The organism is Pseudomonas sp. B21-031, from assembly GCF_024748985.1.
Lineage (GTDB): Bacteria > Pseudomonadota > Gammaproteobacteria > Pseudomonadales > Pseudomonadaceae > Aquipseudomonas > Aquipseudomonas kermanshahensis.
In genome coordinates, this window is sequence record NZ_CP087181.1 from 1,488,665 (window position 1) to 1,603,268 (window position 114,604).

The following is a 114,604-nucleotide window of genomic DNA, read 5'->3' on the forward strand; positions in this document are numbered from 1 at the left end:
CCCAGCTCGGCGCGCAACGCCGCGAATTGGTCAGCGGGCAGGGCGTTTTCGCGAATGAAAAACCCGTTTTCCTCAAAATGCGCACGCTCACCGGCATCCAGGCGCGAGGCCAGGGCCTGGCGACGGTAGCTGGCCATGGCCATCGCCAGTTGGCGACGCTGCACATGCAGACCAAGCGCATTCAGCCGCGCACTGCCGAGCACCGGGTTGTTCTCGAACGATTTCGCGTGGGTGGCCAGTTGCATGCAATGCCAGGGGAGCGCCGCATAGCGGCCGATGTCCTTGATCGATACGGGCATGTTCTAGTCCTTTGATGGGGCCAGTGGCCGGCCGCAGCCGAGCATGGTCCGGGAGTAATTGAGCAGCGGCGCCACGCGCCGGTGTTCGGCCAACCGCGCAGGGCGCGGCATCGACAGGCAAGCGAGGGCGTGCCAGGCATCGCAGGGCAAGTCTTGCTGAACGTCGGCATAGCTCGCATAGCGCATCAAGGCGCCGGCTACCAACTGGTCCAGGGTCAGGCGCCGGGTGCGGCGCGGCAGCGGCTGGTGGTCGTGGGTCAACCCCCAGCCGGCATAGAACGGTGTGCCATAGGTCACCACCGGCACGCCGCGCAGCAGCGCTTCGAAGCCAGCCGTGGAGCTCAAGGTGTGCAGCGCATCGACCTGGCCGTAGAGGCTGGCGATATCGACACCGCCCAACACCTGGTCAGCCAGGCCCGCCAGTAGCGCCGGGGCAACCTGGCCCTGGCGCTTGCCGGCCTCGACGTCCGGGTGTGGTTTGTAAACGATCCAGGCGTCCGGCAACTGCGCGCGCACCCGTTGCAGCAGGCGCAGGTTGCAGCCTGCGCCGCCGCCACTGCACAGCGCCGAAGCGTCATCTTCGACCTGGCCGACCACCAGCACCCGTGCTTGGCCCGGCTGGCCCAGCAACGGCGGAACTGGCCCGCTGCGCAGGTTGAACTTGCTGGTGCCGCTGGCGACGATCTGCGCCCTTAACTGCGCGGCTTCGGCCAGGCTGGCGTCATCGAAGTCGGTATTGAGCAGCAGCCATTCCAAGTCACTGTCCGACGCGGCGTCATAGTGAATACCGCCACGGTCCAGCACCAACGACAGGGCCGGGCTGTTGCTCACCCCCAACCCCGTGGACCGCATGAAGCCGTCCTCGACCCGCCAGATCGGCACCCCGTGCTGGCGCGCGCGTTCAGCCAGGCTGGCGGGCTCCCGCGCCGCCCACACCAGCAGCCGGCCGTTTTCTGCCGCCACCTGCTGCACCAGTTGCGGGCTATCCACGGTAAAGCGCAGCTGGCCCCAGCGGCTGGCAAAGAAGCGGCGAATGTTGTGCTGCTTGTGGCGCTTGACCCCCAGCACCGTGGTAGGCCCGGCAAATTCAGTGTCGCGTGCCTTTTTGCGCGCCAGCTGGCGAGCGACGGTCAGCGCATCGGTCAGCTGGCCGGTGAGCGGGTCGACATAGCGGCAATAACGGATGTACGCCGCCGCCACCAGCTGCTCCAGGCTCGGCCGCGCCTGGCGGCGGGGGATGGGCATGCGGTCGTCGGTCAGGCCCCAGCCAGCGTAAAACGGCAGCCCGAAGCAGGTCACCGCCACGCCTTGAATCAACGCCTCGAGCCCAGCCTGGCTGGTGCCCACATACACCCGCTGCGCCCGCTTGGCCAACGATGCCCACGCCACTGGCCGTGCCTCCAGCGGCACGCCCCGGGCCTGCGCGGCGGCCAGCAGGCAGCTGGGTTTCTGCCCGCCCAGGCAGTCCGGGTGAATACGCACCCGCACATCGGCATCCGGGTGCTCGGCCAAGGCGACATCGAGCATGCGCACGTAGTCCGCTTCGCACAAACCGCCACCGGGGATCGAATAGTCGCCCGCCGTCTGGTCAACCACCAGCACCAACGGCCGCTCGCGGCCCAGCGGGTCGTCTGCGGGCAGGTCCTGGGCATTGTTGTACTTGCCGATGCCCGTGCTGCGCATCAGCGAGATCAGCGCGTGCGCGCACTCCAACTCGTGCTCGGTCAGCGCCTCGGGCTGTTGCAGGATGTTCTCGAGCAGCGAAGGCCGGTCTGCCAGGTAGTGAATGCCTATCGGGTCGACCACCATCGACATCGGCGTGTCGCCTTCGATGCCCAGCGACGAAGACCGTAAAAAACCGTCCTCCAGCGCGATATAAGGCAGCCCCCAGCGCTGGCACAACACGCGCGCCTGCGCAGAAGACTGCTTGTAGCCGATACCGGCAATCGCCTTGAGCCCCTTCGGCGCCTTGCTACCCCGGCGCCACAGCCAGAAGGGCGGGCCCTCGGGCCCAAGAAACTGCGGCAGGTGCAACACCTTCCAGGCAACCCATTGCGACATGATGCCGACCCAGCCCGGGCCGTCCACCAGTGCTTGCAAGGCCACTGCTGCCGGCGCTTCAATACGGTTCATGGCACCCCCCGCCACATGCCACGCACCGGCGGAAACGGCACCCAACGCTTGCGGCGCAGGGCAAAGCCATTGTGCAGGTACAGCCGTTTGGCCCGCGGGTTGTTCAGCGGCACTTCCAGTTCGACCTGGGTAAAGCCCAGCTTGGCCGCATGCGCACAACACGCCTGCACCAACGCCGACCCCGTGCCTTGCTGGCGAGCCGTCTTGCTCACGCGCAGCCCATACAACAAGAACGGGTAACGCCACTCGCGCAGCTCGCTCAGGCAAAACCCGGCAAAGCGCACCCAGCCACTGATTACCCCGAACTCGCGAATGAACGGCCGCCAGTGCAGTGCAAATGGCCCACGCCCGTCATGCTTCAAGGCGGCAAAGCCCAGCGCCTGCTCGCCCTCGAAGGCCAGCAGCACGCGGTCCCAGTGGATGGCCCCGCCCAGCAGGCGATAGCGGCAAGCAGGGTTACCAATCAGAAACGCCAGCGAACCGCGCCCCTGGGTCAGCAACTGGGCCAAGGCAGGGTCTGCGGCACGCTCCGGCGCCAGGTCCGATCCCAGAACAATGCGCACCACGTCTTCAGGCTACCCCAGCCACGGCACTGTGCGCCGCCTGGCCCTGTGCGGGCGCCTGGGCGTGTGCCAGCAGCGCGCTGGACAGCTTGTGCACAGCGATGGGGCACGCTTGGCTGCCAGGCTGGCGCCGGTTGGACCAGATCAGGTAATCGGTGTCGCCGGCCGGCGCGCCGACCGCCTGGTAAACCTCGGGCAGGATCGGTACATGGTCACCAAAGAAGCACAGCAGCGCCTCGTTCGGCTGGCTCAGTAACGTTTCGCGCAGCATGCCAAGCATGCGATCGGCATTGCCGATATGCCGCAGGTAAGGCGCCAGGTCTTGCATGCCCGGTTGCAGCGGGCGGTCGAACCAGGCCGGCAGTTCGTGCTCGGCCACGCTTTCCAGGTGCAGCGGCCCGTGGTTTTCCATGGTGACCGCGTGGATGAACAACGGCTGAGTACGCCCAGGCGCCTCCAGCAGTTCACGAATTTTCTGCGCAACCGCACAGTCGCCAATGAACGGCCCGGCCTTTTGCGACGGGTTGAACGCGCGCACATCGATGAACTCATCGAAGCCCAACGCCGGCAGCACTTTATTGCGGCCGTAGAACCCACCGTCATACGGGTGAATGCACACCGTGCGATAGCCCAGCGCCTTCAGCCGCGAAGCGATGCTCGGCAAGCCCCGGCGCGCCAGCACGCGATAAGGATTGAAGCGGTGCACCCCAAGCCGCTCGGACGGGATGCCCGTGAGGTAGGCGAACTCGGTACGCACCGTGTTGGCCCCCCACGCCGCCACCTGCAGCTTGCCGCGCGCAAGCGCCTGGCTGGCCAGCACGTCATACTCGCCCAGCACCTCAGCCCGCACGCCAGGCCACAAGCCACGCACATCAAAGAACGACTCGCTCTGCACCGACACCAAGTCCGCCAGCCCATTCCCCGTGGGAGCGGGTTTACCCGCGAATGCGCCAGCCGCCCTGACACTACCCTCACAAGCAACCGGCGACCCCACCCCACCCCCATTCCCTGTGGGAGCGGGTTTACCCGCGAATGCGCCAGCCGCCCTGACACTACCCTCACAAGCAAACGGCGACCCCAACCCAACCTGATCAACCGGTGCCCGCGCCGCCCAAAAATACCGCCACAAGCTAGCCGCCAACCCCCAGCCCCGCACATCGCGCTCGGCATCAAAGCTCGGCACCACTCGACGATGCCCCAACCGCAGCAACCCCAGGCCAATCACCACCGGCAACAACGCCTCAACCCGCGCCCCCGGCACCTCGAAGCGCAAGCCCGCCCACAGGTAAACCAGAAACCCGACCGCCAGCACTGCTGCCTTGCCAAACCCAAAAAACGGCAAATACAACCGCGGAAACTTCACCGCATCACTGAAGTACTCGAAATCCGCACACACAAACGGTTCGCGCAGCGAGTGGTACTTCGAGTTGCTCACCAGCACGATCAGCACCCACAGCAACAGCAGGTTCACGCCACTGAACAGCGGCCGCGCGGTCAGCGCATACAGCAACCCAAACCCCACGCACCACAATCCCACATGCAGCCACCAGCAGTCGGCCGGGCGGCGCAGGGCAGGGCGGGGTATCAACAAGCGTTCGACCAGCACGGTCAGCATCAGGCCGATCAACGCAACCGGCAGCAGAGAAACATCAATCACTGTATTTCAGCCCACGCAGGATCATCGAAGAAAGCCACTGCGGGATCAGCCCCAGCAGCCAGGTGCCCAGGTTGAGCGGGAACGGAAAACTGATACGCGCCTGGTTCGCAGCCAGGCCACGCTTGATGCGCTTGGCCGCTTTTTCGGCGGTCCACAAAAACGGCTTGGGCCCCGGCATTTCGAAGCACATCTTCGATTCCACGTAGCCCGGCACGATCACATTCACCTTCACCCCTTCCGGCGCCAGCCAATCGCGAATCGCTTCGCCATACACCCGAATCGCCGCCTTGCTGGCGCTGTAGGTAGGCGTCACCGGCAGCCCACGCCAGCCCGCCAGCGAGCTGAACAGCGCAATCTGCCCATGGCCCCGGCTGCGCATGGTCGGCAGCGCCGCTTCCACGGTGGCCAGCGCCGCCATCACATTCACCTCGAGCAACGCCCGGCTGTCGTCCCAGCACTCGGACTCGCCATTGGCGCCCACCGCGGTGTTAAGCCCAGCACCGACCAGCACCAAGTCTGGCTGATGCGCCTCGCTGACCCGCCGCACCATCGCCCGCAGGCCATCTAGGTCGCGCACGTCGATGGCTTCCAGCAGTACCTCGGCGCCCAAGGCGCGGCACTGCTCGGCCATCTCATCCAGGCGGTCCAGGCGCCGGCCTTGCAGAATCAGCGTCACGCCCGGCGCGGCATAGGCAGGCGCCAGCGCGCCGCCGATGCCGCCGGTGGCGCCGGTGATGAGGATGCAGCGAGGTGAAGCGGTGTGGTTCATAGGTATTTTTCGATTCTTGAAGTTTTCGCCATCAGCACTTCGAGGCAATTGGTGACCGCCATGTCGATGCCGCAGCCGGTGTAGAAACCGCCGTTGACCTGGGTGGTGTGGATGACGGTGTTGCGAAAACGATGAAAGAGCTTGATGTCTGGCATGTCCGGGGATTGCCAGAAATCGGCCAGCGCGCCTTGGTGGGTTAGGCCGGGCATGGCGTAGATTGGGTCGGCCAGGGTGATGGTGGGGCGGCCGTGGAGGATGGCTGATGCGCCGGCAGTGCTATTGACCGTGATCATGCCATTGATGTGCGAGAGCAGGGTTGGCATATGCCCGCTTTCCATGAACTCGACCCGATCGGCTACGTCGTATTCACGGGCCAGCGCCTCGGTGACGCGCCGATAGTTAACCAGCCCAGGCGTCAACGGGTGGTTCTTGACCAACAGGCGGGCATTGAACGGAGCGTTCAGCGAGAACGAGTCGATCACGTGCTCGATGACTTGGGTCATGTTCTCAAACGGCGAGTGATCGCGGATCTGCGCGTCGCTGTCCAGTTGCAGTGGCAGCAGGAAAGTTGGGCGACGTTCGTTTGCCACATCGGCGACCAAAGCATCATCACGGCTGCGGGCACGTAACAGGCGTAAGCCTTGCCGGACATATCCAAAATACTCCACCGCCGCATTGAAAGGGGCGTGGGTGCGGTATTTTGGATAGCACAGCGCATTGAACGCACCGCCGGCGTGATAGAGCACGTCGTGAGCCGCGCGTGCGGCGAATGACAACTTGAATGGGGTGCCATTCTGGTAGCGAGGAAGATGTTTGCCCACTTCCCTGTACCACTGGGGGTCCCGAGGCAAGCGCGAATTATTGTTGACCCCGTCCCGCTCCAAGGTGATCCAGTAAGGCCGGAAGTAACCTTCCTCGAACACATGTACGCGAATGCCCTGTAGCCGTGCCAGCTTTATTGCGGACCGATGCACCGGGCGGCAGTCACCGAACAACACCAAGTCGGTGATGTCGAGTTGGCGAAAAACCTGGACGTACCAAGCTTCCAGGTCCTCAGCTTTCTTTGGGCAGCCCATGTTGGGGCCATCCGCGCCGTATAGCTCGTCACCGACGTTGAAGCGCACACTGTGCACATACTGGCCGATGTCGCGCAGAGCTTTGGCAAGCCGCGCAAAGAAGGGCGAGCTTACGCCTTGAAGAAATAGGAAATTACAAGTGGGGACACGCAGCAGTGGACCACGCGTCGCTCTTGCTTTCAGTTTTTCGGGCGCTTCATGCCCAACAAACTGCTCAAGCGTCGTTTCAAGTCCTGCCATCGGGAGGGAGCTCCTGGCTGCGGCGTAAGCGCGTGCCAATTTTGTAATTCGTATAGGGTCTGTTCAGGGGTTGTGAAGCGGTTGGTAATGCGACTTACATAGGTGGGGTAGAGCAGCAAGACGCCAGCGACCAGTTCGTCCAGGCTCAACGCTCGGTTGCGCCGCGCCACTACCTGGGGTTCCAGGTCCATGTCCCGGGTCAGCCCCCAACCGGCGTAGAAAGGCTGGCCATAGGTGGTTACCGGTACACCGCGCAACAGTGCCTCGAAGCCTGATTGAGAGGTCAGCACATGAACTTCGTCGACCACCTCAAGCAGTTGCTGCAGCGGGGTGTCGCCGATGACTTCGTCGCACCAGTTCACGGTCTGCGCTTCGTCATCACCACGGGCTCGGGTACCAGCAAGCACTTCTGGGTGCGGTTTATACAAAACCCACGCATCGGGATTCTGTTCGCGTACGGCGCGCAGCAATTGCAGATTGCTGCGAATTCGATTTCCGCCGAAGCGGATTGATGCATCACCCTCGACCTGGCCGGTTACCAGGATCACTTGCCGAGCCTGTGGTTGGCGTTGCCAGCTTGCGCCCGGCAAGTTGTATTTGGTCAGCCCGGCGGCACAAATCGCCAGGCGCAGGGCCTTGGCGCGGGCCAGCAGCTGTGGCTCGAACACTTCGCTGGCAAGGATGCGCTCTAGACGCGAGGGGCGTGTAGCGTCGTAGTAGATTCCAACATCGTCGAGAACCCATGACAAAGGCCGCGCCTTTCCGGCTCCCAGGCCCACTGAGCGCAAAAAACCATCTTCCACACGACTGATAGCGTGTGGATGAGCGTTCAGATCGTCGTCGTGCTTGCAGCCCCAGGTAACGACAGGCAGATCCTGCGTAAGAGGCTGTTCAGGTTTGATGAAGCGGATCGCCGCACCATCAAAGAACAGTTCAACCAGCGGTTCTTTCCAGCGGCTGAAACCCATCATCTGCACGGCGTCTGGCAGCACACTGCGGTGACGCCGTTGCAGCCCCAGCCAATTGATCAGCACTTCCGGTGTGCAAGGTTCGCCCCGCTCTGGGCATACATAACGTGGGTAATCTACCAAGCTGGCATGAATCAGTTGTTCAAGCGCCACAGGTGTACGTCGGGCTGGAGCTGGCAAGCGGTCTTCGGTCAGGCCCCATCCTGCGTAAAACGGCATACCCCAGGTGTGCACAGGCACGCCCCACAGCAGCGCATCGAAGCCCAGTTGTGAGGTCATTACGTACACTGCGCGCATACGCGGTAGCAGCTCGGCTGGGTGGATATTGCGAGCAAGTACCTTGACTCGCTGGTTGCTCGCCAGCGCCTCCAGGTCGAAATGCCCGGCTTTGCGCCCAGCGACTACATCAGGATGTACCTTGAGCACGATGGTGCTGTGCGGGTAGCGCTCCAGCGCGGCGTCTAGCATTGCCCGGAAGTCGTCAGGCCCTGCGCCTTGCAAAGAGGCATCGGCACAGGTCTGATCAGCCACCAGTACACAGTCTTCTGGAAGCTCCGGTACCTCGATGCGCGCATTGTTGTACTTGGAAACCCGCTGCTGCTGCCACAGAGAACGGAGTTTCAGGGCACGCTGGGTTTGCTCAGCGCTGAGCGACTTGGCGATCAACTGTTCCAGTCGCGAAGGCTGGCTGGCATCGTAGTAAACGCCAACATCGTCAACAATCAGCGACAACGGCGGTTCATCGGCCCCCAACCCTACAGAGCGGACAAAACCATCCTCCAAAGTCAAAACCGGTTTTCCGGCCTTGGTTGCCTCGGCAATTGCTTTGATCGCACTTGGTTTGCGGCCCCAGGCCATCACCCAATCGGCGCGGGTAACATCGCGCGCGACACCGTTATGCAGCGCGAAGTCGGGCAGCAGGGTTGGCAACGTACTGATGAGCTGGGCTCCTTTCGAGAGCACCAGCAGACGAGGGCGGGGCGAAACGTCATCCATAAACGTGCAGCGGCATCCATTAAAAATGAAGAACGGCAAGGTCCTGAAGGGCCTTGGAGATCCGATGGGAAAAAAAAGATGGCGAATCTTAATACAAATTCAATTTTGTAGGCTCGCTGATTGAGAAAAATCGCGAAAAGAAATTAGACAATCTGCGCAAATCTTGATGGATGACATCAAAATGATATCTGTTTGAAGCAGATGCCAAACCGCGCCGCACCTCCGGCTTCAGCTAGTGGGTTGAGCTGGCCAGTGCAGTCGGGACGTTAAGCTGCCTCAACCAATCCCAGCAGATACACGTATTTCTCATGCAGCAAGCCCATCCGGTCGCGCTCCCGGTACTCTTCGATCGTCTCCGGGCGCAGGCAATGGAACAACGCTGTGAGTAAAAACACGTAGCGTAAGTTCCCCAGTGCTAGCTCTGCATCGAAGCGCTCGGGTAGCGCAGTGCGGTAGGCCTCAACGAATTCTGCTTGCGCCGCGAGGAATACCTTCATGTCCTTGCGCCGGAACAAGCTCCCGAGATAAGCCCCGCCGTCGAAGCCCACACGTCCGACCTTCACCTCGCTCCAGTCGATCAAGTGCAAATGCCCTTTGACGATGAAGAGGTTTTTGCGCAAATAGTCCATGTGGCTGATGCAGCGAGGGCTGCGTCGCGCCTGGGTGGCCAGTCGACGTGTCAGGGGTAGGCAGACCTTGAAACGCTCCGCCAGCCCGGCAAATCGTGCATCTTCCCGGCCTAGCTGTACGAGGCCTGGCAGGCATCGTGCAAAGTTGAAGCGCGGCCGCAGCAGGAACCATGGCCTGAAAAAATCCATGCTCCAAATTAACGGCGACTTGCGTGGGGGTTGCGCCTGCAAGTAGTCATGGCTCAGCTCTTCAAGCTCGGCGATGCCCAGAGCCAGTTGCTTGGCTATCGCTTGCATGCGCGGCGGCTTCCCCTTCACGAACGCCGTGAAGATCAAGCTTTCCCAAGGTGTTTCGATTACGCCCAAGCAGGCGGGGTGACGAAAATGTGAGCTCCCTGCGAGCATTCTATCAGCGCGGTGAAACCGTGCTTCCTGGCTTCCCAGAAAGGCGACTTTGCGAATCGATTTTTCTACCATCTCTACCGGTTTACCGGTGCAGGGGTCTATCAGCCGATGGTGACGCACGTAGTTGACGAACGAGGCGTTTGACGCCAGATCCTGGCTGGTGATGTCCAGCGGCTTGCCAGCCCATTGTGGCATCAGCGTATGGAGGTGGTGCTCCAGCGGGGCGCGCTGCCAGCGGTAGAAAGTTTTGTTCGCTACGGGCTGGCTTGAAGCGGGGTTCATGACATCCATGTAGGAGGGGACATAGGTCCAATCAATAGCTGCAAAGGGGGTATGCTGCTGCATGAATGGCTTACACACAACGAAAAATTGCATCAACACATTGTTTTGTAAGGGCAGATTGCCAGTATCTGGCGCCCTTCAATTGACTGTGACGCTAAGCAAATTGAGCAAGCGACGGGTTTTAGCTTTGCTGCCCCCCATCAGTCAGATTCCGCTTCCGCTGCTGTCCCCGCACTTTGCTTCCAGTAACAAAAACCTTACCATTCGCGGCTTCGTAATTATCAGATGTCGTCAGGGACGAAAATGAATCATCTCAACATCGCCAAAGAAGCCCTAATCGCACAGGCTCAAGCTGTCACTCAGTTGGCTGATCGCCTTGATGGCGAATTCCAGAGCGCAGTCGAACTGATCCTCGGTTGCCAAGGCCGTACCGTGGTGTGTGGTATGGGTAAATCCGGCCTTATCGGCCAGAAGATGGTCGCTACCTTCGCCTCTACCGGTACTCCAAGCTTCTTCCTGCACCCAGCCGAAGCCTTCCACGGCGACCTGGGCATGCTCAAGCCAATCGACGTGCTGATCCTCATCAGCTACAGCGGCGAGACCGAGGAACTGATCAAGCTCATTCCTAGCCTCAGATCGTTCGGTAACAAGATCATCGCCATGACTGGCAATGGTAAGTCCACACTGGCCAAGCACGCTGACATCTGGCTCGACATTTCGGTAGAGCGTGAAGTTTGCCCGAACAACCTCGCCCCCACCACTTCAACCCTGGCAACCATGGCGATGGGCGATGCTTTAGCGGTAGCGCTGATCGATGCCATCCAGTTCAAACCCATGGACTTTGCTCGCTACCACCCCGGTGGAAGCCTCGGTCGCAAACTGCTGACTCGCGTACGCGATGTGATGCATTCCCCGGCACCGGTTGTTACGCCAGCTACAAGCTTCCACGATTGCCTGTTGATGATGACTCGAAGCCGACTTGGCCTGACTGTTGTCATGGATGATGAGAAGCTAGTCGGTATTGTCACCGATGGCGACTTGCGACGTGCGTTGCTGAATAACGAAGGCATTATTCACGAGACAGTTGCTCAATTCATGACTGCCAAGCCACATACCATCCTGGAAAACGCGCAGTTGTCTGAGGCTGAATCTTATATGCTTGATAATAAGATTCGCGCTTTGCCAGTCACTGATGCTGAAGGTGCGGTGGTAGGTGTTGTTGAGATTTTTGACTAAAGCCACACCAGGTTAACGTAGGAATAAAGTTGCCGGACGTCAACCTCTCCAGGTTGGTTGTCGTAATGAGCCCGCATTTTGCGGGCTTTTTATTGGGTGCTTTTTTCAGGTGCTCTCTGTCTCCTCCCTGAGCGTTCTCATTATATCTTCAAAGTTTATCTTGGAGGGCTTGAACTCTTGAATCCTGCCTTCTGCGATTCGGCTTGTTAATTGATGGCAGAAAACGTGGGGGTTAGTGACATCCATTTCTGCCAGATCTTGAACAGAGTATTTCCACCACTGCAGCGCTTTCATTGCGTCAAAGGTGTAATCGTTAAATCTGTTCTTGATGGGTTTTGCCGGGTTGCCACCGACTATACTGTACGGGGTTACGTCTTTAACTACCAAGGAGTTAGCTGCGATTATGGCACTATTCCCGATTGTGATGCTTAGGGCTAAGGTGATTTTTTGTTTAGTCAAAACATGATTGCCTAAAAAAGGGCATGTAGAGGCGCATTTGTGTGGGTGCCGGCCCAAAGGAAGATTTTTATCCCATTTACATGAATGCACATTTACATACTGATATTGATTCGGGGGCATTGAGGCATAGGGTTACATAAAATAAAATGTCCTGGTGTTAATCTACATCTAGTTCAGGCTCGGTAAACTATTTGGACTACATGCTCGGTCAGAGGGAAGCCAAATTCATAGCTGTTGATTTGGAAGGGGATTTCGAAGGCATTTAGGCAATGCTTGAGGAAGCCTTATCCTTTGGCGCCCATAAGGGTGTAGGTCGGCTTGTATAGAACCCGTGCGCCCCGAAATATAATGGGTGTCTAGTGGAAGTGTTAATAGCTACCAAGGAGAGTGAGAATGACTGTGGGGTGGAGAGAAGCTACGAGCGAAAAATAAAAATATGGCTAAATTGCGATTTGTTGCCCAAAGCTATTGTCTCACTGATCATACTTTGGCCATAATAGGCGCTATCCAAGTCACTCATGGACGAAGCTCAATGTCTAGCGAATGTTATGAATCTTCCCGCAATGTACAGGTGCTATCTGTACTAAATAAGCTCTCCGCACAATCTGGAGGAGTCACTCGTGTAGCTATGGCCAGGGCTAAAATGCTCTCGGAGAGTGGGTGCCGATCTCTGATTGCCACGGCTGAATATGATCCTTTGTTGTTAAATTCGGTCTATTTACTCAGACAGGATGGGAGGCTTGGCCAGTCCGTCAATGTAGTGAATTTTTTTTATTATTACGCAATAGTTTCCAAGGCAGGCGAAGATATAGCGCAGATCAGCGACTTCTTTGTTAGGTCAGATGTTGTCGAGCTTGAAAGAAAGTCAAGATACGTAGGTTTGACAGGCTTGCGTTCATCGGAGTACTTAGATGCAAATGGCCGTATTTTTGCGCGAGAGATAATAGATAGCGAAAATCAAGTGGTGAGCTTTCAGCTTGATCTTGTTGGTCGTGGCGTTCTGAACTTCAAGACAAGAGATGAGGCATATACTCATTGGCTAAATGAGATCACAAGGTTTGCAGATTTTACTATTCTAATAGCGGATGCTTCAACGAAGGCTAAAGCGGTATCTAAAGTTTCTGCCTCAAGTGCACGAAAAGTATTGACGCTACACGGAAATCACTTTGCTAAGCCTTATATATATGGTAGCCCAGTGACTGTTGTGAGTGGTCGAATTCTGGATAGTGCGCGTTTCGCAGATTCATTGGTGCTACTTACTAACGCTCAAATGAAAGACGTAGATAGGCAATTTCACGACTTGAAGGATGTAAGAGTGATTCCTAACTCGGTGAGCATAGAGCCATCGCCCAAAGCGTTGCGAGATAATCGTAGATTTGTAGTTGTTTCTCGCTTGGAAACGGTAAAAAATATAGACATGATTATTCGTGCTTTCCGAATCGCCTTGGAACAGTGCGAAGAATTGAGGCTTGATATTTGGGGACATGGGTCCAGAGAGAAAGATATTCAAGAGTTGATAGTTGAGAATGATCTTACCGAGCACGTAACTCTCAAAGGATACGCAAATCCCGTATCTCAAGTGTTTGCGCAAGCGCGAGGCTCAATTTCTGCATCAGTCTCTGAAGGCTTTGGGCTTAGCATCCTCGAGTCGATGTCATTTGGATGTCCCGTTATTTCATTGTCTTCCAATTATGGGCCCGTAGAGATAGTCAAAGATGGCGTAAACGGATACCTTGTAAGTGATGAAGTTGAAATGGCCGGCCGTATTGTAAGCTTAGCCAGCGACGATGAAGAGTTTGCCGAAATGTCACAGGAAAGCTTCAAGTCAGCGCTTGAGTATGCGCCTTCTGTCATCGCTAAAAAATGGTTGGTGCTTGTGCAGGATTTGATATCTGCTAACTGGCAGGTCGATATGGTTAAGTATTCTAATAAGATGACTAATCAGTTCTCAAGTGTCGGTGGGAATATAATTTTCTCTTCTTTGTCTGTTGATGATTTGGATGGTTACCGCCAGATTGAAGTTATGCGAATCGACAGAGCAAAGAAGTGGAAGGAGCAAGCGTGTTTGATTCAGGCTGGGGTTTACGATATTCATTCAATCGGACGTGACGCAAGTAATCGTCTGGTTGTAAAGTTTGCCCAAGGCGCTATTGTTTATAATGGAGTGATTCCTGCTGGCTCCATTGAGTTCAGGTTCAGTTCGTAACGGTGGTCGAGCTGGGTGGCTAATTGGTAAGTTATAAGACTGAAGAGTTTCTGCTTCAGTCTTTTTTTCGTGGTAGTTACGGTGGGTAAAATTAAAGCGGTCACTTAATTCTGCCGTGACCGCTTATAGAAAGCTGGGGAGTTAGGTTGAATAAGTTAGCACTAGCGAATTCCAGCTAAGAGGGTGGCTTACTGTGTCATCTTATTCATGATTTTTGCATAGTCAGCAGCATTGGATAAAACCGCATCTTTCCCTTGAGCAATTAGGATGGCGTCAGCAACTTCACGAAATGCTCCTGTTCCGCCTGAAGCCAGTAAAGGTATTGTTGCAGCAGCTTTTACGTAAACTGGGGCGTCGGCGACGGCAAATGATATACCGCAAGCTAGGAACGCAGGTAGATCGATGCAATCATCGCCAATACAGGCAGTTTGATTGTGAGTCACGCGAGCCTCAGCCATCAGCTGTTCACAAGCAGTAAACTTATCTTTCACTCCAAATTTACAAAGCGTAACTCCCAAATCTTCCACGCGTTTACGAAGAGCTGGAGAATCTCGGCCGGAAAGTACAGCGACCCGAATGCCACTCTCTTCTAGTAACCGCATTCCCATTCCGTCACGGACATGAAAACGCTTAACACATTCACCGGTTGCATCGTAATATATTCCACCATCAGTTAGCACGCCGTCAACATCAGTGATAACTAAGCGAATATCTGAGAGCATTGGTTTAGATGAGGTTTCTTCGCCGTTAATCAGCGCACGCACTCGTTCTAGGCACTCAGGAGTATCTACACCAGGCCCCGTGGGTTCAACAACGAACGCGCGAATGCAATATCCCGCTGCGATTAATCGCAACTGTTCAAGTTTTTCAGCGTTCTCTATCATAGTCTGTGGCAGACTGCCGTAATCAGCCAGGACATTGCGACGATAAGCATATACGCCTACATGCTTAAGGTATGTTGCAGCCTCATTGTCGCGAGGGTAGGGGATTGGCGAGCGGCTGAAGTACAGTGCATTGCCATTGTTCGCTAATATAACTTTTACTGTATTCGGGTTGCGTGCTTCATGCGGGTCAATTGGGTGACACAAGGTTCCCACATTGACTGCTTGATCAGCCAGCATCCCAGCTGCTAAGGCTTCAATATCGGCTGGTCGTACTAGGGGTTCGTCGCCTTGCAAGTTGATATAAATGTCTGCGTCAATTTGCTCCATCACTTCTGCTAGGCGATCAGTTCCAGAAGGATGGTGCTCTGATGTCATCACGCAATTGCCACCAAACTCACGAACGGCTTCAGCAATACGTTTATCATCGGTTGCAATAACAACAACTTGGGCACTGCTTACCTGCAAAGCACGCTCGTAAACGTGCTGGACCATTGGTTTACCAGCGATGTCGGCTAATGGCTTACCCGGTAGGCGGGTAGAGCCATAGCGGGCTGGAATGATGATCGCCACCCGTTGCTCAGTAGTTGACATGCCCACAATCCTTACCAAATCTTACGAAATTACTATCGGTGTAAAGGACTTGACTAGATCGTCTAGTGCCTTGATCTGCGCTAGGAATGGTTCCAGCTTGTCTAGCGGTAGCGCGCTTGGACCATCGCATTTAGCTTGATTCGGGTTCGGGTGTGCCTCTAAAAACAGGCCTGCAAGGCCAGTGCCCATACCAGCGCGTGCAAGATCAACCACTTGTTCGCGACGACCGCCTGAGGCGGCGCCAGATGGATCGCGGTTCTGCAGTGCATGCGTCACATCGAAAATGATTGGCAAGTCATCACAAGTGCGCTTCATTACGCCGAAACCTAGCATGTCCACCACTAGATTGTCGTAACCCATACAAGTGCCACGGTCGCAAAGAATCAGTTGATCATTACCTGCTTCCTTGAACTTGTGCACAATATTTTGCACCTGAGAAGGGCTCAAAAATTGAGGTTTTTTTATGTTGACGGGTTTTCCAGTCTTGGCTAGCGCAACGACAAGGTCGGTCTGTCGAGCCAAGAATGCTGGAAGTTGGAGCACGTCAACCACTTCAGCAACTGGATCAGCCTGATAGATTTCATGAACGTCAGTAATAATAGGGACACCAAACTCAGCCTTAACTTTCTCGAAGATTCTCAGGCCTTCTTCCATGCCTGGGCCACGATATGAATGGATTGAGGACCGGTTTGCTTTGTCAAAACTGGCTTTAAATACGTAAGGGATTCCAAGCTTTTCGGTTACACGAACGTACTCTGCACAAGCTTTAAGAGCCAGTTCTTCAGATTCCAGAACGTTAATTCCTCCGAAGAGAACGAATGGTTTAGAGTTAGAGCATTCGATGGAAGAAGTGATTTTGATCATAGATGCAAAAAGTCCAATAATTTCGGGGCACATTGATTTGTGCTTGCATTGGCCTGTATTTTTGGGCCAGGCGGAAATTTATTAATCAAGCCAATTTTTAAGGCGCTCATGGATGGCAGAGCTATCATTACTTGCCATTGAATAGCTATTGACGTAATAGTGCAGCAACCACTTAGTGCGCTGGTGATTAAAGACGAGACTACGATTTAGAGTGTATTTCAGGTCTTCAATCGATTTCGGCTGTGCTGAAACTGCGTAGGAGTAGTCACATTCCCCGGTAACAACTACAGGTCGTCCATGTAGGAGTGCTTCGAGGCCTACACCGGAGTTGACTGTGAACACAGTTCTAGCACCAGAAATTAGGTCGTGTACAGATGCATCAGAAATCTCAATTGCGTTTGCTTCTAGTAATGCGTCAAGTGTGTGCTGCACAGTCATGCTGTTGCAGTAAGGGTGACGCTTGACGCGTACCTTTGTTTTGCTGCCAAGATAATGTTCTGCTACGGTCTTAACAAGCTCAGAACCTGTAACGTACGCTAAGGCTGCTACGGTATCTGTTGGTATTTGAAGTGCTACGAAGACGTAGTCATCCTCGAATGATACCCTGTCAACCGTTTGAGAGTACTTTGAAACGTTGTTCACTACATAAGTTTTATATAGATCCTGCTCATTTTTTAAGAGGATTTCCTCTGAGTGAGTAGGGCTGACTTCCTCTATTGGTTTATGTAGTGTTGCGAGTGAGGAGTAACCAGCAAAACCTTGATGGTCTATGCTGCAGCGACCTGCCAGCGGCACTTCTTGGATGTGCAGGTGATTAAGATTGTACGGTGCGTTCGTATGATAGCTTACAATTCGAGCGCCTGGAATTCGTGGATCGCAGTTTCTCCAATTCCATTGATGGCGTGGTACTAAAGTTAGGTCCGGCCGAGACATTAGATACTCGTAGACATTTCCCAAAAACGCTCTTACGGTAGCATAACTTGGTTTTATTTCATTTGGTGCGGCAAAAAATACAGTGGGAATGAATACTTCAATCGTCTTTGAAGTGTCGATTTTTTTTAAATCGACATCAACCATCACACCATTTTTTAGACCATAAAGATGTGGTGATATTTCATTCGTATTTGCCATTTCTACAAGTGGCCGAATTTTGCGGATTTGATCTATTACTGTCTCAAGCCAAGCCTTGTTTTCGCTGCTTACAGGCTGCTTCCCGTTTTTGTTCCGCTTTATAATGTCTTGTGCTTCATTTATCCAGCGGCATTTAATCGCGACCTTTACTTGGTCGTCGGGGTTAATGCCTTTGCGCCCGCTCTCTGCCGAAAGTAATACGCGCGCGCTACCTCTTGCCCTTTGAGTACTTTGCTCAAGCTCGGGAAAAAAAGGGGTTGCACGGTTAATCATCGGCATGAATTTCATCAAAACTTCTTGAGGAAATTGCAAGATGCTCAGTAGCGTCTCCCGCGCTTGGTCATAAAGGGCATGATCGATTTCGAATGAAAGTCTTTTAACCGATCCATATGCGGGGTAGAGCGCTTGGCTTGCGCATAGGTAAGAATAAGCACGAGCTGTTTGAGCATCGTCGCGAAGTATATCGCTAATACGCATTAGCAACATACGCTCTGACGGATGCTCTACCTGAGCAGCCAGCAGTACTTCATAAGCAGCCAGCTGATTGCGAGATGCCTGATAAGCTTTTGCCAGCATCAATCTGTAATTGAGGCGTGAGGAAATTCTGTTGGGGAAAGATATAATCGCATCTATTAATTTATCATGCATATTTAATTGATGATAAGTGCGTGCGAGAATATTGAAGTTAGTATCGTTAGACGGATCTGCCTTAATTGCGGATACTGCTTGCTCTGCGATAATGCTGAGCCATGATGCGTCATTGCCGGCCAGCACGAGAGACTGTTCAAGATCTTTTTCAGTCAGCTGAGTTTTAGGTTTTTTTGCGACTGGCTTTGATTTTCGTGAGGATTTCGAGCGGTAAGAGCGCAGGGCATCCGACACTGGGCCGCAAGATGGAGCTAACTTAAGTATCTCCACGGCCTCATCAGAATCACCTTGATCTTTCAGGACCCTGGCTTTTTCAAGGTAGCCGAACGAATTTGCGGGGAATTTTTCAATAGCATACGTCGCGAAGCGCAGAACCGCATCGTGGTCGTTGCGTGCGGTAGCCGAAGCTACTGCTTGTCGCAACTGGCTTAACGATACATCGAGTTGCAGCAGTCTATCAGTACACGCTAGACTAGCTCGATGTGCGCCTATCTTCGACAACAGAAAAATTGCTTTAACAATTAAGTTTCGCTGAATGGATAGCATTTATTTCACTACGCTCTGCTTTTTCTTAGCAATGGCCAGCTGTCGCTTCGTTGTGTAGAACTCTTTCAGCTCTTTACGCACATATATTTGAGGTTGGCTTGGAGTGTATTTGCCTTTCCAAAGCTGAACCAAGGCGTCGTGAGCTAGGCTTAGCGAGTCATTGGTTGGAGTGAATAAGTCGCTTCGCAGTGACTCATAGCCGTCAATATATTTTTGAGGGTTTTTGGCTAGCTCGTAAATCCCCATTTTTAAATGCTCAGGAGATTTGATGCGCAAGCCAAGCTCATCGCGGCGAGAATACTCTAAGCTGTAATCATCGATTTTCTTTCCTCCCATCTGACCATCAAGATCGGCTTCGAGGAGGGCTATTGGTTTCCTACAGAACATGGCGTCAAAGATAGCTCCGCTATAGTCGGATATTACTATATCGGCTATGGATAATAACTCCAGTAAGTCATCATTTGCGCCGAAATGGCATATGCTCCCAGAGGCAATTTTGCCTTTTCTATCTGATTCAAGGAGTTGTGTGTTGTGGTGCATTTTCGTAAGAACGTTAAAGTTCTCAGATAGACTATAAATCGCATCTAAATATTTATCTACGCTGGAGAGATCGCCCCAGGTAGGTAGGTAAAGAACAGTTTGCTTAGCCGGGTTAAGCTTATCGACATGTTTGCGTTTAGCGTTGTTGTGGAAGTCCTCGAAATGCCAATCATCATATCGAGGATTTCCAACTGCTGCAGTAGGACTAAAGTAGTCGATTCGCTTTGAGGCATAAGGACCGTAAGTGAGGCACAGGTCCGCAAAAGCGCGCCAAGGTCCGTAATTATGCGGTTCTTTGGCGTAGCCGTATTGAATCATAGCAATCTTCGATTTCTCGAACGTTTCAATCCGGGAAAAAGGCGTTTGACAAACTATGATGTCAAAAACCCCATCGAGAGTAGGCATTTTTGCCCGATCCCATACCATGATAGGGGTGGAGGGGTTTTTTAAGACCTCTTCACTAAACTCGTCGATGAAATCCTTCCGCTTTTCAATGACAAAGCAGGCGCCTGGAAAAGTACTCGCCAGCTTCTGTATATGAAGGAATTGAAAGGGGTTCCAGCCGACGAAGCCTACCCTTGGCAATTTATCCATATTTTTTGATCTCGGCGATCAATTGAGTAGTAGAAATGCCATCTGTCCGGGGAAGATAAATAACTTCGCAGAGCGACTTGTACTCATCGAAACGTCCCTCCCAATCATTACCCATGACCAATACGTCAGCACCAAACTCTTTAATGTACTCGCCTTTAAGCTCCAAAGACTGTTCAAGAAATACTTGGTCTACGCAAGCCAGCGAGGCGATAATGTCGCGGCGCTCGGTTTCCGGGTAAACGGGATTGCGTTGTTTTTTAGAGTAATTTAGTGCGTCTGAAGACACGCCCACTACCAGTCTGTCACCTTGCTCGCGAGCGCGTTGAAGAATTCGAACGTGACCAATGTGTAGTACGTCGAATGTTCCAAAGGTGATCACTGTTCTCATAACTATCCCTATCGTTAGCGATTCTGATGCAATAGATGATGTAGAAGGCACGCAAGATAGAGCGCTCTACTGGATTGATCTAGTGCGCGCGTCTTCAAAATGACAATGCGGCTTCGATTTCGAAGCCGCATTCTGCTAATTAATGTCCGATTTAATCAGTCGGTACCGAGTTTGAAGGTAAATCGATTCTTGAAAATCTTGCCTTTGAAAGGCACGTCGTCAATGCTAAACGTGAGTCGGTACCAGCCACGCTTAGGATCGAAGCTTGCGCTGTTAATCTTGTAGATACCTGGACTTACCAGCGGGGAAGAATCACCTGGGCCTTGGGTGTGATCAAGCACTTCAATGCTTGTGAAGCGTTCTAGGGCGCTCATGTCAGCATAGGCGGTTGGGGTGGTAAACCATACAATTCCCGAGCTTGTACCACTCGCAGCATTGCTGATAGCCCCGGCAAGCGCATTGCGATTATCCAGTCCCATCTTAAGTTTTGTGGTGGTGATTCTGTCTAATGCGTCTGCGATATTTTGGAAATCTACGTCCACCATATCTTTGGGTTCCAGTTCCCACCACTTGCTATTCAGCAACCTGTCAATGGTCCCTTCGTCAAAGCGGTAGCGAATCAGTTTGGCAGGGACGCCAGCCACAATTGCGTAGGGAGGAACATCTTTAGTGACAACTGCGCCGCCAGCGATAACAGCGCCCGTGCCGACATTGACGCCTTGGCAGATCATGGCGCCTGCACCAATCCAAACATCGTGACCGATTACTGCTGGGTTCGCGCTTGGCCCCTTGACTCGAACATGTGTTCGATATCCAGGATGGTCGCTGAAATGATTAGTGTTGTACTGGAATGGGTGACTGCTGAGGTAATCAGTCGGGTGGTTGATTGGGCTGATCTCGGCATTCCGAGCAATTGAGCAGTAATTGCCAATGACTGCCCCTCGGCCAACGTACCCGTCTCGTCCGATGTACGTGTACTTACCTATCTGGGCTTTCGCGTTCACGGTCACGGCGCCATAAAGCCTGACAGGCGGGTGCAGCGTAGCCTCGCTTGAAACGCTAGCGAGTTTCGAGATGAGCTTATCTTCCATGACTGTGTTCCATGGTTTGCTTGGGCGGGAATTCAAGAGACCAGCAGGTTAGAGCGCTGGCCACCTACAGCCCGAAATCATATGTTTTGCAAGTTGTTTTTGTCAACAATAATTAAGTGGAATCGTGGATTTTGCATCTTTTTTTTATGGCGGGTGGCAGCGGCGGTGGGGGGCGTCACTGTATTACTGATATGAAGTGGGTGTTTAGCTTGGTGCTCATTGATGCAATTGCATTTTTTTGCTGATTTTGATGATTTTTCGATGATTTTAGCGTTCTTTTAGAGATTTTATGGTCAATACGGGTGATATCAAATTGATATTGTTTGTTCGTTTTAGGTGCTGTTAAGTGGGGTCCAGTTGTCAAAAAGCTGGCGCTGTTTTAATGGTTGAGCGTGAGCCTGGCAATATTTGCTTGAAATACGCTTCTGTTTGATCTTGCGAGTGACATGTTTTCGTCATGGTGGGCTTGTAAAAGAGTGGGAGGGTTGCTTTTTTACAAGATTTCCGAGGTGGGACTTGAAGTATTTCATATGCTTATTGCTCGGCCCTCTAATTATGATTTTAATTTCACTGATGCTGGCTTCATTATGGGGGTGGGTATGTCATCTCAGTACGGAGTTGAGGTTGGATCGCGATGCCAGCATCGACTAGGTGTGGCGGAAGCGTGGTGGTGCTGCTAGGTTTAGGGGGTGGGTGCTTTTGAAGTGTGTGTTTCAAAATTTTTAGGGGGTGCTGTGTGCTTTTGCTTGTGCGTTTCCTGGTGATGATTGCTGTATGGTTTTCAGTAGTGGGTATTTCAGTTGCCGGGCCTGTAGATTGCAGCTTACCACGGACGTTTGTTGGTAAGGTCAGTCTTCAGAAGGGGTGCACCTATAGCTCCCCGATTGTGATCTCCAGTAGTGATACGGTGCTTGACTGTGCGGGTGCGCTTTTGGATGGGAAGAACCTGCTGGAAACAGCTATTTCGATTAATGGTCGTGGAAAAAAAATAAGAAATGTAGTTGTCAAAAATTGTCGAATTGAGAACTTTAATGGTCGGGTGCTCAATGTGACTTCAGGAGTACCTAAGTGGTCACTTTTGAAGGATTATAAGGCCAACTATGATGTGTCGCCTGAAAATATTGTTATTGATAACGTGCAGACTGTTGGTGGGCGTGGCGGGGTCTATTTTGACAGCTATGTTCAAAGGTCTGTCTTGAAGAACTCAATTATTCGTGAGGCTGGCAAGGTTGGGGTTTACCTTGAGCAGGGGAGTCGAAATATAAGCGTTCTGAATAATAAAATATTAAATAATGGAACTCTGACGCGCCGAGAGGGCTTGGCTATCGACTCTTCGGCTCATAATGTGGTCAGGGGGAATGTGTTTGAGGGGAATTCTGCTGGTGGGGTTTTTATTTACAAGAACTGTGGGGAGAATTTTAAGTCAGGAAAGTCTGTGCTTCGTTGGCAGTCTAGTGATTATAATGAGATCATTGAGAATGAGTTTCGACATCAGCCGGTCGGTGTCTGGGTCGCGTCACGTCAAAGTCGAAATTTGAGTAAATGGGGGTGTGGTGATCCGGCCGTTGATGGTAGTGGGAGTTATTACGAGGATTTTGCTAATTACAATAATATTGAATTGAATCGGTTTTGTGATGTTAAAGTTCCAGTTAGGCTTGAAGGTGATAATAATGTCGTATCCAATAATAAAATAGATGCAAGGGTTGTGGGTCAGGTCTTGGAGCCGTTTAAGTACAAGCCCAAGCCGGATGGAAGGATGAATGTTGGTAATCGGGTCGAGGCTAACTCATCGCTTATCTGTGAGTAAATTGTGTGGGTGATTTGTTGGTCAGTGAAAAAACATACCCTGATGAGTCCGGTGGTATTGCTTTTGCTTCTTTTTTAGCCTAATTTGTCAATGTGTAAATTTTAAGATGGGTTCGTGTGTTATGTTTGACGCAATGTCGCTTGAAGGAAAGCATTTCAAAATCGTGGAGAGGCCTGGTTCGAAACAGCTAATGGTGTTTTTGGCTGGTACGGATAAGACTGATGGAAAGTTTGATTTTTGGCATGTTGGGAATTCGCAGTCCTCTCATTTGTTGTTTTTAAATAATGGGAGAAATGAGTGGTATCAGAAAGGTATTCCTGGTTTTGGAGATAGTCATGAGGGTACTGTTCGGTATTTGAAGGAGTTGGTTGACTATCTCAAAGTCGAAGAAGTTTTCTTTGTGGGCGTGAGTATGGGAGGGTATGGTGCTGTCTTATACGGTGCTGCCTTGGGTGCAAATGTACTTGCATTCGGTTACGATACAAGGCTAAAGATTAATGGTAGTCGTAGCCAGAAGCGAATGCCTAAAGATATACAGGTTGCATTTCCAGATTTGCGTCCATTGATTCAGTCTTCGTCGGCTAAGGTTTTGCAAATTGCCGGAGAGTGTGATGCTCTTGATTTGGTTGCGGCCGCGCATGTCCGTGATCTTGAAAATGTTAAGACGATTACATTGACTGGTGTGGGGCATGGTGGCGCGCCCTTTATTAAAGAATATTATGGTCTTTCCGAATTTGTGAGGAGTTGGTCGGAAGGTGCTTCATTGCCTGAAATAGTTGAGGTCGGAGCTTCTGTTAAAAATCCGGCGCTAGTTAAGGCTTTGCACAAGACATTCTTGGCATTCAAGGAAAAAGATTGGGAGGCTGTCGAGGTTGAGGCTTGTCGCGCTCTGTTGCTAGATGTGCGGCATGAGTATGCTAATTATATGATGGGTACAAGTTTGCTAGAGCGCAAGAGGGCTTCCGAAGCGTTAAAGTACCTGCTTATGTCCGTGGGTTCGGCGCCTCATTATATTGGGGCTCGCTATCGACTGGGGCGAGCGTTGATGCTGAATAATCAGCACGCTTATGCAAAAGTGCACTTCCATTCTTATTTGAAATTTAATCCGACTGCTCATATTGTATTAATGATGTTGTCAGATGTTTACGCGGCGGAAGGGAATAAAGATCTAGCTAGAAAGTATCTCGAAGCCTCCCTTGAGAATGGTGCGGATAGGGAGAAGGTGGCCGCCCGTATTGAAAAGCTTGCTGCTTGATTTTTTGCTATATGCTGTATATTTAACTGCGAGGAAATTAAGCCCTGCTTTTTGAGAAAAGGCAGGGCTTTGTGTTATTGAGAGACTGCTCTTCCAACTAGTAGTGTCTGAATGATAGGGCTAATGATTTTTTGCCATTCGTGTACAGCGGCGTTGGTCACGTAAATGGTATCATCTGGCTGGATTGCGATCTGTCTGGCGTAGAATATAGCCGCAGGATCGCGCATGTTAAGGCGAAGTACTGTTGGTTTTGCTTTTGTTCCTTTTTCCATTCGGAAAATGAACACACCCTCTGGGTTAGCGTTTTGCTCTCGCAACCCTCCTACGCTACCCAGGGCGTCTAACAGGTTAGTGTTCTGGCTGGGTAGATCTTTGAGGCCTGGATCACCAACTGCACCCATAGCCACAAATCTTTGGCGTGCCCGGTCAAGAACAACTTCGGAATTTGGGCGAAGTGTCATGTTGTTGCCGGCCAGTACGTCTTCGTAATTGAATTGTTGTACTTGGGTGCCGGTGCGTACTGTAACGTTTACTAGATGGGCTTCCATTAGTGGGCCTCCAGCTTGGTTGACAGCATCCAGTAGGGTTAATGGTCCTTGTAATGTGCTGAATCGACCTGGGGTCTTTACTGCGCCAGCAACCAGTACGGATCCAGAAAGGTCGCCGACTAGTTCTATGTGCGTTTGCACGTCGGTAGTAATGCCCTTGAGTTGACGGCGAATCATCTGTTCAACCTGATCAAGGGTCATACCTGCGACGAACTGGCGGCCGACATAGGGGAGCGACAGCATGCCTTGTGAGTCGATGCGTGACTTAAGTTGGGTGCCGCCTGTTGCTAAGGGAGCAAACAGGGCGGATCCCTCGGGTGCAGTATCGGCGATCAGTACGTTTAGAGTATCGCCTGGGGCTAACCGAACTTCAGGCGATAGTGGCTTACTGATGGTGGCCAATGGGGGGCGCGAAGGTTTAGCCATATAGGGGCTAATGGTGTTGGCATTAATGTCTATAAGGTTGTAGTTTTCGGTCTTGCTTTCAATCGTGCCCTTGTAAGGGCCAGCGCCGGAAAGTGTTCCGCCACAGCCAGCCAGGCCCATGGTAGCCAGGGCCAGCGCTAGCAGCTTCTGGTTGAAGGTGCGGGAGGTAGCCAGGGATTTAATCACGATGATCCTCGATCGAAGCCAGAATGAAGCGGGTGATGCCATAAAGCATCAGAAGGCCAAGCAAAATGGTTGCCAGGTTGTACAAGCGCTCTGGATACAGGGCGAGTTGTGGTGTGTTCGGGCTGACTACGGTCACCAGGGTGCGGATTTTCTTGCTGGCCTCAATACGGGCGTTATCCAGCGCAGCTACAGCAGTCTTGTAGGATTCTTCGGCGATGCCTGCATCAAGGGTCAGTTGTTGGTATTGCGATGCGACCACGTTCAACTGTGAGCCTTGTGGCGACGAGACCAGCAGGCGTTTCTCTTTAGCGAGCTGCTGAGTGATGGCTTCTACCTTCTGCCGCTGTTGGCGAACCTGAGGTGCATCAGCGCGCAATTTGAAGCTCATTTCGGTCAGAGCAGCCTGCTCTTTGGTGTACTGGCCTTCGAGGTCGGCAATGATGGTTGCGCGGCTTTGGGCAGTGTTGCCCCCGTCAAGCACCTTGTTAACGTTCTGGAAGGTCAGCAACTGAGTCTTTCGAGTTGCGTAATTGAGGCGCGCGGTTTCAAGCTCACCCTGGGCAAACTTCATCTGTTCGCGTGCGATATTGTGGCTTACTTCGTTGACGAAATGTTCGCTGGCTTGAAGGATTACGCGTAGCATCTGTTCGGACAGCTCTGGCGTGAACGCCTGAACCTCTACGCGCAGCAGGCCGGTAGTCTCGTCATAGTGGGCCGAAACCATGCGCTGATAGTAGTTCAGCAAATCTTCACGCTGAGCGTCTTTGTCGAGCCAGAAGAATAGGTCACTGCGTTGAGCGGCGAATTGCTCGATCCAATGAACTTTGTCTTCGAGCAGAAGCATCATGTCCATCGACGTGATGTATTCGCGCAGGTACAGAGTCTCCTCCCGAGAGGCTGGGTTAGCGCCGGTCAAAAGTGTTGCAAGCCCTGGCACCTGAGCGCCCTGGTTGCTGCCGTCCTGACGCACTACCACTTGGGCGGAGCTGACGAAGCGGTCTACAGCGAATACGCCATAGTAAATGGCTGCCAGGATCATCGGCAGAATCACCATGGCCATCGCCAGGCCCCAGCCCTTCTTTTTACCCGTACTGCTCATAGTTGGATACATCCTTCAAGTGGAACTGTGCTGCTTGATTGGAATGGGGAAGTCAGCTCTTGTAGGCGTGGATGCCTTCGTCGACGTCTTCATACACGTGGATCCCGCCGTCACGTACCAGCAGTACCACGTCGCAGAGCTTCTTGATTTCGGGCATCGAGTGGGACACCAGGACAACATTCGAGCTCTGCAATTTCTCTTTAAACACCTTGGCGCACTTACGCTTGAACTGCGCGTCGCCGACCGACATCACTTCGTCGATGAGGTAGTAGTCGAAATCGAACGCCATGCTGAGCCCGAAAGCGACGCGCGAGCGCATGCCGGACGAGTAGGTTTTGATTGGCTCATCAATCCAGTCGCCAATTTCCGCAAACTCTTGTACATAGCGGACTTTGTCGCGCATTGCCTCGCCTGTGGCGCCGTACACGCGACATACGAACTTGATGTTGTCACGGCCAGTCATGCTGCCTTGGAAGCCACCCGTCAAACCTACCGGCCAAGAAATGCTACGGTCGGTAGCGATGGTCCCTGAGTCCGGCACGTCAGCACCGCCGAGCAAGCGCATAAGTGTGGATTTACCAGCGCCATTACGACCAATCAGGCCGATGTTCTTGCCGGGTGGAATAGCCAGCGACAGGTTCCGGAAGACATACCGGCGTCCTTTGGGTGTGAGATAAGACTTGGTGACGTTTCTGAGCTCGAACACGTTTGGCCTGCGCTTAACCGTTCTTGGTGGAAATCAGGTGCATCCTGCGGGCGCGATAGGTGCCTAAGGACAGGAATAGCAACACCAATGTGAAGGCGATGACGTACGTTTCGGACACGCCGTCCACCGGGGTGTAGTGGGGCAATACCTCTGCGCGAATCAGTTCGAGAATGTGCAGGAAAGGGTTGAGCAACAGCACGGGCATCATGGCTTGGGGTAGGTAGGATGCCGGGATCAGCACGCCTGAGATGAAGTAAAGAGGGAAGAAAGCCATACGAATGACGATCTTCAGACCCGGAATTGCGTGTGTTATCAGCGCCAGAAGCATTCCCAGTCCGAAGGAAAACAGCAGGCCAAGTGCCAGTGTGGCAATCCACTGCAGCGGGCTATGGACTGTCATATCGAAGCCATACCATGCGAAGCCGAACACCAAGATGGCGTAGACCGTGGCCGCAATGCAGGTCTCAACGATGACCCTGGCGACGTAGGTGTCCAGGGGTTTGATCTGCTTGTAGCCAAACAGTGAGCGGTTTTCTCGCAGGCTGTCCATCAGGCGCAGGGCAGTATTGCGATAAAGGAGGAAGGGTGCCAGGCCAACCAGAATGAAAACCGGGTACTCGACGCCTGAAACAGAGCGCGCGCGGATCATCGCGAACAATACGGAGAACACCAGCAGGTGGCAGACGGGTTCCAATAGCATCCAGACGGCGCCCATGCGGCGGGTGCCGAGACGCGCACGCGCCTCACGCAATACGAGGGCGAAGATGACTGATTTCTGGATCTGCAGAGAGGAACGAGGCTTCAAGATAGCGACCGCAAAGCAAAGCAGCGTGCCTAGGCACGCCGGAATTCATCTTCAGGAAAGGCTCGCCCGTAGACGACTTTGCGCGGATTAAACCGGAAACTTCCCTGTTCTAAGGGGCGGAAGGTTAAGCGTGAGAGGGTATAAGCGTCAAGCCAGATGGCTATTAATCTATCGCAAAGATCTAATCACTTAGTCGGGTTATGTGACGAATAGTCGCGATTTGGGGTGATGGCGCATTGCCGCTATCGGGTGGTCATGCATCCTGAAATACATTGAATTAGAAAGGTTTCCTTGTCGCTGTAGGACCTTTCCTTTTACCTATCCATCATCATTCATTAACGTTAAATTTCGCAATCATTCCTATAGCCAATCGCTGTGCTATTCCGCTCAATTGACGCTAATTTGGAGGTGCAGCCAAGGAAACCGCTGCACGTAAAACCCAAACCTCAAGGAGTGATCCCTAATGCGCAATACCGTTCTGTCCTACCTGCTTCTCCCCCTGTTCGCCAGCCTGTCCTTCTCGGTCAGCGCCGCCCCCGCCAGCACTACCGCCCTGCAGGAACCAGTGCCAATCGTCACCCACATGGACGCTCAGACCACCCGCCTAGACCTGAACAAGGCCGATGCCCCGACCCTGCAAAAAGAACTGAACGGCATCGGCAAGGCCAAGGCTGAAGCGATCGTCGCCTACCGGGAAGCCAACGGCCCATTCGCGTCAGTGGATGAGCTGCTGGAGATCAAGGGAATCGGCAATGCGTTGCTGGAGCGTAATCGGGACAAGGTAATGGTGGAGTAATCAGCAGTCGGGCTGGGCAGGCGGTGCTTGGCTCAGCCCATTTATGGACGTATGCATCAATTGGCCAAGGAGAGGTATAGATAAAGCCAGCTGGAACTCGAGCGAAGAGTGTGTTGGATTCTTCGCGGGCAAGCCCGCTCCCACAGGTTGAGAGGGGGCGGACTAAGGGCTTTGCAGTTGGCATGACAGCGACGTCGAATGGACGTTGCTGTCTTCTATAGGGAATGGAGCAGGGGATTTAGCGGTCCTGCGCGTCCTTCGCATCAGCCTCAGCATTGCGCTCATGCACCTTGCGCAGTTGCTCATCCGTCAACGGCAGTTTCTTCGCCGTATCTCGCAGCATCATCAAGCCGCCGACAATCGAGCCGAGGGCTATGATGAGTATCAGCCAGGCATACCAGGGCATTGTCGTTCTCCTTTAATCATCATGGGGCGGCGCTTGTATGAAATTTGAGCAATTGCCGGTTCCTTTGGTTCAATTATAGAAGTCAGGCGTTGCAGGGCCAATTCCATGACCCGCGGCCCCCAAAGCCTGCGTCACTTCGTTTACAATGCGCGCCGTTTTCGACTTGCCAAGAGACCCTGACCATGTCCGCCTGCCAGACGCCCCTGATCGTCGCCCTCGACTTCCCTACCCGTGAGGCCGCTCTGAAGCTGGCTGACCAGCTTGACCCTGCGCTGTGCCGGGTAAAGGTTGGCAAGGAGCTGTTCACCAGCAGTGCCTCGGGCATCGTCGAAACCCTGTGTGCCAAGGGCTTCGAAGTATTCCTCGACCTCAAGTTCCACGACATCCCTAACACCACGGCCATGGCCGTCAAGGCTGCCGCCGAGATGGGCGTGTGGATGGTCAACGTGCATTGCTCTGGTGGCCTGCGCATGATGTCGGCCTGCCGTGAAGTGCTGGCCAAGCGCAGCGGCCCGCAGCCGTTGCTGATTGGCGTGACCGTGCTGACCAGCATGGAGCGTGAAGACCTGGCGGGTATCGGCCTGGATGTTGACCCGCAAGAACAAGTGCTGCGCCTGGCGGCCTTGGCCGAGAAGGCGGGCATGGACGGGTTGGTGTGCTCGGCGCTGGAGGCGACCGCACTGAAGGCTGCGCACCCTTCGCTGCAACTGGTGACCCCGGGTATTCGCCCGGCAGGTAGCGCCCAGGATGACCAACGCCGCATTTTGACCCCGCGCCAGGCGTTGGATGCTGGCTCTGATTACTTGGTGATCGGGCGGCCGATCAGCAAGGCGGCGGACCCGGCACAGGCTTTGGCTGCGGTTGTAGCTGAAATTCGCGGGTAAGGGGCTGGGTTGCGTTTGCGTGGGTAGGGGTTCGCCACAGCAGTTTTGGTGCCTGTAAGATCGAGCGCCGCCCGCGCGGCGCATCGCGAGCAACGCTCGCTCCTACGTTTGTTTCGGGCCAGTTATTCCTGGGGCAAACGCGCGCGACCGCCTTGTTTGTACGACACGATATCGCGCCATGCGCCAAGGCGGTCGCGCGCGCCTGCTACAGGCGTTATTGGCCAAAACAAACGTAGGAGCGAGCGTTGCTCGCGATGCGCCGCGCGGGCGGCGCTCGATTTACGCCCCGACACAACAATCGAGACAGGCACTGAAATCCAGGGCCTACGCTGTCAGACCTTCAACACCAACTTGCCAAAATTCTCGCCGCTGAACAGCTTGAGCAGCGTCTCTGGGAAGGTTTCCAACCCTTCCACCACATCTTCCTTACTCTTCACTTTGCCAGTGGCCAGCCAGCCGGCGATTTCCTGCGCGGCTTTGCCGTAATCCTTGGCATGGTCAAACACCACGAAGCCTTCCATGCGCGCGCGGTTCACCAGCAGCGACAGGTAGTTGGCCGGGCCTTTGACGGCTTCTTTGTTGTTGTACTGGCTGATGGCGCCGCAAATGACAATGCGGGCCTTGAGGTTGATGCGGGTGAGCACGGCATCGAGGATCTCGCCGCCGACGTTGTCAAAGTAGACGTCTACCCCTTTCGGGCATTCGCGCTTGAGGCCGGCCAGTACGTCTTCGGCCTTGTAGTCGATGACGCCGTCGAAGCCGAGTTCGTCCTTGAGGTATTGGCATTTTTCGGCGCCGCCGGCGATGCCGACCACGTGGCAGCCTTTGAGCTTGGCGATTTGCCCGACGATGCTGCCGACTGCGCCGGCGGCGCCGGAGATGACCACGGTGTCACCGGCTTTGGGTTGGCCGACTTCGAGCAGGGCGAAGTAGGCGGTCATGCCGGTCATGCCCAGGGCCGAAAGGTAGCGGGGCAGGGGGGCGAGGCTGGGGTCGATTTTGTGCAGGCCTTGGGGCTCGCCGGTGAAGTAGTCCTGCACGCCGAGCGGGCCGCTGACGTGGTCGCCGGGTTTGTAGTCGGGGTGGTTGGAGGCCACCACTTCGCCGACGCCGAGGGCGCGCATTACTTGGCCGAGGGCGACCGGGGGGATATAGGACTTGCCTTCGTTCATCCAGCCGCGCATGGCGGGGTCGAGGGACAGGTACAGGTTGCGCACCAGAATCTGGCCTTCGCCGGGCTGCTCGGCGGGTATCGCCTCGAAGCTGAAGTCGTCACGGCGCACGGCGCCGACCGGGCGTTTGGCGAGCAGGAAGCGGCGGTTGGTCTGGGTCATGGCGGGTCCTTGTGGGCAGTTGATCGGTGTAGGGGCAATTTACCTTGCTGATGCAGGTTGTAGCGCAAAATCACTGGTAGGCATGGTAGCTCAACCGTGGGTGTGATGATGCTGCACTGGGGGAAGGGGGTGACTATGCTCTGCTGCAGAGGGGGGGTGATAGTTGGTGGGTGTTTGGCGCGGCATTGGGTAATGGCCGGCAGGTGTTCGGCGGAAGATGTTTGGTGGCCGGGAGATCGAGCGCCGCCCGCGCGGCGCATCGCGAGCAACGCTCGCTCCTACGTTTGTTTCGGGCCAATTATTCCTGGGGCAAACGCGCGCGACCGCCTTTGGCGCATGGCGCGATATCGCGTCGAACAAACAAGGCGGTCGCGCGCGCCTGTCACAGGCGTTACTGGCCAAAAACAAACGTAGGAGCGAGCGTTGCTCGCGATGCGCCGCGCGGGCGGCGCTCGATCTCACAGGCGCCACCCACTCCAGACCCGCACCTAGCGGCCCTAATGCAATCCCCCAAACAACAACCAGGAGCAAACGATGAGCATGACCTTTTCCGGCCAGGTAGCCCTGGTCACCGGTGGCGCCGCAGGTATCGGCCAGGCAACGGCGTTGGCCTTCGCCCGTGAAGGCTTGAAGGTGGTGGTGGCCGACCTCGACCCGGTCGGCGGTGAGGCCACGGTGGCGTTGATTCACGAGGCGGGCGGTGACGCGATGTTCATCGCCTGCGACGTCACCCGGGAAGCGGATGTGCGCCAGTTGCATGAGCAGCTCATCGCTGCCTATGGCCGCTTGGACTATGCCTACAACAATGCCGGTATCGAGATCGAGCAGGGCCGCTTGGCCGAGGGCAGCGAGGCGCAGTTCGACGCCATCATGGGCGTCAACGTCAAAGGGGTGTGGCTGTGCATGAAGTATCAGTTGCCATTGCTGCTGGCCCAGGGCGGTGGGGCGATCGTCAATACCGCGTCGGTGGCGGGGCTGGGGGCGGCGCCGAAGATGAGCATCTACAGTGCCTCCAAGCACGCGGTCATCGGCCTGACCAAGTCGGCGGCCATCGAGTATGCGAAGAAGGGCATCCGGGTTAACGCGGTGTGCCCGGCGGTGATCGACACCGACATGTTCCGCCGTGCCTATGAAGCGGACCCGCGCAAGGCGGAATTCGCGGCGGCGATGCACCCGGTGGGGCGCATCGGCAAGGTGGAGGAGATTGCCAGTGCGGTGCTGTACCTGTGCAGCGATGGGGCAGCCTTCACCACGGGGCACAGCCTGACAGTGGATGGTGGGGCTACGGCGATCTGACCCGCTTTCAGGGTATTGCTCAGTCATCCCCGGCCCTATCGCCGACAAGCCGGCACCCACAGGTCACCTGTTGCCTGCGGGTCACCGCACCTCCTGTGGGAGCCGGCTTGCCGGCGATAGGGCCCGCGAAGACAACCACAACGCCAACCCAACCAGCACGCACCCCAGCAGCAATACCCCACCAAACACCAGCAAGGCCGTCCGTGACCCCAAGCGGTCGCTCAGCAAACCGGTAAAGATCACCGGCAAGCTGAAGCCCAGGTACGCCAGGAGGAAGAACCCGGCACTGGCCCGAGTTTTTTCCGTGTCGGCCAGTTGGTTCACCGCCGCCAACCCGCCCAGGTAGATAAACCCGTAACACGCACTGCTGGCCGCCACCGCCCCCAGCAACACGGCCCCCAGTCGCCCAGCATCGGCCCCCCAGGCCAGCACCGCGTAACTGCACGGCAGAATCAGCAGCCCCAGCAGCGTGGCCTTGAGGCTCGACAGGCGACGTGCCATCGGCTGAAACAACAAGCCGCAGCTGATCACGCAGAAGGTCGAAAAGCCTGACCAGGCACTCAGACCATGCTGGCGCAAAATCCCTGGCAGCAGGGCGATGACCAAGCCAACGCAGGCCCAAGCCAGCAAAATGGCCAGGCCGTAGGCAACGCTGCCGCGGGGGTAGCACGGCAGCCGTAGCATGGCGCTGCGCTGTGTCGGTCGCGGGTCGGGCAGGCGCCAGACCAGCACCAGGGCAACGGCGGCGAGCAGCAGCTGCAGGTGGAAGCTGCCTGGGGTCAGGCTCGGGCCGCGCAGCAGGAACAGGCTGGTAAGCGCGGCGCCCAGGCCAAAGCCCAGCGAGGTGCTGGCGGTGACCCAGTTGGCGGCACGGGGGCTGCCGTCACTGCCCATCAGCTCGCCCATGTAGGCGGTTGCCGTGGCCGAGGCAAGGCCGGTACCCAGGCCCAGGAACAGCCGCGCCAGGCCGAGGGTTTGCAGGCTGGGGGCGAGAAGCATGAGCACGGTGGCGATCATCGACAGGATCAGCGCAGCAATGATCATCGGGCGGCGGCCAACCCGGTCGGCCAGCCCGCCGAGGGCCAGGAGTACCGGGAGTACGCCCAACACGTAGCCGGAGAAGGCCACGGCGGTGGCGGCGGCCCCCTGGCCGGAGAGGTCGGCGTAGGTGATGTAGAGCGGGGCCTGGAGGTTGACGGCGAGGGTGATCAGGCACAGGGCGAAGGCCAGTCTGGCGGGGGCGCGGGGCATCGGTAAGATCCTGGGTTTTAAGAGGGCAGTGCCGGCCTCTTCGCAGTTCAATGGGCTGTGAAAACCCCTGTAGGAGCAGCCTTGTGCTGCAAAGAGGCCGGTGACAACACCGGAAATCTTGGCTGTTTTTACCGGCCTCTTCGCAGCACAAGGCTGCTCCTACACGAAGCGCGTGCGACGTGAGGGCCGTGCCGGCGTGGCAACAATGATTCCAATCAGCCCCCGCAACCAGACACACCGCCACCCCATTTATGCTTAACTGTTCGCTCAAAACCTGCGAACACTTGCCATGCACCTCCCTCTAGACCGCACCAGCACCACGCCCTTGGTGCAGCAGCTCACCGACCACCTGCAAACCTGGATCGACCACCAACGCCTGCGCCCGGGTGCCCGTCTGCCGTCGATCCGTGCGTTGGCGCGCAGCCAGGCGGTCAGCGCGTCTTGTGTGATCGAGGCCTATGATCGCCTGGTCGCCAGCGGCTGGCTGGAGGCGCGGCATGGCACTGGCTTTTTCGTCGCCGAGCGCAAACCGGTGGGCGAGGCGGACGATGGGCTGCCGTGGGGCGAGGCTGGCGATGGCCACTGGCGGCAGTTTCGCGAGGGCCATGACGAGCTGCTCAAGCTCGGCTGCGGCTGGTTGCCCAACAGCTGGCGTGCGGCCACCGAGCTGGCCCAGGCGGTGCGCCAAGTCAGCCGCGGCAACCCGCAGGACCTGTTCGACTACTGCCCACCGCTGGGCCTGGCCAGCCTGCGTCAGCAACTGCACAAGCGCCTGGCGCGCCTGGACATCAGCGCCGGCCCCGAACGCATCCTCACCACCCAAGGCGCCAGCCATGGCCTCGACCTGCTGGTGCGCACCTTGCTGCACCCTGGCGATACGGTGCTGGTGGAAAACCCTGGTTACTACAACCTGTACAACCTGCTGCGCCAGCACCAGGTGCGCATGTTGCCCGTGCCACGCCTGGCCGAAGGCCCAGACCTGGCGGCACTGGAGCGCTTGCTGGCCGAACACCGCCCGCGTTGCCTGTTCATCAACAGCCTGTATCACAACCCGACCGGCACCAGCCTGACCCCCAAGGTTGCCTACCGCCTGCTGGAGCTGGCCCGCGAGCACGACCTGCGCATCATCGAAGACGATATCTACGCCGACTTCCAGGAAGGCCCGGCCACGCGCCTGGCCACGCTGGACAGCGAACAGCGGGTCATCTACATGGCCAGCTTTTCCAAAACCCTCAGCAGCTCGCTGCGGGTCGGCTACCTGGTCGCCGACCCGGCCCTGCTGGCGCGGCTGGCCGAGCTGAAGATGGTCAGTGGCATCGGCACATCGCGCTTCGCCGAGCAGGTAGTGGGGCAGATGCTCGCCAACGGCAGCTACCGCAAAAGCGTGCAACGCCTGCGGGTGCGCCTGGGACAGCACATGGCCAAGTTGCTCGGGCAACTGGAGCAGGCGGGGTGGGAGGTGTTCTGTGAGCCTTACGGCGGTATGTTCGTCTGGGCGCGGGTACCCGGGCGTGACGTTGCCAGCCTGGAGCGGCTGGCCCTGGAGCATGCGGTGCTGCTCACCCCTGGCAGCGCCTTCGATTACCAGGGTGCGACCAGCGATTGGCTGCGCATCAATGTCGCTTACGGGCAGGATTCCCGCGCCCAGGCCTTCTTCAAACACGCAGGGCGACCTCCAGCACCCTGAAAGCGACACGCTCATAGCTATTTGACACTATTCTGGCGTCAGGCCCTTGTGAGTGCACGGGTATCGTTGCCACGCTTGGCCTTCGGCAAAACCTGACAAGGTGAAGGGGAATCGGCGATGGGCGCGACCAAGCACGGTGTTCTGGCCAACCTGGGCATGGCCCGCAAGCTCGGCCTGGGCTTTACCCTGGTGCTGTTGTTGACGCTGGCGGTGGCGGCCATCGGCATCGCCGCGCTGCACAGCGTGGGCCAACGCTTCGACGGCTTGCGCCAGCTGGCCCAGTTCAATACCGACCTGCTCAGGTTGCGCCAGCACGAACAAACCTTTGCCATGAGTTCTGACATCAAGCAGGCCGAGGCCTTGCGCACGGGCTTGCAGGGCTTGGCCGAGCGCGCCCGTGGCTTGCCGGCGCTGGCGGCGGCCGAGGCAGAGCTAAGTGCCTATGGCCAGGCGTTCGAGGCCTTTGTCGAAGCGGTGCAGGCCAAGGAGCTGGCGCTGGACATGGCCAGTTGGTCGGTGTCCAGCGTGGCCAACAACCTGGATGTGCTGCAGGCCGGGCTGGCCGATGACGGCACCTACACCCTCAAACAATCCCAGGGCCAGCAGGGCGGCGAGTTTCTGGAGCAGGCCGCGCAGGTGGCGCAGGTGTCGCGGCTGATGCTGCAAGCGATGGACGAAGCCCGCGTGCGCCTGGACAAGAGCCGCAAGGGTGAAGAAGGCGCGGGCCAGACGCGCATCGCCCAAACCCTCGAAGCCGCAAACCTGGTCGAACAGCTCAAGGCCGCCGTCAGTGATGCCGGGTACCAGAGTGTGTTGGGCGAGGTGGCCGGGCACATTGGCAGTTTCTCCGACAAACTCAACGAATACACCGACCTGCTGGCCAAGGAGCAGGGCCTGAAGGCGCAGCTGCAGGCGCGGGCTGAGCAGGTCACCGGCCGGGTCGACCAGGCCTACCTGGCGCAAGAGCAGGCCCTGCAAGGTGAGTTGTCGCGCAATGCACTGGCCATCGCCCTGGCCACGGGGCTGGCGCTGTTGGTGGGGGTGCTGGCTGCCTGGCTGATCACCCGTGCGGTGGTCGGCCCGCTCAAGCGTGTCATCGCCCGTGCCCAGCGCATTGCCGCGGGCGAGTTGAGCCTGGAGGCAGAAGCGCCGCGCCGCGACGAGGTGGGGCAGCTGATGCAGGCCATGCAGCAGATGGCGGCCGGGCTGTCGGGCATTGTCAGCGGGCTGCAGCAGGGTATCGAGCAACTGGCCGGCAGTGCGCAGGCGCTGTCGGCGGTGACCGAGCAGACCAACCGCGAGGTGGGCAGCCAGAAGGAAGAGACCGAACAGGTGGCCACCGCCATGCAGCAGATGACGGCCACCGTGCATGATGTGGCGCGCAATGCCGAGGAAGCGGCGCAGGCGGCTCAGTCTGCCGATGACAAGGTCGAGTCTGGGCAGGTGGTGGTGCGTCAAAGCATGCAGCGTATCGAGCAGTTGGCGTCGGCTGCCGAGACGGCCAGTGCCGGCATCGACAGCCTCAGTGCCGAGATCCACACCATTGGTGATGTGCTGGAAGTGATCAAGAGCGTCGCCGAGCAGACCAACCTGCTGGCGCTCAATGCCGCGATCGAGGCGGCGCGTGCGGGCGAGCAGGGGCGTGGTTTTGCGGTGGTGGCCGATGAGGTGCGGGCCTTGGCCCGGCGTACCCGGCAATCGACCGAGCAGATCGAGACCCTGGTGGGGAGCTTGCGCGGCAACGCCCAGCAGTCAGTGGCGCAGATCCGCGGCAGTACCGAGCTGGTGCGTTTGGCGGTGGCGGATGTGTTGCAGACCGAAAGCGCGCTGGGCAGCATTGCCTCGGCGGTTTCAATGATCCAGCAGATGAACCAACAGATTGCCGCCGCAGCCGAGCAGCAGAGCTCGGTGGCCGAAGAGATCAGCCGCAGCGTCACCCAGATCCGCGGCAGCGCCGATCAGGCGGCGTTGGCGATGCAGGACAATGCCAGGTCGAGTGTCGAGCTGGCGCAGTTGGGCACGGACTTGAAGGGGATGGTGGGGCATTTCAGGTTGTAGGTGCTTGGCGGGGCAGGTGTGTCGGTATTGAGATCGAGCGCCGCCCGCGCGGCGCATCGCGAGCAACGCTCGCTCCTACGTTTGTTTCGGGCCAGTTATTCCTGGGGCAAACGCGCGCGACCGCCTTGGCGCATGGCGCGATATCGCGTCGAACATACAAGGCGGTCGCGTGCGCCTGTCACAGGCGTTATTGGCCAAAAACAAACGTAGGAGCGAGCGTTGCTCGCGATGCGCCGCGCGGGCGGCGCTCGATCTCAACCCCGACGCCGATCTCCCGTCATACCCTACGCGGATTCAAAATCATCAACGTCAAAACCCCCGCCACAATCCCCCAGAACGCCGACCCGATCGAGAACAGCGTCAACCCCGACGCCGTCACCATAAAGGTAATCAACGCCGCCTCACGCTCGCGCGCCTCGCCCATGGCCACGGTCAGCCCGTTCATGATCGAGCCAAACAACGCCAAGGCCGCAATCGACAGCACCAGCTCTTTCGGCAACGCCGCAAACAGGGCCGCCAACGTTGCCCCGAACACCCCGGCAATGCCATAGAAAATCCCACACCACACCGCTGCGGTATAGCGCTTGCTCGGGTCTTCATGGGCATGTGGCCCGGTGCAGATCGCTGCGCTGATCGCCGCCAGGTTCACCCCGTGCGAGCCAAACGGTGCCAGCAGCAACGAGGCAAACCCGGTCGCCGAAATCAATGGTGAAGCCGGTACCTGGTAGCCATCGGCCCGCAACACGGCCACGCCAGGCATGTTCTGCGAGGTCATTGCCACCACGAACAGCGGAATACCAATGCTGATGGTCGCCCCCAGCGAGAAGCTCGGCGTGGTCCACACCGGTGTAGCCACTTCCAGGCGGAAGCCGCTGAAGTCCAGCAGGCCAAGGGCGCCAGACAGCGCTGTACCGACCAGCAACGCGGCCAGCACGCAATAGCGCGGCGACAGGCGCTTGACCAGCAGGTAGCTGAAGAACATGCCCAGCACCAGCAAGGTGCGGTGCTGCGCGGCGACGAAGATCTCGCTGCCGATCTTGAACAAGATACCCGCCAGCAGCGCCGAGGCCAGCGAGGCCGGAATACGTTTGACCAGGCGCTCGAAGCTGCCGGTCAGGCCGCAGATCAGCACCAGCACGGCGCAGGTGATGTATGCCCCAATGGCCTCGCCATAGCTGACGCCGCCTAGGCTGGTGATCAGCAGCGCAGCGCCTGGGGTCGACCAGGCCACGGTGATCGGCGTGCGGTAGCGCAGCGACAGGCCAATGCTGCACACCGCCATGCCAATCGACAGCGCCCAGATCCAGGACGAAATCTGCGCAGTGGTCAGCCCGGCCGCCTGGCCGGCCTGAAACATCAGTACCAGTGAGCTGGTATAGCCGGTGAGCATGGCAATGAAGCCGGCGACCACCGCCGACGGGGAGCTGTCTGCCAGGGGCCGCAGGCGTGCGGAAGTGGCATCGGTCATGAACAAAATCCTTGTAAAGGTGTAAGCAGTTTTTTCAGACTAACGCGAGCAAGGTTGATCCTTGCCATACAGCGGCCATTGCTTTTAGCCGTACAGTCGCCAACTATTGGGCACGAATGCGCAACTGCATGGGAGGGGAGGGGTGATGTACAAGGTCTATGGCGATTACCAGTCGGGCAACTGTTACAAGGTCAAGCTGATGCTGAGCCTGCTGGGCCGGCCGTATGAGTGGCACCCGGTGGATATTCTGAAAGGCGAAACCGAGACGCCCGAATTTCTGGCGATGAACCCCAATGGCAAGGTGCCGGTGCTGGAGCTGGAAGACGGCACGTACCTGTGGGAATCCAATGCCATCCTCAACTTCCTCGCCGACGGCAGCGAGTTCCTGCCTACCGAGCCGCGGTTGCGCACGCAGGTCTTGCAGTGGCAGTTCTTCGAGCAGTACAGCCATGAGCCGTATATTGCCGTGGCGCGGTTCATCCAGTTTTACCTGGGGTTGCCGGATGATCGGCTGGAGGAGTACCGCAAGCTGCACAAGGGCGGGTACAAGGCGCTGAAGGTAATGGAGCGGCAGTTGCAGATGACGCCGTACCTGGTGGGGCAGCAGTATTCGATTGCCGACGTGGCGTTGTATGCCTACACCCACGTGGCGCAGCAGGGTGGGTTCGACCTGACGGATTACCCGGCGGTCAGGGCCTGGCTGGAGCGCGTGGCCAGCCATCCGCGGCATGTGCCGATGGTGGGCTGAGCCTATTCGACTAGCCCGGGCGCGATTCTCTGCCTGGGTGCAATTGCTTGCCCGGTCGCAATTGCTTGCCTTGGCGCAATTCATTGCCCGGGCGCAATTCCTTGCCTTGGCGCAATTCATGGTAGGAGCAGCCTTGTGCTGCGAAGAGGCCGGTGCAAGGCACAGAGGTATCCGTAGCCTGCACCGGCCTCTTCGCAGCACAAGGCTGCTCCTACAAGTACAAGGTCAGCCGAATAGGTACAAGGTCAGCCGAAGAGGTACAAGGTCAGCCGAAGAGGTACAAGGTCAGCCGAAGAGGTACAAGGTCAGCCGAAGAAGTACAAGGTCAGGCGAAACGCTTGTCCAGGTAGGCAATGATGGCCTTGGACTCATACATCCAGCTCACCTTTCCTTCTTCCTCGATGCGCAAGCACGGCACTTTCACGCGGCCACCGCCTTCCAGCAGCGCCTGGCGATGCTCCGGGTCGTTCTTGGCATCACGCAGCGCCACCGGCACGTTCAAGCGGTGCAGGGTGCGGCGGGTTTTGACGCAGAACGGGCAGGCATGGAACTGGTACAGCGCAAGGCCACTGGCCGCTTGCTCGACACGCGCCTGGGCGGCGGCATCGCGCTTGCGCTTGGCCGGGCGGCTGATCCAGTCGCCGAACACGATGAGCTGGCCGAGGCCAACCCGCAGGGCTTTGACGATCATGGGCAACTCCTGAAAAGAAAAAGCCGACCCAGCAGGGTCGGCTCAGGGTAACCAGCCAATCACTTGATCAGGCTGAGGAACTCACTGCGGGTGGCGGCGTTGGCGCGGAATTCGCCCAGCATCACCGAGGTGATCATGCTCGAATTCTGCTTCTCGACACCGCGCATCATCATGCACATGTGCTTGGCTTCGATGACCACGGCCACGCCAGCAGCGCCCGTTACCTTCTCGACCGCTTCGGCGATCTGGCGGCTGAGGTTTTCCTGAATCTGCAGGCGACGTGCGTACATGTCGACGATGCGTGCCACCTTCGACAGGCCCAGTACCTTGCCCTTGGGCAGGTAGGCCACGTGCGCCTTGCCAATGAAGGGCAGCATGTGGTGCTCGCACATCGAGTACAGCTCGATGTCCCGGACCAGTACCATCTCGCTGTTGTCGGAGGTGAACAGCGCGCCGTTGGTGACTTCTTCCAGCGTCTGCTCATAACCGCGGCAAAGGTACTTCATGGCCTTTGCAGCCCGCTTGGGCGTGTCGAGCAGGCCCTCACGGGAGACGTCCTCGCCGATCTGGCTGAGAATCTCGGTGTAGTTCTGTTCCAGGGACATGTATCTACCTGTGGGAAAAATCGCAAAAACGAAGGGTACGGCGGCAAGGGCGGCGCTGCAAGCGCGGCGTTACTCGTCGCGTCCTTCGAGCATGGTTCGTTTAAGCATCACATACACCGCGCCGGTGCCGCCATGGCGCGCGTTGCACGAGGCAAAACCGAGCACTTGCGGGTGCTGGCGCAGCCAGGTGTTGACGTGACTCTTGATCATCGGGCGCTTGCCGTCGAGGCGCGCGGCCTTGCCGTGGGTGACCCGTACACAGCGTACTTCCAGCTTGGTGGCCTCGGCGATGAAGTCCCAGAGTGTTTCACGGGCTTTCTCGACGGTCATGCCGTGCAGGTCGAGGCTGCCCTCGAAGGCAATCTGGCCGAGCTTGAGTTTGCGCAGCTGGGTTTCCTGCACGCCGTCACGGCGCCACATCAGCTCGTCTTCGGCGCCAACGTCGATGACGAACTGGTCGGACATGCCGTCGATCACCAGTGCCTTGTCGCTGCGCACGGTAGCCGCCTGCCGCAGGCCGGCCAGCTGCTTGCGGTCGGCCTTGGGTTTGCCGACCTCGGCACGGTCGTGCTTGATCGGCTTGACGCCGCGCACTTCGGCATGGAACAGGGAAAAGTCGTCGTCTTGCATGATGCCTCCACGTGGGCGGCGTAGTTTACGCGACTGTGGGGCTGTGTGCAGCCTGTGCGGGCCTCTTCGCGGGTAAACCCGCTCCCACAGGATTACCTCTGGCCCTAGGCGCTGAAGTTATCCTGTGGGAGCGGGTTTACCCGCGAAGAGGCCCGCACAGGCGATACAAAAGAGTCAGTCGTGTTTTTTCATCAGGTGCGGCGACAGGTTCAATTCCCGCCCGCGACGCAGGCGAATACGGCTGCGCCGCCAGAAACGCACGCCCAACCACAGCAACAGCAAGCCAGCCCCGGTGAGGATGCTGGACAGCGGTTTGTTGGCATTGAGTTCTTGCAGGGCCGGGTAATTGCCCAGCAGGCCGGCGATGCCGGCCATGGCCAGCAGCACACCCAGCGTTGCCAGCAAGGCGGACAGGCCGGCAGCCAGGCGTGCGCCCCAATTGCGCGGTTCGCGCGTGCGCAGGCGTTTGGCGTCGAAACTGCCTTTGAGCTTCATTCCGATTTCCTCTGTGGATATCCGGAATTCGACCTGCGCTCGCCCTTTGGGTTCCGCCCGGCTGCCGGGCGGTCGTTACCAGCCCTGGATCAGATCAGGCTGGCGGTAGGGGCGACACAGGCGAAGTTGTCGGCCATCACGGCCATTTCACACTGGTGAATCTGTGCGGCCGGGATGACCCCGTCCTTGAACGCCAGGTCGCGGGTCGCCGAGGCGTCTTCCACCAGGGTGCACCGATAACCATAGTCCTTGGCGCGGCGCACGGTGGTGCTGACGCTGGAGTGGCTCATGAAACCGCAGACGATCAGGTCCAGGTGGCCCAGCGCCTGCAGGGTGTCGTGCAGCTTGGTGTTCTTGAACGCGTTAGGCATGCGCTTTTCGATGACGATTTCGCCTTCGTGTGGCTCCAGCCCAGGGATGAACTGGCCACCGCTGCCTTGTGGGTCGAAACGGCCACCGACAGTGCCCAGGTGACGGACGTGGATGATCGGACGGCCGCTCTTGCGCGCGGCATCGAGCAACCGGGCGATGTTGGCCACGGCCTCGTCCATGCCCGACAGTGCCAGGGGACCACTGAGGTACTCCTTTTGCGCATCGATGATGATCAGGCTGGCGTGGCTCAGCTTGGCCGGCGGGTAGTCGCGGCCAGTGAGGCGGAACATCGTGGTTGGAACGGACATCAAGGGCTCCTTGGAAGGGCTTTTGTATACCTATTGTCCCTTGCCTTGGCGTCAATGGGAATGGTTGACATCGCAAACAGCGTGGTTACTGGCCTGTGGCTACCCTTAGGGGAACGCCAAGGAACAAATGTGCGGGTTGGGCTGTTAGACTTTTGTACGGTCTGAATTAGGAGTACCCCGTGATCACATCCCGTCTGCGCACGCTGCGCGACTACATTCGCTGGGCGGTCAGCCGCTTCCACGAGCGCGAGCTGTTCTTCGGCCACGGTGCCGACAACGCCTGGGACGAAGCCCGCCTGCTGGTGCTGGGCGCCGTGCACCTGCCATGGGAGGTGGCCGACAGCTACCTGGACTGCATGCTCGAAGACGACGAACGCGTGCGCCTGCAGCACCTGCTCAAGCGGCGCATCGAAGAACGCGTGCCCACCGCCTACCTGCTGGGCGAGGCGTGGTTCTGCGGCATGTCGTTCATCGTCGACGAGCGCGTGCTGGTGCCCCGTTCGCCGATTGGCGAGCTGATCGAAAAACGTTTCGAGCCGTGGCTGGCGGCAGAGCCTGCGCGCGTTCTGGACCTGTGCACCGGGTCTGGTTGCATCGGCATCGTCGCGGCCGAAGTGTTCCCCGAGGCCGAAGTGGTGCTGGGCGACCTGTCGTTCGATGCCCTTGAGGTGGCGAACCAGAACATCGAGCGTCACGGCCTGGACATGCGCGTCTACACCGTGCAAGGCGATGGCTTCGATGGCCTGCCAGGGCAGCGTTTTGACCTGATCCTGTCCAACCCGCCGTATGTCGATGCCGAAGACTTTGGCGACATGCCGGCCGAGTATCACCACGAGCCGGAGTTGGGCCTGGCCTGCGGTAGCGATGGCCTGGACCTGGTGCGGCGGATGCTGGCCGAGGCGGCTGACCACCTGACTGACAAAGGGTTGCTGATTGTTGAGGTGGGCAACAGCCAGGTGCATGTCGAGTCGCTGTATCCCGAGGTGGATTTTGCCTGGCTGGAGTTCGAGCGGGGCGGGCATGGGGTGTTCATGCTGACAGCCGAGCAGTGCAGGCAGCATCAAGAGCTGTTCAAAGCCCGGGTTTGAGTGGGGGCTGCTTTGCAGCCCATCGCCGGCAAGCCGGCTCCCACAGGTACAGCGCCGTTCTCAAGGCCAGTGCTGCACCTGTGGGAGCGGGTTCACCCGCGAAGCAGGCGCCACGGTCTCAGCGGGTAGCAATCCAGATCAGCAACCCCGCCTGAAACATCGCAAACGCCACCAGGCAGGTGATGGTAAAGCGCAACCCGCCATCTTCACGCCGGTACTTGGCCACCCGCTCATCCCGTTCGCGCAGTTGGCTTTCCATTTCCTGCAGCTGTTGATCGGCCTGCTGCAACAAGTTGGCCGCATCGAGAATCTCCACCCGCTGCAGCCGCTCGCTGCTCCAGGCACCCTTGAGCTGGCCCACCGTGGTTTCCACGGTACGGCCTTTGAGGTGCTGAGGGTCCTCGTACTCCACTTCGATACCCACCCCACGCAAGCACTGGTCCCGGCGCAGGCGTGAATCCTCGCTCAGGGCATCCTTGCTCGGCAGTGCCATGCCTTCGACCCGGTAATGCGACCACCTGCGCTGCAGCCATTGCACGGCCTGGGCCAGCATGAAGCGGCCGATACCGCGGTTCAGGGGTTCCAGCTGCAGGCCCTGGTCGCTGCCAATGCGCACCAGGCGTTCGGCGTGGTCGACGCGGATATCCAGGTGGTTCTGCTCTTTGCGCACTTTTTGCCCTGGCAGCTGGATTTCCATGCGCAGCAGGCTGTGGGCTTTATCGTGACGCTCGGCGTAGCCGAACTGCACAAAGCGCAGGGGGCGGGCGCCGGTGGCGCGGTCGGTGGGCAAGGGGGCCAGGCGCAACAGCTGGAAGTGTTCGGCGGCAAGGTCGGCCCAAGGCAGCGCGGCGCCGTCCTGGGGTTGTGGCTCGTCGGCCGGCTCTAGGGCGGCGGGGGCAATTGTCATGGGGGCTGTCCTTAGGTTCGGGCATGCGGCAAATGGGGCTGCTGCGCAGCCCATCGCTGGCAAGCCAGCTCCCACCAAGGGCGCGCTGCTCTCAAGGGCACTGCTGCACCTGTGGGAGCCGGCTTGCCGGCGATGGGCCGCCAAAGCGGCCCCGGATTCACCGCCAATACCGCCTTATCGGCAGCCCCGGCCAAGACCTGAGGGTCAGGCCGGTGGCAAATGCTGGATGAACGTGACGATCCGCTCCCCCAGCTCACGGGCCAGTGGCAGCTCGGGGTTGAGGTAACTGTCACGCTGTTCGCTCATGGCCTTGGGGCTAATGCGCAGCATGTGGTTCATGCCATCGATCAGCACCAGTTGCGCATCCGGTTTTGCAGCCTTGAGGCGCTCGGCATCCGTCACGTCGACCTGCACGTCGTTGCGGCCTTGGACGATCAGCGCCGGCATCGGCAATTGCGCGAACGCCGCCGCCGGGTTCTGCCGGAACAGCGAAATCAAATAGGGCTGCACGCTGGGGCGGAACACCTGGCGCAGCGGCGCGGGCACATCCAGGCTGGTCTGCCCAGCCTGCAGGCGGTCGAGCAAGTCACTGCCACGGGCCAATTGGGCGGGCGGCAGGCGCTGGGCCAGCTGTTCGCGCAGTACGTCGGCCAACGGGCGGCCGACCCCGGCCAGGGTGATCACCGCGCTGGCACCTGCCTGTTCGGCGGCGAGGCTGGCGATCAGCGCGCCTTCGCTGTGGCCCACCAGAATCAGCGGGCCGAACCGCGGGTCGGCCTTGATCTTGTGGCTCCAGGCGACCACATCGGCGACATAGCGCTCGACGCTGAGGTCGCGCTCATCGGGCGTGGCCGGCTGGCTCGCGGCCACCCCGCGCTTGTCATAGCGCACGCTGGCAATGTGGTCGTTGGCCAGCACCAGGGCCAGCCGCTTGAGGTTGTCGATACGCCCCGTGGCCGGGTTGTTGCCGTCTCGGTCGGTGGGGCCGGAGCCCGCGATAATCAACACCACCGGGGGCGGCGTGGCCTGTTGTGGTAGCAGCAGGCTGCCGTGCAGCACGCCCTGGCCGGTGTCGAGGTCGATGGGGCGCTGCAAGACGGTGGGGGAGGCGGCCTGGGCGAGGCCAGCACAGAGCATGAACAACAAGGCGACGAGGCGCGGCATCATGGGGTACTACGGTGGTGAGATGTCGGTTTGACCCAATGTTTGTGGGAAGGTTCGGTGGGTAGTTGCCTGTGCTGGCCCTTTCGCGGGCACAGACAACCAATCCCTCGGTATTTTTACGTATACTGCCGCTTTCGTTCACCTCAGGCAGACTCGCGGAGCGTCCATGTCCGGCAATACCTACGGCAAGCTGTTCACTGTCACCACCGCTGGCGAAAGCCATGGCCCGGCGTTGGTCGCCATTGTCGATGGATGCCCGCCGGGCCTGGAGATCTCCCTGGCCGATCTGCAGCATGACCTCGACCGGCGCAAGCCTGGCACCAGCCGGCACACCACCCAGCGCCAGGAGCCGGACGAGGTCGAGATCCTCTCCGGTGTGTTCGAAGGCCGCACCACCGGCTGCTCGATCGGCCTGCTGATCCGCAACACCGACCAGAAGTCCAAGGACTACTCGGCGATCAAGGACCTGTTCCGCCCGGCGCACGCCGACTACACCTACCACCACAAGTACGGTGAGCGTGACTACCGCGGCGGCGGCCGCAGCTCGGCCCGTGAAACGGCCATGCGTGTTGCGGCAGGTGCCATCGCCAAGAAGTACCTGGCCACCCAGGGCATCACCGTGCGTGGCTACATGAGCCAGCTGGGCCCGATCGAGATTCCGTTCAAGACCTGGGAATCGGTCGAGCACAACGCCTTCTTCAGCCCCGACCCGGACAAGGTGCCGGAGCTCGAGGCCTACATGGACCAGCTGCGCCGCGACCAGGATTCGGTCGGGGCGAAAATCACCGTCGTGGCCGAAGGCGTGATGCCAGGCCTGGGCGAGCCGATCTTCGACCGCCTCGACGCGGAACTGGCCCATGCGCTGATGAGCATCAACGCAGTCAAAGGTGTCGAGATTGGCGCCGGCTTTGCCAGTGTCGCCCAGCGCGGTACCGAGCACCGTGACGAGCTGACCCCGGAAGGGTTCCTCAGCAACAACGCCGGCGGCATTCTGGGGGGGATTTCCTCGGGCCAGCCGATCGTTGCGCACCTGGCGCTGAAACCGACCTCCAGCATCACCACGCCGGGCCGTTCCATCGATGTGGAGGGCAACCCGGTCGACGTGATTACCAAGGGCCGTCATGACCCCTGTGTCGGCATCCGCGCCACACCGATCGCCGAAGCGATGATGGCCATCGCGCTGATGGACCACCTGCTGCGCCACCGCGCACAGAATGCCGACGTGAAGGTCAGTACTCCGGTGCTGGGCCAGCTCTGATCCATTTGTGACTGATGTGCCGATTGCACCGGCACACCTCTGTGTAGGAGCAGCCTTGTGCTGCGAAGAGGCCGGTGCAGTTGGCAAACTCATGCAGTGGTTTCACTGGCCCTTTCGCAGCACAAGGCTGCTCCTACACAGTGGGATCGGGCCGGTACGCTAAACACACCATCGGCCCATTCCATGCCCCCAATCCCCTACTGGCGCCTGTCCAGCTTCTACCTCTTCTACTTCGCCCTGCTAGGCTCCACAGCCCCCTTCCTGGCGCTGTACTTCGACCACCTGGGTTTCTCCCCGGCGCGCATTGGCGAGCTGGTGGCCATCCCCATGCTGATGCGCTGCGTCGCCCCCAACCTGTGGGGTTGGTTGGGCGACCGCACCGGTCGGCGCCTGCTGATCGTGCGCCTGGGCGCCTTGTGCACGTTGGCCAGTTTCGCCCTGATCTTCTTCGGCAAGAGCTACGCCTGGTTGGCGCTGGTCATGGCCCTGCACGCGTTCTTCTGGCACGCGGTGCTGCCGCAGTTCGAGGTCATCACCCTGGCGCACCTGCACGGGCAAACCGCTCGCTACAGCCAGGTACGCCTGTGGGGTTCGATCGGTTTCATCCTCACGGTGGTGGGCTTGGGGCGCTTGTTTGAATGGCTCAGCCTGGACATCTACCCGGTCGCCCTGGTGACGATCATGGCGGGCATCGTCCTCGCCAGCCTGTGGGTGCCCAATGCCCAGCCGGTGGAGCAGGGCGAGCGCAGCGGGGCGGGCGGCTTTTTACAGCAACTGCGGGCACCTGGGGTAATCGCCTTCTATGTGTGCGTGGCGCTGATGCAGCTCAGCCACGGGCCGTATTACACCTTCCTCACCCTGCACCTGGAACACCTGGGCTACAGCCGTGGCGCCATCGGCCTTTTATGGGCGCTGGGGGTGGTGGCTGAGGTGCTGGTGTTCATGGCCATGAGCCGCATTTTTGCGCGGTTTTCCGTGCAGCGGGTGTTGCTGGCCAGTTTTCTGCTGGCGTCTTTGCGCTGGCTGCTGCTCGGCAACCTGGCCGATGACCCGGCGGTGCTGGTGCTGGCCCAGGTGATGCACGCGGCCACCTTTGGCTGCTTCCATGCCGCCTGCATCGCGTTCGTCCAGGCCAGCTTCGGCGCTCGCCAGCAAGGCCAGGGCCAGGCGTTATACGCGGCGTTGTCTGGCACCGGCGGTGCGCTGGGCGCCTTGTACTCTGGCTACAGCTGGAAACTGCTGGGGCCGACCTTCACCTTTGGTATGGCCAGCGCCGCAGCCTTGGCCGCAGCCGTTATCATTGCCCTTTGTTCGCAATCGACCAGGACCCGCCACTGATGAGTACCCTCAGCGTTTTCCACCCGTCCAGCCCAGGCCTGCCGAACAAGCTGCTGACCCACCACGACGACATCGCCGCGACGCTGGCCGAGCAGGGCGTGCGTTTTGTCCATCACTCGCTTGCGCTGCGGGTTCGCCCTGGCAGTGCGGAGGACGAAGTGATGGCAGCTTGCCGGGAGCACCTCGACCAGTTGATGACCGGCCACGGCAGCACGGCCTTCACGGTGCTCAACCGTGACGGTGTGGACCCGGCACAGGCGGATGTACGTGACGAGCATGTGCATGACGCCGAAGAGGTGTTTGCGGTGGTTAGCGGGCGGGCGCAAGTGGGATTGCGCTTGGGCGAGTTCGTGTATTCGGTGCTGTGCGAGAAGGGCGATCAGCTGGTGGTGCCGTCAGGTACGCGGCGCTGGATTGAGCTGGGCGAGACGCCGTTCTGCCTGGCGTTGCGGTTGTTTGGCAGTGAGCAGGGGATGCAGGCGCGGTTGACCGGGGATGAGACTGCTCGGGCGTTTTTAGGTATCGACGAGTTGTAATGCTTGGGCGAGCCTCTTCGCGGGCAAGCCCGCTCCTACAGGTCAGTGATATTCCTGTGGGAGCGGCGGTGCGGCGGTCCGACTTGCCCGCGAAAAGGCCGGTGCTGGCAATCAACGATAGGTCGGCAGGGCAAACCGCTGCTGGCTCTGCAGCATCGAAATCACCGGCAGCTCGCTGGCCTGTTCAGCCAGGTCGCGGCGGATGGCGCTGATTGCCCAGGACAGCTGCTCGGCGCTGTGCAGCTGGCCGTAGGTCAACACGCGGCGGGTAACCTTGCCATCAGCGGCGCGCAGGGTGAGCAAGACACCACCATCGGGGCGGGGCTGGGTTGCGACCTGGTAGGCCGAAAACACCGAGACGAACTTTTCCTGGATGAGGTCCATATCAACTCCTGACTGTTGTGTGGCAGACGTGAGTTGATGGTTGCAGTGACCGTGCCAGAAACTGATTAAGTAAAAAATCCTTTAAATTCAATTGTTTGCGATGATGTTGAGAGGATCTTTTCGTGCAACCTGCAAGGTCGTGCATTTTGCACAGTGCAATTTGCACGGCCTGCCGGCCACCTATCGGCCCGATAGAATCTGAACCTTTGACCGCATGGCCTTGCCTGACAAAGACTTGGGCAACCATTTTTGCCAGGAGGTTCAACATGTCCACCGTCCAACCCTCGCCTGCCGCCATGACCGATGACGAAACCGCCGCCTTCGCCGAGCAGGTGTTCGAACGCGCCCGCCAAGGTGACGCCCCGATGCTCGAGCGGTTGCTTGCCAGTGGCCTGCCTGCCAACCTGCGCAACCACAAGGGCGACACCTTGTTGATGCTGGCCTGCTACCACGGCCACCATGACGCGGTGCGCGTGCTGCTGGAGCACGGCGCCGACCCATTGATGGCCAATGACAATGGCCAACTGCCAATCGCTGGCGCCGCGTTCAAAGGGGACCTGGCGATGATCCAACTGTTGTTGGAGAACGGCGTACCGGTCGATGCCGCCGCGCAGGACGGTCGCACCGCGCTGATGCTGGCGGCGATGTTCAACCGCAGCGAGATCCTCGACTACCTGCTGGCCCAAGGTGCCGACCCGGCACACCAGGATGCCCGCGGCGCCACTGCGCTGATGGCCGCGCAAACCATGGGCGCGGCAGACGCCGTGGCGCGCCTACAGGTGCTGGCCGGCTAACTGTCCGGGGGCGTTTGCGGCTATCCTTGGTGACTTTTCACCGGTCGCAGGCCCCCTTCATGAAAAACCAATTGCTCGAACTCATCACCCTCATCGGCGCCGGTTGCATGCGCGATGAAGACATCGAGCGCATCGCCGACGAGGCCGCCCAGGCCTACGCCGACCCCGTCGCCTTCCTGGCGGCCAACCCGGACATCAACTACGACGACACCTTCCCCATCCCGCTGGGGGAGTGGATCGTGCTGGGCAGTCTGCCGGACACCGTGCTGTTCCAGGCTGACAGCTATCAGGACCTGTTCCAGAACATCGCCGACTCGTTCGACAAGAGCGTGCCGTTCACCCTCAAACCCAAGCAGCTGGCGCGCACCGAACCACTGACCGCGCTCAATCGCATCCAGGTGCAGATGGGGGCGTTGAACAAGGAAGCGGGGGGGTATGTGCTGCTGAACTTCAGCCAGTTGCTGGATGATGAATTGCAGATGGTGATGGTCGGCCAACATGACCTGGCACGGGTGCTGGAACTGGGGGCTGAGGTGGGGATCAAGACCGAACCGGCTTTGGAGGCTTTGAAGGTCGCGGTTCACGTCTGATTTGTCGGTTGCCTGTACCGGCCGCTTCGCGGGGCAAGTTGGACCGCGAAGAGGCCGCTACAGGCAGTCGAAGAGCTCAGCCCAGCGCCGTATCCAGAAACATCATCACCCCAAACCCACCCATCAACCCCAGGGTCGCCGCCGTCTGGTGGCCATTGCGATGGGTCTCGGGAATCACCTCGTGGGACACCACAAAAATCATCGCCCCCGCCGCCAGGCCCATGCTTATCGGGTAGGCCAAGGCAAAACCGGTGGAAATCCCCAGGCCGATCACCGCACCCAGCGGCTCCATCAGCCCTGAGCCCACCGCCACCAACGCCGCCTTCATGTTCGACAGCCCCGTGGCGCGTAACGCCAAGGCCACGGCCAAGCCTTCAGGGATGTCCTGGATGGCGATCGCGCTGGTCAGCGGCAGGCCGATATTCATGTCGCCATTGGCGAAACTCACGCCAATCGCCATGCCTTCGGGCAGGTTGTGCAGGGTAATCGCCAACACGAACAGCCACACCCGGTTGATGCGCTCTGCCTCCGGGCCGCAAGGGCCGGTGCTTTCGTGCTCGTGTGGGGTGAAGCGGTCCAGGCCCAGCATCAGCAGCACCCCAAGGCCCATGCCCAGCACCACGGTAAACGCCGCCGCCGGGCCGTTGCCGGTGATCTCGCGGGCGGCATCCAGGCCCGGCAGAATCAACGAGAACGAACTGGCCGCCAGCATCATGCCGGCGGCAAAGCCGAGCATCACATCCTGGGTGCGCGCACTCACATCACGCAGCACCACCGCCAGTACCGCGCCCAGGGCGGTAGCGCCAAAGCCGGACAACCCGCCCAACAGCGCCAGGTGCAGGTTGTCGGAGTGGTCACCGTTGACCGCGTTCCACAGGCTTGCTGCCAGCAGCACGATCACCGCCAGCAGGCTCAACCCCAGGCCGGCGCTAAGCCAGGGGGTAGTCAGCACCTGTTGCCGCCAGGCGCTCAGCAGCGAGGGTGGGGTGGCGGTTTCGGAATGGGCTGGGGGCATGCGAACCTCGAATCAATGAATACAGGCAGTCTAAGCAAGGACCTGCACGATCGGCCAAGGATTCCCTTCTATCGACGTGATAGCTGGCTATGCTGTGCTGCAACGTCTTTGCAAGGGAGTAGCGGCATGGGGTCTACATTCAATAGCCTGGTTGGCCTGATCATTCTGGCCCTGGATATCTGGGCGATCCTCAATGTGATCAAAAGTGGCAGCGAAGTGGGCATCAAGGTGCTGTGGATTCTGCTGATCGCGCTGCTGCCGGTGATAGGGCTGGTGATCTGGGCAATTGCTGGGCCCAGGGGCAATGTGCGGATCTGATAGCGGACATAAGCAGAAATGCGGCCGTGACAAAATTTTCACATTGGTTTAAACAGAATCCGCACCCGCACAATGCTGCGTTGGTATTAACCTTCGCCATCTCCGCAAACCCGCAATCCTAGGACTTTCCCATTCATGGCTAACACGGATGCCTTGAAACAGGGCGCGCGAGCGTCGTTCGCGCCGACCCTGAAATCCCACCTGGCCTACACGCTGCTCAGCGGCCTGGTCATCATGCTGATGCTCAGCCTCGTGCGCCTGGCGCTGTTGGTCTACAACAGCGACATGATCGGCGATACGCCCTATGCGACTGTCGCTGAAGGCTTCCTGAACGGGTTGCGCTTTGACCTGCGGGTGGTGGTGTACATCAGCATTCCGCTGCTGTTGGCCATTCTCAGCCCTTGGGCCATGGCCCGGCGTGGCGTGTTCCGGCTGTGGCTGACCCTCGCCTCCAGCGTGGTGATGTTCCTCGGCCTGATGGAGATGGACTTCTACCGCGAGTTCCACCAGCGCCTCAACGGCTTGGTGTTCCAGTACATCAAAGAAGACCCCAAGACCGTCATGAGCATGCTCTGGTACGGCTTCCCGGTGGTCCGTTACCTGTTGGCCTGGGTCATTGGCACCTGGCTGCTGAGCCTGCTGTTCAAGGGCGTCGACCGCATGACCCGCGGCGGTCAGCCGACCGGCGCCACCCCGCAGCGCAGCGTAGCGCCGTGGTACAACCGCCTGGCGGTGTTCATGGTGATCCTGCTGGTGGCCGTGGTCGCCGCCCGTGGCACCCTGCGCCAGGGCCCGCCGATGCGCTGGGGTGATGCCTTCACCACTGACTCCAACTTCGTCAACCAACTGGGCCTGAACGGCACCCTGACGTTGATCGATGCTGCCAAGAGCCGCTTCGGCGAAGACCGCGCCAACATCTGGAAGCCGGTGCTGGACCAGCCGCTGGCCACGCAGACCGTGCGTGAGCAACTGCTGACCGCCCACGACACCCTGGTCGACGCCGACGAAGCGGCAATCCGCCGTGACTTCGTGCCACCGGCCGACCGTACCCTGCCGATCAAGAACGTCGTGGTGATCCTCATGGAGAGCTTCGCCGGCCACTCGGTGGGCGCCCTGGGCAGCCCTAACAACATCACCCCGTACTTCGACAAACTGGCCAAGGAAGGGTTGCTGTTCGACCGCTTCTTCTCCAACGGCACCCATACCCACCAGGGCATGTTCGCCACCATGGCCTGCTTCCCCAACCTGCCAGGCTTCGAATACCTGATGCAGACCCCCGAAGGCGGCCACAAACTGTCGGGCCTGCCGGCACTGCTCAGCGCCCGCGATTACGACGATGTGTACGTCTACAACGGTGACTTCGCCTGGGACAACCAGTCCGGTTTCTTCGGCAACCAGGGCATGACCACGTTCATTGGCCGCAACGACTTCGTCAACCCGGTGTTCTCCGACCCGACCTGGGGTGTGTCCGACCAGGACATGTTCGACCGTGGCGCTGAGGAGCTGGCCAAGCACGACGGCAAGAAGCCGATCTATGCGCTGCTGCAGACCTTGTCCAACCACACGCCGTACGCGTTGCCCAAGGACCTGCCAGTGGCGCCTGTGACCGGCCAGGGCCGCCTGGACGAGCACCTGACGGCCATGCGTTATTCCGACTGGGCGTTGGGCCAGTTCTTCGAGAAGGCGCGCAAAGAGCCGTACTTCAAGGAGACCCTGTTCGTCATCGTCGGCGACCACGGCTTCGGCAACCACCAGCAGGTCACCGAACTGGACCTGGGCCGCTTCAACGTACCGCTGCTGCTGATTGCCCCGGGCATCCAGGAGAAGTTCGGTGCGGTCGACCACACCGTCGGTACCCAGGTCGACATCGTGCCGACCATCATGGGCCGTCTGGGTGGCCAGACCCGTCATCAGTGCTGGGGCCGCGACCTGCTCAACCTGCCTGAGGGCGACCAGGGCGTGGGCATGATCAAGCCGTCGGGCAGCGAGCAGATCGTGGGTTTGGTGCAGGGTGACCGCATCCTCATCGAGTCCAAGGACATGAGCCCGCGCATGTACCGCTACCAGCTGGGCAGCGAGTTCAAGGCCGAGCTGATCGAAAGCCCAGACCAGCCGGAAATGCTGAAAAAGCTTGAAGCGTACATCCAGACGGCGACCAAGAGCCTCTTGGACAACACCGCTGGCGTCGTGCACGGCACGCCGAAGTAACCCCCAGCAGGCGCGCCCGTTGTCCCGGCAGGCGCGCCTATTGTCCCCGGCAGGCGCGTCCGCTGTCCCCTGCACGCGCGCCTGTCATCGCCGGCTGCCGCGTCTATCATCGCCGGCTGCCGCGTCTATCATCGTCGGCTGCCGCGTCCGTTGTAGGAGCAGCCTTGTGCTGCGAAGAGGCCAGTGCAAGCAATGTAGATCTTTGGTGTTTACACTGGCCTCTTCGCAGCACAAGGCTGCTCCTACACGAATCAAGGGCCACTGCAAAACCCTGCCAATTCAAGGGCCACCGCAAGGCCCAGCCAACTGAACAAATCGCCCCGCCCAAGGTCAAGCTATACAGGCGCCACACACCCGGCGTTCTTCAGATCGAGGGCTCGTTCCATGAAAGAGTGGGAAGTCATCTTTGCCGACCAGAAAGGCGAACCGACGTCATTGCGGCTGCGGGCTGAACATTGCCCCAGCGAAGAAGACGCGGCCCGTGCCATTCGCTCGCACTTGTTTCCGGTCATGGATGAATTGGACCTCAACGACTTCCAGGACCGTGCACCATCCCCCACGGCGCGCTGGCTCAAAGAGCAAAATGGCGTAACCATCACCCGTATCCAGGAAGCGTCCTGAAGCTTGCGTTGACGTGGTGCCCACGCAGGCACTACGCTGCACCCAGGTGCCGGCCTATTCTGCGGGTCGGCACCCACAACATTCGCGTCTTGCATCAGCTCTATCCAACTCGATCTGCCCGGCACCGCCGGCAGGTACGTAGTGCCCGGAAAGTCTATCCATTGCATTGCAGGAGGACGATTCATGAGCAGCCAGAACGACGATATCAGCAGCAATGTCCTGCGCCAGATGAAAGCTGGCGGTTTTGACTTCACCCGCATCCACCCCATCGAGTTCTACGCAGTATTCCCTGATGAAGCCGGCGCGCGACGGGCAGCCGGGCAATTTCGTGGCGAGTCCCTCAACGCCCAGGTACGCGAACGCAAAGACGGCGCCTGGCACCTTGAACTGAGCAAGGTCATGTATGCCACTTATGGAGGGATTGGCGACTTCGAAGAAAGGTTCGAGCAACTCGTTTCACCGTACGGTGGCGAGGTCGAAGGATGGGGCGTCAAGCAAGAGCGACTGTGCGCCTGACCCAGACTCACCCACTGCCGCTCCACAGGCTTATGCACCTCCCTGTAGGAGCGGCCTTGTGCCGCGAAGGGCCGCCAAGCGGCCCCAACCTCTCAGCGCTTACGCCCCGCCATATGCCCCAGATAAGCCAGTAGCGCATCCAGCTCCTGCTCGCTGAGCACCGCCTCTGTAAACCCCGGCATCTTCGCCTGCGGCCACGTTCGAAGGCTTTGCGGGTCACGGATCAGCTTGCGCAAAAATGCCGGCTGGAAGTACTCGGTAGGGTTATGCGGCAGGTTCAAGTCCGGCCCAAACTGGGCATCACCCGCGCCATTGAGGCGGTGGCAGGCCAGGCAGTTCTGCTGAAACAACGCAAACCCCTGGCGCACCGGGTCATTGGCAGAAAGCTTCGGGTCTGGCAGCAGTGCCGGGAAACGTTGCTCCACCGAGGCCAGGCGGCGGATGCTGGCGATCTGGAACGGCCACTGCTCAGGGCGGATGCCGCTGGCCTGCGGTGCCGTCCAGACCAGGTAGAACGGCCCAGCGCTCGGCTTGCCTTTGCCCAACTCGGGCCACGGTTTGGCCGGGTCTTCTATCGCCAGCCAGGCACGCGCCGGCCCTTGCTGCAACAGCGGCGCGGCAGGCATTTCGGCAGCAAAACCATCCAGCGCCACGGCTTGCAGGTGGTCGTCCGCACCCACACCCTGCAGCAGCACAGCCAAGGGGACGGCGCGATACTGCATGGGGCGCTTATAGGAAACGTCCTGCTCGATGCTGATGTCGCGCGCCTGCGGGTGGGCTAGCAGCTCGGCGCTGCTCCACTGGCGCGACGTGTCGCCCAGCTCAAGGTGCAGCTGCGCCGCCGACAGTGGCAGGCTCAAAAGCAGGGCGAGTAGGGCAAGGCAGTGGCGCATGGGGAGTCTCCGACCTTCAAGGCCGGCAGGTTACATGCGCGCTGCCTGTTTACGCCACAGCCACCGTCAGCCGAACAAACGTGTCAGGTTCGGCAGTATCAGCAGTAGAGTCGTGGCGAAGAGAATGAGCCCTGCTTGGCGTATTTTCGATTGTCTGAACATGGCGGACCGCCTTCTTGTTGTTATTCCTGAATACCCGTTGGCTTCCCTGTCGCGTTTCGGGTCGATCGCAGTGGCGTAAAGTGACGCCTGTTCTGCTTGCCTCTTGAAAGTCGATATACAACCAACAGTAGGGTGTGCGTCATCCATGTTTGAGAACCCTTTGTTCTAATTGTAAGGTTGGTTAATTTCATTGGGTTATGAGGCCAATGGCCAGCGGGCTGGCATGCTCTCGCTAGACAGTGGCGTTACTGCAAACGACACGCCGGCAAAATATGACCGTTCGTCAGTGCGGCCTACTTGCTTGTACGTGCCTTTCGCGGCAGTCTCTACAGCAGATTCCCACCCATGTCGTTCAGGACTATTTCTATGTCGTTACGCATCTGCATCCTGGAAACCGATGTCCTGCGACCGGAGTTGACGGCGCAGTACCACGGCTATGGCAGGATGTTCGAGCAGCTGTTCTCGCGTCAGCCGATCGCCGCCGAGTTTCGCGTGTACAACGTGATGAACGGCGACTATCCCGCCGACGAAGAAGTGTTCGATGCCTACCTTGTGACGGGCAGCAAGGCCGATTCGTTCGGTTCCGATCCCTGGATCCAGACGCTCAAGGCTTATTTGTTGAAGCTCTACGCACGGGGCGAGAAGCTGCTGGGCGTGTGTTTTGGCCATCAGCTGCTGGCTTTGACCCTGGGTGGCAAGGCCGAGCGCGCCGAGAAGGGCTGGGGTGTGGGCATCCACCGTTATTCACTGGCGGCGCATGCGCCCTGGATGGACCCGGAGGTTTCCGAGCTGACCTTGCTGATCAGCCACCAGGACCAGGTCACCGAGCTGCCGGAAGGCGCTACCGTAATTGCCTCCAGCGACTTCTGCCCGAATGCCGCCTACCACATTCGTGACCAGGTGCTGTGCTTCCAGGGGCACCCGGAGTTCGTGCATGACTACTCCCGCGCGTTGCTGGATGCGCGGCAGACGTCATTGGGGGATGAGGTGTACCACAAGGCCATTGCCAGCCTGGCCACCGAGCACCAGGGTGACCTGGTAGGCGAGTGGATGTTGCGGTTCATTGGGCAGTCGGTGAGTAAAGACAGCGTGGCGTGATGGCCGGGGCCGCACAGCGGCCCCAACATCAGCGCTGTACCTGTAGGAGCTGGCTTGCCTGCGATGGGCCGCACAGCGGCCCCAACTTCTCAAAGCCAGCCCGACTTCTTGAAGCTGGCATACAACCCCGCACACCCCAACCCAATCACCCCTAACACACCAAAATACCCGTACTGCCACGCCAGCTCCGGCATGTTCTGAAAGTTCATCCCATAAATCCCGGCAATCGCCGTGGGGAAGGCCAGAATCGCCGCCCAGGCCGCAAACTTGCGTTGCACGATGCTCTGGCGCGATGACTCCAGCAACATGCCGATCTCGATGGTCTGGCTGGCGATATCGCGAATGCCGACCAGGTCTTCCATCTGCCGTGTGACATGAATCTGCACATCGCGAAAATACGGTCGCATGTTCTTGTCGATGAACGGAAAGCTCAAGCGCTGCAGTTCTTCGCTCACCTCCAGCATCGGCGCCACGTACCGGCGCAGGCGCAAGATGTCGCGCCGCAGGCTGTGCAGGCGGCGGATGTCATCCTCTTGCAGCGAACCGCCCAGCACGCTCTGCTCCAACTCTTCGATTTCGCCATGAATCGCTTCGCTGACCGGCTGGTAGTTCTCGGTCACGAAGTCGAGCAGCGCGTACAGCACGAAATCTTCGCCATGCTCCAGCAGCAGCGGCCGTGCCTCGCAGCGTTGGCGCACCAGGGCGTAGGATTTCGAATGGCCGTTGCGGCAGGTAATGATGTAGCCATTGCCAGCAAAGATATGGGTTTCGATGAACTCCAGCTTGCCTTCATGACGCACCGGCGAATAGGTGACGATGAACAGCGCATCACCGAAGGTTTCAAGCTTGGGCCGGCTGTGCTTTTCCAGCGCGTCTTCAATGGCCAGCTCGTGCAGGTTGAACTGCCGCTGCAGGTTGGCCAGCTCCTCGGCGTTGGGCTCTTCGAGGCCGATCCAGACGAAGTGGCCGGGCTTGCGCGCCCATTCGCTGCCTTCGTCGATGCTGATGTTAGTGACCTTTCTGCCGGCGCTGTACACCGCCGACGCCACGACTCGACCCATGGTTGTCCACTTATTCGATTGAACACCCTTACAGCTTGGGCTGTAAGGGCCCAGAGGGCAACCTAGCGGCGTGCGAGTTCATCTTCCATGCGGTCGATGCACTGCTGCATCTGGCTGCGGCACTGTTCGACCAGGGCGGGGATGTCGCGCTGGCTCAAGCCCGCCGTGGCAATCGGTGGCAGCGAGCGCACGATCACCGTCCGTTGCCGCCAGCTGTTCAGGTTCAAACGCCGGGCATAGCGGCTGACGCACACCGGCACGATTGGTACACCGGCTTCGATGGCCATGTGAAAGGCACCTTTCTTGAACGCCAACAGGTGCTCTGCCGGGTTGCGGGTGCCTTCGGGGAAAATCCAGATCGATGTATCGTCCTGCAGCACCCGCGTGGTCTTTTGCAGCGCCTTACGCGCCTGGTAGGCATTCTTGCGGTCGATCAGCACGTTGCCGCCCAGCCAGAACAGCTGGCCGAACAACGGGATCCAGCCCAGGCTTTTCTTACCAATGGCTACGGTGCGCGGCGGCACTGCCTGGCCAATGAGGAACAGGTCGAAATTGGACTGATGGTTGGCGATGATGACGCAACCGGGCGGGTGATCGAACAATGGGCCGACTTCGGCCTTGACCTTGACGCGCATCAGCCAGGCGGCCGGCACGCTATAAAGCCGGGCAAATACCCGGCTGTTGTCGGGGTTGAAGGGGCGGCACAGGCCGATAACCAGGCCTACAGCGCCAACCAGCAGAAAATGCAGGGCCAGCAGGAGCATGCGCAACGAATAAAGCATGGGATGACTCACACCAGATAGTCGCATTCCAGTGTACGACTGTGCACTCAAAGAGGCAAACCTGGGGTGAGTCTGTCGATCTGCAGGGTTAGCCCATGTGGCTCTGATCCAGCTCGATAGCCTTGTCCAGAGCCTCCAGCAGGCCCTTGCGTACCTTCAGCTTGGTGTTTTTGTGCGCCAGCATGTTCAGCTTCTTCAGTTCACGGGCCGCAGCCTGGGCCGCCTCGTGCAGTTGCTCGGCCGGCACCACCTTGTCGAGGAAGCCGGCGTCCAGTGCGCCTTGCGGGTCGAAGATTTCGGCGTTGATCACCGAGCGGTGGAAGGCCGAGCGGCGCAGGCGGTCGCGGGCCAGTTCGATGCCGGCATGGTGCATGGTCATGCCGATTTGTACTTCGTTCAGGCAGACCTTGTAGGGCCCGTCGACACCAATGCGGTAGTCGGCCGACAGCAGCAGGAAGGCACCTTTGGCCACGGCATTACCGGGGCAGGCGACGATCACCGGGAACGGGTGCGACAGCAGGCGGCGGGCGAGGGTGGAGCCGGCGGTAACCAGGCCTATCGCCTCCTTGGGGCCACTGGTCATGACCTTGAGGTCGTAGCCGCCAGACAGAATGCCCGGCTGCCCGGTGATGATCACCACGGCACGTTCCTGTTCGGCGCGGTCGAGGGCGGCGTTGAAGGCGGTGATGACATCCGGCGAGATGGCGTTGACCTTGCCGTTGTTCAGGGTCAGGGTGGCGATGCCGTCTTCGGCGTGGTAGGTAATCAGCTCGCTCATGGCAGAGTCCTTTTGTTGGCGTGGCGACGACGTTACCCAGCGCCGTGGGCCAGGTAAAGCAGCAAGGCTGACTGGCCGGTCAGCGTTTACCGGGCCTCAAATGCAAATGCATGAAAAATTTGAAAAAAATGCTTGCCAAAGGAAAGGCCTTCCACTAAATTAGCGCGCCTCGACAGGCTGAAAGGCTTGAAGAGAAAACGGTGAAGTGTCCGAGTGGTCGAAGGAGCACGCCTGGAAAGTGTGTATACGAGAAATCGTATCAAGGGTTCAAATCCCTTCTTCACCGCCACATTCTACAAAAAGCCCCCGCGCTGAAAAGCTCGGGGGCTTTTTGTTTTCGCAGTGCTTATGGGGCTGCTGTGCAGCTCATCGCCGGCAAGCCAGCTCCCACCCGAACTGTCTAGCCTTAAAGGCTAGCGCCGCACCTGTGGGAGCTGGCTTGCCAGCGATGAGGCCAGAACAAGCACCACAAGACAGTTGCTCCCACAAGAACTTTGCAGACTCCAAGGTTGGCGCCACGCCTGTGGGAGCCGGCTTGCCGGCGATGGGCCGCACAGCGGCCCCGGGTTCATCAGAAACTCACAGACGCCGACAACCGTGCCGTCCGCGGCGCACCCTGGAACAGGTAGTTGTCCCCCAGGTAATCCCCCACATCGCGCCAGTAGCGTTTGTCGAACACGTTATCCACGGTCAACCGCAGCACCGTGTCATACCCCCCAATGCGGGTGCGGTAGCGGCTGCCGAGGTCGAACACGGTATAACCGCCCACCTCGACATTACCCGCCTGGCTGGCATATTTGCTGGCGCTGTAGCGCGCACCGCCCAGCAGCGCCAGGCCTGGTACCGGCAGGCTGTATTCGGCCTGCAGCGCCGCACGCAGTTTGGGCACATTGATTGCCTGATGCCCTTCGTAGTCCTCTGTACCGCTGTTTTTTACCCGTGCACGAATGGCTGCGGCACTCGCCTGCACTTGCAGGTTCGAGGTCACCCAGCCACTGGCGCCCAGCTCCAGGCCGGTGTTTTTCTGTTGGCCTTGCTGGACATAAGTGAAGGTGCCTTGGCCATCCGGGCGTGCGTATTGATACGCCTGGCGGATCTGGAACAGTGCGGCACTGAAGCTGATGCCTTGCCAGTCACGCTTGATGCCCAACTCCAGCTGGCGTGACAGGGTGGGGGCGAGGATTTCGTATTTGTTAAGAGTGAACCAAGGTGCGGTACCGCCAGCCGACAGGCCTTTGGCGTAGCTGGCGTACAGCGTGGTGTCTGGGCGTGGCTTGTAGATGAGCGCAGCATTGGGCAGCAACTGGTACTGGCGAGTGTGGCGCCCGGCAACACCGGTCTCGTCCCAGGTCTGCTCGTCCAAGCGCACTTCGCGAGCGCCGATCACGGTTTGCCACTGCTCGTTGAAGCTGATGCGATCACTCACGAACACGCCGTACTGGCGGCTGTCGAGGCGACGCTCGCTGGCGCCGATCGGCTTGTCAGACGGGTCGAGTGCTGGCGCACCGGTGTAGATATTGCCGGTACCCAGCCACTCGTTGTAATAGGGGCGTTGGTCCACCGTGCGGCGTTGCGCGCTGCTGCCGATTGTCAGGTCGTGCCCTACGCCCAGCGCATCGAAGCGGCCGTTGAGCGTGGCCTGTGCCTCGTCGGTGCGGCGGGTGTCATCCGGGCTGCGGTAGTCATAGATGTCATAGTCGCCATTGCTGCCGAAAAAAGCCCCCTCGCTCGAGCCCCAGGCAAACGCACTGTAATCGTCGATCACCACCTTGCTACGCGACGCACTCAACGTGCCGGTCCAGGCCTCGTTGAAGCGGTACTCGAAACGCCCGCCCAGGTTCAGCGAATCGTTCTGCACCGGCTTGGCCCACTGCTGGTAGGCCAGGCGATCATGCGGGTCGATACCGTGTGGCACCTCGGTGCCGCCGAGCAACTGGTAACCAGGCACTGAGCGCTGTTCGCGGTGCTGGTACTCGGCATCCAGCTGCAGCGTGGCATCCGGGTTGATCTGCCAGTCGAAGGCCAGCGAGGCGAAGTCGCGCTTGCCGTCGGCATGGTCGACATAGCTGCGGATGTCTTCATGGGCCAGGTTAGTGCGCAGGCCGAACTGCCGCTCGCTGCCGAACCAGCCGCCCAGGTCGGTGGCCAGGTAACGTTCGCCTTGTTCGTTGGTCGATACCGTCACGCTGCGCACGTCTTCGGCGCGCTTGGTCACGTAATTGATCAGGCCGCCGGGCTCCGAAACGCCGCTTTGCAGCCCGGACAAGCCTTTGAGCAATTCCACTTGCTGTTTGTTTTCCAGGGCCACGTTCTGCTCGCCGGCGATAGTCTGGCCATTGATCCGGTAGCTGCTGGCGGCATTCAGCTCGAAGCCGCGCACGTTGAAGTTTTCGTAATAGCCGATGGGCGCATAGCTTTCCCCCACCGAGGCATCGCTTTGCAGCACTTCGCTGAGCTTGCGCACCTGGCGGTCCTCCAGCAATTGCTGGCTGAACACGCTGACCGAGGCTGGGGTGTCGAGCAGCGGCGCGGGCTGGAAGCCACCCACCGAGGCTTCGCGCACCTGGTAGCCGTCGTTGCCATAGCTGTCGGAGACCCGCAGCGGGTCTAGCACGATGCTGTCTTCGGCAAGCAAATGAGGGCAATGCAGGGCCAGGCCCAGGCTGAGCAAGCTCAGGGGCAGGCGGGGGCGAAGCGGGGGCATGCGGAGGCTCCTGGGTACGCGACACCGGTGCCGGCCTCTTCGCGGGGCACGCCCGCGAAGAGGCCGGTACAGGCCATGAAAAAGGCGGCATCTTAACAGCCGCCTTCAACAATGGACGAGCAGGCCCGCGCGATATTCAGTCGTTGCTGGCCGGGCGCTTGTGCTGGCGCCAGCTGTCGTCGATCTTCGACCAGGTCTTGCCATCGGTCACGGCCAGCAGTTTGCGCCCGTCTTTGAAGGTGGCGAGGAAGGTGGCTTCTTCTTCCTTACCACCGAGCCAGAGCCCGGCCAGCAGGCCCACCGGCCCGGCCACCAGGGCCCCAGCTACACCCCAGCCAAGGGCGGTACCCAGGCTGCGGCTGGACTCCAAGCTGGACAGCTTGAGGTCACTGATGCGTGCGAGTGAGATCCGCTCGCCAGGCGAGGGGCTGCGCGGGGTCTTGAGTGTGAGCGATCCGTTGCGATACTCGCCTTCACCTTGCAAGAAATCGCCGGATCGAACCGTGAGTCTTGTCATAAAGTCGTCCTTCAGGGAGGGGGCATTGTCCAGCGCCTACTTGAGCCCTCCCGAGGCAGGCAGTCAACGCTCAGGCGACGGAGGGTAGTGCGTTGCAATGTCGCGGCTGATGCGCTTGCGCTCGGCCAGCGCCCAGGCCAGCAGCGCCAGCGTACCGATCACCAAGCCGGCCACGACAATGCCCATCCAGCCCTGACGCTGGAACAACTGCGTCCCCAGCAAAGACCCCAGCGCACCGCCGATGAAGTAGCAGGTGATATAGCCTGCATTCAGCCGTGTGCGCGCTTCTGGCCGCAGCGCGATCACCGCGTTTTGGTTGCTCACGTGTACCAGCTGCACAGCCAGGTCGAGCATCAATACCCCCAGCAGCAACGCCAGCAGCGAGTACTCGGCAAAGCCCAGCGGCACCCACGACAGCAGCAGTACGATCAGCCCCACCGTGGTGCCCAACGCCCCCTTGCCTCGGTCGGCCAGGCGCCCGGCCCAGTTGGCCGACAGCGCCCCCGCCGCGCCGGCCAGGCCGAACAGGCCGATCACCGCGTCCGAGTAGTGGTAGGGCTCTTGCGCCAGCAGGAAGGCCAGCGGTGTCCAGAACAGCGCGAACAGGCTGAACGCCAGCAAGCCCAGCAGCGAGCGCAAGCGCAGCACGGGCTCTTCGATGAACAGACGGAACACCGAGCCGATCAAGGCCGGGTACTTCAAGCCGGCATGGCTGTGGTGCTGCGGCAAGCTGCGGTACAGGGCCAGGGCGGTGATGGCCATCAGTACCGCGGCCAGCACATAGATGCTGCGCCAGCCACCCAGCTCGGCCATGAAGCCGGCCGCCGTACGCGCCAGCAGAATGCCCAGCAACAGGCCGCTCATCAGTGTGCCCACTGCGCGCCCGCGCTGGTGCGGCTCACTCAGGTTCGCCGCCATCGGCACCAGGATCTGCGCCACCACCGAGAACAGGCCGGTCAGTGCGGTGCCGAGCAGCAACCACGGCAGGCTCGGTGCGCAGGCGCTGATGACCAGGCCGAGGGTCGAAATGGCGGTCATTACCGTGATCAGGCGGCGCTGCTCGAACAGGTCGCCCAGGGGCGCCAGCAGCAACAGGCCGGCGCCATAGCTGAGCTGGGCGGCGATGACGATGCTGCCGGCGCCGGCGGTGCTCAGGCCGAACTGCAGGGCGATGCTGTGCAGCAACGGTTGCGCGTAGTAGTTGCTGGCCACGGCCAGGCCGGTGGCAGTGGCCATCAGCAAGATCAGGGCGCGACTGAGGGTCGGGGCGTTCATGGGGATCTCGGGGGGCAGGGGGCTGTATTCTAGGGGCGTTGAGGGTTTGACGGGGGAGTTTTAGGCGCCGCTCGCGCGGCGCTTCGCAGCACAAGGCTGCTCCTACAGGAGGCGGGCACCACAAAGGTCGCGCGCCCATGTCACAGGAATAACTGGCCCGAAACGGATGTAGGAGCAGCCTTGTGCTGCGAAGCGCCGCGCGGGCGGCGCTCGATCTCCCAGGCGCTAAAAAACCAAGGCAGACACGAGGAACCGCGCCCGCCTCAAGCCGCAAACCCACCATCCGCCGTCAAACTGGCCCCAGTGATGTACCCCGCCTCTGGCCCCGCCAGGTAGGCCACGAAGCTGGCAATCTCATCCGCCTGCCCATAGCGCCCGATGGCCATCAGCGGTATCAGGCTGTCGGCAAACTCCCCACTGGCCGGGTTCATGTCGGTGTCCACCGGGCCGGGCTGCACGTTGTTGACGGTGATGCCCTGGGGGCCGAGGTCGCGTGCCATGCCGCGGGTCAGGCCAACCAGCGCCGACTTGCTCATGGCGTAGGGGGCGCCACCGGCAAAGGGCATGCGCTCGGCGTTGGTGCTGCCGATGTTGATGATGCGCCCGCCCTGGCCCATGTAGCGCACGGCCGCTTGGCTGGCGACGAACACGCTGCGCACATTCACCGCCAGCATGCGGTCGAAGTCCCCCAAGTCGAACTCGGCGATCGGCGCCACCGTCAGCACGCCGGCGTTGTTCACCAGAATGTCCAGCCCACCAAAGGCCTTCGCGGTGTCATCCACTGCCAATTGCACGGCTGCGGCGTCGGCGCTGTCAGCGCGCAGGGCAAGGGCTTGGCCGCCGTTGCCGATGATTTCCTGGGCCAGCTGTTCTGCCGGGCCGGCGGAGCTGACGTAGGTGAAGGCAACCCGTGCACCGTCGCGGGCCAGGCGGCGCACGATGGCCGCACCAATGCCGCGGGAGCCGCCCTGGACCAGGGCTACCTTACCGTCGAGTGGAAGTTGTTTGGACATGCTGATCTCCTGCTGGGAAGCAAGGCCGAATGCCTTGGATGGGCGCAGTATCGGTGGCTAATTACCTGCTGATAAGATGGCAATCACTATTGGCAGAGTAAACCTTTGGTTGTTAATCATGGCCGTGGAGTCTTTTAACGCCCTCGAATGCTTTATCCGCAGCGCCGAGGTCGGCAGCTTCGCCGAGGCCGCTCGCCGCCTGAGCCTGACCCCCGCCGCAGTGGGCAAGCATGTGGCTCAGCTGGAAGCCCGGTTGGGCGTGCGACTGTTCCAGCGTAGTACCCGCAAGCTGACCTTGACCGAAGCAGGCCAGCGTTTTCTGGGTGAAGTGAGTGACAGTTTTCGTACCATCCAGTACGCCGTGGCCAACCTGGCCAGTGCCGAAGGCCAGCCGGCCGGGCTGCTGCGGGTCAGCATGGGCACGGTGTTCGGGCGGTTGTACGTGTTACCCCTGTTGGGAGAATTCTTGCGCCGCTACCCGGCGATTACCCCGGACTGGCATTTCGATAATCGCCAGGTCGACCTGATCGGCCAAGGCTTCGATGCTGCCATTGGTGGCGGTTTTGATTTGCCGCCGGGGGTGGTGGCGCGCAAGCTGACCCCGGCGCACCGGGTGCTGGTGGCAGCGCCTGCCTACCTGGACCAACAGGCGCCGATCGTGGACCCGCAGGCGCTGCAGCGCCACGCTGGCATTCTGATTCGCTCACCGCAGACCGGCCGGGTGCGCTCCTGGCCGCTGACCAGTCGCTGGCAGGAGCAGCAGCCGTTGGTGCTGCGCCAAGCAATGACCATGAGTGATTCGGATGCGGCCTGCGCGGTGGCGCAGCAGGGGTTGGGGGTTGCCTTGGTCAGTCTGCCGTTTGCCGTGCCTTACCTGCAGGCCGGGCGGCTGCGGCGGGTGTTGCCGGATTGGTATGTGGACGATGGGCATATCAGCGTGTATTACGCCCAGCATAAACTGTTACCCGGGAAGACGCGGGCGTTTATCGATTTTGTCGTGGAGCAGTTTGCGCAGCAGGGGTTGGCGGGGCAGTTCGATGCGCTGCAGGGCCTTTAGATTGATGCTGCCTGATCCGGCCTCTTCGCGGGTAAACCCGCTCCCACAGGGATGGCGCAATACCCGCGAAGAGGCCCGTTCAGGCAACATCAACAATGAAGAACACCTGCGCGCCCAAGCTCACCTCGTCATCCACCCGCTTGCCCACCAGCTGCTGCCCCAGCGGCGAGCGCGGTGTGATCACGGTCACCAGCTCATCCCCTTCACCCACTTTCAACCCCGCCGCCTCAGGCCCGAGGAACAGCCTACGTTGCTGGCCAACCTCGTCCTCCAGGGTCACCAGGTTGCTCACCTGCACGCCACGCGCAGGGTCGTAGTCACGCAACAGCAGTTGCTGGTAAATCTGCAACGCCTGGCGAATCTCGGCAGTACGCCGTGCCTGGCCGGTGGCCAGGTACGAAGCTTCAAGGCCCAAGGTGTCATACTTGTTTTCGGCGATGTTCTCTTCCGCGGTGGCGGCTTCGTACGCGGTCTGGGCGGCGCGGCTCAGCACGTCTACGTCATGTTCGAGGGTCGCGACGATGCGCGTGAGTAGCAGGGGCTTGTCCATCTTCAGTAACAGAACTCCAGCACATGGGCCTGGCTTTTTTCGGTGGGGGCGGTGCGGTTCTGTTGCAGCCAGAACTGGCACTTGGGGCTGTTGAGGTTGCGAGGGTTGCCTTGGGCAGCCTCGGCGGCCTGTTGCAGTTGCTGCTGGTGCAGCATGTCCTTGTAGCGCTCGAACATTTCGCCCTGGGCATCTACCGGTGGTGGCGCGGCGGGTTGGCTGCGGGCAGGGGCCACGGCCTGGGCGACCGGCTGCACCTGCTCTGGCCACAGCTGCAACGTCAACCACAGGCTCATGGCGATGGCCACGGCGCCCAGCCACAGGCCAAAGGCCACGCAGAGGATCAGTTGCAACGGCTTGAGGGTGATTTTCAGTTCGCGGTGGCGGGGCATGGCAGCCTCCTGGCAGGGCAGTTCGAGGTGCATTGTCGCACGCTGTCGGCGAATTTTACCCGTGGGTGCTTTTGTCCACGGCAATTAATCCGCAGAATTCGCGGTTTTCGGCACCATGAGGGGGAGGGCACATGAAGGCCACCTGGGACATCTTTTGCACCGTCGTCGACAATTATGGCGACATCGGCGTCACCTGGCGCCTGGCGCGGCAACTGGTGGACGAGCACGATCTGGCGGTGCGCCTGTGGGTGGACGACCTGAACGCCTTCGTGCCGATGTGCCCCGGCGCCGATGCCACGGCGCTGCAACAATGGCAGCACGGTGTCGATGTGCGCCAGTGGCCTGCCGAGTGGCTGCCGGTGGAGCCTGCCGAGGTGGTGATCGGCGCGTTCGCCTGCCAGCTGCCGGCGCACTATGTCGAGGCTATGCGTGCCCGGCCCAAGCCGCCGCTGTGGCTGAACCTCGACTACCTCAGCGCCGAGGACTGGGTTGAGGGTTGCCACGGTTTGCCGTCGCCCCAGCCCAACGGCTTGCGCAAAGTGTTCTTCTTCCCAGGCTTTACCGAAAAAACCGGTGGCCTGTTGCGTGAGGGCGATTTGCTGGCGCGGCGCGAAGCCTTCGCGCAGTCTGCCGAAGCCCGGCAGGCGTTCTTGCAGCGCCTGGGTGTACACCCCGAGGCGCAAGCGAGGCTGATCTCGCTGTTCGCCTATGAGAACACCCAGCTGGGCAACTGGCTGGATGCGTTGGCAGCAGATACGCAGCCGACCCACCTGCTGGTACCGCAAGGGCGCATCCTGGCTGACGTTGCCCATTGGCTGGGCGAGCCGGGGCTGGCGGTGGGCGATGTGCGCCTGCGCGGGTCGCTGACGGTGCAAATTTTGCCGTTCGTCAGCCAGGACGATTATGATCGCCTGCTGTGGGCCTGCGACTTCAATGCCGTGCGCGGCGAAGACTCGTTCGTGCGTGCGCAGTGGGCCGGGCGGCCGATGCTGTGGCACATCTACGTGCAGGAAGAGAACGCCCACTGGGAAAAACTCGAAGCGTTCCTTGAGCATTATCGACAAGGCCTGTCAGACGATGCCGCTGACGCACTGGTTGCGTTGTGGCGTGCCTGGAACATGGACAACGACGTCGGCCAGGCGTGGCAAGCGGCCCAGCGGCACTGGCCAGAACTGCAGCAGCATGCCCGAGATTGGGCGGCCCGGCAGGCCACTCGGCCGGACCTTGCCATGACGCTGGTACAGTTTTACCGAAATTGGCTATGATATGCGGCCTCGATTTTTATAAATCCATCCAGATTCGGATACTTCGTAATGAAAACTGGTAAAGAACTGAAACCCGGTACCGTACTGCGGATCGACAACGACCCGTGGCTGGTTCAAAAAGCTGAGTTCACCAAATCGGGCCGTAACAGCGCGATCATGAAAACCAAGCTGAAGAACCTGCTGACCGGCTACAAGACCGAAACCGTCTACGGTGCGGACGACAAGCTGGACGACGTGATCCTGGATCGCAAAGAAGCGACCCTGTCGTTCATCAGCGGTGACTCGTACACCTTCATGGACACCACCGACTACACCATGTACGAACTGAACGCCGAAGACATCGACGCCGTTCTGCCGTACATCGAAGAAGGCATGGAAGACATCTGCGAAGCCGTCTTCTTCGAAGGCCGCCTGGTATCGGTTGAACTGCCGACCACCATCAGCCGTAAAGTTGTCTACACCGAGAACGCTGCTCGTGGTGACACCTCTGGCAAAGTGATGAAGCCTGCCAAGCTGGCGAACGGTACCGAGATCTCGGTTGCCGACTTCATCCAGATCGACGAGTGGATCGACATCGACACTCGCGACAACAGCTTCAAGGGCCGTTCCAAGAAGTAATTCTTCTTGTGATGCGCACAAAAAACCCGGCCTCGGCCGGGTTTTTTTATGCCTGCATTCAGACCGTCACGTGCAGCCTTACATCGACATTGCCGCGGGTAGCGTTGGAGTAAGGGCAGACTTTGTGCGCTTTCTCCACCAGCCCTTCGGCATCGGCCTGGGCCAGGCCCGGCAGGTTGATGTGCAGGTCGATGTCCAGGCCGAAACCACCCGGGATCTGGCCAATGCCGACGTTTGCAGTGATCGAGGCGTCGGCCGGCAGGGCTTTTTTCTCTTGCCCGGCGACAAATTTCAGCGCGCCGATGAAGCAGGCCGAGTAGCCGGCCGCGAACATCTGTTCAGGGTTGGTGCCGTCACCGCCCGCGCCGCCCAGTTCTTTGGGGGTGCTCAGCTTGACTTCCAGCTTGCCGTCGCTGGAGCGGGATTTACCGTCGCGCCCGCCAGTGGAGGTGGCTTCTGCGATGTACAGCGGAGTGACCTTTTGCATCTTGAGCCTCGCTAATGTGCTGTGCGCAACCGGGTGGCGGTGGCGCTGGGTAGGTGTGGGATTTAAATTAGCGCGCAATTAGTTTGCGCGCAAGATAAATCATCACCGCTCATCCGAACGGCCATCACACAGCATAGCGCTCAGAGGTTTTTCTGCAGGTTGTCGCGCAGTTCGAGCAGGTCGGCCTGCAGCTGTTTCAGGCGTTCCAGGCTGCGCCCGCTGGCCTTGAGGATGCACGGGGGCACCTGTTTGGCCTGTTGTTGCAAATCACGGCCCTTGTCGGTCAGCTGCACCAGTACCACCCGTTCATCCTCGCGGCTGCGGGTGCGCTTGAGCAGGCCTTCGCTTTCCAGGCGCTTGAGCAGCGGGGTCAGCGAGCCAGGGTCGGTGAGCAGGTGCTGGCTGATCTCGCCCACAGTCAGGCCATCCCGCTCCCACAGCACCAGCATGGCCAGGTACTGCGGGTAGGTCAGGCCCAGCGCTTGCAGCAGCGGCTTGTAGACCTTGGTCATCAGCAACGAGGTCGAATGCAGGGCGAAGCAGACCTGGTTGTCCAGCAGCAGCTCGTCACAGGAGGCTTGGGTGTCGGCGTTCATGCAGGTCCTTGGAATAATCAATGGGGAAATCTAGCACGCTGATCATTAGTGCGTTCATTGCCAGCGCAGTTCACTGCGCAGGGCCAGGTCCCAGGGTGGAATGGGGCTGAAACGGCTCTTGAGAAATTCGAGCAGCAAACGGCTGCGAGAGTTCGTTTCATGTGCCAGGCGTAACGCATAAATGCCACTGGACTCGGCGGCTGGCAGGCCACCTTCGCAAAACAGCGGGACCAGTTCGCCGCGCAGCAGGTAGTCGCTGATCAGCCAGGTGGGCAAGTGGGCAATGCCCAAACCTGCCAGGGCGCCGAACAGCAGGGTTTCGGCGTTGTTGGCGGCCATGCGCATGCGTGATGGCCGGTATAGGCGGGCTTGGCCGGCCACGCTGAAACGCCAGGCAAACGGCGGCGCCAGGCCGTCCCAGTCGAGGCCGTCGTGCGCAGGCAACTCGCTGGGGCACGCCGGTACGCCTCGGCTGGCCAGGTAGGCCGGGCTGGCGCAGGCGATGCGGACCATGTAGGCCAGCGGTGTGGCGACCAGGCGCGTATCGGCCAGGGGGCCTGCACGCAACACCAAGTCGACTTCGCCGAGGTGGCTGCCCTGTAGGTCGACGAAGCTGTCGATCAGGCGCAGGTGCACGTCCAGCCCGGGGTAAGCCACCAGGAAGTCGGCGATGGCCGGGGCGAGGTGGCGACGGCCAAACGCGGCGGGGGCGTCGATGCGGATGAGGCCTTCCGGGGCGCTGCTCAATGAGACGGCTTCGGCGCGGGCCAGGCGCAGCTCCTCGATGATGCGTCGTGCGCGTTCGGCAAAGGCGTTGCCGGCCGGGGTGGCGCGCACTGCGTGGGTGCTGCGGGTGAACAGCCGGCTGCCCACGGCGCTTTCGAGGTTGTCGATGCGCCGGGCAACGGCCGAAGGCGTCAATGGGTGGCGCCGGGCGGCGGCAGAGAAGCTGCCGGCTTCCAGCACGTCGAGAAACAGGCTGAGTTGGTCGGTTAGGATATCGGGGTTCATGGTGGCTCGGCTTTGCATAAAACGCACAGCCATTGTGCGCTGCTATGCGTTTCCCCACCAGCCCCGACTCGGTAGCATGCTCACCATTGCAAGCGAGAGGCGCAGAGGCCCTGATGATCGAGTGGTTGTTGTATATCGCGTTGGGCGCTGCCCTGGGCACCATGGGTGGTTTGTTCGGCATTGGCGGCGGGTTGATTGCAATCCCGGCGCTGGGGGTGTTGTTCGGCTTGGACCAGCAATTGGCGCAGGGCACCGCGCTGGTCATGGTGGTGCCGAATGTGGTGCTGGCGCTGTGGCGCTACCACCAGCGCAACCGCATCGAGCTGCGCCATGCGTTGCCGTTGGCACTGTGCAGTTTTCTGTTCGCCTGGCTGGGGTCGATTTGGGCGGTGGGCATCGATGCCCAGTCCATGCGGCTGGGTTTTGTCGGCTTTCTGGTGGCGCTGGCGGTGTGGAACGTGGCGCGGATGTTCCTAAAGGTCGCGCCGCCCAGCCCTGAACTGCGTTACGCCTGGCCGTGGCTGGGCGTGCTGGGCAGTTTTGCCGGGACCATGGGTGGGTTGTTCGGGGTAGGGGGCGCGGTGGTCGCCACGCCTATTCTGACCAGCGTGTTCGGGACCACGCAGGTGGTGGCGCAGGGGTTGTCGCTGGCGTTGGCGGCGCCCAGCACGACGGTGACCCTGTTGACCTATGGCGTGCACCAGAGTGTTGACTGGGGGGTAGGGATCCCCTTGGCGGTGGGTGGGCTGCTCAGCATCAGCTGGGGGGTGAGGTTGGCGCATGCCCTGCCAGAGAAAGTGTTGCGGGCGATGTTTTGTGCGTTTTTGGTGGTATGTGCGGTGATGTTGGGGTTTGAGCTTTGAGCGCACATGCAGCAGCCATCTCCCTCTAGGAGCAGCCTTGCGCTGCGAAGAGGCCCGTCCAAGCAGCGAAAAATGTCGCTGAAATCACCGGCCTCTTCGCAGCACAAGGCTGCTCCTACACAAAGCCATGGCTGCCACCGATCTATTTGAACCCTTCGACGATGTAATCGGCCATGCAATCGGTGATCGGTGACGGGTGCTGCGTACTGCGCACCAGCATCACATTGGCCACCGGCAACTGCGGCAGCCCATCGCTCTCGCCCAAAATCCGTATGTTGCCGCCGATCAGGCTCTGTAACTGTGCGGTCACCGCCAACCCGGCAGTGACGATGGCAAAGATCGCCGCCAGGCTTGGGCTGGTGTAGGCAATGCGGTAGTCGATGCCTTGCGCTTCTAGCGCATTGCAGGTCCAGGCGCGGCAAAAGCAGTCGGTGTTGAACAGCGCCACCGGCATGGGCCGTTGCTCCTGCGGGCAGAACCCCTCGGCGGCAGCCCACACCAGGCGTTCCTGGCGCAACAGCTGGCCGACTTCGTTGCCCGGTTCGCGGGTGACGATGGTCAGGTCCAGGTCCTGACGCAGCATCAATTGCTTTGACGAATCGCAATGCACCTCCACCTGCACCAGCGGGTAAGCCTGGGCAAAACTCGACAGGATGGTCGGCAGAAAGCGCATGGCGTAATCGTCGGGTGTGCCGATGCGTACCACCCCGACCATGTGCGGCATGCGCAAGGTATTGAACACTTCGCCGTGCAGCTTGAGGATGCGCCGGGCATAGCCAAGCAGTACCTGCCCTTCAGCGGTGAGGCGTACCTGGCGCCCCTCGCGCTCGAACAGCTGGCGCTGCAGGATGTCTTCTTCCAGGCGTTTCATTTGCATGCTGACCGCCGACTGGGTGCGGTTGACCACCTCACCGGCGCGGGTGAAACCGCCTTGCTCGGCAATGGCGACGAAGGTGCGCAATACGTCGGCATCAAGGCTTTGATACTGGGACATTGCATCAATCTCCGAGATGCATGGCATCAGAAACATTCGTTGGATTGATCTTAAGCCCGGCGCGAGACTGGAGCCATCAACACGGAGGGCTTCACGATGAAAGGTCATGTCAGCAGCATCCAGCAACCTGCCTTTTCCCTGAACCACCTGTGGCACGCAGCCCTGCAGCGCCCGGCGCGTTGGTGGGAGCTGTACCGTCAGCGCCAGGAGTTGGCCAGCCTCAGCGATGCGACATTGCACGACCTGGGCTTGAGCCGGGCGGATATCCAGCAAGAGGCCGAGCGGCACTTCTGGGATGATCCGCTGCGCAAATAGGCCGTTTTTTGTAGGTGCGGCGGTTTAGCGACGCACCTGCTTGAGGGTTTCGGCAATCAGAAACGCCAGTTCCAGCGACTGATCGGCATTCATGCGTGGGTCGCAGTGGGTGTGGTAGCGGTCCGACAGGCCGTCTTCGGTGATCGGGCGGGCGCCGCCGATGCATTCGGTGACGTTCTGCCCGGTCATCTCGATGTGGATCCCGCCCGCATGGCTGCCTTCGGCCTGGTGCACCTGGAAGAACTGCTTCACCTCATCGAGGATCTGCGCGAAGTCACGGGTCTTGTAGCCACTGCTGGCCTTGATGGTGTTGCCGTGCATGGGGTCGGAGCTCCACAGCACTTTGCGCCCTTCGCGCTCGACAGTGCGGATCAACCCTGGCAGGTGGTCGCCGACCTTGTTGGCGCCCATGCGCACGATCAGGTTGAGGCGGCCGGGGTCGTTGCTCGGGTTGAGGGTGTCGATCAGGCGGATCAGTTCTTCGGGGTTCATGCTGGGGCCGACCTTGACCCCGATGGGGTTGTGCACCCCGCGCAGGAACTCGACATGGGCGCCGTCGAGCTGGCGCGTGCGGTCGCCGATCCACAGCATGTGCGCCGAGCAATCGTAGTAGTCGCCGGTCAGGCTGTCCTGGCGCACGAAGGCTTCTTCATAGTTGAGCAGCAGCGCTTCGTGGGCGGTGAAGAAGCTGGTTTCGCGCAGCTGCGGCGCGCTGTCCAGCCCGCAGGCGCGCATGAAGGCCAGGGTCTCGTCGATACGGTTGGCCAGTTGATGGTACTTGTCGGCCAGCGCCGAGTTGGCGATGAAGTCCAGGTTCCACTTGTGCACCTGGTGCAGGTCGGCAAAGCCACCTTGGGCAAAGGCGCGCAGTAGGTTGAGGCTGGCGGTGGCCTGATGGTAGGCCTGCAGCAGGCGGTCCGGGTCGGGGATGCGGCTTTTTTCGTCAAAGCCGATGCCGTTGACGATATCGCCACGGTAGGCCGGCAGGGTGACGTTGCCGATGGTCTCGTCGCCCGAGGAACGCGGCTTGGCAAATTGCCCCGCCATGCGCCCGACCTTGACCACCGGGCAGCCGGCAGCAAAGGTCATGACGATGGCCATCTGCAGCAGCACCTTGAACGTGTCGCGGATCTTCGCTGCGGAAAACTCGGCAAAGCTCTCGGCGCAGTCGCCGCCCTGCAACAGGAACGCGCGGCCTTCGGTGACCTCGGCGAACTGCCGGCGCAGCTCGCGGGCCTCGCCCGCGAACACCAGCGGCGGGTAGCTGGCCAAGGTCTGTTCAACCTTGAGCAGGTGCGCGGCGTCGGGGTAGGTCGGTTGCTGCTGGATAGGCAGGGCACGCCAGCTGTCGGGGCTCCACGGTGCGTTCATTTCGGGCTCGATCTTGTAGGTTGTAGGCTTTGGCTCATGGTAACAGTTGCCGCCGCGCTTGTTGCATCGGGGGTGTTGGCGGACAATGCGCGTTTTTGCACGGGCGAGTGGCGAACATGACGGCGGAACGGGAAGAGCGGCTACTGGCACGGGTCGAAGATGCCTTTGGCGTCATCAGCGTGTACGAGGTGGACGACTACCGTTTTCTCGAATTCGGCGACGCGATCGAACAGAGCTGCGTGTTCACCGCCGACCCCAGCTGGCTGGAATATGACTACACCCGCGCCATGCTGGTCGGCGCCTTGTGCCACGCGCAGCCCGAGAGTGCGCTGTTTCTGGGCCTGGGCGCCGGCACGCTGACCCAGGCCTGCATGAAGTTTCTGCCGCTGGACGACATCGAAGCCATCGAGCTGCGCCCGGACGTGCCACGCCTGGCCATGGAACACCTGGGCCTGGACGATGACCCGCGCCTGTATGTGCGGGTAGGCGATGCCATTGAGCTGCTGCCCAGCGCAGAGAAGGCCGACCTGGTCTTCGTCGACCTGTACACCGACTTTGGCCCGGGTGTTGGGCATTTGGCCTGGGGGTTTCTGGACAACTGCCAGAAGCAGCTCAACCCTGGGGGTTGGCTGGTGATCAACCAGTGGGCCAGCGATGACGGCAGGCCGCTGGGCGCGGCGCTGCTGCGCGGCTTGTACCACCGGCATTATTGGGAGTTGCCGGTGAAGGAGGGCAACGTGATCCTCTTGGTGCCGGCGGACCTTGAGCAAACGCTGGACATGCAAGGGCTGCGGGCGCGGGCCGAGGCGCTGGCGCCGCAGTTGGGGTATAGCCTTGACGGGCTGATCAAAGCAATTCGGCCTGCTACCTGAGCTGCTGACATCCCTTGTAGGCGCAGCCTTGCGCTGCGAAGAGGCCATTGCAGGCTGCGTAGATGCTTGCTGCTTTCACCGGCCTCTTCGCAGCGCAAGGCTGCTCCTACAAGGGGAGGTGAATTAACGATTCAGCCCGTGGTCGCTAGTGGCTACCTGGTGGCTCCGGTCTACCGAAAATTTTCCTCACGTAACCCATTAATTCGGGTATAGTACGCGCCGGTCTTTTAGCGGACCTCAAAATCAGGTGGTGCAAATCCTCCGAGTCCAGCTTCGGCTGCACGTCCGCTAGGCGGACCTTCCCAAGTTTTTCTTTTTCAATCGTTTTCGCAAATCCCCGCCGCCAAAGCTGCCTGGGTGACCTTCTGGTCTTTCAAGGCATGTGCAGCTTTGGAGCATGGGTCTTTGCGGATGCACCTAGAGGCAGACCCATGACCCAGGAAACCGGCGGATTCGCCGCTCTCGATCTCAATCCGAATATTGTTGCTGCTGTACTGGCTACCGGCTATGAAGAGCCGTCCGCCATTCAGCATCAGTCGATCCCGATCATCCTCGCCGGTCACGACATGATCGGCCAGGCGCAGACTGGCACCGGCAAGACCGCTGCCTTCGCCCTGCCGATCCTCAACAAGATCGACGTGAGCAAGCGCGAACCGCAAGCCCTGATCCTGGCGCCAACCCGTGAGTTGGCGCTGCAAGTTGCTACCGCTTTCGAAACCTACGCCAAGCAGATGCCGGGCGTTAACGTGGTCGCTGTTTACGGTGGTGCCCCGATGGGCCCACAGCTGCGTGCCATCCGTAACGGCGCGCAAATCGTCGTCGCTACCCCAGGCCGTCTGTGCGACCACCTGCGTCGTGACGAAAAAGTCCTGTCGACCGTACAGTACCTGGTACTGGACGAAGCCGACGAGATGCTCAAGCTGGGCTTCATGGATGACCTCGAAGTGATCTTCGACGCAATCCCCGCTAGCCGTCAGACCGTCCTGTTCTCCGCAACCCTGCCGTCGTCGATCCGCTCGATCGCCGAACGTCACCTGCGTGAACCCAAGCACGTCAAGATCCAGAGCAAGACCCAGACCGTTACCGCGATCGACCAGGCCCACCTGATGGTCCATGCCGACCAGAAGATCCCGGCTGTTCTGCGTCTGCTGGAAGTTGAAGAGTTCGACGCGCTGATCGCCTTCGTGCGTACCAAACAAGCCACCCTGGACCTGGCCGCCGCGCTGGAAGCCAAAGGCTACAAGGCTGCTGCGCTGAACGGCGACATCGCCCAGAACCAGCGTGAGCGCGTCATCGACTCGCTCAAGGATGGCCGCCTGGACATCGTCGTCGCCACCGACGTCGCTGCCCGTGGTCTGGACGTACCGCGCATCACGCACGTGTTCAACGTCGACATGCCGTACGACCCAGAGTCCTACGTTCACCGTATCGGCCGTACCGGCCGTGCCGGTCGCGAAGGCCGTGCACTGCTGCTGGTCACCCCGCGTGAGCGCCGCATGCTGCAAGTGATCGAGCGTGTTACCGGGCAGAAAGTTGCCGAAGCACGTCTGCCGAATGCTCAGGCCGTTCTGGATGCTCGCATCAAGAAACTGACCTCGAGCCTGGCGCCGCTGGTGGCCGAATCGGAAGCCAGCCATGGCGACCTGCTCGACCGTCTGACCACCGACCTGGGTTGCAGCCCGCGTGCCCTGGCTTCGGCCTTGCTGCGCAAAGCCACCAACGGTCAGGCGCTGGACCTGGCTGCCGTAGAGCGCGAGCAGCCGCTGGTACCGGGCGTTGGTGCACCGCGTGAGCGTACCGGTGAGCGTGCCGAGCGTGGCGAGCGCAGTGACCGTGGTGACCGTGAGCGTCGTGCGCCGATGCCGCTGGCTGAAGGCCGCGTGCGTTGCCGTACTGCTCTGGGTGCCCGTGACGGCATCGCTGCCAAGAACCTGTTGGGTGCGATCCTCAACGAAGGCGGCCTGGCCCGTGACGCTATCGGCCGTATCCAGGTGCGCGACAGCTTCAGCCTGGTCGAGCTGCCGGAAGATGGTCTGGAGCGTCTGCTGTCCAAGCTCAAGGACACCCGCGTGGCTGGCAAGCAGCTGAAGCTGCGTCGCTACCGCGAAGATTGATCCTGGCGTAATAAAAAAATCCCCGGCCTGAGCTGGGGATTTTTTTTGCCTGGCTGAAGCACACACGGCCCCTTGTAGGAGCAGCCTTGCGCTGCGAAGAGGCCAGTGCAAGCACAGTGAATGCTCGCTGCTTGCACCGGCCTCTTCGCAGCACAAGGCTGCTCCTACAGGGGATCTGTGTTTCAGTCGAACCTGTAGATATCCATCCCCAGTGCGCCCAAGGTGAACCCCTGGTGGACGATGCCGAACGTGCCCCCGGCGCCGAGGGCAAAAAACAGCGGTAGCAAATGCTCATCACTGGGATGGTTACGCACCGCAAACGGTGCCGCTTGCCGGTAACCCACCAGCGCATCCCGGTCATCCTCCTGCAGCCGCGCCACCACCCAATCCCGAAACGCCAGCGCCCAAGGCTCGATCACATCCGGCCCGGCGTGCCAGTCCAGTTCGCCCAGGTTATGGGTAATGCTCCCCGAGCCCACCAGCAGTACCCCCTGCGCGCGCAACCCTGCCAGTGCCTGACCAACTTTGAGCTGCAAGGCAGGCCCCAGCTGACTGGGTAGCGACACCTGGAGCACCGGGATGTTGGCGGCCGGGTACATCAGCGATAACGGCACCCAGGCGCCATGGTCGAACGGCCGGTGCGCATCGGTGCGTGCCGGCAGGCCGGCAGCGCCCAGCAATGCGCACACCTGCTCGGCCAGCGCAGGGGCACCCGGTGCCGGGTACTGCACGGCATACAACGCCTGGGGGAAGCCGTGGAAGTCGTGCCAGGTCTCGGGCTGCTGGCTGCCGGTCACCAGCAGCTCACGGCTTTCCCAGTGCGCCGACACCACCACGATCGCCTTGGGTTGCGGCAGGGCGTTGGCCAACCCGGCCAGGGCCGGCCCGCTGGCGCCTGGCTGCAGGGCAAGCATGGGGGAACCATGGGAAATGAACAGGCTGGGCAGCATGGTGATGTCCTGAGGGTTAAGATGCAGTCATCTTCGATCAGTTACCGATCGAAATCCAAACCAAGTTTTCTGCGCTATGTATCGAAGCGCTTGATAAGTACAGGAGCAACCATGGAGCCAGCGTTCTGGCACAAACGATGGGCCGACAACCAGATCGGCTTCCATCAAGCGCAGGTCAACCCCTACCTGCAAGCGCGCTGGCCAGCGCTGGCGCTGCCGGCTGGCAGCCGTGTGCTGGTGCCTTTGTGTGGCAAGAGCCTAGACCTGGCCTGGCTGGCAGGGCAGGGGCATCGGGTGCTGGGGGTGGAGCTGTCGCGGCGGGCAGTGGAAGGCTTTTTCCAGGAGCACGGGCTTGAGGCTGAAGTGTCGCAGCAGGGCGCGTTCGAGGTTTGGCGCAGCGCCGAGGTGGAGTTGTGGTGCGGGGACTTCTTTGCCTTGCAGGCCCAGGATGTAGCCGATTGCGCGGGGTTCTATGACCGTGCGGCGCTGATTGCATTGCCTCCTGAGATGCGCCTGCGCTACATGCGGCTGTTGGCTGACGTGCTGCCAGCGGGGTGCCAAGGGCTGTTGGTGACGCTGGATTATGATCAGGCGCTGTTAGCTGGCCCGCCGTTTTCGGTGGTCGATGATGAGGTACGGCACGGGTTTGCCGGTCGGCAGGTGGAGCAGCTGGAGGTGCTGGAAATCATTGAGCAGAGCCCGAAGTTTGCCCAGGCCGGTGCTACCAGCCTGCTGGAACGGGTGTATCGCATAGGCCTCTGAAGGTGACACTCACAAAAAAGGGCGACCGAAGTCGCCCTTTCTTGTTTTTGCCGGGTGGATCAACCGCGACGGCGCAGCGCCTCGATACGGTCTTCCAGCGGCGGGTGGCTCATCAGCAGCCCGGCCAGGCCGTGCTTGAGGCCGCCATTGATGCCGAAGGCCTTCATGGTGTCCGGCATATGGACTGGCAGGCCTTGCTCCACGCGCAGGCGCTGCAGGGCGCCGATCATCGCGGCCGTGCCGGCCAGTTGTGCGCCGGCTTCGTCGGCACGGTACTCGCGGCGGCGCGAGAACCACATGACGATCATGCTGGCCAGGATGCCCAGGATCAGCTCGGCAACGATGGTCGCCACGTAGTAGGCAATACCCTGGCCTTCTTCGTTCTTGAAGATGACCTTGTCAACGAAGTTGCCGATGATGCGGGCAAAGAACATCACGAAGGTGTTCACCACGCCCTGCACCAGCGCCAGGGTGACCATGTCACCGTTGGCCACGTGGCCGATCTCGTGGGCCAGCACTGCACGCACTTCATCGGGCGAAAAACGCTCCAGAAGGCCCTGGGACACTGCTACCAGGGCGTCGTTGCGGTTCCAGCCGGTGGCGAAGGCGTTGGCCTCGTAGGCCGGGAAGATACCCACTTCGGGCATCTTGATACCGGCCTCGCGCGACAGCTCCTCGACCGTTTGCAGCAGCCACTGTTCGTGGCGGGTGCGCGGCTGGGAGATGATCTGGGTGCCGGTGCTCATCTTCGCCATCCACTTGGAGATGAACAGCGAGACAAGGGAGCCGGCAAAGCCGAACACGGCGCAGAACACCAGCAGGCTGCTGAGGTTGAGGTCGACCCCGTTGGCGGCCATGAACCCGTTGAAACCGAACAGGCTCAGGGTAATGCTTGCAACCAGCACCACCGCGAGGTTGGTGGCTACAAACAACAGAATGCGCATCATGGTTGTTACGTTCTCCTGACGGATGAGTGTGTTGCTTACTGCGGGGTATATAAGGTGCAAGCCGTGCCGATTCAATCGGGCGACTATTTCAAACTGTGTACGGCGGAGTATGGCAGAGGATGCGGTGGGGGCTGTGAGGTAGAGCGTTGCAGGATGTAAGAAACATTTGGGGCTGCTTTGCAGCCCATTCGCAGCGCAAGGCTGCTCCTACAGGAGAACGCGTACACCTGTAGGAGCAGCCTTGTGCTGCGAAGAGGCCTTCACTTACTGCGAATAAGTCCGCAGGAAATTCCCGATCCGCCCGATCGCCGCTTCCAGGTCGTCCACCCGCGGCAAGGTCACCACGCGGAAGTGGTCCGGCCATGGCCAGTTGAACGCTGTACCTTGCACGATCAGCAGTTTTTCAGACAGCAGCAGGTCTAGCGCGAACTTCTCGTCATTGAGGATCGGGCAGACCTTGGGGTCGATCCGCGGGAACGCATACAGCGCGCCCATCGGCTTCACGCAGCTCACCCCCGGAATGTCGTTGAGCAGCTCGTAGGTGCGGTTGCGCTGCTCCAGCAGGCGGCCTTGTGGCAGCACCAGGTCGTTGATGCTCTGATAGCCGCCCAGGGCGGTCTGGATGGCATGCTGGGCCGGCACGTTGGCGCACAGGCGCATGTTGGCCAGCATGTCGATGCCTTCGATGTAGCTCTGGGCGTGGTGCTTGGGCCCCGAGATGATCAGCCAGCCGGAACGGAAACCCGCCACCCGGTACGACTTGGACAGGCCGTTGAAGGTCAGGCACAGCAGGTCGGGGGCCAGCGAGGCGGTGCTGATGTGCACGGCTTCGTCGTAGAGGATCTTGTCGTAGATCTCGTCGGAGAACACCACCAGGTTGTGCTGGCGCGCCAGCTCCAGCATGCCCAGCAGCAGCTCCTTGGAGTACACCGCGCCGGTCGGGTTGTTCGGGTTGATGATCACCAGGGCCTTGGTGTTCGGGGTGATCTTGGCCTTGATGTCTTCAAGGTCAGGGAACCAGTCGGCCTGTTCGTCGCACAGGTAGTGCACAGGCTTGCCGCCAGCCAGGCTCACTGCGGCGGTCCACAGCGGGTAGTCGGGGGCCGGGATCAGCACTTCGTCGCCGTTGTTGAGCAGCGCCTGCATCGACATGACGATCAGCTCGGACACGCCGTTACCGAGGTAGATGTCCTCGATGGTGACGCCTTCGATTTCCTTCTGCTGGCAGTACTGCATCACCGCCTTGCGCGCACTGAACAGCCCTTTGGAATCGCTATAGCCCTGGGCGGTGGGCAGGTTGCGGATCACATCCTGGAGGATTTCGTCCGGCGCCTCGAAGCCAAACGGCGCCGGGTTGCCGATGTTCAGCTTGAGGATGCGGTGGCCTTCCTCCTCCAGGCGTTTGGCGTGCTTGAGCACTGGGCCGCGAATGTCGTAGCAGACATTGGCGAGCTTGTTCGATTTGCTGAACTGCATGATGGGGTCCCGGTTGAGAATACGCACCGCGCCCTTTCGAAAGGTTTGAAAGGGCAGGAAGCGGGTGCCAGACTGAACGCCTGGCACACGAAGCCAACTAATATACGTGCCACCCGCGTTACGGAAAAGACGGCGCGGGGTGAAATTAAGCCTGTCGAGGTCCCTACATGCAAAAGATCGAGAAGACACTTGAACAATGGCGGTCGATGCTCGACCCCGAGCAGTACCAGGTGTGCCGCCTCAAAGGCACCGAGCGGCCGTTCAGCGGCAAGTACAACAGCGAACGCCGTGATGGTATCTACCATTGCATCTGCTGCAGCCTGCCGCTGTTCGATGCGCAGACCAAGTTCGATTCCGGCTGCGGCTGGCCGAGCTTCTACGCGCCGATCGAAGACAGCGCGATGATCGAGATTCGTGACACCTCCCACGGCATGATCCGCACCGAAGTCACCTGCGCCCGCTGCGATGCGCACCTGGGCCACGTGTTCCCCGACGGACCACCCCCGACCGGCCTGCGCTATTGCATCAACTCGGTGTGCATCGACCTTCGACCACGTGACTGACCGGAGCCTGAACATGGCTGGATCGATGCTGGACATCCCCTGCGTGACCCTGGGTGGCGAGCACAAGAAGCTCGGTGACTTCCCGGGCAAAGTCCTGTTGGTGGTCAATACCGCCAGCCAGTGCGGCTTTACCCCGCAATACAAAGGCCTGGAGCAGCTGTGGCAGGCCTACCGTGAGCGCGGCCTGGTGGTGCTGGGTTTCCCCTGCAACCAGTTTGGCAAGCAAGAGCCGGGCGAAGCGCGGGACATCGCGCAGTTTTGCGAGCGCAATTTCGGCGTGAGCTTCCCGCTGTTTCGCAAGGTCGAGGTCAACGGGCCGGGCGCGCACCCGCTGTTCGTCGAGCTCAAGCAGCGCGCCCCCGGCCTGCTGGGCAGCCAGAAGATCAAGTGGAACTTCACCAAGTTCCTGGTGGACCCGGCCAGTGGCCAGGTCACGCGCTATGCGCCGACCACCAAGCCGCAGGCACTGGAAGCAGACATCGAGCGCCTGCTCAGCCGCTGATCGGCACCCAGTGCTCGACCAGCGCCAGCAGCTCTTCGCGGCGGAACGGCTTGGCCAGGTAGTCGTTCATGCCCGCCGCCCGGCAGCGTTCGCGCTCTTCGGGCATGGCGTTGGCGGTGAGCGCGACGATTGGCAAGTCTGGCCAGCGGCCGCTCTGGCGGATACGCCGGCTGGCTTCGTAGCCGTCCATCACCGGCATGTTGCAGTCCATCAGCACCAGGTCGAAATCCTCTTGTTCTAGCCACGCCAGGGCCTCGGCGCCCTGGGTAGCCAGCTGGACCTGGCAGCCGAGCTTGGCCAGCATGCCCTTGGCCACCAGTTGGTTCACCGGGTTGTCCTCCACCAGCAAAATCCGTGCACGGCCTTCTTCCGGGGAGGTGTGCGGGTTGGCCAGTGGGTGCTCGGGCTCGTGGCCTTGCAGGATGCGCCGCAGTGTCTGATACAGCGCGTTGCGCGCCAGTGGCCGGGCCAGTTGGTGCAGCGGCGCAAGGTTGATGGATTGCTCATTGGGCAGGAAATTGCCGTAGGCCGTCACCAGCAGAATAGGCGTTTTCAGTACAGGGCGCAGCGCCAGCAGGTGCTCCAGGTCGTCGGTGATCAGCAGGTCGAACGGCACAGTGTGCAGGCCTGCGCTGCTGTCGTGGCGTTGGTACGCCAGGCCCCAGGCGGGCAGCAGGTCTTGCAGCAGCTCATGCAGCCCGCTGCTGGCATCGCTCAGGGCCACCACGCGGCCCTGCAGCGGCGCCGGCGGGATGGCTTCAGTGTGCACGGCCAGTGGCAGCTCTGCGCTGAAGCGGCTGCCAAAGCCTGGTTCGGACTGGATATGCAGGTGCCCCTGCATCGCCCTGCATAGATTGCGCGTCAGTGCCAGGCCCAGGCCGGTGCCGCCGTACTGACGGGTAATGCCGGCACCAGCCTGGGTGAAGGGTTGGAAAATCCGTGCCTGCGCCTCCTCGGGGATGCCGATACCGGTATCGCGTACTTCCAGACGCACACCGCCGACAATCGTCACCAGGCGGATGTCGACGCGGCCGAAGCGGGTGAACTTGAGCGCGTTGGACAACAGGTTGCTGACAATCTGGCGCACCCGGGTCGGGTCGCCGAGCACGCTGCTGGGGAAGTCGCGGGCGATCAGGCAGGTCAGCTCGACGCTTTGCGCGGTGTTCTGCGACAGCAGGTTGGCGGTGTCCTCGACCATCGAGCCCATGTCGAAGGGGATGCGTTCGAGCTCCAGCTGGCCAGCATCGAACTTGGACAGGTCGAGAATATCGTTCAGCAGCTCCACCAGCACCTTGCCCGAGTCGTGGGCGATGGTCATCTGCTGGCGCTGTTCACTGGGCAGCGGGCTGTCCAGGGCCAGGGCGATCATGCCGAGCATGCCGTTGAGCGGGGTGCGGATCTCGTGGCTCATGTTGGCCAGGAAGGCCGCGCGCGCCTGGGCCATGTCCAGGGCCCGGCGCCGGGCTTCTTCGAGCTCTTGGTTGGACAGGCTCAAACTGCTGTTGCTGGCCTTGAGCTGGTCGGTGCGCGCCGACACGATGTCTTCCAGCTCGTTCAGGTACTGGGTCAGGCGGTTCTCGGCGTTACGCCGCTGCTCGATCTCGGTGGCCATGCTGACGAACTGCTGGTTGGCGACTTTGACCAGCACGCCGATCTCGTCGTGTTCGTGGCCGTGGGGGCATTCCAGCCGGGTTTGCCGCGGCTTGCGCGGGTCGCTGCCGCTGAGCGCGCCAATCACGGTCACCAGCGGTTTGGTCAGCATCATGTAGAACAGCGCCAGCAAAATCCCGGTCAGCACCAGGCTGCGGGCAAAGCCGTTGAACAGGGTGATGCCGGCGCGGTCGAGGAAGCGGCTGCCGAAGGCGTAGGTGTCGACGTCCAGGTACAGGGTGCCCAGGTATTCATTGGGCATAGGGGCGAGAAACAGGCGGTCTTGAAGCTGGCGCTGCTCGCCGAACAGGAAGTCGCTGAGCGGGCGGTAGCGGTCTTCAAGGCGCGGGCGCTCGACGTCGGCCAGCACGGTGTCATTGTTGTCGATCAGCCGGGCGCGGATCACCGCTGGCGATTGCAGCAGGCCGCGGGTCAGCTCCAGGGCCAGTTCGGCATCGATGTTGTAGGCGATGCGCGAAGCCGGGTTGTGGCTGATTTGCAGCAGTGCACGCACTTCACGGTTGATGGATGCGTCTTCGCTGGCATAATCGATGCCGATCTGGATGAGACTGAGCAATGTTCCCAGGATGAAGCCGACCAGGACTGTCAGCCGGGCTTGCTTGTATGACAGACGATTGGTGAACTTGATATCCATGAGTCCCGAGCCGGTTTCACGTCCCTTGCGCTGCGCAAGCATAGCCGAATAGCCCCGGCTGCTGGCGGGTCTGTCTGTTCATTTCAGTTGATCGCACAGCGGCCCCAAAAAACTGAAATTTGTAGGAGTCGTCATGGACGCTCGCTTGATTGCTTTCCTGGACCGCGCCGAATCGGTACTGGCGCGCCTTGAGCCGCTGTTGCCCGCACCACGCCCGGACATCGACTGGCACACCACCTTGGCCGCCCGCTGGCAGCGCGATGGCCGCACCGGTTACCTGATGCCCCTTGAAGTCAGCCTGGACATCCGCCTCAGCGACCTGATCGGGGTCGACCAGCAACGTGACCAGCTGGGCCGCAACACCCACCAGTTCATCAATGGCCTGCCCGCCAACCACGCCTTGCTGTGGGGCTCGCGCGGTACTGGCAAGTCGTCGCTGGTGCGCGCCTTGCTGGCTGAGCACGAGGGTGCCGGCCTGCGCCTGATCGAAATCGAGCGCGACCACCTGGCCGACCTGCCGCGGGTGGTCGAGCAACTGCAAAAACTGCCACAGCGCTTCATCCTGTTCTGCGACGACCTGTCGTTCGAAGCCGGGGAGGGCGACTACCGGGTGCTCAAGAGCGTGCTCGACGGCTCGCTGGAGCAAGCCCCTGACAATGTCTTGCTGTACGCCACCTCCAACCGCCGCCATCTGGTGCCGGAGAAAGAGAGCGACAACGAGAACTGGAAGCGCGTCGACGGCGAGTTGCACCCCAGCGAAGCCGTGGAAGACAAGATCGCCCTGTCTGACCGCTTTGGCCTGTGGCTGTCGTTCTACCCCTTCACCCAGGACCACTTCCTGAATGTTGTCGAACACTGGATCGGCCAGTTGGCGCGCCCTGCCGGGTTGAATTGGCAGCGTGACGAAGCCCTGGACATCCTCGCCGTGCGCTGGGCCACCGGCCGCGGCAACCGTAATGGCCGTTGTGCCTATCAGTTCGCCCGCTACTGGGTCGGGCTGCAATTGCTGGAGCAAAAGTAAATGATCGACCTCAATGCCAGTGGCGCCGGCCTCGACGGCTATAACCTGCTGGCCGCGCAAGTGCAGGCGCTGTTTGCCGACGAACGTGACTTCATCGCCAACGCCGCGCAGTTTTCGGCGTTTCTGTATAACCAGGTGGATGACCTGAACTGGGCGGGGTTTTACCTGAACCGCAACGAAGAGCTGGTGCTCGGGCCGTTCCAGGGGCAGGTGGCGTGTGTGCGCATCCCGTTCAGCAAGGGTGTGTGTGGTGCGGCTGCGGCCACGCGGCAAACCCAGCGGGTGGAAGACGTGCATGCGTTCCCGGGGCATATCGCTTGTGACAGCGCGTCCAACAGCGAGCTGGTGATTCCGTTGGTGAAGGCGGGCAGGTTGATTGGGGTGCTGGACCTGGACAGCCCGAAGGTGGGGCGGTTCAGTGAGGCGGACCAGGTGGGCTTGGAGCGGTTGGCGGCGATCTTTCTGGAGCTGACTGACTGCTGATCACTGGATTGTCTGTACTGGCCCCTGTGGGAGCGGGCCGGCACAGATAAACGTATCAGTCGTACATCGCCTTCTTCTTCCAGGTCTCTTCTTCGTCGGTCTTGAGCCCGTCGGTCAGTTCATTGTGCTCGTCCTCCGCCGGCGCCATGCGGTCCATCACTTGGGCGTTGGCGCGTGCCAGCAGTTTCTCCAAGTAAGTCAGCTGCTCTTCATACACCTTAGGCTCAGGCTGCTTGCGCAAATACTGCACGCCGCGCTCGAAGGCCAGGCGTGCCTGGCCCGGTTGGCCCTTTTGCAGGGCCTGCTGGCCAAGGTTGTTGAAGAACTCGATGTGCAGCAGCACCAGGATATGACGGATCTCCTTGACCCACTGCTTGGCCTCGCTGGCAGGCAGGAAGCCCTCCTGGGCGGCGCGGGCGACCTGGGTGTGCAGCGCTTCGAGCAGAAAACGCACGTCCTTGGCCTTGGCCTCGGTCTGGATCGGGTTGGGCGGGTTGTTCACCGGTATCTTTTCGCCCAGGGCGATCAAGCCTTCCAGCTCGGCGATGCGTGCCTTGAGCTCGGCATTGTGCTTGTCCAACGGCAGCTGGCGCTGGTTAAGGTTCAGCTCCAGGCGGGCCAGCAGCAGCTTGAGGGGCGGGGTCATGAACTGGCCGGGGAAGGTCTCGGTGATTTCGCCGCAGCGGCGCAAGCGGTCGGCCAGCTCGATCTTCAACCGTGCGCGTTCCAGCTTGCTGTTCTCGACCACATTGTTGAGGTAGCCGATCACGATCAGCAACGCGATACCCGCCACGATGAGCAGAGTGATCAGAAGTGGTGTCACCGTTAATGCCTCATGAATAGGTTTGCATTATTGAGTGTAGGAGCGAGCTTGCTCGAAAGAGGCCCTGACAGGCATTCTCTTTTCTATCGGCAAACTGTGCCATGACTGGATGCTGGCACATTAATGCTGAGTTGACGCCAGAAAATCAACGCCAAACCCCTGCGGGCTGCCTGAAACAGCGCTCGGCACACCCGGAAGTCATTGATTTAAATAAATTTCTACAAAGGGGTTGACGCCTACCCGAAGCATCCATAGAATGCGCGCCACTTGCAGCGTAAAGCACACAGCGAAACGCAGCAGGGAGTGAAAGCAGCATGTAAATGCTTGCAGCGTGTCCCCTTCGTCTAGTGGCCTAGGACACCGCCCTTTCACGGCGGTAACAGGGGTTCGAGTCCCCTAGGGGACGCCATATTGCGGGAATAGCTCAGTTGGTAGAGCACGACCTTGCCAAGGTCGGGGTCGCGAGTTCGAGTCTCGTTTCCCGCTCCAGTTTCTCCGGCAACGCTTAACGGCGGGGCAGGAAAAGAAAATCCAGGCTGAATCGTGAGGTTCATGTTCTGGTGCACTGAAAAGTGTTGTGTGTCCCCTTCGTCTAGTGGCCTAGGACACCGCCCTTTCACGGCGGTAACAGGGGTTCGAGTCCCCTAGGGGACGCCATTTGCGGGAATAGCTCAGTTGGTAGAGCACGACCTTGCCAAGGTCGGGGTCGCGAGTTCGAGTCTCGTTTCCCGCTCCAGTTTAAATACTGTGGCGTTCGCACGGTGCAGTGGTGGTGAAGGTCTTCATGGCGCTTCACGCCGATTAGCGGTAAAGCTTCACATTGCGGGAATAGCTCAGTTGGTAGAGCACGACCTTGCCAAGGTCGGGGTCGCGAGTTCGAGTCTCGTTTCCCGCTCCAAATATAGAAACGAAGAAAGGGACGAAAGTCCCTTTCTTCGTTTTTGTCGTGCCTGAAATATGGCGTCCCCGCAGGCACTTCCCGGTGCCCGCGGAGCACTCGTTCAGCGGTAGCTGATCGTGAAATCCAGTGCGCCTTCGGCCAGCCCAGCGGTCACGGTGGTGTTGGTCTGGTAATAGCGAGCTTTGAAATTCAGCTGGGTGGTGCCGATGACCAGTGAGGTGATGGGTTCGTCCTGCTGAAGTGGCATCGGGCTGTTGTCGCTGCGCAGCAGTTGGATGCCGATACCTGCCGCGGTGGAGTTGCTGCTCAAGCCAAACACACCTAATGCGGGCAACAGAGGCACCGAGCCGCGTGCGCCTTCGAGGCGTACATAGGCGCTGGCGATACTGCCGGCAGGGTCATCTTCGCAGTCGCTAAGGGTGATGTGAAAGTCCTTAGCGGCCGTGGTGCTGCCGATGCCGGTGAAATCTGCACGGTCATGATTGCCCAATTGCACCGGGTCGGCGCTGACCGGGTTGGACTTGAGTGTGCACTGGGCCTGCTGCACGCCTCCGCTGACGTGGATGTTCAGTGCATCACCAAGGTCGCTAATCTGGCTGCGGACCATCTGTTTGCTGAAATGTTGGGGGCCGATAGGGATTTGCCCGGTCTTTATCAGGACGTGAGTGGAGAGCAGTGTGGTGATTTCGAGGGGGACGGCACCCGTATTTCGGCTGTTTTCACCCAGATAGGGAATGGCCTCGTCGTCCGTTGGTCTGAACTCATTGCTGAGCAATCCTTTGAAGGGGTAGCCCAGACGGATGTGCAGGCCGACTCCGGGGATGCCGGTTTCGATGACCTTGCCATCGACGTTCCAGCCGTTTACCGGAGGCAGTGGGCCTGGGTGCACAGGGCTGGTGGGTGTGGCTTGGAAAGTCAACGTGCCATTGCCGTCGTTCTCGCAGCGAATGCTACGCCGAAGTCCCTCGGGCGTGAACAGGTTTTGAACCGTGCCGATGACGCTGCCGATCGGGGCATCACGTGCTATCCAGGGTGTTCCGAGGTCGATGCGATAGTTAAGCGGACCGGGCGCGGCCCGCCAGGTGCATTCGGTTGTTGCATGTGCGTTGCCGGCGAGGGCGAGCAGGGCGAAGGCCGTGCAGGTGAGTCTGGTTGCTGGCATGGGGAATCCACAGGTGAGGCGCCATTGCTGGCGCGCTGGTTCAGAGGGGCGGGCAGGTGAGTGTCTGCAGGCGGTAGCCTTGGCGATCCTCCATCTGCGAAGGGACGATGGGCAGCGGGCACTGCTGGGCACCTTGTTTGCCCCAACGTACGTGCAGGGTCTGCGGGTGCGGGCCGGTAGCGATCAGCGCTTGGCCGCCCTGGCCGACGATAGCCAGCGAGTTGCCCTGCTCGTCGCTGACCTGGGTGCCGAACGGCAGCGGTTTGCCGTTGACATCTTGCAAGGTGAGTATCAGGCGGGTGACCTGGCGTGCGGCGAAGGTGGCCTTGACGATGGCGCCGCGGCGCGGCACCACCGGTTGGGTACCGTTTTCCACTTCAACCTCTGGGCCCAGTTGATCGGTGAGCAGGTTCAACTGATTGACCCGATAGGGACGCAGGTGTGGCGCCACTGCGTACCCCTTGGCGTTGGTGCTCGCGCCTGGGGCGTTCTCCAGGCCGACGCCGGCGATTTCAGGCACCTCGACCAAGGCACTGGTTTCACCCAGGTAAGGTGCCAAGGTGATGCCCCCTTCATGGGCCAGCAAGGCCCCACTGGCATTGACGGAGATAGTGCGCAGGTCGCGGCTTTCGGTCAGCCCGGCACCATAACTGGCATGTGCGCCATGGTAATTGGCCGAGAGCTCCAGGCTATTGCGACGCTGCTCGTCCCGGCTGACGGCTGCGCGATAACCGAGGCGGTTGTCCAGCTCGCTACCGCTTAGGCTAGCGCGCTCACTCGTCCGCCCGGCGCGTTGTTGCAGGTTGAAGGTGGCGCTGCTGCTGTTGCCAATGCCCAGCGGTATCGAGACGCTCAGGCCAATCATGCGATCGTTGAAGTTGTCGCGGCTGAGCGACTGCGAGGCGAACAGGTTGTAGCTGATATTACTGTGCTGGGTGTTGAACTGGAATTGATACTGGCGGCGTTGACGGTCGCTGTTCCAATAGTCGTCCTGGGTCAGGGTCAGGCTCAGAGAGCTGCGTAAACCCAGGGGCTGTTGGATTGAGGCTTCGACGCGGCTGCGGCGGTTACCCAGGTACCGGTGGTCGGCATTACGCTGGGCTACGGCTTCATCGAAGTCGCGGTAGCCCTCGGTGGAATAGCGATAACCGGCAAAGCGCAGGTTGGTGCGGGTCTGGAAGGTCTTGCCATAGCGCACGGCGAAACTCTGCCCGGTGACGGTACCCAGTTCCTGGCCCAGGTCAGTGTTGGCGTGGGTGGCGTCAAGCGACACTGCGCCAAAGTGGCCGAAGTCGCGTCCGATGCCCAGTAGCCCGGCGCGGTAGTAGTCACCGCCTAACACGCCACCGTAAAGCGTTGCCTGCCAATCGATGCCGCGTGCCAGGGTCGCCTGCCACAACTGTGGCTGGTCCTGCCCGTTGATTGCGTTATAGCGCCCGAAGGCTGCGGTGTAGCGCCATACGCCTGCACGCAGTAGGCTGCCCAGGCTCGAGTAAGGCTGGATGAAGCGACGCACCTGGCCGTCAGCTTCGGTGAGGACGATTTCCAGTTCGCCACTGCCGCCGCCGATGCCCAGGTCATCGATTTCATAGGGGCCGGCAGCGACGTAGGTGCTGTAGATCGGGTAGCCGTTTTGCAGGATTTCGAGTTTGGCCCGGCTTTGGGCCACGCCTCGGATCACTGGGGCATAGCTTTGCAGCACGTCGGGCAACATGCCCATGTCCGAGGCAAGCTGCACGCCTTTGAGTGGCAGGCTGCGAAATACCTCGCCGTTGCTGAAGGTCTCGCCGAGGGTGAGCGTGCCCCAGTTACCGGGCAGGTCGGTCTGGGCATAGGTGTTGCTGCGGGTCCAGCGCCGTTGGCCGTGTTCATCTTCGCGCAGGCTCTGGTTGCTGCGTAGGCGCCAGCCGCCGAGGTTGAGCCCGCTGTTCAGGTACAGGTCCTGCTGGCTACGGCTTGGCCCGCCGCGCTGGCTGCTGTGCTGGGCGGAGGCTTGGTAGCTGACGAAGCCAGCATTGATGCCATCGTCCCAGCGCTCGGGGGCGACACTGCCTGCCACGTCTCGGCGCAATGCTGCCTGAGGGATCGAGATGTCGAGCTGCAGGCGGCTGCTGTTGAACTCGACCGCTGCGCCGGGTAAACGGGCGGCCAGGTCGAGGCACTGTTCGTCTGCCGTCAGCGGTGCTTCCAGGCGCTCCAGGCGCAGCCCCAGCTCGGCCAGCAACGCGGCGCTCAGGCAGGGGGCGAGCCCCTGGTCTGAGCTGCGATACTGAAAGTCGAGGCTGTGCTCACCGGCGTGTACCAGGTTCACCCGCACCTGCACCGCGTAGCGCCCGGCGGTCAGAGGCTGGTGTGCGGCCAGCGCCTGCAGGGCCAGCTCGCCGCTGCCATGAGGCTGGTCCGGGGCCTGACGCATGAAACCGGAATGGAATTTCAGTTCGGGTTCGCTGGCCAGGGCGGCCGGCAGCAGGCAGCTCCCGCCCAGGGCCAGCAAGGGGGCGAAACGAAGACGCGACGGCGGCTGCCGACGCCGTTTGGCGTTTAGCATGGGGATGTCTCGAATGGTGTCGGAGGCCGCGTCGCTGCTCAGTCAAGCGAGCAGGTTGCGTTTTGTGGTTCCCCTGCTCGTGCCTTGTTGTGGTCGAGTCAGGCGATAGGGCGAGATTAGAGGAGGAAGGGAAGGGGGTATGTAGGAGGGTTCTGAGTTATGGTGGGATTAGTTCATCGGGGGGCCCTACCTCTGTCGAGGCAGGGCTTATTCAATCACTATCGCATGGTGTCCGGAGTTACGCCAGTTGATAAAAACACTTGTTTTGTCGTTGTGCCTACTAACTCTTCCGGACGTGAAGGAGGATCTCCTATGTTTAACGCCTGCATTTTTTCAAAGTAATTTTCTACACCTTGGTCTACTTGGGCTTGGGTAGGTGCGGGTGCATCTTTCCCATCTTTCCCATTTGTCCCATTTGTCCCGTTTTTCCCCGGGATACCTTGTTTTCCGGGCGTTTTTCGTTGTGCTAGGGCGGCCTTTGCTTTATCTAGGGCGGCCGCTGATCTTTTTAGCGCCACATCCGTTTTCCGGTTCAGGTAGGTCACCCTGTTTTCAAGGCTTTCAACTTTCCCGGTGACTGTTTTGAGCGAGTTGTTCACCACATCCTTGAAGTTCTGCCATTGGCCTACCCCTTTTATTGCCGCTAATATCGAGTTCAATTTGTACGCTGCAAACCCCGTCGCCGTTGCACCAAGGAGGCTCAGTCCACCACCAATCGCCAAGAGTAGGTTTATCTTTTCGGGGTCCTCCTCGTTCATGGCGATGCCCTGTACTGCAAGGCCGCCAACTTGCATGGCCACGCCTGTGAAGCCGACTACCAGCCAGACTTTTGCCGAGAAAGACAACGCAGCAGTGGAGAGGAGCGTAGCCCCCGCAGTGAATCCAAAGGGAACCATGGATATGACGGCTGCAGCAATCGAAACGCCCAACGTAACCCACAGGGAGGTTTTGCTTGATTTTTTTGCCTTCGTGCCACCCGTCGCAGGCGGGTTAGTAGGTGTTCTGGAACTCACACGCCCGCTCGGGTCGCGCCAGTTCACCGGGTCGCCCAGGCAATACTGGTAGGGGTTGGCACCTGCTATCTCTGGCGGCATCGAGTCCGGGCTGTGGAAACGCATCAGCTGCGGGTTGTAAGCGCGGGCGCCACGCCCCAGCAGGTACCAGCCCAGCGCGCATTCACGGACTTCGCCGTTGAAGGCCAGCAAACCTTGCAGCGCTTTGTCCGGGTCTTGCTGGTCAGTGTCGCCATAGGCGCTGTAACGGGCTTCGGTCAGCACGCCCTGGTGGCTCTCGCCCAGCACACTGTTGCTCATGTTGGACAGCAGCAGGCGGGTGGCGCCGCTGTCGTTGGCCGCTTGCAAGCCCAGCGGCCGGTCGCCGTCATACAGGTACTGCTTCACCACATTACCATCGACGGTGCTGTGCAGCCGTTCATTCTGATAGCGGCGCTGCACCTCCGAACGGGTGCCGTAGCGCACACCTACTACGTGATCGTGGCCATCGTAGCGGTAGCTGTACAAAGGCTCACCAGCGGCATCCAGTACCTGTTTCAGGCGGCTGTGTTCGTCGTAGATAAGCTGATTGCCAGCCTCGTCGTTGAGCATGTTGCCGTCAGCGTCGTAGCTGAAGTCGCAGCTGGCGAGGTAGTCGTTATGGGTGTGGGTCACGTTTTGCAGCGTGGTGCCTTTGCAGGTATAGATGGCTACATCCCTGCTTCTATCGGCGAACCAGGTTTTGCACTCGATCAAGTTATCAAGCACGTCGAACTTGAAAGTCTGCTCCTCGATGGAGAGGCCTTTGGCGGTGCGCGGAAAGGCTTCGGGATCGCCTTCGCATAAATAGCTTTCCAGCCGTTTGCGCGTGTCGTATCCAAACGTCTCCGTGAGCTCATGTTTGCCATCGCGCAGCAGTGTGCGGCTGTGCAGCCGGCCATCGCCGCGCCACACATGAGTAATGCGCTGCTCTATGCCCTTGGCCTGGTCGTCGTAGGGGGTCAGAATGCGTTCGATTTCCTGGCCATTGCAGTCGTAACGCTGTTCGCAGTCGATCCGGTGCAGGCTGACCAGGTCCTGGGTGCTGGTCAGTTTCAGCCGCCCATCGTCATCATAGGTAAAGCTTGCGCGCAGGTTGCCCTGGGTGGTCCAGCTCAGGCGGCCCATGCCGTCGTAGCCGTGCTGGGTGGTCTGTTGGTCGCTGTCTTCACGCAGCAGTGGGCGGCCCTGCAGCGAGGCGGTGTGGTCGCAGACATAGGTGCTGGCGTTAGCCTTGTCTACCCAGGTTTCTTTGAGCAGATAGCCCTGGTCGGTGTAGCTGTAGCTTCGGTCGCCTTCATCATTACTGGCGCTGTTGATTGCAGTTGTTTTGCTGTCGTAGCCGTAGTTGGCGGGCTGCTTGCTACCTACGGTGACGGTCTTGGGTTGCAGGGAGAGGCTTGTGTCGTAGCTGAATGTGAACACACGGTTGGCCGCAGTGGTGCGTTTGCTCATCAGCATCTGCTCGCTGTCGTTGCCTTGTTCGTCCTTGCCCTCATACTCGTAGGTTTCCTGGCGCGGGCCAGCAACAAGCGTCAGCATACGCTCCTGGCCATCGAAGCTGCGCTCGCAGGCCAGTTCGCCGTCAACCCCTTGCCGCGGATGCACGTACAGTTTTTCAACCAACACATTGCGGCTGTGCGCCGCGAATACCCTGCTCATCAGTGTTCCGTCAGGGCGTTCGGTTTGGGTCATACGACCGTAGGCATCGTACGTGTATGTGCTGGTGCTCTGCAGCTCTTTCCCAGTCAGTGGGTCGCTGATGCGTTGCTCTTCGCGGGTGCTCTGGCCAAGGCCATCATAGAAGAAGCGCTGCTGCTCAACTTCCTCGCCTTCGCTGTCCAGGCGCTGCACCTGCCATGGCTTTTCATTGAGGTTGTCCTGTATCAACGTGAAATGCTGGCGCAACGTCGGCTGGCCTTTGCCCGTCATCCAGCTGGCAGTCATGTCGCCTTGGTCGCCAAACGGTGAGTAGGCAGTGTGTTGCCGGGTCTCGTCGGCATTCAGGGTTTCGCACAGCTCACCCCACGCGCCGTAGGTATATTGGGTCTTGATGGCCAGTGTGCCGCCAGTGAACAGGGGGTGATGGTCATAGGCTGTTTCATCGGCCAATTGCCCCAGTTCGTCATGGTTCGCCTCGTAAACCAGTTGTTGCTCCGTGTCCTTGGTTTTACGCGCTTGACTGATGGTGCGGTTAAGGCCGTCGTAAGCGGTGACGGTGATCACCCCATTGGCGTCGGTTGAGGTCATGCTGGCCTGTTGGCCTGTGGTGGCGACCAGCTGATAGGCGTATGTGAGCTCGGCCGGGTACGCGCTCTTGGCGGCGATCGTCTTTTTCACCACGCGTTGCAATGCATCGTACTCATAGGCGGTGACCACACGGTGGATATCCTGCTGGGTCAGCGTGTCACCGGTCAGGCTCGACAGGGTACTGATCAGGCTCTTCTGCTTGCCTTTGCAGGTCACGGTTTCTTTGATTTCCAGCGGTGCATCACGTTTTTTTGTGGTCGCGCCTGGGTAGTGCCAGCGGGTGGAGACTTTTTCCTGGCTGGCCAGCAAACCTTTGGCCTCGGCGTTGTACAGCGTTCGTTCTTCTGTGATCTGACGGCCATGCAGTGCCGGTTGGTCTGGCGCATGGTGATAACCCAGTTCGGTCATTTCCAGCTTCACTTCGGCCTCGTCAAGGCCGTGGGACAGTGTGGTGCTGTCTTGCACCAGGTACTGGCTCGGGATGCTGGCGATACGGCTGGCGTCGGTCAGTGCGTCGAACAGGCGATAGCGGTAGCGCGTGGTGAGCACTGGCGCGCCACTCTCGACCGTGACCTGTTTTGGCAGCGTGCTCTGCATGTCGGCGGGCGGCGTCCAGGATGGCCGTGCACCGGCAGGGTAAACGGTACGCTGCTTGAGGCTACGCACAAAGCCGTGCGGGTCGGCTGGGCAGCCGTCACTGGCCTGTGCCGGGTAATACTCGCTGACGGTATGTATACCGTTGGGTTGAACCTCCAGGGTCTGATTACCGTGCTCATCGTAGTCGGTGAAGGTCACTTCCTGGCGCAGCTTGCCGGTGTCGCTCTGCATCCGCCAGCGCTGGATGCCGAATTTGGCCATCTGGAAGTGGCGCGGCTGCAAGGCGAAGCCCAGCGCCGGGTTTTCGTGGTAGACGGTTTCGGTTTCGTGGATATGCCAGTCCTTGACAGGCTCCGGCGGCGCCTCACCTTTGGGCAGGAGCACCTCGGCCACGAGGCCGAATTGTTCGGTTCTCTGCTTGGTCACTAGGTGGTAGCGGTTGTAATAAGTAGTTACTTTTCGAACGACATCGCCGTCTACCGTTTGTGTTTGGGTCGAGGTATAGAAGTAGGCAGCGCTGTTAGGGATCTTGTAAAGGGTATCCTCGCCCTCTGTCCAACGATGGCCACTATTGCCACCCATGAAGTTTTCTTGTGAAAAGGCAAACTGGGTGACCATTTTGGGCTGTTTGAATCCAGGGTCGATGCTGTGGCTTGCGACCTTGGGCAGCCTGGGCCTTGGTGCACCTGTGGGCATCAAGTGGCCGCCGTTATCGTAACTGATGGTTTCGACGCTGCCGGTAGGTGAGCTTACGGTCTTCAGGCAGGTCATGCCCTGGGTAGAGGGATCGTTGAGGTATTCGAAGCGCCAACTGGCGTTGTCAGCACTGGGCAGCACAACCTTGGCCACCTTACGAGCGGTGAGCTCGACTGTGAAGACACTGGCCCCGTCATCAGGATTCAGGTGAATGTTGTAGCGATTCAGGCTTTGGTATTCAACCGACAACAGGCGCCTGCCCGTTGCATCGCGGATTTCGCTCAAGCACAGGTGGCTGAGATTGTCAGGCCTGATATAGGTGAGGTCGATCCAATGCCCGGACACTGCATAAATGCGGTGCGGAAGCGCCACTTTTTGGCCATTGCTGTCATGCGTGCGCAGGTGTTCGACCATGCCCGAGCGGTGAACGACGCGGTAGTTGTCTGCGTCATCTTTGTAAAACTCGAAACTCACCAGTTTCTGTTCGCTGATGCGGGCTGGCTTGGCTTCGTCGCTGGTCACGCGAAGGTTTTCACCCGTCATCAACGACAAGGCTTTGCTGGTAAGGTGGTACTGCGTCAGGTTGATGCTCCAACCTATGCCGTAGCCACTGTCTGCGTCGTTGAGCGGGCTGAAGTCAAGGCGCAGAGGGAGGTTGGGACCGATCAGGTCGTTGGCTACCAACTTTGGTAGTTCGATACCAAGCGTGTACTGACCCGTGCGCGGGTCAACCTCGCCTTGCATGAAGCCCAGAAAGTTAAACGCATTGGAGTGCGTAGAGGTAGTGGCAATCATGGATATTGACTCCTTGGCGAGCAGTTAGTTGGCGGCTGGGCTACGCAGCCTGGCGCACAAATAACGGGTCAGGTTGTTTTCGTCACCTCGGTGAGCCCGGCCTACCAATACCTGATTCAGGGGGCATTTGAATTCACCGTTATGCTCCTTGTAGTCGTGATCTTCATTTTCCTTGCCACTCTCGGTGTTGGGCGCGCTCCATTTCCCAGGCAGTACGGTAACGCGTGTGCGTTCCGATGGCTCGCCCTGATAAAGAGAGGCACAACGATAGTCGGTACGACCATTTTCATCGCCCTTGTCGTCGCCTGTGTCATCTTCTGGCCATTTGTCTGGATTCGAATAACCATGGCCGCGGCCGATCATTACCTGGTCGACTGGGCAGCTGAAGTAGTAATACTCGGTGTTGTTCCAATCATTGACTTTGGACAGTTCATTACATGTTTTATACCTGCCTTTTTTATCGTCAAATTTGGCGTCTAACCTGACACCACATTCGCGAAACTTTGCTGACCAATCGGACGCTACAGTTTGTACTTTCTCGATGCTTGCGCAGGCGAACTGGGTGTCCGCGTTTTCGTCTCCCTTGTGTTTGCGCCCGGTCATGACTTGACCCTCACTGCATTTCTTTTCAGTACCATCACTTTCTTTAAAGGCTGTCCCCCACGCTGCGTTGGGGACCGTATAGTAGCTGCCAATTTGTGTTGTTTTGTTCGTTGATGTTGTAATGCGCACACAGGACAGCGAGTGAGTCATGCGGTCCGCACTGCCGCTCATGCCAAAGTCTTCAACTTTTACTTCTTCGCTGATTTCGTCCCCTGTCGGCGAGCGGTTGCGGGCGAACCCCTTGAAGGTAAGTGAACTAATACTTTCTTCCACCAACTTTGCGCCGCTGGCTCCGGTCTTCAGTTTGATCCAGAAATTTTTATTGGTGGACGGGTCACGTGCCCTATCGTAACTGCTGCCCAAGGTGGTATCACATTCGTAGTCGTCCGTGAGCAACACCTGCGTAGCGGGTGGCATATTCAGCATGGCGATGGATTCGACCCTGATGCCATAACACTTGGACGCGGGGTTGGTGAGCTGTACGTCAACTGTTCGACTACTGCCGGCGGGCAGGACCTCGATTATACAGGGGACAGCAGCGTTGTTGCTCTCACTCGTGATATCACCGGTCTTGCCATACAGGATAATGAGTCCGTTTTCCTTGGCAGTGGGTGTTACGGCATGGGCGAAGTTGCTGGGCAAGGCACCCGCTGCGGCCATGGAGAGTACGATCATGCTCCGTCGGGCTAGGCGACTTATGGGGGGGGCGAGTGGCATTTATATATCCTCTGAATGAAGCTGCGAAACTGGAGGATAAAAGTGCACTCGATTTTGTGCACCTGATAGAAATGCTAGGCCGCTGGGCGTGGCACAGTAGACGTTAACGTTCCAGTCTGGATCATGTTGAGGTAAGCGTCACCTGGCAAAACTAACAGGCCGGTGCTGAAGGCTATCGGCGGGGGCGCTGGCTACCTGTTATTTCTGCTAGTAGGCAGTTGTTGAGCCACAGGGTAAAACTGAGTGAAACCTGTGGAGTTCAACTACATGACCCTGACGAACCAAACCAATGGCGAGCAGCGTTCTGTTCCTATTGAAGTGACACGCCATCCGATTCCAAGTATTCCGTTAACGGACAAGCTCGAAATCGACGTACATGCCTTGGAAGGCGGTGATCTTCCTACGTACGTGAAGTATCCCGATATCAAGGACGGCGACATAATCACGGTGATCTGGCGAGGGGCCAATCCCAGCGGAGAGCCGTTCGATGACACCGAGTCGGGTACCCTTGTTTTTAACCCGGATCCGGTCTTGGGGATGCAAGTGCTCATCCGCAACGATACCCTGCTCAAAGCCCTGGGCGGCGCAGGGTTCTATTCCTATCGGGTGAATGGTGATGTACCCACCGAGTCGTTTCGACAGTTCTGTCTCGTGGGGCTGACCGACAGGCCGATCTGGCAGGAGCACCTGGGTGTGGTGCAGGTGCTCGAATCTCATAATCTGGTCATGGACTACAGCGCTCTGGGTAGCCAAGGTGCCACCGTATATATCCCCCCTTACCAGGCCATGCAGGTAGGCGACACGGTAACGCTGGTGCTCAATGGCAGGGACGAAGACGATAAGCCAGTACCGGAAACTCACTACGACTGTTCACCTACGGCGGCTGATCTGGGCAAGGCGCTGAAGTGCCTGATTCGTCGCTCCGATTTGCGCGACCTGGTGAACGGGCGTGCTGACCTTCATTACCTCATTCAGTTGAAAGGCACCACAGACCCACTGCAGGCGCCGGTTCAAACATTTGAGGTGCAGGATAATCCATCGGGCGAACCGAAGTTGCCAGCCATGAGTATCGTTGGCTTTTCTGGCGATGTGCTGGACCCGGATGCTTTCCAGAGTGGGCTGGTCATCCAGGCGCAATTCCCGGCAGAGGTCAAAGCGGGTGACCGGGTGCTGTGCCATTGGAGCGGCGGGAAAGTGGACAACCGCCAGGTGCTGGCACTGCGCCTGGATGCGAGCAGCCAGCCGGATGGCCTGATGCAGTTCAGCCTCGACCCCAAGGCACTGGACGCCAGCGTGGGCGACGAAGTTGAACTGTTCTTCCAGATCGCGCACGAGAAGTGGGCGCTGAGTTCGACACCCCTGTCTTTCAAGGTTGAGCGCGCGCGCGGTGATCTGCGGCCACCGACCGTTGAGAAGACCACTGCCGAAGAGGGCGGTGCTGTCGGCTCGGCCGTTGAGTTCAAGAATGAGGTTTGGGTCAATGTGCCTGCTGACGCCGTGCAAGGCGAGGACAGCGTAAAGGTGCACTGGCAGGGTGACCCCTATGCCGGTCGTATTACGGTTGAGGCGCCGGATGATCCGGATAAACCGTTGCGTTTCAAAATCCCTGGCGAGTACATCGCAGCCAACATGGAGCAGAACGAAAACGCTTCGGCCAAGCGTTTTCCTGTGTTTTACACCGTTGTCACCGAACACGGCGACCTGGACTCGACCCCGCTAATGCTGAGAATTCAGCCCGTGCCACGAAGCGGCTATCGGCAGCTGGTTTGTTACGAAGCGAATTCTAACGGCCACCTGGAGCTAAGCGCGCTCTCAAAAGACCCTTCCCTGACGCTTAGCGACTGGCCATACATGGCGGTTGGCAATCAGGTGACGATTTGGGTGACCGGCGTGCTGGCCGACGGCGGCGAATACAGGAAGGTCCTACGCGAAGCTGTGAAGGTCGATGCCGTCGAAGCCGCTGCAAAAATGGTGGTGGCGACAGTGCCCTTGCCGGACCTACATCTTCTGGCAGTCGACTCGCGCATGAGCATGAAGGCAGAGATCAGTTTCGATGACGGTAAGTCAACTTTCGGAGTACCGGATAGCGGTGTTTCGATTCGCCCTTGATGTCGTTCAGGCAATGACAGTGCACGTAAATAAACGCTTCTGGAGACGCACAACATGAAAAAGCAAACGTTGGCTGAATTTTTGAAAGAAATGGAAAAAAAACCGCAAACACTCGGCTGGGATGTCGTGGCGGCATTTGACCGTGAAAAGACCAACTACCTGTTGCTGCAGGACTACATTTCGCGCTTTGGCTCTACTTCATTTTTTAAACCGGTGACGAGTTCTGTGTCCACGGGTGGTACTCAACATACGTTGAACGGCGTGCTCTTGGACACGCCGCGGCTGTCGTTCGACAACGCTGTCATCACCGACTCGCGCGCCCGCTGCGTGATGCACACCGTGGGCGGCTATATCTCTGAGATCGTGACCCCGCAAGGGACCACGCGTAAAGAAGTCAAACGTTTTGGGATCGCCAATGGCTTGGTAGGGCCCATTTTGACGATGACCATTTATTTGAAAAATGCCAAGGGGGATGCGAGTGCGGACACAGTGGAGCTTGACCTGGCAGGCAACGGTGCTACGGACTTCAAATTCACCGGCGTGGACACCGCTTTCGAGGCTGGAAAGCTGGGCGAGCATTTGAGCGATGAGATCAAGCGGTGGAGCGCCGCGCAGAAGACGTTCCAACTGGGCCAATTGCGAAAGAACCCGGGTGACCCTATGCAGCCGGGAGCCTTTCGGGTGCTGACGCGTCCGGCGCCCGGTGGGACTGTTCGACATGCCGATAATTATGGTGACGGTGAGGTGCTGTTGTTTATAGGGCTGGATGACCGCTCTGGTGAGTTGCCGGCGTCCGACAGTTCATTACCCTATTTGTTGCCGGAGGGGTATTCGAGCAATTTGGTGATTAGCGCCGATGAAATCGTTAAACGCTTGATGATCGATGCGATAAAAGAAACTGATGAACTAAGCAAAGTAAAATTTGACGAGGTGGCTGAAGGCGGCTTCACACGCTTCGTTGCTAAAGAGGGCGCTTGGAGCGCGGGAATTGAGATTGATGGTTGGGATGCATGGAACTTTGAGTATGACAATGCGATTCTTTCGTTCACCAGCACGACTAAGTTGACGCTTGAGAGAGGTAGTGGCGGTATTAAGTTGAAGTGGGCGGGGAGTACGGAGTTCAATGGTCAAGCAATAACTTATGTGATGAATCCCTTTCCAGCTAAGATCACGTATGACGGGCGTGTTCGGGTTCATTGGGATGTCGAGTGCTTGTTCAAACCCACATTAGTGGAAGAGGAATCGGGGCGCACTGTTATTGTGATTGGGGGCGAATTTACTAAAGATAGCACCCGTGCTGAGTTTGTCAGCGGGAGCGGAGACCGAGCCGGTGAAGGGTACTTCAAGGCAGCGGTGGAGGGGGTTGGAAAATCGATCGGGAGGCGAATTTCGGGCTTTCGCAGTACATTCGAGGGTATTGGAATAACCCTCGACGCGTTCCGCTTGAATGGCCTGCTGTTCGCTGATGAATCAGTGGTCGTGCCCAAAACGATCAAGCTGCCCGGTGACCTGACGGCATTGGGCGATCTAGGGGCTGAGTTGACTAAGTACCGGCTGTCGCACAACGAGATTACAGTGACGGCCTCAGGCAACCATACGTTCACGGTCATTCCCGAACTTGAGGGTGTGAAATGGTCAGTGGCTGCGTTATCCAATGAGGCCGGTGGCGAAGCGAACGTGGGGAAAATTAATGAAGCCACTGGCGTTTATACCGCCCCCGCTGCTGCCAATTTCGGTTTTTCTTTCAGGCGTGTCATCGTAACGGCCAAAACAGACAAGTGGTCTGCCAAGGCCTTGGTTCATTTGGTGGCGGCGCCGGTTTCGGTGTTTCCCATGGTCAATGCGGTCAACTTGACTACTGAACATGATGGCCAAGACGTTGGGGGTTATACGGTCTGGGCAGGCTCCACCCATGGGGGAGCACTGGACTGGAAGATTTCGGGTGATGCCAACGGCACGCTAAAAACGGTGGATGATCCCAATGTTCAGGATGCACGGCAATATTGGGCGCCTAAAGAGTTTCCAAGTGGTGGCACTGGGTTAGATAAAGTGCTACGCGTCGACAAGGTGGAAGTGTCACAAGCAGGTGGCCCCAGTGCGACGTGCGCCATGCTGCTCGCGAAAACGCCAAAGCATGAGTACTACTTCATCCTCAAGCCGGCCGTGGGCGGCGTTCAATTTGAGTTTTGGGTAAAGCCTGATGAAGGGCCTGATGAGCTAGTTCCGAATTACGATATTGAATGGCACGCTGTTATCGGTAACGGCACGATTGATGAACATGGAACGTATTTGTTTGCGACCGGTCAGCCTGACCATTGTTTCGTCGTGGCCGCTATCGATCTAGCCGAGTCGGGCCGTAATCTTCAATGGAACTACAAATTTGTGACACAGACGATGCTCGACGCATCAGGGGCTGCTACTCAACAGCCAAGGATAATTTAAATGTCTTATTCTAAATCAGAGCAGTTGCAGCACTTGCGCGATGAAAACCTGCTGTATGGCTGGGGCGCCGCCTTGTCCATCAGCCGCAAGGCGATAAACACCTTACTTCAGGATGCATTTCAGGAGTCGCTGCGCAACCGGACTTACCTGGAGCCCTTCGCCGACCGCTTTCCAATCAATGAAGGCAATTCTCAGGTTATCGAACTCGAAGGGTTGGTGCTCGGGCCTGCGCAGGTATCGTTCGAGCATGCTGTGGCAACCGACCGTCTGGTTACCGTGCGCATGAACCTGCTGGCCGGGCAGTATCGCTACCGGCTTCATCTGCCTGATGAACCGCCCCGGTTCCACCGCAGTTTCGCAATTCGCGAGCTCATGGGGTTTTACCTGGAGGCGCGTTGCAGGCTGGCCTTGGATATGGACGCGGTCGCTCTGGAGCAGCGCATCGTGCTCGATCTGGGGCAGGCCACGCACGTTACCTGCAACCTTGGCGAGCGCGAATACGAGCGTACCAAGATTGGTGAACGCCTGCAGGCGTGGCTTGCCGAGCAGCCGGAAGAGCGGCGCCTGCTGCACTTGGGCGCATTCGACCTGCGCGACTATCGGTGGTTGAGCTTCATCAATGGCAGCCTGATCACGCTCCCGGCACCGTGGGCGGACGAGCCGGTCGCGAAAGGCGACGGTGCAGTTGTGGTGTTCATGCAAACGGGCGTGGACTGGGAACCGGGTAATTTGCCGGCCGACAATTACCCTTACACGTTGCCCCGAGACGGCAGTTTTGAGATCGCGCTGGCGACCCAGACGGACCTGCAGGACCTTAAGTTAGGCGAGCCTGCGGATGTGGTGAAGTCACTGCACAAGGGCAATAACCGTCAAGTACAACTGATTGATACCCAGCGGCTGAATGCTTTGCTGAGCTTCGGTAATTTGGCGCGGGGCCCGCTCACCCGCGAGTTGCACCCCGCTATTGCCGCAGTGGGCGCCGCTGGATCATGTCAGTTCAAGATGTCCGGGGGCACCGGGGCCACCCAATGGCAGGCGCGCAACTTGTACCGTCCTCTGGCGACAGGAAGCATGGATACTGGCCTCTATAAAGCACGCCCCAGCCAGGATTTCGTCAAGGAGACGCAAATGGTGCTGGTCACCTGCCATGCTGAAGGTGACGAAGAGAGCATCTACGCCTCAGCCCTGGTGGTAGAAACCGATCAACCGTTGTCGATTGCACCACAAACCTTCAACTGGTCCATCGGTGATCCGGCCATCGAGTTCGTAGCGGCGGGCGGTGATACAGTAACCTGGACGTTGGAGGGCGATAAAGTCGGTGACCTGGTGATCGAGGGCCAACGGGCCACCTTCACCCCCCATGCGCCATCCGATCCTTCCCCCCCTGTTCAGCGCCAGCGCGTGCGGGTGAAGTACAACGGTAATGGGCTCGAGCACGTCACCGAGGGCTGTGTGATTATCGTCAATCGGCCCGCTTCGTTGACCGTCGAGCCGTTCCACGTCGCGCGCGAGGACTCGTTTGCACCGATCCAGTTCACGTTAACGGAGGATTGGCGTGAGGCCTTGGCCAAAGCCGGTATCAGGCCGCCCGAGACCCTGCAGCAGGACGATGTTGTCTGGTCGGTTGTCGGTGAGGGTTCTATCACGCCTGATGGCCTGTACACACCACCGGACAGTGCGGTTTCTTCTGCCAGCGTGGTAAGGGTGGTAGTGCGCAACAGGTCGTCCGGCTACGCCATCATCGAACATGGCCAACGCCAAGGCACTCGTTCAGCGTCGGTGGCCAGTTGGACCAAGTTGGATCATTTCTTCGTCAAGGCGGTGACGTTGCCACGATGCTACGCCAATGGCTTGCAGCAGATACAGATCCAGGTAGATATCAAAACGGACCAAGAAAACGGCTATGTTGGCCCGATCAGCGATGACGAATTGCAGACGCTCGAGTTCCACACCATAGGCGGCAGTAAAATTCCAGTAGTGGACGTGGGTATCGAACCTCCACCTCCAGGCGATAACGGCACCTGGGTGATGCGCCGAAGCCATAACCCGCTGCTTGAAATGCAGAATATCCCTGGCGCCAGCACGGTACCCGTGGCTGCAGATGATGGCACGATCATCTGGAACTACTGGCTGCAGACCACCAGTACGGTACCGGTCGAGATCTACGCAAAGTTCAAGCAGTCCGGGCTGGGTGGCGAATGGAAGGACTCGGTGAAGGAGAGTGCGCAGAACGGCAAGGTGGCCCTACAGGGCCTGATGTTGCCGACCTATGACGCATCCGCTGATTACCCGTGGTCTGGAGATGCAAAGCGGGTCAAGGAAGAGGGCAGTACAGTTGGCAACGATACATTCAACTACATGACGTTGACGGTGGATTACTGGAAGCTGACCCACGTCCAGGAACCCGGTAAGCGTATCCCCTTCGTGGCGATTGATATCGATTGGTTTGGTAACAAATCGATCATGCGTTGGGCCTCCGATGAGTACGAAGCCCAAGAGTGCAGTTACAGCGGCTTCATGATCGGCGCAGAGCATGAAGAAATGATCTACGACGGCGCGCTGGCCCGCATGGCAGGCAAGCGTGGATTGCAGCTGGAGAAACTGGACCCCAACCGCCATCCCGCGCGCGGCGAGTTGTTGATTAGCCTGAACCGGGTGACCAACTTCCGGCAACGTTACGAAACGCCAGACGATCCGGACATTTTGACGGATGAAGAGGCTCCCCAACGCGAATACCTGTTACGCCCGTTCAGGTTCCGCTTGCTGGACCAGCAGGGCAACCGCCACGACTTGCAGATCATTTATCCGGGTGGCGGGCGCGACGGGCGCAATACCTTCATCCTTTCCAAACAACCATCGCGTACCTGAAGAAGGGGGGCTCGTCGCGGCGAGGTACCCTCAAATACGTTCGAGCCGAGAGAACAAAGCGATGACAGCAGAATCTGTTGTGCATTCCAACGCCTTCAACTTCATGAGTTTCATTACTAACAGTGTCGACCCGCGTACAGGCCAGTACACGCTCGCCATTCAGTTGCCCAACGTACCGGCCAATCACTTGCAAGGGCCGAACCTGCCCCTGCAATTGGCCTATAACCCTTTGAACACCTCAGACAGTGGTTTTGGCAAAGGGTGGAACATCAACCTCAGCCAGTACTTACCCAGTACTCGAGAGTTGACACTGCACACGGGCGAGCAGTTCGTGGTCACCAGTACTGAAACCCAGCCAGCGCGGATTCGGGAACAGAAGCTCGACAGCTTCAGGTTCTACCGGATGGATGCCAGCAATTACAGGGTGGTACACAAGTCCGGCTTGGTGGAACACCTGCGCACGATGGTAAGCAACGGCGTCACCCTGGCGCTGCCGTACCGCGTTTATGCGCCGTCCGGGCATTGGATAGAACTGGCCTATACTCGGCCATCGGGCAGTAGCCATCAATGCCTGACGAGTATCCAGGATGCAACAGGCAAGCGCTTGTTGCAGGTGGAGTACGTTAGTACCGGGCGTTACAACCTTCATCTGCACCCTGGCGCTGGCACTGGCGGCAGGGCACTGGCGACCTACGCGGTACACCTGACCGGGAGGCTGGTTGAAAAGGTGGTGCTGCCGACCAAAGACCAGGGCAGTTGGCGTTTTACCTACCTCACCAACCCCAGTACCCAGAACATGACCTGCCTGGCGACGGTAGCCACGCCAACCGGAAGTGTGGAAACCATCACATACGATGACGCGGGCCATCGGCTGCCAACGGGAGCGCCACGTGAGCGGCTGCCGCGAGTCAAGAGCCACGTGCTCGACCCGGGTGCTGATCAGCCGGTCATAGCAACGCAGTACACATACAGCTCCGAGAACTTCATGGCCGGTAACAGCACGGTCACTTGGTCGGAGGGGGAGGACAACCTCTACAAGGCCGGTGCGAGCTATACGTTCACCAGCACCGAACAGCTACTTCTACAGGGCGAGATCGTACGCAAGATTGTACGTACTTATGACCGCCATCACCTGATGACCCGGCAGGTGACCGAACAGTTGGGTGAGACGCTTGACTACGACACGGCCGATAAACCTCAACAGCAATGGCATGTTACCCAGACCGATACGCTCTATCACGGCAACGCCAGCGTGGGGTTCGATCTGCAGCCGCCGTACTTCCAGATGCCCAAACGCGTTACCGAGCAATGGCGGATGCGTGATGACCCGACGCGTATGCGCGCCGAGGCCAGCGAATACCACTATGACGATTTCGGCAACCAGACGCTGGAAGTCAAGCCCAATGGTATGCGGGTGGTCAGTGAGTACTACCCTGCTGCAGGCAGCGGCGATGATTGCCCGGCAGACCCGCAGGGCTTCGTGCGTAACCTGAAAAAGCGGACGGTCTACCCGTCGGCCCTGTTCGAAAGTTCCCCGGCGGCGCCTGTATTGCGTACGGATTACCGTTATGGCCGTCACGATTCGATCCTGTCGTCACGCCTGCGTGCAGTGCGCCGACAAGTGGGTGATTATTGGTTGCAGGTGAAGCAGGAAACGCAGCTCGAGTTGACGGGTACTCCTGAGCTGCCGGTGGAGGTGACCTTGCGCGACACCACGTTCAACTACATCTTAAACACATCCGACCCGTTCCGTCATGGCCGCCTGCTAACCCAGACCATGGTCATGCACGACAAGCCAGAAACCGCGACCCTCACCGAGTTCGAATACGAGTCCCAGGACAACGGCACCGTGCTGCAAACGCTGCAGACGCTCATCGGTTTTGATGAGGGTGAACCGGTGGAGGGGGCGGATGAACTGCGCAACTCGACCAAGCAGATCACGCTGCGTCAGTGCGTGCTGATCGATCTGCCACTGCTAAATCGCGACGACAACGACGTGGAAATCGCGTACGAGTATGACGAGCTGCGCCGAGTCACCAAGGAAACGGTATCACCTAACGACGCCACGTACCGAGCTTCGCGGCAGTACACCTATCAGTTGGTGGCGACAGGGGGGCAGCAGGCGCAACAGACGGAGGTCGACGTCAAGGGGGTGGCCACACTGGCCTTGGTCGATGGCCTGAAGCGGCTGGTCAGGACCGAGCGCCATGATGCCGACGCCCAGGACGCCAGCCGTGCGGATGAGTTCCGGATCAATTACACGGCCGAATACGATGTGTTCGGCAATCTGGTCAAGGAAGTAGAGCATGACTGGCTTGATGAGGCCGATCCAGGCAACCCGGAAGGCCCGGTGATAAGAGTCACGCTGGAACTGCCCAGGACCCGTCGGTACGACGGTTGGAACCAGCAGTACGCTGAGATCGGTGCCGATGGCGTCATGCATGTGGAGCGCACTGACCTGATTGGCTCGGTACCAGGGACGCAAGGGCTGGCCGTCGACAGCCAGCGCAGGCCACCCCGGCACGCCAGAGTGGTCAAACCTGGCGAGGTGTTGGCGGACGACCGTTACGCGCTGCGAACCAACTGGTCACAGACCCCTGACGGTAAGAAGAAAGGGGGCAAGACGATACAGTGGCTCAATACGTTCGACCAACCGATCGAAGTGCAACGGGTGGATACCAAGGGCACCCCGATCAGCCGCCACCAGTACTTTTACGATGGCTTGGGGCGCAGGGTGCGCGAAATCGATGCCCGCCAGGCCACTGTCAGCTCCGTTTACGATGCGTTCGATCGCTTGGTCGAGCAGACGCTGGCTGATGGCAGCAAGGTGCACCGCGAGTACGCCGAGCACAGCAGTGAAGACTTGCCGATCTGCATTGCAGTCGATGGCAAACTGCTGGGGGAGCAGCGCTTTGACGGCCTGGACCGCATGATCCAATCCATCACGGGGGGGCGCAAACGGGTGCTGCATTACCTCCCGGGGCAACGCCAGGCAAGTTGGGTGATCACCCCGCGAGGGGCCAGAATTGACTACACCTATCTGCCGCAGTTGGGTGAGGAACCGCTGAAACGGGCGGTGCCCAGTGGCACCCTCGACTTTGAATACGACGCACAGAATGCTCGCCTGATGAAATGCCTGGAAAACGGCCATAAAGTGCTGGAGCGTGATTACTTCAGTACGGGCCAGGTGAAATTGGAAACACGCACGGTGGAAGAGGGCGGCAGCGTCACTTATACCATGCGCTACCGCTACAGCCTGCGCGGCCGTGAGCTGACTTATGAGGATGTTCTGGGTAATACGCAAATCTACAAGTATGACGACAAAGGACGGTTGAGCAGCACCGAGCTTGGGACCACCAAGGCAGAGTTTGACTATGACGAGCTCGGGCGTATGACCAGCTATGTAACCACCGACGGTTCCCAGCGCTTGGGCACCTTCCTCGGCTACGATGACTTTGATCGCGAGACCGAGCGTCGCTTCGAGCTGCAGAACGAGGTCCAGTTGCTTGTGCAGGCGTATGACGCCGCGGATGCGCTGACCGAACGCCACCTCATGACCGGTGACGGGAAGACGCTGCGCTTGGAAAATTATTGGTATGACAAGCGTGGTCATCTGGAGGACTACGAGAGTGAAGGTGAACTTTCGCCGGTCGACCCTTACGGCAAGACCATTGCTGCACAGGCCTTCCATTTCGATGCATTGGACAACATCACGCGCGTCGATACCTGGTTCCCCAATAGCGAGGGGCGTGAAGAGAAAAATACGGCGAACTACAGGTTCGACAACCCGCTGGACCCGGCGCAGTTGACCGGTATTACCAATACCCACGAGGACTACCCCGACATCATCTCACTGCCCTACGACGAGGACGGCAACCTGATCCAGGACGAGCAGGGACGAACACTGGTCTATAACGCCTTGGGGCAGTTGGAGCGCGTTGTTCTGCCTGATGGTGGGCAGGCGGTATACGGTTACGACCCGCTGGACCGTCTGGCCAGCCAAGGCGGCAGTGCGTTGACCGAAGTGGCAGAGCAAGACCCAGCCTAGTCATCTGACTGGCTGTTGCTGGCCTGCACCGTGGCTGATATCCGTCAGCCACGGTGCAGGCTTTTTTTGCGTTTTTGCACGGCTGCAAGTACCTGCTGCGCACTTTGTCAAACTGATAAAAATGCCAGTTGTGACCAAGCGTTACAGCGCGCTCAATGGCGTTCATCAGCAAGTTTCCCGGTGGCTGGTTTCGGCCCCTGACAACGGAGATGATCGCAATGAGAAGTTCGAAAGAAGCCTTCGAGGAAGCCCACCGTGTTCGCCGAGAAGCGCGCAAGGTGCGTGGCAAGGGCGCTGTGCTCAAGGTTGAGCCCATTATTGATGACCCGGATACTGTGCTGGCAGATAAGACTGACAACACAGTGAAAGCATCGGTTTTGAAGGATCCGAGTGCAGAGTTGGCGATCAAAATTCCCCGATGGGCAAACCTCCCGCTTCCAAACGATGGGCAGGACATCCTGAACGTCTTCCACAGGATTGGCGAGTTCGAACAAGAGATCTACGCGGGCACGTTCGACCAATCCAACGCGGATGACCTGCCACTTCGTCTGGTGCTGAAGAAGGAAACCACGGAGTACGGTGCTGATGGGGTGCACAGTTTTCGCTTTGAAATCACCTCGTTCTACGATGGGCAAACATACCCCTCCGATCCCGTGACGCTGATTTTCGACCGTATCGCCCCCAACCATGGAGAGGCTCCGGAAGCAGTGCCGGCTATTGCTGAAGTGATCGATGGCAACGTCGCGTCGGTCAATGTCGTGCTTCCGGATTACCCGGGCCGGGCCGCGAAGGATGTCGTCCGCTACTACTGGCTCGCCAGTGTTCCCGAAGATTTTGATCATGTTGTTATGGCAGGGTATGCCGAGGTCACTGAAGCCGATCAGAAGCTGCCCATTCCTGAAAACTTGATCGTGGAGAAGGGGGACGGTGAGTGGTTCGCGTTGTATGTGCTGGTGGATAAGGCCGGCAACGTCAGCCATGTGTCCAAGCCCACGGCAGTTGTGGTGGCACTGGGCACAATGCCGGCAAACTTCCAGGAGCCGCACGTGCCGCTTGCCCATGATGGTCTGGTCGACCGGCTCGATGCACAGCAAGGCGTCAAGGTGGAAGTGAGGGAATACGATAACTGGAAACCGACCGATGAGGTCAGTGTTGCATGGGAAGGCTCACCGCTTGGTCGACGAGCGATTGGCGCAGGTCAAGCGTTTCCGTTGGAATTTAACGTAAGCCATGCGGTATTGCGGCGCGAATATGGCATACCTGCCGAAGGCACCAAGAGCATGCTGGTCAGTTATGAAGTCTGGCGAGGTGGGAAACCCCGAGGTGATAAGAGCAAAGCGTTTTTTGTCAACTTCGAGACATTCGGGCCAGTGGATCCCGGCCCCGATCCGGACCCGCAATGGCCTGACCCGGTCAACCCATTGCTGCCTCTATGCGATGTGTTCGGCGAAGGATCGACTCAGCCAAATGAGCTGCTTCCCTCGCATGACGGTAAGGATGCCACGCTTCAGGTCAAACTCTATGAGGGCGTTGCCGAGGATGACCTCATGGAGTTCTTCTGGGGCTCCGCCCACATCGCGGAAGCCGATTATTCGGTAAGCGATGCCGATCAAGCGGGTGATCCGATCGAACGACCAATTCCCTGGAGTTACATCCAAAAGACCGGTAATGGTGCTGTGGCCGTGCATTACCAGCTGACCCGCGTCGATGTCCCGAACCAGCCCACCTCGGATGACCAACTGGTTGCAGTCAGTGCAATTGTGGTGAAACCGGACGAGCCTGAGTTCCAAGGTGCCAACCCCAATACGGGGTACTTGACCTGCGAAGCGCTTAAGGACCCGGCCAATCCCCAATTGCCCCCGGCGGTAAGGGCCTGGGTTGGCGATCTCGTCCAATACGGCCTGAAAACAGATGATCTGCTAACCATGTACTGGGAGTTGTGGCATGCCAAAGATGAAAAAAACCCTGTAGTGGCGTGGGATGAGGTGATCACGCTGGGAGACGTGCACCCGGTAACGGGTTTCACTTGGCGGGTTGAACCTTACGCGGACTACATACTGCCTCTGTACGATTTCGATGCTAACGACCACACCGGTTGGGCTCACTGTTGGTTCGAATTCGAAGACCCTGCGCGGCGTGCTCAAGGTCTGAAGGGGAAGATCAAGTCGTTAGTCGCCAAGCAGCAAATTGCGATGTATACGCCCTTCGAGTCATGTCCAGTGTCTTCAAAAGCTGACGAAGTATCGGCTAACGCCCATTGCGACAGTGAAATCGGACTTTTCCGACATAACTAGTCGACTGGTTTGTATAGCTTGCCGTCTTTTTCAGCGGCCTGGCGGTTCAGGTTGCTGGTTGACAACCAAGAAAGGTGTTGCCAGATGAATCCATGGAATTATCGCCCTGTTTCCCATGCGACCCGGGCTTTTGCCTGGGCCGTAATGACCCCTCTGGCACTTGCGTTGAGCCCAATGGCAGCGGCGACGACGCCGGTCTCCGGAGAGCGAGTGATCGGCCCTTCTACCCCGGTCGATGACTACATGCTGAACGACGGTGCATCATTGATCGCCAAGGACGCCACCATCGACTACGTGGTGGCGCGATCGAGTTCCACCTTCAGCATGAATGGCGGCACGATCAATGCCACTGGCAGCCACAATGGTATCAACCTGATGGCTGGCAGCAGTACGGCGGTGAGCGGTGGTGCATCAGTCAAGGCAGACCTTTATGGTATTCGCCTCGGGCGCGCCGGCGATACCGGGGCGTCGGCGACTGTCAGCGACAGCCATGTACAAGGTGGCAGTGGTGCAGCTTACGTATCCTCGGCATCGACACTGACAGTGCTGCGCAGCGAGTTGGTCGGCGAAGGCAGCAGTGCGGCGGTGGACCTGTTCGGCAGTGGCAAGCTCAGTGCCCAGGACAGTGTGCTCACTGGCGGTGGCGCGGGGATGCGGTTGTTTGGTGATACCACAGGCGGCGTAGCTGACGTGACCTTGGTGGGTAGCCGAGTGGAAGGCTTGACCGGCCCTGCGATTGCCGTGGGCAATGCATCGTTGCCTGCCCTCACAGCCAATATCGTGGTCGGCCCGGGCTCTAGCCTGGTGGGCGGGGATGACGTGCTGCTACAGGTAGTGGGCGGATCGACGGCCAACATGCGCGTCGATGCCAGCCAGCTGGTTGGGGATGTAGTCGCCGAGGCGGGTTCCACCGCCAACCTGACACTTGAGAACCAGGCCAGCCTGACTGGCCGACTGCAGAACGTCGCCGGTCTTACGCTCAACAGCCAGGCGCGTTGGAACATGGTGGAAGACAGCCAGGTGGGGAGCCTGGCGATGAACGGTGGCTCGGTGCGCTTCGGTGAGCCAGGGCAGTACCAGCGCCTCACCCTGGGCACCCTGAGTGGCAGCGGCACCTTCATCATGGACGCCGA

Annotated in this window: 94 protein-coding genes, 6 tRNA genes and 3 pseudogenes (2 of these 103 cut by a window edge); 46 read left to right on the top strand and 57 right to left on the bottom strand. The window is 59.4% G+C overall.

Going from position 1 to position 114,604, the window contains the following annotated elements; all coding sequences use genetic code 11:
* From LOY53_RS06715 to LOY53_RS06750, 8 genes are all read right to left on the bottom strand, one after another.
* Nucleotides 1-299, bottom strand: partial view of a phytanoyl-CoA dioxygenase family protein gene (locus tag LOY53_RS06715; RefSeq protein WP_258703751.1) — the 5' end (the start) only. Its footprint begins 745 nt before the window's first position; only the first 299 of its 1,044 coding nucleotides appear in the window; the start codon lies at nt 297-299; its stop codon lies beyond the left edge, outside the window.
* A 3-nt stretch (nt 300-302) separates the two neighbouring features.
* Nucleotides 303-2,432: a capsular polysaccharide biosynthesis protein gene (locus LOY53_RS06720; RefSeq protein WP_252827032.1), complete on the bottom strand. Its 2,130-nt coding sequence runs from the start codon at nt 2,430-2,432 to the stop codon at nt 303-305.
* The gene (locus tag LOY53_RS06725; protein WP_309475939.1) at nt 2,429-2,998 is read right to left on the bottom strand and encodes a GNAT family N-acetyltransferase; all 570 of its coding nucleotides are present in this window, start codon (nt 2,996-2,998) and stop codon (nt 2,429-2,431) included. Before LOY53_RS06725 ends, LOY53_RS06720 begins: the two co-directional genes overlap by 4 nt.
* A 4-nt stretch (nt 2,999-3,002) precedes the next feature.
* Nucleotides 3,003-4,637, bottom strand: a complete 1,635-nt coding sequence (locus LOY53_RS06730) for an LTA synthase family protein (protein WP_258704159.1) — start codon at nt 4,635-4,637, stop codon at nt 3,003-3,005.
* Nucleotides 4,638-4,644: 7 nt separating this feature from the next.
* Entirely contained in the window at nt 4,645-5,421 is a 777-nt protein-coding gene (locus LOY53_RS06735; RefSeq protein ID WP_258703752.1) for an SDR family oxidoreductase, read from the bottom strand.
* On the bottom strand, nt 5,418-6,737 hold the full coding sequence (locus tag LOY53_RS06740; protein ID WP_258703753.1) for a capsule biosynthesis protein: 1,320 nt from the start codon (nt 6,735-6,737) through the stop codon (nt 5,418-5,420). Before LOY53_RS06740 ends, LOY53_RS06735 begins: the two co-directional genes overlap by 4 nt.
* Entirely contained in the window at nt 6,677-8,701 is a 2,025-nt protein-coding gene (locus LOY53_RS06745) for a capsular polysaccharide biosynthesis protein (RefSeq protein ID WP_258704160.1), read from the bottom strand. The genes LOY53_RS06740 and LOY53_RS06745 overlap by 61 nt, the downstream gene beginning before the upstream one ends.
* Before the next feature lie 266 nt (nt 8,702-8,967).
* On the bottom strand, nt 8,968-10,080 hold the full coding sequence (locus LOY53_RS06750) for a phosphotransferase (protein ID WP_258703754.1): 1,113 nt from the start codon (nt 10,078-10,080) through the stop codon (nt 8,968-8,970).
* A gap of 240 nt (nt 10,081-10,320) precedes the next feature.
* Between LOY53_RS06750 and LOY53_RS06755 the strand changes: the two genes are divergently transcribed.
* Complete coding sequence (locus LOY53_RS06755; RefSeq protein WP_258703755.1) at nt 10,321-11,253, top strand: SIS domain-containing protein; 933 nt, start codon at nt 10,321-10,323, stop codon at nt 11,251-11,253.
* Nucleotides 11,254-11,567: 314 nt separating this feature from the next.
* On the opposite strand, the pseudogene LOY53_RS06760 reads toward LOY53_RS06755, so the two are convergent.
* Nucleotides 11,568-11,676 (bottom strand): annotated as a pseudogene (locus LOY53_RS06760) (acetyltransferase); the annotation flags it as partial.
* Between the two features lie 568 nt (nt 11,677-12,244).
* Between LOY53_RS06760 and LOY53_RS06765 the strand changes: the two are divergent.
* The gene (locus LOY53_RS06765; RefSeq protein ID WP_258703756.1) at nt 12,245-13,918 is read left to right on the top strand and encodes a glycosyltransferase; all 1,674 of its coding nucleotides are present in this window, start codon (nt 12,245-12,247) and stop codon (nt 13,916-13,918) included.
* A gap of 188 nt (nt 13,919-14,106) precedes the next feature.
* Here the strand turns inward: LOY53_RS06765 and kdsB are convergent, their stop codons facing one another.
* The 6 genes and pseudogenes from kdsB to LOY53_RS06795 form a co-directional block, all read right to left on the bottom strand.
* Entirely contained in the window at nt 14,107-15,393 is a 1,287-nt protein-coding gene (kdsB, locus tag LOY53_RS06770; RefSeq protein WP_258703757.1) for a 3-deoxy-manno-octulosonate cytidylyltransferase, read from the bottom strand.
* A 21-nt stretch (nt 15,394-15,414) separates the two neighbouring features.
* A complete protein-coding gene (gene kdsA / locus LOY53_RS06775; protein ID WP_258703758.1) occupies nt 15,415-16,257 on the bottom strand; it encodes a 3-deoxy-8-phosphooctulonate synthase in 843 nt (280 codons plus the stop codon).
* An 81-nt stretch (nt 16,258-16,338) separates the two neighbouring features.
* Nucleotides 16,339-18,582, bottom strand: a complete 2,244-nt coding sequence (locus tag LOY53_RS06780; protein ID WP_258703759.1) for a capsule biosynthesis protein — start codon at nt 18,580-18,582, stop codon at nt 16,339-16,341.
* Entirely contained in the window at nt 18,583-19,716 is a 1,134-nt protein-coding gene (locus tag LOY53_RS06785; RefSeq protein ID WP_258703760.1) for a CDP-glycerol glycerophosphotransferase family protein, read from the bottom strand.
* Complete coding sequence (locus LOY53_RS06790; protein ID WP_258703761.1) at nt 19,709-20,104, bottom strand: pantoate--beta-alanine ligase; 396 nt, start codon at nt 20,102-20,104, stop codon at nt 19,709-19,711. The genes LOY53_RS06785 and LOY53_RS06790 overlap by 8 nt, the downstream gene beginning before the upstream one ends.
* A gap of 563 nt (nt 20,105-20,667) precedes the next feature.
* A pseudogene (locus LOY53_RS06795) lies at nt 20,668-20,883 on the bottom strand (CatB-related O-acetyltransferase); the annotation flags it as partial.
* 1,048 nt (nt 20,884-21,931) lie between these two features.
* Here LOY53_RS06795 and LOY53_RS06805 point away from each other — a divergent pair.
* Both LOY53_RS06805 and LOY53_RS06810 read left to right on the top strand, forming a co-directional pair.
* A complete protein-coding gene (locus tag LOY53_RS06805; protein ID WP_258703762.1) occupies nt 21,932-23,002 on the top strand; it encodes a right-handed parallel beta-helix repeat-containing protein in 1,071 nt (356 codons plus the stop codon).
* Between the two features lie 121 nt (nt 23,003-23,123).
* Nucleotides 23,124-24,257, top strand: coding sequence for an alpha/beta hydrolase (locus tag LOY53_RS06810; RefSeq protein ID WP_258703763.1), 1,134 nt, complete (start codon nt 23,124-23,126; stop codon nt 24,255-24,257).
* 74 nt (nt 24,258-24,331) lie between these two features.
* On the opposite strand, the gene LOY53_RS06815 is transcribed toward LOY53_RS06810, so the two are convergent.
* From LOY53_RS06815 to LOY53_RS06830, 4 genes are read right to left on the bottom strand one after another with little or no spacing between them, the layout of a single operon-like run.
* The gene (locus LOY53_RS06815) at nt 24,332-25,417 is read right to left on the bottom strand and encodes a polysaccharide biosynthesis/export family protein (protein WP_258703764.1); all 1,086 of its coding nucleotides are present in this window, start codon (nt 25,415-25,417) and stop codon (nt 24,332-24,334) included.
* The gene (locus LOY53_RS06820; protein ID WP_309475943.1) at nt 25,410-26,516 is read right to left on the bottom strand and encodes an ABC transporter permease; all 1,107 of its coding nucleotides are present in this window, start codon (nt 26,514-26,516) and stop codon (nt 25,410-25,412) included. Before LOY53_RS06820 ends, LOY53_RS06815 begins: the two co-directional genes overlap by 8 nt.
* Before the next feature lie 52 nt (nt 26,517-26,568).
* Nucleotides 26,569-27,222, bottom strand: a complete 654-nt coding sequence (locus tag LOY53_RS06825; protein ID WP_258703766.1) for an ABC transporter ATP-binding protein — start codon at nt 27,220-27,222, stop codon at nt 26,569-26,571.
* A gap of 13 nt (nt 27,223-27,235) precedes the next feature.
* On the bottom strand, nt 27,236-28,027 hold the full coding sequence (locus LOY53_RS06830; protein WP_258703767.1) for an ABC transporter permease: 792 nt from the start codon (nt 28,025-28,027) through the stop codon (nt 27,236-27,238).
* Nucleotides 28,028-28,490: 463 nt separating this feature from the next.
* On the opposite strand from LOY53_RS06830, the gene LOY53_RS06835 reads away from it, so the two are divergent.
* Nucleotides 28,491-28,823: a ComEA family DNA-binding protein gene (locus tag LOY53_RS06835; RefSeq protein WP_252827049.1), complete on the top strand. Its 333-nt coding sequence runs from the start codon at nt 28,491-28,493 to the stop codon at nt 28,821-28,823.
* A gap of 238 nt (nt 28,824-29,061) precedes the next feature.
* Here LOY53_RS06835 and LOY53_RS06840 read toward each other — a convergent pair whose 3' ends face one another.
* Nucleotides 29,062-29,229 (bottom strand): DUF2897 family protein, encoded by a 168-nt coding sequence (locus LOY53_RS06840; protein WP_016500979.1) that lies wholly within the window; start codon nt 29,227-29,229, stop codon nt 29,062-29,064.
* Nucleotides 29,230-29,411: 182 nt separating this feature from the next.
* Between LOY53_RS06840 and pyrF the strand changes: the two genes are divergently transcribed.
* Nucleotides 29,412-30,113: an orotidine-5'-phosphate decarboxylase gene (gene pyrF, locus LOY53_RS06845; protein WP_258703768.1), complete on the top strand. Its 702-nt coding sequence runs from the start codon at nt 29,412-29,414 to the stop codon at nt 30,111-30,113.
* 332 nt (nt 30,114-30,445) lie between these two features.
* Here pyrF and LOY53_RS06850 read toward each other — a convergent pair whose 3' ends face one another.
* Entirely contained in the window at nt 30,446-31,447 is a 1,002-nt protein-coding gene (locus tag LOY53_RS06850) for an NADP-dependent oxidoreductase (protein WP_258703769.1), read from the bottom strand.
* Nucleotides 31,448-31,981: 534 nt separating this feature from the next.
* Between LOY53_RS06850 and LOY53_RS06855 the strand changes: the two genes are divergently transcribed.
* Entirely contained in the window at nt 31,982-32,743 is a 762-nt protein-coding gene (locus LOY53_RS06855; RefSeq protein WP_258703770.1) for an SDR family oxidoreductase, read from the top strand.
* An 81-nt stretch (nt 32,744-32,824) separates the two neighbouring features.
* On the opposite strand, the gene LOY53_RS06860 is transcribed toward LOY53_RS06855, so the two are convergent.
* Nucleotides 32,825-33,994, bottom strand: coding sequence for an MFS transporter (locus tag LOY53_RS06860; protein ID WP_258703771.1), 1,170 nt, complete (start codon nt 33,992-33,994; stop codon nt 32,825-32,827).
* 289 nt (nt 33,995-34,283) lie between these two features.
* Between LOY53_RS06860 and LOY53_RS06865 the strand changes: the two genes are divergently transcribed.
* From LOY53_RS06865 to LOY53_RS26830, 3 genes and pseudogenes are all read left to right on the top strand, one after another.
* The gene (locus LOY53_RS06865) at nt 34,284-35,681 is read left to right on the top strand and encodes a PLP-dependent aminotransferase family protein (protein ID WP_258703772.1); all 1,398 of its coding nucleotides are present in this window, start codon (nt 34,284-34,286) and stop codon (nt 35,679-35,681) included.
* A 669-nt stretch (nt 35,682-36,350) separates the two neighbouring features.
* A pseudogene (locus LOY53_RS26825) lies at nt 36,351-36,878 on the top strand (HAMP domain-containing protein); the annotation flags it as partial.
* Nucleotides 36,876-37,739 carry a methyl-accepting chemotaxis protein gene (locus LOY53_RS26830; RefSeq protein WP_371098508.1) on the top strand — a complete coding sequence of 288 codons (864 nt, stop codon included), beginning with the start codon at nt 36,876-36,878 and terminating at the stop codon, nt 37,737-37,739. The pseudogene LOY53_RS26825 and the gene LOY53_RS26830, both read left to right, overlap by 3 nt.
* Nucleotides 37,740-38,016: 277 nt before the next feature.
* Here the strand turns inward: LOY53_RS26830 and LOY53_RS06875 are convergent, their stop codons facing one another.
* Nucleotides 38,017-39,207, bottom strand: coding sequence for a benzoate/H(+) symporter BenE family transporter (locus tag LOY53_RS06875; RefSeq protein WP_252827054.1), 1,191 nt, complete (start codon nt 39,205-39,207; stop codon nt 38,017-38,019).
* 145 nt (nt 39,208-39,352) lie between these two features.
* Between LOY53_RS06875 and LOY53_RS06880 the strand changes: the two genes are divergently transcribed.
* The gene (locus LOY53_RS06880; RefSeq protein WP_085273724.1) at nt 39,353-39,955 is read left to right on the top strand and encodes a glutathione S-transferase family protein; all 603 of its coding nucleotides are present in this window, start codon (nt 39,353-39,355) and stop codon (nt 39,953-39,955) included.
* A 325-nt stretch (nt 39,956-40,280) separates the two neighbouring features.
* Here LOY53_RS06880 and LOY53_RS06885 read toward each other — a convergent pair whose 3' ends face one another.
* The 5 genes from LOY53_RS06885 to LOY53_RS06905 form a co-directional block, all read right to left on the bottom strand.
* Nucleotides 40,281-40,646 (bottom strand): glutaredoxin, encoded by a 366-nt coding sequence (locus LOY53_RS06885; RefSeq protein WP_238216108.1) that lies wholly within the window; start codon nt 40,644-40,646, stop codon nt 40,281-40,283.
* A gap of 59 nt (nt 40,647-40,705) precedes the next feature.
* Nucleotides 40,706-41,251 (bottom strand): GTP cyclohydrolase I FolE, encoded by a 546-nt coding sequence (gene folE, locus LOY53_RS06890; protein ID WP_027596006.1) that lies wholly within the window; start codon nt 41,249-41,251, stop codon nt 40,706-40,708.
* Between the two features lie 69 nt (nt 41,252-41,320).
* Nucleotides 41,321-41,881, bottom strand: coding sequence for a Smr/MutS family protein (locus LOY53_RS06895; protein ID WP_099453262.1), 561 nt, complete (start codon nt 41,879-41,881; stop codon nt 41,321-41,323).
* A 174-nt stretch (nt 41,882-42,055) separates the two neighbouring features.
* A complete protein-coding gene (locus LOY53_RS06900) occupies nt 42,056-42,376 on the bottom strand; it encodes a hypothetical protein (RefSeq protein WP_099453263.1) in 321 nt (106 codons plus the stop codon).
* A gap of 89 nt (nt 42,377-42,465) precedes the next feature.
* Complete coding sequence (locus LOY53_RS06905) at nt 42,466-43,056, bottom strand: cysteine hydrolase family protein (protein WP_027596009.1); 591 nt, start codon at nt 43,054-43,056, stop codon at nt 42,466-42,468.
* Between the two features lie 179 nt (nt 43,057-43,235).
* Between LOY53_RS06905 and prmB the strand changes: the two genes are divergently transcribed.
* On the top strand, nt 43,236-44,144 hold the full coding sequence (gene prmB, locus LOY53_RS06910; protein WP_258703773.1) for a 50S ribosomal protein L3 N(5)-glutamine methyltransferase: 909 nt from the start codon (nt 43,236-43,238) through the stop codon (nt 44,142-44,144).
* A gap of 118 nt (nt 44,145-44,262) precedes the next feature.
* Here prmB and LOY53_RS06915 read toward each other — a convergent pair whose 3' ends face one another.
* On the bottom strand, nt 44,263-45,051 hold the full coding sequence (locus LOY53_RS06915) for a hypothetical protein (protein WP_252827059.1): 789 nt from the start codon (nt 45,049-45,051) through the stop codon (nt 44,263-44,265).
* Nucleotides 45,052-45,255: 204 nt separating this feature from the next.
* Complete coding sequence (locus tag LOY53_RS06920) at nt 45,256-46,218, bottom strand: alpha/beta hydrolase (RefSeq protein WP_258703774.1); 963 nt, start codon at nt 46,216-46,218, stop codon at nt 45,256-45,258.
* 163 nt (nt 46,219-46,381) lie between these two features.
* On the opposite strand from LOY53_RS06920, the gene aroC reads away from it, so the two are divergent.
* The 3 genes from aroC to LOY53_RS06935 all read left to right on the top strand — a co-directional run bounded on the left by aroC (nt 46,382) and on the right by LOY53_RS06935 (nt 49,347).
* Nucleotides 46,382-47,473: a chorismate synthase gene (gene aroC / locus LOY53_RS06925; protein ID WP_027596013.1), complete on the top strand. Its 1,092-nt coding sequence runs from the start codon at nt 46,382-46,384 to the stop codon at nt 47,471-47,473.
* Between the two features lie 183 nt (nt 47,474-47,656).
* Complete coding sequence (locus LOY53_RS06930) at nt 47,657-48,811, top strand: MFS transporter (protein ID WP_258703775.1); 1,155 nt, start codon at nt 47,657-47,659, stop codon at nt 48,809-48,811.
* The gene (locus LOY53_RS06935; protein WP_258703776.1) at nt 48,811-49,347 is read left to right on the top strand and encodes an oxidase; all 537 of its coding nucleotides are present in this window, start codon (nt 48,811-48,813) and stop codon (nt 49,345-49,347) included. The genes LOY53_RS06930 and LOY53_RS06935 overlap by 1 nt, the downstream gene beginning before the upstream one ends.
* 111 nt (nt 49,348-49,458) lie before the next feature.
* On the opposite strand, the gene LOY53_RS06940 is transcribed toward LOY53_RS06935, so the two are convergent.
* On the bottom strand, nt 49,459-49,731 hold the full coding sequence (locus LOY53_RS06940) for a DUF3509 domain-containing protein (protein WP_027596016.1): 273 nt from the start codon (nt 49,729-49,731) through the stop codon (nt 49,459-49,461).
* A gap of 1 nt (nt 49,732) precedes the next feature.
* Nucleotides 49,733-49,999, bottom strand: coding sequence for a hypothetical protein (locus LOY53_RS06945; protein ID WP_252827063.1), 267 nt, complete (start codon nt 49,997-49,999; stop codon nt 49,733-49,735).
* Here LOY53_RS06945 and LOY53_RS06950 point away from each other — a divergent pair.
* Complete coding sequence (locus LOY53_RS06950) at nt 49,998-50,525, top strand: ankyrin repeat domain-containing protein (protein ID WP_252827064.1); 528 nt, start codon at nt 49,998-50,000, stop codon at nt 50,523-50,525. The genes LOY53_RS06945 and LOY53_RS06950 overlap by 2 nt on opposite strands.
* 59 nt (nt 50,526-50,584) lie before the next feature.
* Entirely contained in the window at nt 50,585-51,115 is a 531-nt protein-coding gene (locus tag LOY53_RS06955) for a hypothetical protein (RefSeq protein ID WP_027596018.1), read from the top strand.
* Between the two features lie 76 nt (nt 51,116-51,191).
* Here the strand turns inward: LOY53_RS06955 and LOY53_RS06960 are convergent, their stop codons facing one another.
* A complete protein-coding gene (locus LOY53_RS06960; protein ID WP_252827065.1) occupies nt 51,192-52,130 on the bottom strand; it encodes a ZIP family metal transporter in 939 nt (312 codons plus the stop codon).
* Between the two features lie 126 nt (nt 52,131-52,256).
* On the opposite strand from LOY53_RS06960, the gene LOY53_RS06965 reads away from it, so the two are divergent.
* The 4 genes from LOY53_RS06965 (at nt 52,257) to LOY53_RS06980 (ending at nt 55,793) form a co-directional block, all read left to right on the top strand.
* Nucleotides 52,257-52,448 (top strand): PLDc N-terminal domain-containing protein, encoded by a 192-nt coding sequence (locus LOY53_RS06965; protein ID WP_027596020.1) that lies wholly within the window; start codon nt 52,257-52,259, stop codon nt 52,446-52,448.
* 135 nt (nt 52,449-52,583) lie between these two features.
* The gene (locus LOY53_RS06970) at nt 52,584-54,656 is read left to right on the top strand and encodes an LTA synthase family protein (RefSeq protein ID WP_252827067.1); all 2,073 of its coding nucleotides are present in this window, start codon (nt 52,584-52,586) and stop codon (nt 54,654-54,656) included.
* Nucleotides 54,657-55,040: 384 nt separating this feature from the next.
* Complete coding sequence (locus LOY53_RS06975; protein ID WP_099428586.1) at nt 55,041-55,277, top strand: hypothetical protein; 237 nt, start codon at nt 55,041-55,043, stop codon at nt 55,275-55,277.
* Between the two features lie 183 nt (nt 55,278-55,460).
* Entirely contained in the window at nt 55,461-55,793 is a 333-nt protein-coding gene (locus LOY53_RS06980; protein ID WP_252827069.1) for a ribonuclease E inhibitor RraB, read from the top strand.
* 92 nt (nt 55,794-55,885) lie between these two features.
* Here LOY53_RS06980 and LOY53_RS06985 read toward each other — a convergent pair whose 3' ends face one another.
* On the bottom strand, nt 55,886-56,686 hold the full coding sequence (locus tag LOY53_RS06985; RefSeq protein ID WP_258703777.1) for a cytochrome c: 801 nt from the start codon (nt 56,684-56,686) through the stop codon (nt 55,886-55,888).
* Between the two features lie 528 nt (nt 56,687-57,214).
* On the opposite strand from LOY53_RS06985, the gene LOY53_RS06990 reads away from it, so the two are divergent.
* The gene (locus LOY53_RS06990; RefSeq protein WP_252827071.1) at nt 57,215-57,946 is read left to right on the top strand and encodes an amidotransferase; all 732 of its coding nucleotides are present in this window, start codon (nt 57,215-57,217) and stop codon (nt 57,944-57,946) included.
* Nucleotides 57,947-58,035: 89 nt separating this feature from the next.
* On the opposite strand, the gene LOY53_RS06995 is transcribed toward LOY53_RS06990, so the two are convergent.
* From LOY53_RS06995 to LOY53_RS07005, 3 genes are all read right to left on the bottom strand, one after another.
* Entirely contained in the window at nt 58,036-59,007 is a 972-nt protein-coding gene (locus tag LOY53_RS06995; RefSeq protein WP_027596026.1) for a magnesium and cobalt transport protein CorA, read from the bottom strand.
* A gap of 62 nt (nt 59,008-59,069) precedes the next feature.
* Entirely contained in the window at nt 59,070-59,789 is a 720-nt protein-coding gene (locus tag LOY53_RS07000; protein WP_258703778.1) for a 1-acyl-sn-glycerol-3-phosphate acyltransferase, read from the bottom strand.
* 88 nt (nt 59,790-59,877) lie between these two features.
* A complete protein-coding gene (locus LOY53_RS07005; RefSeq protein ID WP_258703779.1) occupies nt 59,878-60,567 on the bottom strand; it encodes a crotonase/enoyl-CoA hydratase family protein in 690 nt (229 codons plus the stop codon).
* 199 nt (nt 60,568-60,766) lie between these two features.
* Between LOY53_RS07005 and LOY53_RS07010 the strand changes: the two genes are divergently transcribed.
* Nucleotides 60,767-60,856, top strand: a tRNA-Ser gene (locus LOY53_RS07010).
* A 282-nt stretch (nt 60,857-61,138) separates the two neighbouring features.
* On the opposite strand, the gene LOY53_RS07015 is transcribed toward LOY53_RS07010, so the two are convergent.
* The 4 genes from LOY53_RS07015 to LOY53_RS07030 form a co-directional block, all read right to left on the bottom strand.
* Nucleotides 61,139-63,271, bottom strand: a complete 2,133-nt coding sequence (locus tag LOY53_RS07015; protein WP_252827074.1) for a TonB-dependent siderophore receptor — start codon at nt 63,269-63,271, stop codon at nt 61,139-61,141.
* 136 nt (nt 63,272-63,407) lie between these two features.
* Entirely contained in the window at nt 63,408-63,788 is a 381-nt protein-coding gene (locus LOY53_RS07020; protein WP_027596030.1) for a hypothetical protein, read from the bottom strand.
* 63 nt (nt 63,789-63,851) lie between these two features.
* Nucleotides 63,852-65,063 (bottom strand): MFS transporter, encoded by a 1,212-nt coding sequence (locus tag LOY53_RS07025; protein WP_099453274.1) that lies wholly within the window; start codon nt 65,061-65,063, stop codon nt 63,852-63,854.
* 263 nt (nt 65,064-65,326) lie between these two features.
* Nucleotides 65,327-66,076, bottom strand: a complete 750-nt coding sequence (locus LOY53_RS07030) for a 3-oxoacyl-ACP reductase family protein (RefSeq protein ID WP_099453275.1) — start codon at nt 66,074-66,076, stop codon at nt 65,327-65,329.
* A gap of 118 nt (nt 66,077-66,194) precedes the next feature.
* On the opposite strand from LOY53_RS07030, the gene LOY53_RS07035 reads away from it, so the two are divergent.
* Nucleotides 66,195-67,133 carry a LysR family transcriptional regulator gene (locus LOY53_RS07035; RefSeq protein WP_258703780.1) on the top strand — a complete coding sequence of 313 codons (939 nt, stop codon included), beginning with the start codon at nt 66,195-66,197 and terminating at the stop codon, nt 67,131-67,133.
* Nucleotides 67,134-67,212: 79 nt separating this feature from the next.
* Here the strand turns inward: LOY53_RS07035 and LOY53_RS07040 are convergent, their stop codons facing one another.
* Entirely contained in the window at nt 67,213-67,683 is a 471-nt protein-coding gene (locus LOY53_RS07040) for a GreA/GreB family elongation factor (protein ID WP_252827076.1), read from the bottom strand.
* A gap of 2 nt (nt 67,684-67,685) precedes the next feature.
* Entirely contained in the window at nt 67,686-68,072 is a 387-nt protein-coding gene (locus tag LOY53_RS07045) for a hypothetical protein (protein WP_258703781.1), read from the bottom strand.
* A 131-nt stretch (nt 68,073-68,203) separates the two neighbouring features.
* Between LOY53_RS07045 and earP the strand changes: the two genes are divergently transcribed.
* Entirely contained in the window at nt 68,204-69,337 is a 1,134-nt protein-coding gene (gene earP, locus LOY53_RS07050) for an elongation factor P maturation arginine rhamnosyltransferase EarP (protein ID WP_258703782.1), read from the top strand.
* 48 nt (nt 69,338-69,385) lie between these two features.
* The gene (gene efp / locus LOY53_RS07055) at nt 69,386-69,955 is read left to right on the top strand and encodes an elongation factor P (RefSeq protein WP_099428595.1); all 570 of its coding nucleotides are present in this window, start codon (nt 69,386-69,388) and stop codon (nt 69,953-69,955) included.
* A 58-nt stretch (nt 69,956-70,013) separates the two neighbouring features.
* On the opposite strand, the gene LOY53_RS07060 is transcribed toward efp, so the two are convergent.
* From LOY53_RS07060 to LOY53_RS07070, 3 genes are all read right to left on the bottom strand, one after another.
* Nucleotides 70,014-70,442, bottom strand: coding sequence for an organic hydroperoxide resistance protein (locus LOY53_RS07060; RefSeq protein WP_027596038.1), 429 nt, complete (start codon nt 70,440-70,442; stop codon nt 70,014-70,016).
* 140 nt (nt 70,443-70,582) lie between these two features.
* Entirely contained in the window at nt 70,583-71,038 is a 456-nt protein-coding gene (locus LOY53_RS07065) for a MarR family winged helix-turn-helix transcriptional regulator (protein ID WP_027596039.1), read from the bottom strand.
* Nucleotides 71,039-71,092: 54 nt separating this feature from the next.
* Nucleotides 71,093-72,049 carry a LysR family transcriptional regulator gene (locus LOY53_RS07070; protein ID WP_258703783.1) on the bottom strand — a complete coding sequence of 319 codons (957 nt, stop codon included), beginning with the start codon at nt 72,047-72,049 and terminating at the stop codon, nt 71,093-71,095.
* Nucleotides 72,050-72,162: 113 nt separating this feature from the next.
* Here LOY53_RS07070 and LOY53_RS07075 point away from each other — a divergent pair, with 113 nt between their 5' ends.
* Entirely contained in the window at nt 72,163-72,912 is a 750-nt protein-coding gene (locus LOY53_RS07075) for a sulfite exporter TauE/SafE family protein (RefSeq protein WP_258703784.1), read from the top strand.
* 142 nt (nt 72,913-73,054) lie between these two features.
* Here the strand turns inward: LOY53_RS07075 and LOY53_RS07080 are convergent, their stop codons facing one another.
* Nucleotides 73,055-73,906 carry a LysR substrate-binding domain-containing protein gene (locus LOY53_RS07080; RefSeq protein WP_027596042.1) on the bottom strand — a complete coding sequence of 284 codons (852 nt, stop codon included), beginning with the start codon at nt 73,904-73,906 and terminating at the stop codon, nt 73,055-73,057.
* 96 nt (nt 73,907-74,002) lie between these two features.
* Here LOY53_RS07080 and LOY53_RS07085 point away from each other — a divergent pair, with 96 nt between their 5' ends.
* Entirely contained in the window at nt 74,003-74,221 is a 219-nt protein-coding gene (locus LOY53_RS07085) for a DUF1127 domain-containing protein (protein ID WP_027596043.1), read from the top strand.
* Between the two features lie 24 nt (nt 74,222-74,245).
* Here LOY53_RS07085 and LOY53_RS07090 read toward each other — a convergent pair whose 3' ends face one another.
* Nucleotides 74,246-75,592, bottom strand: a complete 1,347-nt coding sequence (locus LOY53_RS07090) for a class II 3-deoxy-7-phosphoheptulonate synthase (protein ID WP_033700615.1) — start codon at nt 75,590-75,592, stop codon at nt 74,246-74,248.
* Nucleotides 75,593-75,708: 116 nt separating this feature from the next.
* Between LOY53_RS07090 and LOY53_RS07095 the strand changes: the two genes are divergently transcribed.
* Nucleotides 75,709-76,464 carry a spermidine synthase gene (locus LOY53_RS07095; protein WP_258703785.1) on the top strand — a complete coding sequence of 252 codons (756 nt, stop codon included), beginning with the start codon at nt 75,709-75,711 and terminating at the stop codon, nt 76,462-76,464.
* A 431-nt stretch (nt 76,465-76,895) separates the two neighbouring features.
* Nucleotides 76,896-78,578, top strand: a complete 1,683-nt coding sequence (locus tag LOY53_RS07100) for a DEAD/DEAH box helicase (protein WP_027596046.1) — start codon at nt 76,896-76,898, stop codon at nt 78,576-78,578.
* Nucleotides 78,579-78,760: 182 nt separating this feature from the next.
* On the opposite strand, the gene LOY53_RS07105 is transcribed toward LOY53_RS07100, so the two are convergent.
* Nucleotides 78,761-79,528, bottom strand: coding sequence for a class III extradiol ring-cleavage dioxygenase (locus tag LOY53_RS07105; RefSeq protein ID WP_252827084.1), 768 nt, complete (start codon nt 79,526-79,528; stop codon nt 78,761-78,763).
* A gap of 111 nt (nt 79,529-79,639) precedes the next feature.
* On the opposite strand from LOY53_RS07105, the gene LOY53_RS07110 reads away from it, so the two are divergent.
* The gene (locus LOY53_RS07110) at nt 79,640-80,290 is read left to right on the top strand and encodes a thiopurine S-methyltransferase (RefSeq protein WP_252827085.1); all 651 of its coding nucleotides are present in this window, start codon (nt 79,640-79,642) and stop codon (nt 80,288-80,290) included.
* A gap of 59 nt (nt 80,291-80,349) precedes the next feature.
* Here the strand turns inward: LOY53_RS07110 and htpX are convergent, their stop codons facing one another.
* Together htpX and LOY53_RS07120 are read right to left on the bottom strand one after the other, a co-directional pair.
* A complete protein-coding gene (htpX, locus tag LOY53_RS07115; protein WP_016715101.1) occupies nt 80,350-81,237 on the bottom strand; it encodes a protease HtpX in 888 nt (295 codons plus the stop codon).
* 264 nt (nt 81,238-81,501) lie between these two features.
* The gene (locus LOY53_RS07120; RefSeq protein WP_085273706.1) at nt 81,502-82,713 is read right to left on the bottom strand and encodes a pyridoxal phosphate-dependent aminotransferase; all 1,212 of its coding nucleotides are present in this window, start codon (nt 82,711-82,713) and stop codon (nt 81,502-81,504) included.
* Nucleotides 82,714-82,880: 167 nt separating this feature from the next.
* Here LOY53_RS07120 and msrB point away from each other — a divergent pair, with 167 nt between their 5' ends.
* Both msrB and LOY53_RS07130 read left to right on the top strand, forming a co-directional pair.
* The gene (gene msrB / locus LOY53_RS07125; RefSeq protein WP_099453284.1) at nt 82,881-83,276 is read left to right on the top strand and encodes a peptide-methionine (R)-S-oxide reductase MsrB; all 396 of its coding nucleotides are present in this window, start codon (nt 82,881-82,883) and stop codon (nt 83,274-83,276) included.
* A 13-nt stretch (nt 83,277-83,289) separates the two neighbouring features.
* Complete coding sequence (locus tag LOY53_RS07130; RefSeq protein ID WP_027596051.1) at nt 83,290-83,778, top strand: glutathione peroxidase; 489 nt, start codon at nt 83,290-83,292, stop codon at nt 83,776-83,778.
* Here LOY53_RS07130 and LOY53_RS07135 read toward each other — a convergent pair.
* Complete coding sequence (locus tag LOY53_RS07135) at nt 83,768-86,125, bottom strand: response regulator (RefSeq protein WP_252827086.1); 2,358 nt, start codon at nt 86,123-86,125, stop codon at nt 83,768-83,770. The two genes, LOY53_RS07130 and LOY53_RS07135, sit on opposite strands and share 11 nt — an antisense overlap.
* 91 nt (nt 86,126-86,216) lie before the next feature.
* On the opposite strand from LOY53_RS07135, the gene LOY53_RS07140 reads away from it, so the two are divergent.
* Nucleotides 86,217-87,104, top strand: coding sequence for an ATP-binding protein (locus tag LOY53_RS07140; protein ID WP_027596053.1), 888 nt, complete (start codon nt 86,217-86,219; stop codon nt 87,102-87,104).
* Nucleotides 87,105-87,587, top strand: a complete 483-nt coding sequence (locus LOY53_RS07145) for a GAF domain-containing protein (RefSeq protein ID WP_027596054.1) — start codon at nt 87,105-87,107, stop codon at nt 87,585-87,587.
* 55 nt (nt 87,588-87,642) lie between these two features.
* On the opposite strand, the gene LOY53_RS07150 is transcribed toward LOY53_RS07145, so the two are convergent.
* Nucleotides 87,643-88,410 (bottom strand): hypothetical protein, encoded by a 768-nt coding sequence (locus LOY53_RS07150; protein ID WP_252827087.1) that lies wholly within the window; start codon nt 88,408-88,410, stop codon nt 87,643-87,645.
* A 333-nt stretch (nt 88,411-88,743) separates the two neighbouring features.
* Between LOY53_RS07150 and LOY53_RS07155 the strand changes: the two genes are divergently transcribed.
* From LOY53_RS07155 to LOY53_RS07175, 5 genes are all read left to right on the top strand, one after another.
* A tRNA-Glu gene (locus LOY53_RS07155) sits at nt 88,744-88,819 on the top strand.
* 4 nt (nt 88,820-88,823) lie between these two features.
* Nucleotides 88,824-88,899 (top strand) — tRNA-Gly (locus tag LOY53_RS07160).
* Between the two features lie 92 nt (nt 88,900-88,991).
* Nucleotides 88,992-89,067 (top strand) — tRNA-Glu (locus tag LOY53_RS07165).
* Between the two features lie 3 nt (nt 89,068-89,070).
* Nucleotides 89,071-89,146: transfer RNA gene (locus LOY53_RS07170), tRNA-Gly, on the top strand.
* Nucleotides 89,147-89,232: 86 nt separating this feature from the next.
* A tRNA-Gly gene (locus LOY53_RS07175) sits at nt 89,233-89,308 on the top strand.
* A gap of 103 nt (nt 89,309-89,411) precedes the next feature.
* Here the strand turns inward: LOY53_RS07175 and LOY53_RS07180 are convergent.
* The 4 genes from LOY53_RS07180 to LOY53_RS07195 form a co-directional block, all read right to left on the bottom strand.
* On the bottom strand, nt 89,412-90,473 hold the full coding sequence (locus LOY53_RS07180) for a fimbrial protein (RefSeq protein ID WP_252827088.1): 1,062 nt from the start codon (nt 90,471-90,473) through the stop codon (nt 89,412-89,414).
* 40 nt (nt 90,474-90,513) lie between these two features.
* Nucleotides 90,514-93,021, bottom strand: a complete 2,508-nt coding sequence (locus LOY53_RS07185; protein ID WP_252827089.1) for a fimbria/pilus outer membrane usher protein — start codon at nt 93,019-93,021, stop codon at nt 90,514-90,516.
* 218 nt (nt 93,022-93,239) lie between these two features.
* Complete coding sequence (locus LOY53_RS07190) at nt 93,240-98,390, bottom strand: RHS repeat domain-containing protein (protein WP_258703786.1); 5,151 nt, start codon at nt 98,388-98,390, stop codon at nt 93,240-93,242.
* 24 nt (nt 98,391-98,414) lie between these two features.
* A complete protein-coding gene (locus LOY53_RS07195) occupies nt 98,415-99,668 on the bottom strand; it encodes a hypothetical protein (RefSeq protein ID WP_258703787.1) in 1,254 nt (417 codons plus the stop codon).
* A 309-nt stretch (nt 99,669-99,977) separates the two neighbouring features.
* On the opposite strand from LOY53_RS07195, the gene LOY53_RS07200 reads away from it, so the two are divergent.
* The 6 genes from LOY53_RS07200 to LOY53_RS07225 all read left to right on the top strand — a co-directional run.
* A complete protein-coding gene (locus LOY53_RS07200; RefSeq protein WP_258703788.1) occupies nt 99,978-101,819 on the top strand; it encodes a hypothetical protein in 1,842 nt (613 codons plus the stop codon).
* Between the two features lie 54 nt (nt 101,820-101,873).
* Nucleotides 101,874-104,261, top strand: coding sequence for a hypothetical protein (locus tag LOY53_RS07205; protein WP_258703789.1), 2,388 nt, complete (start codon nt 101,874-101,876; stop codon nt 104,259-104,261).
* Nucleotides 104,262-107,129 carry a hypothetical protein gene (locus tag LOY53_RS07210; RefSeq protein ID WP_252827095.1) on the top strand — a complete coding sequence of 956 codons (2,868 nt, stop codon included), beginning with the start codon at nt 104,262-104,264 and terminating at the stop codon, nt 107,127-107,129.
* Nucleotides 107,130-107,190: 61 nt separating this feature from the next.
* Nucleotides 107,191-111,177, top strand: a complete 3,987-nt coding sequence (locus tag LOY53_RS07215) for an RHS repeat domain-containing protein (RefSeq protein ID WP_258703790.1) — start codon at nt 107,191-107,193, stop codon at nt 111,175-111,177.
* Nucleotides 111,178-111,332: 155 nt separating this feature from the next.
* A complete protein-coding gene (locus tag LOY53_RS07220) occupies nt 111,333-113,471 on the top strand; it encodes a hypothetical protein (protein WP_258703791.1) in 2,139 nt (712 codons plus the stop codon).
* 84 nt (nt 113,472-113,555) lie between these two features.
* Nucleotides 113,556-114,604: the 5' end (the start) of an autotransporter outer membrane beta-barrel domain-containing protein gene (locus tag LOY53_RS07225; protein WP_408981352.1), read on the top strand. It continues 1,150 nt past the right edge of the window; the window shows 1,049 of its 2,199 coding nt (coding positions 1-1,049); its start codon is at nt 113,556-113,558; the stop codon falls past the right edge of the window.

What these genes read in the sequence shown, in the direction of transcription:
- LOY53_RS06720 (WP_252827032.1), bottom strand. Translation starts at nt 2,432, where the DNA reads ATGAACCGTATTGAAGCGCCGGCAGCAGTGGCCTTGCAAGCACTGGTG.
- LOY53_RS06735 (WP_258703752.1), bottom strand. Translation starts at nt 5,421, where the DNA reads ATGAACCACACCGCTTCACCTCGCTGCATCCTCATCACCGGCGCCACC.
- LOY53_RS06740 (WP_258703753.1), bottom strand. Translation starts at nt 6,737, where the DNA reads ATGGCAGGACTTGAAACGACGCTTGAGCAGTTTGTTGGGCATGAAGCG.
- LOY53_RS06745 (WP_258704160.1), bottom strand. Translation starts at nt 8,701, where the DNA reads ATGGATGACGTTTCGCCCCGCCCTCGTCTGCTGGTGCTCTCGAAAGGA.
- LOY53_RS06750 (WP_258703754.1), bottom strand. Translation starts at nt 10,080, where the DNA reads ATGCAGCAGCATACCCCCTTTGCAGCTATTGATTGGACCTATGTCCCC.
- LOY53_RS06755 (WP_258703755.1), top strand. Translation starts at nt 10,321, where the DNA reads ATGAATCATCTCAACATCGCCAAAGAAGCCCTAATCGCACAGGCTCAA.
- LOY53_RS06765 (WP_258703756.1), top strand. Translation starts at nt 12,245, where the DNA reads ATGTCTAGCGAATGTTATGAATCTTCCCGCAATGTACAGGTGCTATCT.
- kdsB (WP_258703757.1), bottom strand. Translation starts at nt 15,393, where the DNA reads ATGTCAACTACTGAGCAACGGGTGGCGATCATCATTCCAGCCCGCTAT.
- kdsA (WP_258703758.1), bottom strand. Translation starts at nt 16,257, where the DNA reads ATGATCAAAATCACTTCTTCCATCGAATGCTCTAACTCTAAACCATTC.
- LOY53_RS06780 (WP_258703759.1), bottom strand. Translation starts at nt 18,582, where the DNA reads ATGCTATCCATTCAGCGAAACTTAATTGTTAAAGCAATTTTTCTGTTG.
- LOY53_RS06785 (WP_258703760.1), bottom strand. Translation starts at nt 19,716, where the DNA reads ATGGATAAATTGCCAAGGGTAGGCTTCGTCGGCTGGAACCCCTTTCAA.
- LOY53_RS06790 (WP_258703761.1), bottom strand. Translation starts at nt 20,104, where the DNA reads ATGAGAACAGTGATCACCTTTGGAACATTCGACGTACTACACATTGGT.
- LOY53_RS06810 (WP_258703763.1), top strand. Translation starts at nt 23,124, where the DNA reads ATGTTTGACGCAATGTCGCTTGAAGGAAAGCATTTCAAAATCGTGGAG.
- LOY53_RS06820 (WP_309475943.1), bottom strand. Translation starts at nt 26,516, where the DNA reads ATGAGCAGTACGGGTAAAAAGAAGGGCTGGGGCCTGGCGATGGCCATG.
- LOY53_RS06835 (WP_252827049.1), top strand. Translation starts at nt 28,491, where the DNA reads ATGCGCAATACCGTTCTGTCCTACCTGCTTCTCCCCCTGTTCGCCAGC.
- LOY53_RS06840 (WP_016500979.1), bottom strand. Translation starts at nt 29,229, where the DNA reads ATGCCCTGGTATGCCTGGCTGATACTCATCATAGCCCTCGGCTCGATT.
- pyrF (WP_258703768.1), top strand. Translation starts at nt 29,412, where the DNA reads ATGTCCGCCTGCCAGACGCCCCTGATCGTCGCCCTCGACTTCCCTACC.
- LOY53_RS06850 (WP_258703769.1), bottom strand. Translation starts at nt 31,447, where the DNA reads ATGACCCAGACCAACCGCCGCTTCCTGCTCGCCAAACGCCCGGTCGGC.
- LOY53_RS06855 (WP_258703770.1), top strand. Translation starts at nt 31,982, where the DNA reads ATGAGCATGACCTTTTCCGGCCAGGTAGCCCTGGTCACCGGTGGCGCC.
- LOY53_RS06860 (WP_258703771.1), bottom strand. Translation starts at nt 33,994, where the DNA reads ATGCCCCGCGCCCCCGCCAGACTGGCCTTCGCCCTGTGCCTGATCACC.
- LOY53_RS06865 (WP_258703772.1), top strand. Translation starts at nt 34,284, where the DNA reads ATGCACCTCCCTCTAGACCGCACCAGCACCACGCCCTTGGTGCAGCAG.
- LOY53_RS26830 (WP_371098508.1), top strand. Translation starts at nt 36,876, where the DNA reads ATGGCGGCCGGGCTGTCGGGCATTGTCAGCGGGCTGCAGCAGGGTATC.
- LOY53_RS06875 (WP_252827054.1), bottom strand. Translation starts at nt 39,207, where the DNA reads ATGACCGATGCCACTTCCGCACGCCTGCGGCCCCTGGCAGACAGCTCC.
- LOY53_RS06880 (WP_085273724.1), top strand. Translation starts at nt 39,353, where the DNA reads ATGTACAAGGTCTATGGCGATTACCAGTCGGGCAACTGTTACAAGGTC.
- LOY53_RS06885 (WP_238216108.1), bottom strand. Translation starts at nt 40,646, where the DNA reads ATGATCGTCAAAGCCCTGCGGGTTGGCCTCGGCCAGCTCATCGTGTTC.
- folE (WP_027596006.1), bottom strand. Translation starts at nt 41,251, where the DNA reads ATGTCCCTGGAACAGAACTACACCGAGATTCTCAGCCAGATCGGCGAG.
- LOY53_RS06895 (WP_099453262.1), bottom strand. Translation starts at nt 41,881, where the DNA reads ATGCAAGACGACGACTTTTCCCTGTTCCATGCCGAAGTGCGCGGCGTC.
- LOY53_RS06900 (WP_099453263.1), bottom strand. Translation starts at nt 42,376, where the DNA reads ATGAAGCTCAAAGGCAGTTTCGACGCCAAACGCCTGCGCACGCGCGAA.
- LOY53_RS06905 (WP_027596009.1), bottom strand. Translation starts at nt 43,056, where the DNA reads ATGTCCGTTCCAACCACGATGTTCCGCCTCACTGGCCGCGACTACCCG.
- LOY53_RS06915 (WP_252827059.1), bottom strand. Translation starts at nt 45,051, where the DNA reads ATGACAATTGCCCCCGCCGCCCTAGAGCCGGCCGACGAGCCACAACCC.
- LOY53_RS06920 (WP_258703774.1), bottom strand. Translation starts at nt 46,218, where the DNA reads ATGATGCCGCGCCTCGTCGCCTTGTTGTTCATGCTCTGTGCTGGCCTC.
- aroC (WP_027596013.1), top strand. Translation starts at nt 46,382, where the DNA reads ATGTCCGGCAATACCTACGGCAAGCTGTTCACTGTCACCACCGCTGGC.
- LOY53_RS06930 (WP_258703775.1), top strand. Translation starts at nt 47,657, where the DNA reads ATGCCCCCAATCCCCTACTGGCGCCTGTCCAGCTTCTACCTCTTCTAC.
- LOY53_RS06935 (WP_258703776.1), top strand. Translation starts at nt 48,811, where the DNA reads ATGAGTACCCTCAGCGTTTTCCACCCGTCCAGCCCAGGCCTGCCGAAC.
- LOY53_RS06940 (WP_027596016.1), bottom strand. Translation starts at nt 49,731, where the DNA reads ATGGACCTCATCCAGGAAAAGTTCGTCTCGGTGTTTTCGGCCTACCAG.
- LOY53_RS06950 (WP_252827064.1), top strand. Translation starts at nt 49,998, where the DNA reads ATGTCCACCGTCCAACCCTCGCCTGCCGCCATGACCGATGACGAAACC.
- LOY53_RS06945 (WP_252827063.1), bottom strand. Translation starts at nt 49,999, where the DNA reads ATGTTGAACCTCCTGGCAAAAATGGTTGCCCAAGTCTTTGTCAGGCAA.
- LOY53_RS06955 (WP_027596018.1), top strand. Translation starts at nt 50,585, where the DNA reads ATGAAAAACCAATTGCTCGAACTCATCACCCTCATCGGCGCCGGTTGC.
- LOY53_RS06960 (WP_252827065.1), bottom strand. Translation starts at nt 52,130, where the DNA reads ATGCCCCCAGCCCATTCCGAAACCGCCACCCCACCCTCGCTGCTGAGC.
- LOY53_RS06965 (WP_027596020.1), top strand. Translation starts at nt 52,257, where the DNA reads ATGGGGTCTACATTCAATAGCCTGGTTGGCCTGATCATTCTGGCCCTG.
- LOY53_RS06970 (WP_252827067.1), top strand. Translation starts at nt 52,584, where the DNA reads ATGGCTAACACGGATGCCTTGAAACAGGGCGCGCGAGCGTCGTTCGCG.
- LOY53_RS06975 (WP_099428586.1), top strand. Translation starts at nt 55,041, where the DNA reads ATGAAAGAGTGGGAAGTCATCTTTGCCGACCAGAAAGGCGAACCGACG.
- LOY53_RS06980 (WP_252827069.1), top strand. Translation starts at nt 55,461, where the DNA reads ATGAGCAGCCAGAACGACGATATCAGCAGCAATGTCCTGCGCCAGATG.
- LOY53_RS06985 (WP_258703777.1), bottom strand. Translation starts at nt 56,686, where the DNA reads ATGCGCCACTGCCTTGCCCTACTCGCCCTGCTTTTGAGCCTGCCACTG.
- LOY53_RS06990 (WP_252827071.1), top strand. Translation starts at nt 57,215, where the DNA reads ATGTCGTTACGCATCTGCATCCTGGAAACCGATGTCCTGCGACCGGAG.
- LOY53_RS06995 (WP_027596026.1), bottom strand. Translation starts at nt 59,007, where the DNA reads ATGGGTCGAGTCGTGGCGTCGGCGGTGTACAGCGCCGGCAGAAAGGTC.
- LOY53_RS07000 (WP_258703778.1), bottom strand. Translation starts at nt 59,789, where the DNA reads ATGCTTTATTCGTTGCGCATGCTCCTGCTGGCCCTGCATTTTCTGCTG.
- LOY53_RS07005 (WP_258703779.1), bottom strand. Translation starts at nt 60,567, where the DNA reads ATGAGCGAGCTGATTACCTACCACGCCGAAGACGGCATCGCCACCCTG.
- LOY53_RS07015 (WP_252827074.1), bottom strand. Translation starts at nt 63,271, where the DNA reads ATGCCCCCGCTTCGCCCCCGCCTGCCCCTGAGCTTGCTCAGCCTGGGC.
- LOY53_RS07020 (WP_027596030.1), bottom strand. Translation starts at nt 63,788, where the DNA reads ATGACAAGACTCACGGTTCGATCCGGCGATTTCTTGCAAGGTGAAGGC.
- LOY53_RS07025 (WP_099453274.1), bottom strand. Translation starts at nt 65,063, where the DNA reads ATGAACGCCCCGACCCTCAGTCGCGCCCTGATCTTGCTGATGGCCACT.
- LOY53_RS07030 (WP_099453275.1), bottom strand. Translation starts at nt 66,076, where the DNA reads ATGTCCAAACAACTTCCACTCGACGGTAAGGTAGCCCTGGTCCAGGGC.
- LOY53_RS07035 (WP_258703780.1), top strand. Translation starts at nt 66,195, where the DNA reads ATGGCCGTGGAGTCTTTTAACGCCCTCGAATGCTTTATCCGCAGCGCC.
- LOY53_RS07040 (WP_252827076.1), bottom strand. Translation starts at nt 67,683, where the DNA reads ATGGACAAGCCCCTGCTACTCACGCGCATCGTCGCGACCCTCGAACAT.
- LOY53_RS07045 (WP_258703781.1), bottom strand. Translation starts at nt 68,072, where the DNA reads ATGCCCCGCCACCGCGAACTGAAAATCACCCTCAAGCCGTTGCAACTG.
- earP (WP_258703782.1), top strand. Translation starts at nt 68,204, where the DNA reads ATGAAGGCCACCTGGGACATCTTTTGCACCGTCGTCGACAATTATGGC.
- efp (WP_099428595.1), top strand. Translation starts at nt 69,386, where the DNA reads ATGAAAACTGGTAAAGAACTGAAACCCGGTACCGTACTGCGGATCGAC.
- LOY53_RS07060 (WP_027596038.1), bottom strand. Translation starts at nt 70,442, where the DNA reads ATGCAAAAGGTCACTCCGCTGTACATCGCAGAAGCCACCTCCACTGGC.
- LOY53_RS07065 (WP_027596039.1), bottom strand. Translation starts at nt 71,038, where the DNA reads ATGAACGCCGACACCCAAGCCTCCTGTGACGAGCTGCTGCTGGACAAC.
- LOY53_RS07070 (WP_258703783.1), bottom strand. Translation starts at nt 72,049, where the DNA reads ATGAACCCCGATATCCTAACCGACCAACTCAGCCTGTTTCTCGACGTG.
- LOY53_RS07075 (WP_258703784.1), top strand. Translation starts at nt 72,163, where the DNA reads ATGATCGAGTGGTTGTTGTATATCGCGTTGGGCGCTGCCCTGGGCACC.
- LOY53_RS07080 (WP_027596042.1), bottom strand. Translation starts at nt 73,906, where the DNA reads ATGTCCCAGTATCAAAGCCTTGATGCCGACGTATTGCGCACCTTCGTC.
- LOY53_RS07085 (WP_027596043.1), top strand. Translation starts at nt 74,003, where the DNA reads ATGAAAGGTCATGTCAGCAGCATCCAGCAACCTGCCTTTTCCCTGAAC.
- LOY53_RS07090 (WP_033700615.1), bottom strand. Translation starts at nt 75,592, where the DNA reads ATGAACGCACCGTGGAGCCCCGACAGCTGGCGTGCCCTGCCTATCCAG.
- LOY53_RS07095 (WP_258703785.1), top strand. Translation starts at nt 75,709, where the DNA reads ATGACGGCGGAACGGGAAGAGCGGCTACTGGCACGGGTCGAAGATGCC.
- LOY53_RS07100 (WP_027596046.1), top strand. Translation starts at nt 76,896, where the DNA reads ATGACCCAGGAAACCGGCGGATTCGCCGCTCTCGATCTCAATCCGAAT.
- LOY53_RS07105 (WP_252827084.1), bottom strand. Translation starts at nt 79,528, where the DNA reads ATGCTGCCCAGCCTGTTCATTTCCCATGGTTCCCCCATGCTTGCCCTG.
- LOY53_RS07110 (WP_252827085.1), top strand. Translation starts at nt 79,640, where the DNA reads ATGGAGCCAGCGTTCTGGCACAAACGATGGGCCGACAACCAGATCGGC.
- htpX (WP_016715101.1), bottom strand. Translation starts at nt 81,237, where the DNA reads ATGATGCGCATTCTGTTGTTTGTAGCCACCAACCTCGCGGTGGTGCTG.
- LOY53_RS07120 (WP_085273706.1), bottom strand. Translation starts at nt 82,713, where the DNA reads ATGCAGTTCAGCAAATCGAACAAGCTCGCCAATGTCTGCTACGACATT.
- msrB (WP_099453284.1), top strand. Translation starts at nt 82,881, where the DNA reads ATGCAAAAGATCGAGAAGACACTTGAACAATGGCGGTCGATGCTCGAC.
- LOY53_RS07130 (WP_027596051.1), top strand. Translation starts at nt 83,290, where the DNA reads ATGGCTGGATCGATGCTGGACATCCCCTGCGTGACCCTGGGTGGCGAG.
- LOY53_RS07135 (WP_252827086.1), bottom strand. Translation starts at nt 86,125, where the DNA reads ATGCTTGCGCAGCGCAAGGGACGTGAAACCGGCTCGGGACTCATGGAT.
- LOY53_RS07140 (WP_027596053.1), top strand. Translation starts at nt 86,217, where the DNA reads ATGGACGCTCGCTTGATTGCTTTCCTGGACCGCGCCGAATCGGTACTG.
- LOY53_RS07145 (WP_027596054.1), top strand. Translation starts at nt 87,105, where the DNA reads ATGATCGACCTCAATGCCAGTGGCGCCGGCCTCGACGGCTATAACCTG.
- LOY53_RS07180 (WP_252827088.1), bottom strand. Translation starts at nt 90,473, where the DNA reads ATGCCAGCAACCAGACTCACCTGCACGGCCTTCGCCCTGCTCGCCCTC.
- LOY53_RS07185 (WP_252827089.1), bottom strand. Translation starts at nt 93,021, where the DNA reads ATGCTAAACGCCAAACGGCGTCGGCAGCCGCCGTCGCGTCTTCGTTTC.
- LOY53_RS07190 (WP_258703786.1), bottom strand. Translation starts at nt 98,390, where the DNA reads ATGATTGCCACTACCTCTACGCACTCCAATGCGTTTAACTTTCTGGGC.
- LOY53_RS07195 (WP_258703787.1), bottom strand. Translation starts at nt 99,668, where the DNA reads ATGATCGTACTCTCCATGGCCGCAGCGGGTGCCTTGCCCAGCAACTTC.
- LOY53_RS07200 (WP_258703788.1), top strand. Translation starts at nt 99,978, where the DNA reads ATGACCCTGACGAACCAAACCAATGGCGAGCAGCGTTCTGTTCCTATT.
- LOY53_RS07205 (WP_258703789.1), top strand. Translation starts at nt 101,874, where the DNA reads ATGAAAAAGCAAACGTTGGCTGAATTTTTGAAAGAAATGGAAAAAAAA.
- LOY53_RS07210 (WP_252827095.1), top strand. Translation starts at nt 104,262, where the DNA reads ATGTCTTATTCTAAATCAGAGCAGTTGCAGCACTTGCGCGATGAAAAC.
- LOY53_RS07215 (WP_258703790.1), top strand. Translation starts at nt 107,191, where the DNA reads ATGACAGCAGAATCTGTTGTGCATTCCAACGCCTTCAACTTCATGAGT.
- LOY53_RS07220 (WP_258703791.1), top strand. Translation starts at nt 111,333, where the DNA reads ATGGCGTTCATCAGCAAGTTTCCCGGTGGCTGGTTTCGGCCCCTGACA.